Annotated in this window: 63 protein-coding genes and 2 pseudogenes (2 of these 65 only partly in view); 32 read left to right on the top strand and 33 right to left on the bottom strand. The window is 72.3% G+C overall.

Annotated features, from left to right (window positions below):
• Positions 1 to 704, top strand: the end of a protein-coding gene (locus ACF061_RS23815; RefSeq protein ID WP_392268963.1) for a DNRLRE domain-containing protein. It extends 2,431 nt beyond the left edge of the window; the window shows 704 of its 3,135 coding nt (coding positions 2,432-3,135); its start codon lies off the left edge, out of view; it ends in the stop codon at positions 702 to 704.
• Between the two features lie 232 nt (positions 705 to 936).
• On the opposite strand, the gene ACF061_RS23810 is transcribed toward ACF061_RS23815, so the two are convergent.
• Entirely contained in the window at positions 937 to 1,611 is a 675-nt protein-coding gene (locus tag ACF061_RS23810; RefSeq protein ID WP_392268962.1) for an ATP-dependent Clp protease proteolytic subunit, read from the bottom strand.
• A 110-nt stretch (positions 1,612 to 1,721) separates the two neighbouring features.
• Positions 1,722 to 2,327, bottom strand: coding sequence for an ATP-dependent Clp protease proteolytic subunit (locus ACF061_RS23805; RefSeq protein WP_392268980.1), 606 nt, complete (start codon positions 2,325 to 2,327; stop codon positions 1,722 to 1,724).
• A 1,696-nt stretch (positions 2,328 to 4,023) separates the two neighbouring features.
• Between ACF061_RS23805 and ACF061_RS23800 the strand changes: the two genes are divergently transcribed.
• From ACF061_RS23800 to ACF061_RS23755, 10 genes and pseudogenes are all read left to right on the top strand, one after another.
• Entirely contained in the window at positions 4,024 to 5,076 is a 1,053-nt protein-coding gene (locus ACF061_RS23800) for a methyltransferase (protein ID WP_392268961.1), read from the top strand.
• A 653-nt stretch (positions 5,077 to 5,729) separates the two neighbouring features.
• On the top strand, positions 5,730 to 6,461 hold the full coding sequence (locus ACF061_RS23795; RefSeq protein WP_392268960.1) for an SDR family NAD(P)-dependent oxidoreductase: 732 nt from the start codon (positions 5,730 to 5,732) through the stop codon (positions 6,459 to 6,461).
• 77 nt (positions 6,462 to 6,538) lie between these two features.
• The gene (locus tag ACF061_RS23790) at positions 6,539 to 7,639 is read left to right on the top strand and encodes an SIS domain-containing protein (protein WP_392268959.1); all 1,101 of its coding nucleotides are present in this window, start codon (positions 6,539 to 6,541) and stop codon (positions 7,637 to 7,639) included.
• Positions 7,640 to 7,694: 55 nt separating this feature from the next.
• A complete protein-coding gene (locus ACF061_RS23785) occupies positions 7,695 to 14,921 on the top strand; it encodes an amino acid adenylation domain-containing protein (protein ID WP_392268958.1) in 7,227 nt (2,408 codons plus the stop codon).
• Complete coding sequence (locus ACF061_RS23780) at positions 14,918 to 16,093, top strand: FAD-dependent monooxygenase (protein ID WP_392268957.1); 1,176 nt, start codon at positions 14,918 to 14,920, stop codon at positions 16,091 to 16,093. The genes ACF061_RS23785 and ACF061_RS23780 overlap by 4 nt, the downstream gene beginning before the upstream one ends.
• On the top strand, positions 16,090 to 16,350 hold the full coding sequence (locus tag ACF061_RS23775; protein ID WP_392268956.1) for a hypothetical protein: 261 nt from the start codon (positions 16,090 to 16,092) through the stop codon (positions 16,348 to 16,350). The genes ACF061_RS23780 and ACF061_RS23775 overlap by 4 nt, the downstream gene beginning before the upstream one ends.
• 45 nt (positions 16,351 to 16,395) lie before the next feature.
• Positions 16,396 to 17,478, top strand: a complete 1,083-nt coding sequence (pdhA, locus tag ACF061_RS23770; RefSeq protein ID WP_392268955.1) for a pyruvate dehydrogenase (acetyl-transferring) E1 component subunit alpha — start codon at positions 16,396 to 16,398, stop codon at positions 17,476 to 17,478.
• Positions 17,479 to 17,481: 3 nt separating this feature from the next.
• On the top strand, positions 17,482 to 18,465 hold the full coding sequence (locus tag ACF061_RS23765; RefSeq protein ID WP_392268954.1) for an alpha-ketoacid dehydrogenase subunit beta: 984 nt from the start codon (positions 17,482 to 17,484) through the stop codon (positions 18,463 to 18,465).
• Positions 18,458 to 19,735, top strand: coding sequence for a dihydrolipoamide acetyltransferase family protein (locus ACF061_RS23760; protein ID WP_392268953.1), 1,278 nt, complete (start codon positions 18,458 to 18,460; stop codon positions 19,733 to 19,735). The genes ACF061_RS23765 and ACF061_RS23760 overlap by 8 nt, the downstream gene beginning before the upstream one ends.
• Before the next feature lie 237 nt (positions 19,736 to 19,972).
• Positions 19,973 to 20,385: pseudogene (locus tag ACF061_RS23755) on the top strand (transposase); the annotation flags it as partial.
• A 99-nt stretch (positions 20,386 to 20,484) separates the two neighbouring features.
• Here the strand turns inward: ACF061_RS23755 and ACF061_RS23750 are convergent.
• The 5 genes from ACF061_RS23750 to ACF061_RS23730 form a co-directional block, all read right to left on the bottom strand.
• Complete coding sequence (locus ACF061_RS23750) at positions 20,485 to 21,591, bottom strand: aliphatic sulfonate ABC transporter substrate-binding protein (RefSeq protein WP_392268952.1); 1,107 nt, start codon at positions 21,589 to 21,591, stop codon at positions 20,485 to 20,487.
• A 296-nt stretch (positions 21,592 to 21,887) separates the two neighbouring features.
• Entirely contained in the window at positions 21,888 to 21,989 is a 102-nt protein-coding gene (locus tag ACF061_RS23745) for a putative leader peptide (RefSeq protein WP_392268951.1), read from the bottom strand.
• 138 nt (positions 21,990 to 22,127) lie between these two features.
• A complete protein-coding gene (locus tag ACF061_RS23740) occupies positions 22,128 to 22,586 on the bottom strand; it encodes an RrF2 family transcriptional regulator (RefSeq protein ID WP_392268950.1) in 459 nt (152 codons plus the stop codon).
• Positions 22,587 to 22,753: 167 nt separating this feature from the next.
• Positions 22,754 to 23,983, bottom strand: a complete 1,230-nt coding sequence (locus ACF061_RS23735; RefSeq protein ID WP_392268949.1) for an acyl-CoA dehydrogenase family protein — start codon at positions 23,981 to 23,983, stop codon at positions 22,754 to 22,756.
• Positions 23,984 to 24,031: 48 nt separating this feature from the next.
• Positions 24,032 to 24,325 carry a hypothetical protein gene (locus ACF061_RS23730; protein WP_392268948.1) on the bottom strand — a complete coding sequence of 98 codons (294 nt, stop codon included), beginning with the start codon at positions 24,323 to 24,325 and terminating at the stop codon, positions 24,032 to 24,034.
• Between the two features lie 751 nt (positions 24,326 to 25,076).
• Between ACF061_RS23730 and ACF061_RS23725 the strand changes: the two genes are divergently transcribed.
• The 6 genes from ACF061_RS23725 to ACF061_RS23700 all read left to right on the top strand — a co-directional run bounded on the left by ACF061_RS23725 (position 25,077) and on the right by ACF061_RS23700 (position 30,133).
• Positions 25,077 to 25,298, top strand: coding sequence for a hypothetical protein (locus ACF061_RS23725; RefSeq protein WP_392268947.1), 222 nt, complete (start codon positions 25,077 to 25,079; stop codon positions 25,296 to 25,298).
• A gap of 116 nt (positions 25,299 to 25,414) precedes the next feature.
• A complete protein-coding gene (locus ACF061_RS23720; protein ID WP_392268946.1) occupies positions 25,415 to 26,452 on the top strand; it encodes an amino acid ABC transporter permease in 1,038 nt (345 codons plus the stop codon).
• Positions 26,449 to 27,213 (top strand): amino acid ABC transporter ATP-binding protein, encoded by a 765-nt coding sequence (locus ACF061_RS23715; protein WP_392268945.1) that lies wholly within the window; start codon positions 26,449 to 26,451, stop codon positions 27,211 to 27,213. Before ACF061_RS23720 ends, ACF061_RS23715 begins: the two co-directional genes overlap by 4 nt.
• Positions 27,214 to 27,255: 42 nt before the next feature.
• Positions 27,256 to 28,278 (top strand): ABC transporter substrate-binding protein, encoded by a 1,023-nt coding sequence (locus ACF061_RS23710; RefSeq protein ID WP_392268944.1) that lies wholly within the window; start codon positions 27,256 to 27,258, stop codon positions 28,276 to 28,278.
• A gap of 92 nt (positions 28,279 to 28,370) precedes the next feature.
• Positions 28,371 to 28,928 (top strand): NADPH-dependent FMN reductase, encoded by a 558-nt coding sequence (gene ssuE, locus ACF061_RS23705; RefSeq protein ID WP_392268943.1) that lies wholly within the window; start codon positions 28,371 to 28,373, stop codon positions 28,926 to 28,928.
• 47 nt (positions 28,929 to 28,975) lie between these two features.
• A complete protein-coding gene (locus tag ACF061_RS23700; RefSeq protein WP_392268942.1) occupies positions 28,976 to 30,133 on the top strand; it encodes an LLM class flavin-dependent oxidoreductase in 1,158 nt (385 codons plus the stop codon).
• A gap of 251 nt (positions 30,134 to 30,384) precedes the next feature.
• Here the strand turns inward: ACF061_RS23700 and ACF061_RS23695 are convergent, their stop codons facing one another.
• Together ACF061_RS23695 and ACF061_RS23690 are read right to left on the bottom strand one after the other, a co-directional pair.
• The gene (locus ACF061_RS23695) at positions 30,385 to 31,527 is read right to left on the bottom strand and encodes a homoserine O-acetyltransferase (protein WP_392268941.1); all 1,143 of its coding nucleotides are present in this window, start codon (positions 31,525 to 31,527) and stop codon (positions 30,385 to 30,387) included.
• 5 nt (positions 31,528 to 31,532) lie between these two features.
• Positions 31,533 to 32,894: a bifunctional o-acetylhomoserine/o-acetylserine sulfhydrylase gene (locus ACF061_RS23690; protein ID WP_392268940.1), complete on the bottom strand. Its 1,362-nt coding sequence runs from the start codon at positions 32,892 to 32,894 to the stop codon at positions 31,533 to 31,535.
• 441 nt (positions 32,895 to 33,335) lie between these two features.
• Between ACF061_RS23690 and ACF061_RS23685 the strand changes: the two genes are divergently transcribed.
• Both ACF061_RS23685 and ACF061_RS23680 read left to right on the top strand, forming a co-directional pair.
• The gene (locus tag ACF061_RS23685; protein ID WP_392268979.1) at positions 33,336 to 33,419 is read left to right on the top strand and encodes a putative leader peptide; all 84 of its coding nucleotides are present in this window, start codon (positions 33,336 to 33,338) and stop codon (positions 33,417 to 33,419) included.
• 150 nt (positions 33,420 to 33,569) lie between these two features.
• Positions 33,570 to 34,841 carry a sulfite oxidase gene (locus ACF061_RS23680; protein ID WP_392268939.1) on the top strand — a complete coding sequence of 424 codons (1,272 nt, stop codon included), beginning with the start codon at positions 33,570 to 33,572 and terminating at the stop codon, positions 34,839 to 34,841.
• A 337-nt stretch (positions 34,842 to 35,178) separates the two neighbouring features.
• Here ACF061_RS23680 and ACF061_RS23675 read toward each other — a convergent pair whose 3' ends face one another.
• The 6 genes from ACF061_RS23675 to ACF061_RS23650 all read right to left on the bottom strand — a co-directional run bounded on the left by ACF061_RS23675 (position 35,179) and on the right by ACF061_RS23650 (position 40,527).
• A complete protein-coding gene (locus tag ACF061_RS23675) occupies positions 35,179 to 35,439 on the bottom strand; it encodes a DUF5132 domain-containing protein (protein WP_392268938.1) in 261 nt (86 codons plus the stop codon).
• 188 nt (positions 35,440 to 35,627) lie between these two features.
• On the bottom strand, positions 35,628 to 36,770 hold the full coding sequence (locus ACF061_RS23670) for an alpha/beta fold hydrolase (RefSeq protein WP_392268937.1): 1,143 nt from the start codon (positions 36,768 to 36,770) through the stop codon (positions 35,628 to 35,630).
• A gap of 254 nt (positions 36,771 to 37,024) precedes the next feature.
• Positions 37,025 to 37,792: a thioesterase II family protein gene (locus tag ACF061_RS23665; protein WP_392268936.1), complete on the bottom strand. Its 768-nt coding sequence runs from the start codon at positions 37,790 to 37,792 to the stop codon at positions 37,025 to 37,027.
• The gene (locus ACF061_RS23660; RefSeq protein WP_392268935.1) at positions 37,789 to 37,980 is read right to left on the bottom strand and encodes a hypothetical protein; all 192 of its coding nucleotides are present in this window, start codon (positions 37,978 to 37,980) and stop codon (positions 37,789 to 37,791) included. Before ACF061_RS23660 ends, ACF061_RS23665 begins: the two co-directional genes overlap by 4 nt.
• A 168-nt stretch (positions 37,981 to 38,148) precedes the next feature.
• Positions 38,149 to 38,532: a DUF5132 domain-containing protein gene (locus ACF061_RS23655; protein WP_392268934.1), complete on the bottom strand. Its 384-nt coding sequence runs from the start codon at positions 38,530 to 38,532 to the stop codon at positions 38,149 to 38,151.
• Between the two features lie 234 nt (positions 38,533 to 38,766).
• Positions 38,767 to 40,527: a DUF885 domain-containing protein gene (locus tag ACF061_RS23650; protein ID WP_392268933.1), complete on the bottom strand. Its 1,761-nt coding sequence runs from the start codon at positions 40,525 to 40,527 to the stop codon at positions 38,767 to 38,769.
• A 158-nt stretch (positions 40,528 to 40,685) separates the two neighbouring features.
• Here ACF061_RS23650 and ACF061_RS23645 point away from each other — a divergent pair, with 158 nt between their 5' ends.
• The 5 genes from ACF061_RS23645 to ACF061_RS23625 all read left to right on the top strand — a co-directional run bounded on the left by ACF061_RS23645 (position 40,686) and on the right by ACF061_RS23625 (position 47,680).
• Positions 40,686 to 42,284, top strand: a complete 1,599-nt coding sequence (locus ACF061_RS23645) for an ABC transporter substrate-binding protein (protein WP_392268932.1) — start codon at positions 40,686 to 40,688, stop codon at positions 42,282 to 42,284.
• A gap of 48 nt (positions 42,285 to 42,332) precedes the next feature.
• Entirely contained in the window at positions 42,333 to 43,319 is a 987-nt protein-coding gene (locus ACF061_RS23640; RefSeq protein WP_392268931.1) for an ABC transporter permease, read from the top strand.
• An 88-nt stretch (positions 43,320 to 43,407) separates the two neighbouring features.
• Positions 43,408 to 45,267: a dipeptide/oligopeptide/nickel ABC transporter permease/ATP-binding protein gene (locus tag ACF061_RS23635; RefSeq protein WP_392268930.1), complete on the top strand. Its 1,860-nt coding sequence runs from the start codon at positions 43,408 to 43,410 to the stop codon at positions 45,265 to 45,267.
• Entirely contained in the window at positions 45,264 to 46,325 is a 1,062-nt protein-coding gene (locus ACF061_RS23630) for an oligopeptide/dipeptide ABC transporter ATP-binding protein (protein ID WP_392268929.1), read from the top strand. The genes ACF061_RS23635 and ACF061_RS23630 overlap by 4 nt, the downstream gene beginning before the upstream one ends.
• The gene (locus ACF061_RS23625; RefSeq protein WP_392268928.1) at positions 46,322 to 47,680 is read left to right on the top strand and encodes an NAD(P)/FAD-dependent oxidoreductase; all 1,359 of its coding nucleotides are present in this window, start codon (positions 46,322 to 46,324) and stop codon (positions 47,678 to 47,680) included. The genes ACF061_RS23630 and ACF061_RS23625 overlap by 4 nt, the downstream gene beginning before the upstream one ends.
• A 277-nt stretch (positions 47,681 to 47,957) precedes the next feature.
• Here the strand turns inward: ACF061_RS23625 and ACF061_RS23620 are convergent, their stop codons facing one another.
• The 6 genes from ACF061_RS23620 to ACF061_RS23595 all read right to left on the bottom strand — a co-directional run bounded on the left by ACF061_RS23620 (position 47,958) and on the right by ACF061_RS23595 (position 77,048).
• Complete coding sequence (locus tag ACF061_RS23620; protein WP_392268927.1) at positions 47,958 to 48,695, bottom strand: SRPBCC domain-containing protein; 738 nt, start codon at positions 48,693 to 48,695, stop codon at positions 47,958 to 47,960.
• Between the two features lie 30 nt (positions 48,696 to 48,725).
• Positions 48,726 to 49,973: a cytochrome P450 gene (locus tag ACF061_RS23615; RefSeq protein ID WP_392268926.1), complete on the bottom strand. Its 1,248-nt coding sequence runs from the start codon at positions 49,971 to 49,973 to the stop codon at positions 48,726 to 48,728.
• Positions 49,974 to 49,983: 10 nt separating this feature from the next.
• Positions 49,984 to 50,199, bottom strand: coding sequence for an MbtH family protein (locus tag ACF061_RS23610; RefSeq protein ID WP_392268925.1), 216 nt, complete (start codon positions 50,197 to 50,199; stop codon positions 49,984 to 49,986).
• 5 nt (positions 50,200 to 50,204) lie between these two features.
• A complete protein-coding gene (locus ACF061_RS23605; RefSeq protein ID WP_392268924.1) occupies positions 50,205 to 74,120 on the bottom strand; it encodes a non-ribosomal peptide synthase/polyketide synthase in 23,916 nt (7,971 codons plus the stop codon).
• A gap of 106 nt (positions 74,121 to 74,226) precedes the next feature.
• On the bottom strand, positions 74,227 to 76,521 hold the full coding sequence (locus tag ACF061_RS23600) for an ATP-binding cassette domain-containing protein (protein WP_392268923.1): 2,295 nt from the start codon (positions 76,519 to 76,521) through the stop codon (positions 74,227 to 74,229).
• Between the two features lie 170 nt (positions 76,522 to 76,691).
• Entirely contained in the window at positions 76,692 to 77,048 is a 357-nt protein-coding gene (locus tag ACF061_RS23595; protein WP_392268922.1) for a DUF5132 domain-containing protein, read from the bottom strand.
• 710 nt (positions 77,049 to 77,758) lie between these two features.
• Between ACF061_RS23595 and ACF061_RS23590 the strand changes: the two genes are divergently transcribed.
• Complete coding sequence (locus ACF061_RS23590) at positions 77,759 to 79,414, top strand: N-6 DNA methylase (RefSeq protein ID WP_392268921.1); 1,656 nt, start codon at positions 77,759 to 77,761, stop codon at positions 79,412 to 79,414.
• 15 nt (positions 79,415 to 79,429) lie between these two features.
• Here ACF061_RS23590 and ACF061_RS23585 read toward each other — a convergent pair.
• From ACF061_RS23585 to ACF061_RS23570, 4 genes and pseudogenes are all read right to left on the bottom strand, one after another.
• A pseudogene (locus ACF061_RS23585) lies at positions 79,430 to 79,639 on the bottom strand (hypothetical protein); the annotation flags it as partial.
• Positions 79,640 to 79,745: 106 nt separating this feature from the next.
• On the bottom strand, positions 79,746 to 80,999 hold the full coding sequence (locus ACF061_RS23580) for an McrC family protein (protein ID WP_392268920.1): 1,254 nt from the start codon (positions 80,997 to 80,999) through the stop codon (positions 79,746 to 79,748).
• On the bottom strand, positions 80,996 to 82,807 hold the full coding sequence (locus ACF061_RS23575) for an McrB family protein (RefSeq protein ID WP_392268919.1): 1,812 nt from the start codon (positions 82,805 to 82,807) through the stop codon (positions 80,996 to 80,998). The genes ACF061_RS23580 and ACF061_RS23575 overlap by 4 nt, the downstream gene beginning before the upstream one ends.
• A 513-nt stretch (positions 82,808 to 83,320) precedes the next feature.
• Positions 83,321 to 84,127: a hypothetical protein gene (locus ACF061_RS23570; RefSeq protein ID WP_392268918.1), complete on the bottom strand. Its 807-nt coding sequence runs from the start codon at positions 84,125 to 84,127 to the stop codon at positions 83,321 to 83,323.
• Between the two features lie 410 nt (positions 84,128 to 84,537).
• On the opposite strand from ACF061_RS23570, the gene ACF061_RS23565 reads away from it, so the two are divergent.
• Together ACF061_RS23565 and ACF061_RS23560 are read left to right on the top strand one after the other, a co-directional pair.
• Complete coding sequence (locus ACF061_RS23565; protein WP_392268917.1) at positions 84,538 to 85,860, top strand: hypothetical protein; 1,323 nt, start codon at positions 84,538 to 84,540, stop codon at positions 85,858 to 85,860.
• 162 nt (positions 85,861 to 86,022) lie between these two features.
• Positions 86,023 to 87,120 carry a hypothetical protein gene (locus ACF061_RS23560; protein WP_392268916.1) on the top strand — a complete coding sequence of 366 codons (1,098 nt, stop codon included), beginning with the start codon at positions 86,023 to 86,025 and terminating at the stop codon, positions 87,118 to 87,120.
• 85 nt (positions 87,121 to 87,205) lie between these two features.
• Here the strand turns inward: ACF061_RS23560 and ACF061_RS23555 are convergent, their stop codons facing one another.
• The 3 genes from ACF061_RS23555 to ACF061_RS23545 form a co-directional block, all read right to left on the bottom strand.
• Positions 87,206 to 87,652 carry an ATP-binding protein gene (locus ACF061_RS23555; protein WP_392268915.1) on the bottom strand — a complete coding sequence of 149 codons (447 nt, stop codon included), beginning with the start codon at positions 87,650 to 87,652 and terminating at the stop codon, positions 87,206 to 87,208.
• Positions 87,653 to 87,753: 101 nt separating this feature from the next.
• Positions 87,754 to 88,221: a hypothetical protein gene (locus tag ACF061_RS23550; protein WP_392268914.1), complete on the bottom strand. Its 468-nt coding sequence runs from the start codon at positions 88,219 to 88,221 to the stop codon at positions 87,754 to 87,756.
• 77 nt (positions 88,222 to 88,298) lie between these two features.
• A complete protein-coding gene (locus ACF061_RS23545; protein ID WP_392268913.1) occupies positions 88,299 to 88,523 on the bottom strand; it encodes a DUF397 domain-containing protein in 225 nt (74 codons plus the stop codon).
• Positions 88,524 to 88,823: 300 nt separating this feature from the next.
• Here ACF061_RS23545 and ACF061_RS23540 point away from each other — a divergent pair, with 300 nt between their 5' ends.
• Entirely contained in the window at positions 88,824 to 89,711 is an 888-nt protein-coding gene (locus tag ACF061_RS23540; RefSeq protein ID WP_392268912.1) for a Scr1 family TA system antitoxin-like transcriptional regulator, read from the top strand.
• On the top strand, positions 89,708 to 89,899 hold the full coding sequence (locus ACF061_RS23535; RefSeq protein ID WP_392268911.1) for a DUF397 domain-containing protein: 192 nt from the start codon (positions 89,708 to 89,710) through the stop codon (positions 89,897 to 89,899). The genes ACF061_RS23540 and ACF061_RS23535 overlap by 4 nt, the downstream gene beginning before the upstream one ends.
• A gap of 45 nt (positions 89,900 to 89,944) precedes the next feature.
• Here the strand turns inward: ACF061_RS23535 and ACF061_RS23530 are convergent, their stop codons facing one another.
• From ACF061_RS23530 to ACF061_RS23515, 4 genes are all read right to left on the bottom strand, one after another.
• Positions 89,945 to 90,502, bottom strand: a complete 558-nt coding sequence (locus ACF061_RS23530) for a hypothetical protein (protein WP_392268910.1) — start codon at positions 90,500 to 90,502, stop codon at positions 89,945 to 89,947.
• Positions 90,503 to 90,577: 75 nt separating this feature from the next.
• Positions 90,578 to 94,690 (bottom strand): Eco57I restriction-modification methylase domain-containing protein, encoded by a 4,113-nt coding sequence (locus tag ACF061_RS23525; protein WP_392268909.1) that lies wholly within the window; start codon positions 94,688 to 94,690, stop codon positions 90,578 to 90,580.
• Positions 94,690 to 97,650: a DEAD/DEAH box helicase gene (locus ACF061_RS23520; protein WP_392268908.1), complete on the bottom strand. Its 2,961-nt coding sequence runs from the start codon at positions 97,648 to 97,650 to the stop codon at positions 94,690 to 94,692. The genes ACF061_RS23525 and ACF061_RS23520 overlap by 1 nt, the downstream gene beginning before the upstream one ends.
• A 41-nt stretch (positions 97,651 to 97,691) precedes the next feature.
• Complete coding sequence (locus ACF061_RS23515; RefSeq protein ID WP_392268907.1) at positions 97,692 to 104,075, bottom strand: protein kinase; 6,384 nt, start codon at positions 104,073 to 104,075, stop codon at positions 97,692 to 97,694.
• Positions 104,076 to 105,075: 1,000 nt separating this feature from the next.
• Between ACF061_RS23515 and ACF061_RS23510 the strand changes: the two genes are divergently transcribed.
• Positions 105,076 to 107,256 (top strand): hypothetical protein, encoded by a 2,181-nt coding sequence (locus tag ACF061_RS23510; protein WP_392268906.1) that lies wholly within the window; start codon positions 105,076 to 105,078, stop codon positions 107,254 to 107,256.
• 139 nt (positions 107,257 to 107,395) lie between these two features.
• Positions 107,396 to 113,491: a hypothetical protein gene (locus ACF061_RS23505; RefSeq protein ID WP_392268905.1), complete on the top strand. Its 6,096-nt coding sequence runs from the start codon at positions 107,396 to 107,398 to the stop codon at positions 113,489 to 113,491.
• Positions 113,492 to 113,857: 366 nt separating this feature from the next.
• Here ACF061_RS23505 and ACF061_RS23500 read toward each other — a convergent pair whose 3' ends face one another.
• Positions 113,858 to 114,808, bottom strand: coding sequence for a hypothetical protein (locus tag ACF061_RS23500; RefSeq protein ID WP_392268904.1), 951 nt, complete (start codon positions 114,806 to 114,808; stop codon positions 113,858 to 113,860).
• A 413-nt stretch (positions 114,809 to 115,221) separates the two neighbouring features.
• Between ACF061_RS23500 and ACF061_RS23495 the strand changes: the two genes are divergently transcribed.
• Positions 115,222 to 115,343, top strand: the start of a protein-coding gene (locus tag ACF061_RS23495) for a GNAT family N-acetyltransferase (protein WP_392268903.1). 367 nt of this gene lie beyond the right edge of the window; the window shows 122 of its 489 coding nt (coding positions 1-122); its start codon is at positions 115,222 to 115,224; its stop codon lies beyond the right edge, outside the window.

Raw genomic sequence — 115,343 nt, 5'->3', positions numbered from 1 at the left:
AGGCCGCTCTGATCGCGCACTACCAGGACGTCTACCCCGGTGACGGTTCCACCGACCTGTTCTCGGTCTCCCCGGACGGCCGCTTCTGGCTCTACCCGGGCGACGGCTACGGCAGCTTCGACGTCACCCGGCGCCTGGAGGTCCGCCTTCCGTCGAACGCCCCGGCGCCCTCGACGTGGACCCAGATCAAGGCCGTCGGCGACATCACCGGCGACAAGCTGCCCGACCTCGTGCTGCGGGCCGGCGCCGAACTGTGGACGCTGTCCGGCTACACCGGTGCCGCCTTCCAGACGGCGACGCAGCTGAACTCCGACGCCTGGGCGCGCAGGGAGATCGTCAACGTCGCCGACATCAACGGCGACAACACCCCCGACCTGCTGTGGCGCAACCTGGACAACGGCAACGTGTACGACCGCCAGGGCAAGCCCGGCTCCGTCGCCGGCAGCGTCGACCTGGAGTCGCTCAAGCTGGCCGCCAACTCCCTCACCGGCAAGGACGAGTCCTACGCCACCGGCTGGACCGAGGCGGCCGTGCCCACGGCCATCGGTATTCCGGACGTCAACGACGACGGCGTCCCCGACATCTGGGCACGCCTCGCCACCGACGGCTACACGCGGATCTACCATCCGTCGCGGACCAGCGCGGGAGCCCCTGTGCGGGTCGTCCTGTCGTCGGACTGGAGCACGATCAAGGCCTTCGGCTGACGCTGCTCGACCATCGGGCCCCGGCCGTCCCCCAGGGGGAGGGCCGGGGCCCGGCGTCGTACGGGAACGCACCGGCTCACGGGCCGCACGACGAGCCGCGGCCGGATCGGCACCGCTTCTTCCGAGGGAACACGGGCCCGCCGGCGGGCGGGCACCGGCGAACCCGGCGGGCAGCCGGCGACACTACGCCCGGGGGCGGGGCACGGCCCGCGGCACTCCGGGCCGCGGGCCGTCACGCCGTTGTGTCGGGCCGGTCGTTCAGTACGTTCTTGCGGTTGGTCAGTACGTGGTCGATCAGGCCGTACTCGGCCGCCTGATCGGCCGTGAGGATCTTCTGGCGCTCGATGTCCTCTTCGATCCGCTCCACCGGCCGGCCGGAGTGCCGGGCCAGGATGGTCTCCACGAGCTTGCGCACGCGCTGGATCTCCCGGGCCTGGATCTCCAGATCGGAGATCTGTCCGCGCTCTCCTCCACTGTGCGGCTGGTGCAGCATCACGCGTGAGCCGGGCAGTGCCGCGCGCTTGCCCGGAGTGCCGGCGGCCAGCAGGACGGCCGCGGCCGAGGACGCCTGACCGATGCAGACCGTCTGGATGTCGGGCTTCACGAACTGCATCGTGTCGTAGACCGCCGTCATGGCGGTGAGGGAACCGCCCGGCGAGTTGATGTAGAAGGCGATGTCCCGATCGGGGTCCATCGACTCGAGACACAGGAGCTGCGCCATGACGTCATTGGCGGAGGTGTCGTCGATCTCGGCTCCGAGGAACACGATCCGCTCCTCGTAGAGCTTGGAGTACGGGTCGTACTCGCGCGTCCCCTGTGCCGTGCGTTCGACGAACCGGGGCACTATGTACCGGGCTTGAGGCGGCGTACCGCCGAAGGTCAGGGACGGGCGATCATGCAGAGCCATGGTCTTCTGTTTCCCTCGGGTTCGGATGCGACTGCGGTGGCTGGACACGGCCGGCCCGGCTCGGCCCCCGATGTGCGACGGGGCGGTCCTCGCCGGGCCGTCGTCCGTTGTCAGGACAATTGCGTGCCACCGGCGCCGGGGACGCCCGAGGCCGACTTCATCACCGCGTCGATGAGCCCGTACTCCGCGGCCTCCTTGGCCGTGAACCACTTGTCCCGGTCCGAGTCCCTGGTGATGGTCTCGACGTCCTGTCCCGAGTGCTGGGCGATCAGCTCGGCCATCTCCCGCTTGGTGCGCAGGAGCTGCTCGGCGTAGATCTTGATGTCACTGGCCGAGCCGCCGAGTCCGGCGGACGGCTGGTGCATGAGGATCTTTGTGTTGGGAAGGGCGTACCTCTTGCCCTTGGTGCCGGAGGTCAGCAGGAACTGGCCCATGGACGCGCAGAAGCCCATGGCGATCGTCACCACGTCGTTCTTGATGTAGTGCATCGTGTCGTACACGGCCATCCCCGCGGTGACCGAACCACCGGGAGAGTTGATGTAGAGGTAGATGTCCTCATCGGATTCCGCCGCGAGCATCAGCAACTGTGCCGTCAGCTTGTTCGCGATGTCGTCATCGACTTCCTTGCCGAGGAAGACGATACGGTCGCGCAGGAGTCGGCTGAATACCTGGTCACCCATTCCCATGCCGCCCATGCCGCCGTCACCCCGCGGCATCCGCTCGGCCGACGAATAGTCCCGCGTTAAGGTCACTGGACCTCCAAGAATTTCGGAGGCGACGCCTGCGGCAGCCGCCCGGAGTCTTTCTCGTGTCTCCGCGTCCGCGACTCCAACTCGCTGTTACAGATGGAGATTTGGCCCGCCACGAACACTATCTCGACGCTAACACGGCGGTCAGGGCTTGTCCGCGAAGCTCTGGGCACTTCGCTGACAGCAGACACGGCGGTTCGTTGTGTGCTCCGAGGAGATTCCGTGTGCCGGGGCGGTTCTTCCCCGGTGGTGGCGGGCCGTGGCCCGGTGGCGTCCGCCCCGTGGGACCGGTTCGCAGCTTGCGGGCGTCTGTCCCGGCCGGGACGGGAGGTGACGGGAGGGTGTCCAGGGATCGCCGGTCTCCGTCGGGGGCGGCGGAGCGGTTTCCGCCGCCCCTCGCGTCGTCGTCGGCCCGCGTGGCGGGGGCGGCGCCGGCCCCGCCCGTCCGCCCGTGTCGACGGCGGCGACACGGGCGGCTATTCGGCCACATAGTCGCGGAGGTCGTCCAGGACCGCGTCGGCGTCCCACCGGGCGTCGCCGGGGCGCCGCTCGGCACCCGCCGGGGAGCGGCGGCGGGCCGGCCGGCCGGCCGCCGGCCGCTTCCGCGTTCCACCGGCGCCCGCGGCCCGCGAACACGGACCCGCGTCCGCCGACGCAGGTCGACCCGGGTGTGACGACCTGCCGCCCCGGACGCGGAGCAGATCAACTCGTGCTGTTCGTCACTGACTTGAGTCGTCACCTCGGCACCTGGCCCAGCTCGGGACACGAAGTCCCGTCGGAGTGTTCACAGGCCATCTCATTTGGTCTGTCCGATGGCCCGCGGGTGCGGGGATCGTCGAGCGGCCGGTGCCGCAGGAGTCGCGGGGCTCACCGCCGCCCCTTCACCGGACGACCGGCGGCCGGGGTGCGGGCCGAGCGCCGCCACCGGCCCTCCACCAACCGGGTGCACACGGCGAGTCCGTCCCACGGCCCGGCTCGCGGGCGTCTCCGCATCGTCGCCACGGACGCGGAGCGAGTCACTTCCCGGCCCGCGTCCGTGTTCGCGTGCACCCTCCCGCGCCACCACCGGCTCGCCAATTGAGACGGTCGGCAAGTGAGGGGACACGACGAGGAACACCACACGATTCAGGCCACCGGGAGAGGGGCTGCGGGGCGAGGGGGCCTTGTGTGACATGCGAGTTGTGTTGTTGCCTCTTGGTGCATCGGAACCCGCCCAGGTCCGTCGGTCGGGCGGTATGCCGGGGAGAGGGGGAGGTGCCGACGAAGCAGGAGACCGTGGAGAGGCGACGCCGCTCCTTGACTGGCAGACCTTGCCCGGCGCGGCGCTAGCGTCGCTCGGCCGGGACCGAACCCGCCACGGCGGCTCCGCCGCGCCGGCCCGGCGCCTTGCCGAGACCGACGTGGCCGCCGTGCCGCTTGCCCACCAAGGCGAACGCCGCCCGCGCGGTCGCTTAATGCCGAATGCCGAATGCCGAACAAGGCGTACTCCCTGTCCAAGACGGACCAGTGGGAGGGCCGGCTGCGGAGTGAACGATCCGCGGCGCCCGCCTCCGTGGTCCGTCCCGAGCGGCTGTCGACCGGCAGGACCGGACGATGCTCGACTTCACCACGACTCGGCCGAAGGGGCGCACCCGAGGCCCGCGATATCGTGAAGGGGATCACCATGACCGAACAGTCGGCGACCGCCACGGACGAGCTGTGGGAACTGGTGTACACCAGCTTCCGATTCCCGTTCCTGCACGCCGCGTTACGCGCGGGATTGTTCACCCTGCTCAAGGAGCGCCCCGGCAGCACCCTCGACAAGATCACCGACGAGCTGGGGCTGGAAGAACGCGCGGGACACGTGCTGCTGCTGGGGTGCTGCGCGTTCGGGCTCGTACGCAAGGAGGGCGACGGGTATCACAACACCGCCGCGACCGATCTCGCGGCGGGCGATCCGGACGCCTTCATGCCCGTCATCATCCGCTACACCCACGAGATGCTGTACCGGCCGATGGGCTGGCTCTACGAATCGCTGGTGGACAACGAGAACCTGGGCCTGCATCGTGAACTGCTCGCCGGGTCGTCGGCGACCACCCTCTACGAGCGCCTCGCCGAGGACGAGAACCTCGAGAAGGTGTTCACCGCCATGATGGAGCACCAGAGTCGTTCGGTGGTCGAGGACCTCATCAACGCCGTGGACTTCTCGTCGTACCACCACGTACTGGACGTCGGCGGGGGGACCGGGACCAACGCCATCGGCTTCGCCCAGCGGTGGCCCCACCTGCGGGCGACCATCCTCGAACTGCCGAACGTGGCGAAGATGGCGGACGACCTGATCGCCGAGGCCGGCCTGTCCGAGCGGGTCCGCGCGGTCGGAGCCGACGTCATGCGGGACGAGTTCCCCACGTCCCACGACTGCGTCGTGTTCTCCCGGTTCCTGGAGATCTGGTCCCCGGAGCAGGTCCGCGCCCTCTTCGCGAAGACCTACCGGGCGCTGGAGCCGGGCGGTCACCTGGTGATCGTCGCCTGCGCCCAGGACGACGACGAGACCGGCCCCGCCCACGCCGCCTTCATGTCGGCGTACGTCCAGACGGTCGCGTCGCCCGAGGGCCGCATCTACACGCCGCGGGATCTGGAGCAGTGGTACACCGAAGCGGGTTTTGAGCCGATGGACCGCCAGTATCCCGGACGGTTCGACGTCATCCTCCGCGCCCGCAAGCCCGCGGCCGGCTGAGTCGCCGCGGTCCGGCGACGGGCGGCCGTCCCGTTGGCCGGCCGGGTGGAACGCCCTTCCGGGCGTGCGGGCGATCCGCCGCCGGTCTCCGTGCTCGTCACCGTCCATCCGACCTGCCACGTCGACACCGGCGACAGGCGTGCCGTGACGGGCCCGGGCAGGTGCCGGTCCGCGCGGCGCGGTCGTACGGGTGTCGGCACCGCACGGTCCGGCACCGACGGCGATCCACCCGGGGCGGTGTGCGACGGATCGGGCGGCCGGCCGCTGACGCCGCTGCCAGGAGGGCCGCCGGGGGCCGCGCCCGGGCCGGCGCCCGTCCGCGCCCGGGCGGCCCGGCTCGGGGGTCTCGAAGCGGCGGGTGGCCGTCCCGGCGGCCGACGGCCGGCGGTCTCCCGCTCCGCACGACGGCCCCGGGCCCCGCGCGGCATGCCCCGCCGATGCCGGAACGGGGCCCGCTCCTCTCCGGTCGCCCGCCCGGCGCCGACCACGCCGGGGCCGGCCGCGCCGCGCACTCGTTCCCCGGGAGGCGGGGTCGGACAGGCCGCTCGCCCGAAGCGGCCCGCACGGAGCGACTCGGCGCGGCGGCGGTCGACCGAGAAGCTCGTCAGGAAGGTGTCTTCGACGCAATGGGAGCTCGAGTGGAATCACCTGACATGCTGGCTGTCGTCACCGGCGGGACCAAGGGGATCGGGCTCGCGTTCAGCCGCAGACTCATTCGGATGGGATACCGGGTGGTCGCTACGTTTCACAGCGACGAGGCCTCCGCGAACCAAGCCCTGCGAGAAATGGAGAAGGGCCTGGCGGTCGTCCGGTCGGATGTGTCGGACCCCGACGAAGTGGCACGGTTCGCCGAGCTGGTGCGCACCGGGCACGGAATCCCGCAGGTACTGGTCAACAACGCCGGGCTGAACATCGACCGGCCGGTGCTGGAGATCTCCGACTCGGACTGGCGCCGGGTGCTGGACACCAATCTGTCGGGTCCCTTCTACCTGTCCCGGGCGTTCGCCCCGCACATGGTGGAGGCCGGCGGCGGCTCCATCGTCAACATCGGAGCGACCACGGCGATCCGCCCCCGGCTCAACGGCGCCAACTACTGTTCGAGCAAAGCGGGCCTGCTCCACCTGACCAAGTGTCTGGCCATGGAACTCGCGCCGAGCATCCGGGTGAACTGCCTCATCCCGGGGATGATCGACACGGAGGAGATGCGGACCCGTTACCGCGTGGCCGAGCCGGAACACATGAACGCGCTGCTGGACGAGATCCCGCAGCGCAGGATCGGCGCCACCGACGAGATGGCGGACGCATTGGAATTCCTGGTGGGCGAGGGCGCCGCCTACATCACGGGCCAGAAGCTGATCGTGGACGGCGGCCAGTTCATGTGGTGAGGGACCCGGCGGCCTCCTGAGGAGCGCGGATCATCACCCGCTGCAATCATCAGTCATCGAGGGGGAGAGAAACGACCATGCGATCACGCCTTGAGCGCTACCAGGAATTCCTGGAGCAGGAGTACCGCTCCGGTTTCACGAAGTCGGACGAGTACGACGTCTCCGGGATCTCGGACGATCTCGTGAAACAGATGCGGGACGGTCGGTTCACGCGCATCGTGTTCAGTGGAATGGGCTGCTCAGCCATTGTGTCGGACGTGATCAAAGTCTTCTTCAACTCGATCCGGAGCGACCTCGAAGTACATGTCTTCAACGACTACGACTTCGAGTACCTGATCCCGCGCTCGGTGATCGAGGACGACCGGACGCTCATCATCCTCAGTTCGTACAGCGGCCACTCCAACGAGCCGATCCGGGCCTTCCACTCACTGCGCCCGATGCACGACCGGGTGCTGCTGCTCACCTCCGGCGGCCGGCTCGGCGAGCTGGGCGAGGAGACGGGGGTGTCCATCGCGCGCTGGACACTGAGCAAGCCGGACCGCGAGTACCCGCTCTTCCACGTCGGCCAGTACTTCTCGATCCTGGTCGACATGTTCTGGAAGCTCGGGCTCCTCGACACGGACCACGGTCCGGAGGTCCGGGCCCTGGCCGAGACCCTGGAGACCGACTTCACACCGGCCCTGCGCGAGCTGGCCGCCGACACCGCCGCCCGCAGCGAGAACGCCAACATCATCATGCTCGGGTCGCCCAAGTGGCACGAGAGCCTGCTGAAGCTCGCCAAGATGCACTTCAACGAGATCGCCATGGTGCCGGCGACGCGGAACTACTTCCACGAGTTCTGCCACAGCGAGGTGGCCACGCTCACCGATCCCGAGCGCAGGCACAGCGTTCTCGTGTTCTCCGGCCCGGAGGAGGACGACTACACCCGGGCCAAGCGCCAGAACCTGGTGTCGTTGCTGACCGCGCCGATCCCGCAGAACGCGAACGTCACGGTGACCGAGATCGAGCTCGACCAGCCGACCTTCATGCGCCAGTACTTCACCGCGCTGGAATTCGTGCAGTACGTGACCCTCGACCTCGGCAGGGCGCGGGAGACGAAGTCGCGCAACCTCATTTCGGAGGCGGCCGGAAACCCCTGGTACCACGGCAGCACGATCGCCGCGGAGAATGCCCGCTGAGGCAGTCGCACAGCTCAGGCATCGAAGGCAGACAGCCGAGGAAAATGGAGCGATCGTGAATCTCCGGGGGCGCACCTCTCTCACGGCCTATCAGCAGGACATCTGGGCGGCGAACTCCCTCTTCCCGGATCTCCCGCAGTTCAACTGCTTCATCACCGACCGGTTCACCGGCGAGGTCGACGTCGACCTGCTCAAGGACTGTCTGCGCCGTGCGGCCGACCGCAACGACGCGTTCCGGCTCCGGATCGACCCGGAGGACGGAACGCCGCGCCAGTGGGCCGAGCACGAGGCGTTCGACATCCCGACGATCGACCTTTCCGGGTCCGCCGCGCCACGTGCGGCCTGTGAGGCGTGGATCAAGGACGAGTTCGACGTCCCGTTCGAGGTGGAGCGCCGCCGGCTGTTCAAGATCGCGGTCCTCAGGGAGCGCGCGGACGTCGTCCACACCTACGTCAAGGTGCATCACATCGTCGCCGACGCCTGGGGCCTGAACCTGTTCATGTCCCAGGTCCGCGCCGAGTACGACCAGGTGCGGCGGACCGGTCGGTCCGAGGACCGGCCCGCTCCGTCGTACCTGGACTTCGTCGAGGACGAGCGCGGCTACCGGGGCTCGGAGGACCACCGGCGGGACCGTGAGTACTTCCAGGAGCGGATGGAGGGCGTCGCACCGGCCTTCTTCCGCCGCGCCGCGCCGGCCGGTTCCCGGCGAAGCGCCCGTCACAGCTTCCTGATCGAGCGCGCTCTCATCGAACGCATACGTGAACGCGGCAGTTCGGTCTTCGCGTTCGTCGCCGGCGCCTTCGCCGTCTACCTCTCCCGGATCCACGGCAGCGACGAGGTCGTCCTCGGCGTGCCGCTGCTGAACCGGCCCACCGCGGGCCAGAAGCAGACCGTCGGCCACTTCGCCAACACCCTGCCGCTGCGGGTGGCTCCCGGCCAGAACCGCACGATGGGCGAACTGGTCGCCGGGGTGCAGGCCGCGACCCGGGCCCTCAAACCCCACGAGCGCTTCTCCCTGGGAGACCTGCTGCGCTCGGTGCCGCTCCAGGACAGCGGCCCCAAGCGGCTGTTCGACACCACCATCGCCTACCTGCGCTGGCCCAGCCCGCTCGACGTCCAGGGCGTGGAGTACGAGACCGTCGTGCAGGCCCGCGCCCACGACGACGACGTACTGGCGGTCGTCGTCAACGAGCTGGACGACGTCAGCGACGTCCTGGTCGACATGGACTACGCCCTCGACGTCTTCGACGCGGACTTCCCCATCGAGTCGGTGGCCACCCACCTCAAGGCGATCATCGAGGGCGCCCTCGCCCGTGCGGACCGCCCGCTGTCGGAGATCCCCATGATCGGCGACGCCGAACGCGCCGCCCTGATCGCGGCGGGCAGCGGCCCGGTGACCGACTACTCCGAGGACACCACCGTCCACGCGCTCTTCGAGCGGCAGGCGGCCAGGACGCCCGACCGGCCGGCCCTCGTCGCGGACGATCCCGCCCAGACGCTCACCTTCGCACGGCTGGACGCGTGGGCGAACCACGTCGCGCACCGGTTGCGCGGCGACGGCGTGGAGGCCGGCGACCGGGTGGCCGTGGTGGCCGAGCGCGGCCCGCAACTGGTCGCGGCCGTCCTCGGGGTGCTCAAGGCAGGCGCGGCGTACGTACCGGTCGACCCGAGCCATCCCGCGGAACGGGTCGGGTTCCTGCTGGCCGACAGCGGGGCGAAGTCCGTGCTGCTCGGCACCACGGTGTCCGCTTCCCTGGTGGGTGACGCGGTGCCGGTACGGCGTCTGGACGCCACCCCACGCGCCGCTCCCGCGCCCCCCGCACCCGCCGGCGGCCCGCGTGACCTCGCCTATGTCATCTACACCTCGGGATCCACCGGACGGCCCAAGGGCGTCCAGGTCGAGCACCGTTCCGTGGTGAACCGGCTGGAGTGGATGCAGCGCGGCTACCCGGTCGACGGCGGGGACGTCCTGCTCCACAAGACGCCGGTCACCTTCGACGTCTCGGTGTGGGAGCTGTTCTGGTGGGCGATCACCGGCGCCGGGCTCGCGCTGCTCCCGCCGGGGGGCGAGCGGGATCCCGGGGCCATCCTCGCGACGGTCGGGGCGCACCGGGTGAGCGTGGCGCACTTCGTGCCCTCGATGCTCGGGCCCTTCCTCGACCTGCTGGAGGAGACTCCGGCGCTGGTGGACGACATCGCCTCCCTGCGTCTGGTGTTCTGCAGCGGTGAGGCCCTGACGCCCGCCCAGGTGAACAGGTTCAACGGCGTCTTCGCCGCGGCCGGCGCCGCGGCGCCGCGGCTGGTCAACCTCTACGGCCCGACCGAGGCCACGGTCGACGTCACGTACCACGACTGTCCGGGCGACGCGGCCGAGGAGGTACGGCGGGTACCGATCGGACGGCCGATCGACAACATCCGCATCTACGTGGTCGGGGCGCACGGCGACCTCCAGCCCACCGGAGTGCCCGGCGAACTGTGCGTCGCCGGAGTGGGCGTGGCACGCGGCTACCTGGACCGGCCCGAGCTGGACTCGGCGGTGTTCGTGGCCGACCCGTTCACCCCCGGCGATCGGATGTACCGGACCGGTGACCGGGCGCGATGGCTCGCCGACGGCACCCTCGAATACCTGGGCCGCCTGGACGACCAGGTCAAGATCCGCGGGAACCGGGTGGAGCTCGGCGAGGTGCGCGACCGTCTGACCGCCTTCCCGGGCGTCCGGGACGCGATCGTCGTGGACCGGCACACGCCGGCCCGCGGCACCCATCTGGTGGGCTACTACGTCGCGGACGAGGAAGTGCGGCTCGCGGACCTCCGCGCCCGGCTCCTTCAGTCGCTGCCGGAGTTCATGATCCCGGCGTTCTTCGTGCGGATCGACCGGATCCCGCTCACCGCGAACGGCAAGGCCGACCGACGGCGGCTGCCGGCTCCCACCGTGGAGGCGGACGCCAGGACCGCGGCGCCGGCCAACGAGATCGAGGCGAAGATCGCGGCCGCCTGGTCGGCCGTCCTCGAGACCGACGCGATCGGCGTCGACCAGGACTACTACTCCCTCGGCGGCGACTCGATCCTGATGCTCCGGATCCAGGCCGAGGCACGGCGCGCGGGCGTCCACTTCACCCTGGCCGACATGGTCCGCAACCCCACCGTGGCGGCGCTCGCCGCGGTCGCGACCACCTCCTCGCCGGACGGGCAGGACACCCCGCTGGAGCCGTTCGCGCTGGTGTCCGGAGTCGACCGCGCGCGGCTGACCGGCCTGGCGGACGCCTACCCGGCGACACGGCTGCACCTCGGCCTGCTCTACCACAGCCGGGAACACGAGAGGACGGCCGTCTACCACGACGTCTTCCGCTACTCCCTCAAGACGGTCTGGAACGAGGAAGCGCTGCGCCGCGCCTTCGACAGCCTGGTCCGGCGCCACCCGGTCCTGCGCTCCGCGTTCGACCTGGGCGGCTACTCCGAACCCCTGCAACTCGTCCACCACGAGGCCCACGGCGGACTGGAGATCGCGGATCTGCGCGACCTCGGCGAGGAGGAGGCGCAGGCCGAGATCGACCGGCACGTCGAGGAGCGGCGCTACCACGAGTACCGGCTGGACCGCCCGCCGCTGTACCTGTTCCGCGCGCACGTCCTGAACACCTCCGTGGAGCTGGTGTTCAGTTTCCACCACGCGATCCTGGACGGCTGGAGCGTGGCCACCCTGGTCCGCGAACTGCTCCAGGACTTCCTGCACAACGCCGGGCGGCCCGTCCCCGCCGTCCCCGCCGGACGACTCCCGTCGCCCGCCCTCTACGTGCGCGAGGAACGGCGGGCCCTCGCCTCCGAGACCACCAGGCGCTACTGGCAACGGCTGCTCACCGGCGCCGAACTGGTCCAGATCGACGGGTTCCGGCCGTACGAGCCCGCGGGCGACGAAGGACTCGTCGTCCACCACGTGGAACTGCCGGACGGCCTCGGCGCCAAGGTGCGCCTGCTGGCGCGCACCCACGGCCTGCCGGTCAAGTCCCTGCTGCTCGCGGCGCACTGCCTGACCCTGCGGCTGCTCTCCGACACGCCGGACGTCACCACCGGCCTGGTCACCGGCGGACGGCCCGAGGAGGCCGGCGCCGAACGGATCACCGGGCTCTTCCTCGAGACGCTGCCGCTGCGCCTCGACACCCAGCGGCGCACCTGGCTGGACTCGGCGCGCGAGGTCTACCGGCAGGAACGGGACAGCCACCCCCACCGGCACTACCCGCTCAGCGCGATCCAGGAGGACCGCGGCGGGGACGTCATCTTCGAGACCGCCTTCAACTACGTCCACCTGCACGTCCTCACCTCGCTCCTCGAGGACACCGACATGGTGCTGAGCGACTTCAGGACTTGGGAGGAGACGAACTTCAAACTCCTGGTCAACGCGGTGGTCGACCCGGTGGACGAACGCCTCTGGCTGCGCATGGACTGCGACGGACGCACCTTCTCCCGGTCACAGGCGCGGAGCATCGGCCGTACCTATCTCGCCGTCCTGGAGCGGATGACCGAACACCCCGACGCCGACGTGGACTTCTCCTTCCTGTGCGATCCGCGGGCCGAGGCCGCACTGCGGGCCGGCTCCGCCCCCGGCGCCGACGGGGACACGCCCGAGAACGTCATCCGGCGGATCGAGGAGCACGTCGCGCGCACCCCGGACGCGGTGGCCGTCTCCTTGGGACCGCGGCAGTGGACGTACGCACGGCTCGACGAGGCCGCCGACCGGATAGCCCGCGGCCTGATCGGCGCCGGGGCCCGGCCCGGCTCGACCGTCGGCATCGCCATGGACCGTTCGCCGGAGACGCTGGCCACCGTGCTCGGGGTCGGCAAGGCCGGCGCCACCTGTGTCCCGCTCGACGTCAGCTATCCGCCGGCCAGGCTCGCCGCGATGGTCGCCCAGGCCGACCCGTTGCGGATCATCACGCACGACACGCACGCGCACCTCTTCGAGGACGCCTCCCGGCTGCTGTACGTGGACGACCTGCTCGCCGCCGAACCGGAACCCGGCGGCGGCCCGCGACTGCCGGAGATCACCGGCGAGACCGTCGCCTACCTGCTGTTCACCTCCGGGTCCAGCGGCGAGCCCAAGGGCGTCGAGCTCCCGCACCGGGTGCTCGCCAACTACATGCGCTGGCAGATCCCCTCCGCCAGCGGCGCGGCGGGCGGCAAGACCCTCCAGTTCGCGCCGTTGAGCTTCGACGTGGCGTTCCAGGAGATCTACTCCACGCTGTGCGGCGGCGGCACCCTCCAGTTGCTCGCCGAGGAGGAGCGGCGCGACATGCCGGCGCTGCTGCGCCTCCTGGACCGCGAGGCGGTGGAGCGGGTCTTCATGCCGTGCGTCGCGCTCCAGCAGCTCGCGGAGACCTCCCAGGCGCTGGGCGTGCGGCCCCGCGCGCTGCGGGTGGTCATCTCCTCCGGCGAGCAACTGCGGATCACCGACGAGATCCGGCGCTTCTGCGCCGCGCTGCCGGGCACCGTGCTGGAGAACCAGTACGGACCGACCGAGACCCACCTGCTGACCCACCACACGATGACCGGCGACCCGGCCGGCTTCCCCGACCTGCCGCCCATCGGCACCCCGATCGACGGGATCGAGATTCACCTGCTCGACGGGCTGATGCGCCCGGTGCCGCCCGGCGCCAAGGGAGAGGTCTACATCGGCGGGGTGTGCCTGGCCCACGGCTACCGCAACCGGCCCGACCTCACCGAGCAGCGCTTCGTACCGCATCCCTCCGGGGAGCCGGGCGCCCGCCTCTACCGCACCGGAGACCTGGCCCGGGTCATGCCCGACGGGAACCTCGTATGGCTCGGCCGGGCCGACTCCCAGGTGAAGGTGCGCGGTTTCCGGGTCGAGCTCGCCGAGGTGGAGATCGCGATCGCCAAACTCGCCGAGGAGCAGCCCGGCATCCGCGAGGCCGCGGTGGTGGCCCGGCGGCGGGAAGGCGCCGACGCGTTCCTCGCGGCGTTCCTCGTCGGCGACCCGGCGGCCGTGGACCTGGACGAGGTGCGGGCCCGCCTGCGCACGGCGCTGCCGGACTACATGATGCCCTCCCACCTGGAGTGGCTGCCGCGCCTGCCCCTGACACCCAGCGGCAAGCGGGACGACGCCCTGCTGCGCCGCATGCCGCTCGCCGCGCCGGCGGCGGACGCCGCCCCGCCGGCCGACGAGCACGAGAAGGCGCTGGTGGGCATCCTGGCGGAACTGCTGGAGCTGCCCTCGCTCGGGGTGCGCGACAACTTCTTCGACATCGGCGGTACCTCGCTGACCGCGATGCGGCTGGTGATGACGATCGAGAAGCGGTACGGCGTCAGCGTCCCGCTCTCCGCGTTCGTCGCGGCGCCGACCGTCTCCGGGCTCGCGGAACTGCTGCGGGCCGGGGACCCGGCGGCGGAGTTCGACCCCGTCGTCCCGATCCGCACCCAGGGCGACAAGCCGCCGCTGTTCCTGGTCCATCCGCTCGGCGGCCACGTGCTGTGCTACGTGCGTCTCGCCCGCCACCTGCCCGAGGACCAGCCCGTCTACGCGCTGCAGGCCGCCGGGACCGTCCCCGGCACCGAACCGCTCAACTCCGTCCCCGAGCTGGCCGACAGCTATCTGGAGGCGATGCGCCGGGTGTGCCCGGAAGGCCCGTACGTCATCGGCGGCTGGTCGTTCGGCGGCTTCATCGCCTTCGAGATGGCGCGTCGGCTGCGGCGCGCCGATCCGGACGCCCTCCGGGGCACCGTGCTGATCGATCCGATCTTCGTCGAGCAGGGACAGCGGCCCGATGTCGCCGACCACTCGCTGCTGGAGTGGTTCTTCTGGGAGCTGCTGTGGACGGAGCGCGGCGGGAGTGAGCCGGTGGTCTCGCTGCCGGACGGGCTGGAGGAGGAGGCGAAGTTCGGCTTCATCGTCGAACACGCCACGCGGGCCGGCGTCCTGCCGGCCGGCAGCTCACGCACCACCGTGCGGCGCCTGTTCAGGATGTTCCGGGCGCACTGGGAGGCGATCCTGTCCTACCGGCCCGAGACGGGCGACGAGGACCTGGTACTGCTGCGCGCCGCCTCGGAACTGCCGGAGGTCCTCCGTCCGATGCACGGAGCGGCGCGGAGCCTGCACGAGGACCCCACCAACGGCTGGGGAGCCCTGACCACCGGCCGGCTCCGGGTGGTGGACGTTCCCGGTGACCACTTGGTCCTCATGGAGGAGCCGCACGTGAACGTGGTCGCCCTGAGAATCGCAGAAGCGATGGCCGGCCGCCTCGACCGGCGGCCCGACGACAGGAGTGGGAAATGACGCGGCACTCCACACGCAAGGCCCTCGTCATCGGGGCCGGGATCGGCGGGCTGGCTGCCGCGGCCACGCTGCGCCGGGTCGGTGTCGAGGTCCGGATCTACGAACGGGCTCCCGAGCTGCGCCCGGGGACCACGGCGGTCTCCTTGATGTGCAACGCGATCCTGGCGTTGCGCAGCCTGGACATCGACATCGCCCCGGGTCTGGACAAGCGCGGTGAGGTCTTCGACGAGCTGAAGTTCCTCACCCGGCGCGGCCGGCCGATCAGGGCCCTTCCGTTCCGTGAGGTCTCGGCCCGGCTGGGCGCCTCGAACTACGCCGTCCACAGGGCCGACCTCCAGCAGACGCTGCTGGACGCCCTCGGAGACGAGAGCGTCATCGAATTCGGGGCCACGGCAGCTCAGTTCATCAGCGGCGAGGACGGGGTCGAGGTCACCTTCGAGGACGGCAGGACCGCCTCGGGCGACTTCCTGATCGGGGCGGACGGCTTCAACTCGGCGATTCGCAGGCAGGTGGCGGGCGCCGACGAACCGCGGCCCGGCGACTACGCGTGCTGGCTGGCCACGGTGCCCTTCACGCACCCGCGGATGAGCAAGGGCTACGCAGCGCACTACTGGGGGCGTGGGCAGCGCTTCGGTCTCGCTGACATCGGCCGTGGCCGCGCCTACTGGTGGGCGACGAAGAACGTGCCCCCGGGCGCCTCCGGACACCTGCGGCGCGGCAAGGAAGGGCTCGCGGGCCTCTTCGCGGGCTGGGCCGACGAGGTGCGGGAGGCGATCCGTACCACCCCCGAGGAATCGATCGTCCGCATCACCGCCCAGGACCGCCCGTTCCTCCAGCGGTGGGGCACCGGACGCACGACCCTGCTCGGCGACGCCGCCCACCCGATGCTCGTGAGTCTGGGCCAGGGGGCGGCGCTGGCCATCGAGGACGCCGTCGTCCTCGCCCAGCACCTGCGCGCGACAGCGGACCCGGTCGCGGCGCTGCGCGGCTACGAGGACGAGCGCAGGCCGCGGACGGAGGGGCTGGTCGCCGCGGCCCGTGCGCTGAGCGGGACCGAGCAGCTGGAGGGCCTCTTTCCCGCCCTGGCGCGCGACCTCTACTTCCGGTTCGCGCCCATGTCCAAGCTCACCGGCCCGAACGAGGCGGTCCTCACCTGGCCCCCGCTGGGATGACCACGCGCTGGCACCGTCGGCGGCCGGCCCGCGGCACCCGCCACCTGCCCTTCGGCCACGGACCGCACTTCCGCGTGGGCGCTCCGCCGGCCCGGCTGGAGGCGCGCATCGCACTGTCGGCCTTCTTCAGTCGTGTCGACGCCGAACTCGCCGTCCCGGCGAAGGAGGTGGAGCCGTTCCCCTCGCCGGCGCTCAAAGGCATCCGCGGACTTCCCGCCGTGATCAGGCCGCGTGCGGGGGCGGCCGCAGGGGTCTGAGAGCCGTCTCCCACCGGCCGTCGTGATCGCGCAAGGAGGACCTTCATGCAGGCAGTACCGACCGCACTCGATCCGGAGCCGGTGGCCCTCAGCACCCCCGAGGGCCTGCCGGTGGAGGACCCGCCGTTCGACGTAGGACTGTCACTGGAGGAACTGACCGGCCTGTACGAGTGGATGGTCCTCACCCGGGCCGTGGACGCGGAGTTCGTCAACCTCCAGCGGCAGGGGCAGTTGGCGCTGTATCCCTCGTGCCGGGGCCAGGAGGCGGCACAGGTGGGCTGCGCGGCCGCCCTGCGCTCCGACGACTGGCTCTTCCCGCAGTACCGGGAACTCGGGCTGTTCCTGATGCGCGGTGTTCCGGCCGCCGCGGTCGGCTCGGCCTGGCGCGGCACCTGGCACGGTGGCTGGGGCTTCGCCGAGCACGCCTGCGCGCCGATGTCCATCCCCATCGGCACGCACGCCCTGCACGCGGTCGGCGCCGCGATGGCGGCGTCCCGGCTCGGGGAGGACTCGGTGACCGTCGCGTTCATCGGTGACGGGGCGACGAGCGAGGGAGACGTGCACGAAGCGCTGAACTTCGCCGCCGTCAACTCCGCGCCGTGCGTGTTCTACATCCAGAACAACCAGTGGGCGATCTCCGTGCCCCTGTCGCGGCAGACGCGGGCCCCGTCCCTGGCGCACAAGGCCGTGGGCTACGGCATGCCGGGGGTGCGGGTCGACGGCAACGACGTCCTCGCCTGCCGGGCGGTGACCGAACAGGCCGCCCGCCGGGCCAGGGAGGGCGGCGGCCCGACCCTCGTCGAGGCGGTCACCTACCGGCTCGCCCCGCACACCACCTCGGACGACCCGACCCGGTACCGCTCGCAGGACGAGGTGGACCGTTGGGAGCGGCTCGACCCCCTGCCACGCTACCGCCGGTACCTGACCCATCTGGGCGTCTGGCACACGGAGGTCGAGGACCGCGCGCGGGCGCGGGCCGCGCGGATGTGCGCCGAGCTGCGCGACAGCGTGTTCGACGCACCGGACGTCCCGCCGGCGGAGCTGTTCGCGCACGTGCTCAAGGAGCCGACGAAGGATCTGCTGGAGCAGTCCGGCCTGCTCCTCGCCGAGCTGGCCCGGGAGGAGTGATCAGTGGCGGCGACCATGGTGGAAGCGATCAACACGGCGCTGCGCGAGGCCATGGCCGAGGACGAGCGGGTCCTCGTCTTCGGCCAGGACGTGGCACGCCACGGCGGAGTCTTCCGGGTGACGGAGGGCCTCGCCGAGCGGTTCGGGCCGCAGCGCTGCTTCGACACACCGCTGGCCGAGTCGGCGATCGTGGGAGTGGCACTGGGCATGGCGATGCGTGGGCTCCGGCCGGTGCCCGAAATCCAGTTCGACGGATTCGCCTACCCCGCTCTGGACCAGATCGTCAGTCACCTGGCCAAGTACCGCAACCGCACCAGGGGGCAGCTTGCGGTCCCGGTGACGCTGCGCATCCCGTCCTTCGGCGGTATCGGCGCGGTCGAGCACCACTCGGAGTCCACCGAGACCTACTGGGCCCACACCGCCGGGTTGCGGGTGGTGACACCCGGCACGGCGGCCGACGCCCACGCGCTGCTGCGCCAGGCCATCGACTGCGACGACCCGGTGCTCTTCCTGGAGCCCAAGCGGCGGTACTGGGAGAGCGGTGACCAGGCCGCCGGGGAATCACCGGCGGACCTGGCACGGGCGATGGTCCGCCGGACCGGGACGGACGTGACGGTCGTCGCCTACGGCGCCACCGTCGGCACCGCCCTCGAAGCCGCGGAGACCGCCCGGAGCGAGCACGGGTGGGAGCTGGAGGTGGTGGACCTGCGTTCGCTGGCGCCCCTCGACTTCCCCACCGTCGCCGAGTCGGTGTCCCGTACCGGACGCTGCGTCGTGCTGCACGAGGGACCGCGCACCCTGGGGCTCGGGGCGGAGATCGCGGCCAGGGTGCAGGAGGAGTTGTTCTGGGACCTGGAGGCCCCTGTGCTGCGGGCCACGGGATTCGACACGCCGTATCCGCCCGCGCGATGGGAGAAGGCATGGCTTCCGGGTGTGGACAGGCTGCTCGACACCATCGACCGGTCCTTCGGGTACGCCCATGACTGACGACGCGGTCCGGGAATTCCTCGTACCCGACCTGGGTGAGGGGCTGATCGAGGCGACCGTCGTCGAGTGGCTGGTGGCGCCGGGCGACCCGGTCACGGTCAACCAGCCACTGTGTTCCCTGGAAACGGCCAAGGCCGAGGTGGAGATCCCCTCCCCGTTCGCCGGGGTCGTGCTGGAACGGCGCGGGGAGCCGGGAGAGACCCTGCCGGTTGGCACACTCCTGACCCTCATCGACACCGCGCCGGCCCGTGGGACCGGCCGCGAGGACGGCACCGACGGAGCGGAGGGGGAGCCGGTACTCGTCGGATACGGCACGCACCGGGGCACGGAGACCGGCCGGCGCACCGTCCGACGGCGCCCCGCTCCCCGGCGACCGCAGACCGTCCCGACGGACACCGGACGCCCCCGCGCCAAGCCGCCCGTGCGGCAGCTCGCCCGTGCGCTCGGCGTGGACCTGGTCTCGCTCGGCAGCGGCTCGGGACCCGAGGGGACCATCACGCGCGCGGACGTCCACGCGGCCGCGGCCTCCCTCGCCACGGGGCCCGCCGAGGAACCCGGGACGGAGCCGGCCGCACACGTCCTTCCGGTCCGCGGCGTACGGGCGCGGACGGCCGAGCGGATGACGACGGCCCGCCGGGAGATCCCGGACGCGCACTGCTCCGTCACCGCCGACTTCTCCCGTCTGCTGTCCCTGCGCGACCGGTTGCGGGCGGAGTTGGCAGCGGAGGGGGCCACGCCCACGCCCTTCTCACTCCTGCTGCGGCTGCTGACGCTGACGCTGCGCGATCACCCGCGGCTCAACGCCTCCTTCGTCGAGGAGGGCCCGGCGGTGCGCACGTACGACGCGGTGCACCTGGGCATCGGCACCGCCACCCCGCGTGGCCTGGTCGTGCCGGTGGTCCGCGACGCCCAGGAGCTGTCCACCGTGCGGCTGGCCGAGGAGACGGCGCGGCTGGCCGCCGGGGCCCGCGAGGGCACACTCGGTCCCGGAGAGCTGACGGGGTCCACCTTCACCGTCTCCAACTTCGGCGCGCTGGGGGTCGAGGAAGGGGTGCCGGTCATCAATCACCCCCAGGCGGCGATCCTCGGCGTGGGTTCGATCCGGCCCCGCCCGCACGTCGTGGGGAGCGACACGCTCGTCGTACGGCCCACCGCCAGGCTCACCTGCGCGTTCGACCACCGGGTGTGCGACGGCGCGGAGGCCGCCGCCTTCCTCACCGCCCTGTGCGGCCTCGTCGAATCCCCCGAGACGGTCCTCCTGCGCATCTGAGGCGGGGCCGGGACGTCCAGCACCAGTGGGACCGGACAAGGAAAGGACACTGCCACAGTGCCCCCAGCGCAGACCCCCTCGGACTCTCCTGTCCTCCGCCGGCCCAGGGCGGCTCGTGTCCAGCGCTTCCGGCCGTCCCCGCGCACCGGGACACGTGAACTCGCCGGGCGGCACGGCGCCGTCGGCTCGGGCCGGGGCGCGCCCGGACCGGAGGCGGTGGCGGGCATCGTCGAACGGATGGTGCCGGACGAGCTGTGGGAACTGTTCCAGCGGGTGGTGCCGCCGGCGCCGACGCGACCGCAGGGCGGTGGCCGACGGCGCCACGGCGATCGGGAGGTGCTGGCCGCGATCGTGTTCGTGGCCACCTCGGGCTGTAGCTGGCGGCAACTGCCGGCCGCGTCGTTCGGGCCCTCGGGAGCCACGGCCCACCGGCGCTTCACCGAGTGGGCCAAGGCCCGGGTGTGGGGCCGGCTCCACCGCCTGGTCCTCGACGAACTCGGCTGCCGCGGCGAGTCGGACTGGTCACGGCGCGCGGTCGACTCGGTGAACACGCGGGTGACGCGAGGGGAGACCTGACGCGACCGGATCCCACAGGCCGGGGCCGGGACGGGGCGAGGACCCGGCGCGCGGGAGCCCCCGCGGGTCACGGGCGTGGTCGCCGCGGCCGGAGGCTCCCAGGAGGGTGACGGACTCGGCCGGTGTCGTGACCATGGCCGTCGCCTCCCGGGAACACGTCGCTCCGGCCGCCGTTACTCGGTGCCGAGACCGGCGTCGTCGACCTTGTCCTTGCCCTCGGCCGCCAGGACCCGGTCGAGCAGCGTGAGGTCGTAGATGCCCTTCAGGTCGGGCTTGTCCAGGAGGCCGGCCGTCACCGCGTGCTCCGCCTCGGTGCTGAGGGTGGAGGCCAGGGGGTCGTCGAGGAAGGTGATGGACTTCCAGGCCGGGTCGATGACGTCCGCGGGCAGCGCCTTGCCCGACAGCTCCTTCAGCGCGGTGTTGGCGGACGCCTTGGCCTTCTCCGGGTTGGCGTTGATCCACTCGTTGGTCTTCACCGAGCCGCGCAGCACGGCCTCCACGACGTCCGGGTGCGCCTTGAGGAACTTCTGCGACACGATGATGTTCGTGATCACGAACTTCTTGTCGGGCCACAGCGCCGACTCGTCGAGCAGTACCTTCGCGCCCTCGGCGACCAGCTTGGACGCGGTCGGCTCGGGCACCCAGGCGCCGTCGATGGAGCCGGACCTGTAGGCGTCCGGAGTGATCTTGTTGTCGGTGCGGACGACGGAGACGTCGCCCTTGCCGCTCTGGGCGTCGACCTTCCAGCCCTGGCCGGCGATCCAGTTGAGGAACGCGACGTCCTGGGTGTTGCCGAGCTGCGGCGTGGCGATCCGCTTGCCCTTGACGTCCTTCAGGGACGCGATCTTCTTCGGGTTCACGACCAGCTTCACGCCGCCGGAGGCGGAACCGCCGATGATCCGCAGGTTCTTGCCGTCGGACTTGGTGTAGCCGTTGATGGAGGGGGAGGGGCCGATCCAGCCGATGTCGATGGACCCGGCGTTGAGCGCCTCGATCTCGGAGGGGCCGGCGTTGAAGGTGTAGGGCTTGATCGCGGTGCCGCCGAGCTCCTTCTGGAACAGGCCCTCCTGGACGCCCACGAGAGCGGTGGCGTGCGTGAGGTTGGGGAAGTAGCCGATCTTCACCTCGTCGGTGGAGAGCTTCTCGGCGCCCGCCGCGACCGCGGGCTTCTTCCCGTCGTCGGAGGAGTCGGAACCGTACCCGCAGGCGGTCAGCAGGACGGGGAGTGCTGCTGTGACGGCGATGGTGCGCAGGGCGGCGAGCGGTCTTGCGGCAGACACGGAGGTGGCCTCTCAGGAAATGGGTGATCAGGGGGTGCGGCGGAGCGTGGCGGGGACTGCGCGCGGGCGTCTGCGCACCGCTCACCGGCTCGCGGCGGCGCAGACGCCGGCCCGGACCCGGGAGCGGATCGTGGGGGGAGTGGATGTGGCGCCTCCGGCACAGCGGTGCCGCGCCTCGAACACGCGGGCGGTGAGCGCGGCGGGTGCTGTCGGGCGGAGGCGTCCGCCGGATCCGGCCGGACGGTGGGAGGAGCGCGGCGGTTCTCCGCGCGGTGCCGACGGGTCCCGCGGACGGTTCAGACGAGCCGACAGATGGCGCTGGAGGTGCGGCCGAGATCGATGTGGCGACGCGAGGTCAGCAGGGGCAGCGGCAGGAGCGTGCGGTCGAACGATCCCACGACCCCACCCCGCATTCCCTAGTTTTCCTACCTGGCTGCTAGGGATCGTGGCAGAAGGCGGCGCCGAACCCAAGAGGTTGTTCGCATGGTGGACGGGCTTCTCTCGCTATTCGGGACGAGGGTGCACGGCCCGACGTGTCAGGGGTTGGTCCACGCTCCTGGGGCGTCGCTCAACGCCGACACCTCGGCCGGCAGGCGGGCGCCCGCGACGTCCGCCAGTGACACGCCGTCGAGGATCTCGCGCACGTTGGACCGCAGCGCGATCCACAGGGGCAGGAGCGACTCGGCCGGGCCGGTGTAGGACAGTTCCGGAGGGCGGACCCCGCGCACCGAGACGAGCGGGCCGTCCACGACGCGGATGACGTCGGCGATGCTGACGGACTCGGCGGGCCGGGCCAGCCGGTAGCCGCCGTTGCCGCCGCGCCGGCTGAGGACGAGACCGCCCCGGCGCATGTCGTTCAGGATGCTTTCGAGGAACTTGTGCGGGATGTCCTGGGCGTCGGCGATGGCCTCGGCCTTCACCGGCCCGCCGTCCGGCGACGCGGCGAGCTGCAGCGCGGCGCGTACCGCGTAGTCCGCCCTGGCCGAGATCCGCATGCGCCCATTGTCCCCAATGGTCTCGGCCGGCGTCCGCGATGCGCCGCGCCGTCGGTCCGGCGCTCCGGTGCGGCGGCCGGCGACGGTCAGGCAGGCAGGACGAACGGCGACGGTCAGGCAGGCAGGACGAACGGCGACGGTCAGGCAGGCAGGACGAACGGCGACGGTCAGGCAGGCAGGACGAACGGCGGATGCGCGCCGTTGAGGAAGTAGTCCCCGACATCGCGGAGCCGGTGGGCGACGGGCTCGTACAGGGTCTGGGTCCGGGTGTTGCGCCAGAAGCGGTCGAAGCCCAGCCGCGCGGACGCGGAGCGGGCCCCGACGATGTCGAGGGCGCGGGCGGTGGACTCCTGCGCGGCCCGCGAGGAGGCGGCTTCGGCCATGGCGACGAGGACGGAGATGTCCGCGTACTCGTCGTAGGTGAGGTCCTCGCCGCGGGTCAGCCCGCCGTGCACGGCTTCCAGCGCCTGGTCGGTGAGTGCCGACGCGGAGCGGGTGAGGACGGTGAGCTCCCCGTAGGCGGCCAGCACCTGCGGGTCCTGCGAAGCGCCGCCCGGCCAGGCGGAGTGCCAGGACGAGCGGTCCGCCCTGCTGTACTCCCGGGCTTCGGCGAGCACTCCCTCGGCCATCCCGAGACGAAGCTGGACGGACAGCAGCCGCCCGACGGGAGAGGCCAGGGCGGCCAGGGGCGACAGGTCGTCATCGTCCGCGGACAGGGAACCGAGCACGTCCTCGGCGGCGACCGGTACGGCGTCGAACTCCACGCATCCGCCGGCCGCGAGGCGCTGGCCGAAGGTGTCGGCGCCGCCGTCGACGTCGACGCCGGGATGGTCGGGATCGACGACGACCGCGAGAGGTTCGCCGGTGTCGGCACGCACGGCGCGTACGGCGAGGCGGTCGGCGACCAGGACTCCGGTGGAGTAGGTCTGCCGGCCGTTGAGCACGTGCCCGCCGCGGACCTTGGACAACGTCAGGGGGAATTCCTGGCCGGCCAGACCGCCACCCCAGAACCACTGCCGGGCCGCACATCGTCGCCCGAGTTCGTCCGCCTGGGAGGGGGTGGCGAGGAACCGGGCGCTCCACGTCAGGAAGTAGTGACAGCCGAGCAGTTGACCGATCGCGCCGTCGGCGGCGGCGATCCCCCGGACCACGGCGTAGGCCGTGGGCCAGTCCGCGCCGCCGCCCCCCGACCCGGCCGGCACGAGGAGCGTCAGCAGTCCCGCCTCGCGCAGTCGGGACACCTCGTCGAACGGGACCTTGCCCGCCTGCTCCCGGGCCGCCGCGTCCGTGGCCAGGTCGTCCGCCGTCTCGCGGGCCACCCGCAGCCAGTGCGCACGGCCCGGCCCGGTCCGGGCGGCCTGCGAAGCGGGGCCGGACGGCGCGATGGCAACGCCCATGGCGGTGATCTCCTCAAGGTCGGCGGCACGATGGGGGTTGGAGCGCTTCTACTGGTCGGGCAGGTGTTTGCGGCCCTCGCACCCCACGGCGGCGATCCGGCGCCGGTGAGTCGCGGACGTGCCGCGCGGGTGGGCGGCGCCGACCTCCACGGTGCGGCCGTCACCGAGGTGGTCGTAGCCCCGTGTGCCGCCCGCCGGCGGCTCGCGGGAGGGCACCCGGCACGGCGACGGGACCAGGTGTCCCGGCAGTGCGAACTCCAGGAAAGCGGGGAGGGGTTCGCGCGCCTCGGGCGACGGCGGACCCGATGGGGCGGTGGCCCGAGCCGCAGGTGCCGTGGTCATGGCGGTCGCCCTTCGGAAGTCACGTCGGGACATCGGGCACGGCGGGAACTGGCTCGCCCGACCGCCCGGGACGGGGGAGAGGGGCGGAGCGGCACGCCGCCGCGTGTCGGCCGGGTGCCTCACGCAGACCGGCGGACGGCGCTGACGACACGACCGAAACCGGCATGCCGACGGCGAACGAGTCGTCGCTGCGCGGGTACTTGACCATCATCCTGCGCACCCGGCCGGCGCCCCGTCAACGCTTCCCTAGTAAATCGATAGGGAATGTAGGGAATGCCACACCGGGGTGAGTTCAGCATCCGGGCCGTGGTTGACGGGACGCGGGATGTACTGCTCAATTAATCGCATGAATGCCGAGCAGCGCCTGGTCACCCGTGACCACATCGACTTCGGTCGGGTGTGGTCCGCCGCGTGTCGCGCCTGAAGCGGCAACCGGCCGTCCGACCGGCCCTTCCCCTCCCTCGGTCACCTCGTCGCGGACCGGGTTCCCCCCTTGGTGACATCGTCGCGCACTCGCGCTGAGACACGCTGATCCCGCGTGGGGGAAGGTCCTGCCGGACCGGAGCGGCGCTGCCGCCGCCCGCCCTCCCGCAGGCCCACGCCCCGGCGTCGTCGCACCTGCTCACCCCGGCTCCCGGCACCCCGTGGCGCGCCGTCACACCTGGCCGCACCGAGGGCCGCCGCGCCGTGCCCGCGTGCCGCCCCGCCTGTCCCCGCACGGCGCCGGGGACTTGTCGAAAGGTCGTCCCCCATGCCAGTGGAGTTCCTCGGCATCACCGCCACCGACGCGTCCCCGGCCCCGGACGACGACCCGGTCGCCGCCGTACGCGAGGCGGACGACGGCCGGTGCCCGGGCCGCACGGCCCGGGGCGTCGCCCGCCTCCCGGGGGAGCGCCGCCGCCTCGGCGCCGGTCCCGCCCTCGACGAGGTTTCCCCGCCCGCCAGGGCGTTCCAGGCGACCGCCGGCGACTGATCGCGAACGGCGCCGACACCCCGGTCCCCGACGGACGGAGCACCACCGCCACCGCGATCGACCCGTCGCGGATCACCCGACCCGAGCCCAAGCAGCCAGAGATCAGGACCGCCACGATGGGACTCATCACCGAACCCGCCACCGCGCCGACCGGCGCGACCTCACCGGGCACCGATCCCCACGCCCCGCCCGGCCCGGACGACCCGGCAACGCTCAAGGTCGTCCCCGCCCGCCACTACGCCCGCTGGGCGGCGGCCGTCGCCGTGGTGGTGCTGGTCGCCCAGTTCGTGCACGGGCTGGCCACCAACCCGGTCTGGGAGTGGGGCGTCTTCCGCGACTACGTCCTGTCGGAGACGATCGTCCAGGCGGTGTGGGTCACCCTCCAGCTCACCGCCTACGCCACCGTGCTGGGTTTCCTCCTCGGCACCGTCCTGGCCTTCATGCGGCTCTCGCGCAGCCCGGTGCTGCGGACCGTCGCCTGGACCTACATCTGGATCTTCCGGTCCATCCCGATGATCGTCCAGCTGGTGTTCTGGTTCAACCTGAGCGCGCTGTACCAGGAGTTGGGAGTCGGCGTCCCCTTCGGCCCGGTGTTCTGGTCCGTCGACAGCAACACCCTCATCGGCACCATCGGCGCCGCTGTCATCGGCCTGACGCTGCACCAGGCCGCCTACGCCGCCGAGATCGTCCGCGGCGGCGTCATCTCCGTCGACCACGGACAGCTCGAAGCCGCGGCCGCGCTGGGCATCCCCCGGTTGCGGCAGATCCGCCGGATCGTGCTGCCGCAGGCCATGCGCGCCATCCTGCCCACCGCCGGCAGCGAGATCATCGGCCTGCTCAAGGGCACCTCGGTGGTCTACGTGATGTCGATCGGGGAGCTGTTCTACCAGGCGCAGGTGATCTACGGCCGCAACGGCCGGGTGATCCCGCTGCTGCTGGTCGCCACCGCCTGGTACGTGGTGCTGACCTCCCTGCTGTCGGTCGCCCAGTACTACGTCGAGCGCCGCTACGCCCGGGGCACCGACCGCACTCCACCGCCCACCCCGATCGAGCGCGCCCGCCGGTTCGTACACGGCCTTCGCGCGACGGCGGCGCGGCGCGACCAGCCCGTCGTACCCCTGAAGACCCTGGCACCCCTGGGAGACAACCGATGAGCGAGGTCATGGTGGACGTCCACGGCGTCCACAAGAGTTTCGGCCCGCTCCAGGTGCTGCGCGGCGTCGACCTGAGGGTCCGCGCCGGCGAGGTCACCGTGATCCTCGGCCCGTCCGGTTCCGGGAAATCGACGCTGCTGCGCACCGTCAACCACCTGGAGAAGGTCGACCGGGGCTGGATCAGCATCGACGGCGAGCTCATCGGCTACCGCCGCTCGGGCGGCAAGCTGCACGAGCTGAAGGAGAAGGACGTCCTGAAGCAGCGTACCCACATCGGGTTCGTCTTCCAGGACTTCAACCTCTTCCCGCACCTGACCGTGCTGGACAACCTCACCGAGGCCCCCGTCTCCGCGCTGCGCCGCCCGCGCAAGGAGGCGGAGCGGACGGCCCGTCTGCTCCTGGAGCGGGTCGGCCTCTCCGACAAGGCGGACGCCTACCCGCGGCAGCTCTCCGGTGGCCAGCAGCAGCGTGTCGCCATCGCCCGGGCGCTCGCCCTCGAGCCGAAGGTCCTGCTCTTCGACGAGCCCACCTCGGCGCTCGACCCGGAACTCGTCGGCGAAGTCCTCGACGTCATCAAGGACCTGGCCCGCACCGGGACCACCATGATCGTCGTCACCCACGAGATCGGCTTCGCCCGCGAGGTCGCCGACACCGTGGTCTTCATGGACGGCGGTGTCGTCGTGGAACAGGGGCCGCCCGCGGCCGTCCTGGACGACCCGCGGCAGGAGCGCACCCGCGCCTTCCTCTCCAAGGTCCTCTGACCGCCCCACCCCGCCCCGCACGCCCACGCAAGGAGAAGGAACGTGTCCACCCTCCCCCGAGTTCCAGGCTTCACTCGAACAGGGGGCGCCCCCACCGCCCGCCGCTCCGCCGCGGCCGCGCTCGGCCTCGCCTGCGCCCTCGTCCTCGCCGCCTGCGGCAACCCTTCCGAAGGCGGCGCCGCCGAGGTGGCGGCCACGAAGGGGGCCAGGACGGGAATCAACATCAGTCCGGACCAGAACCGCGTCACCACCCACAAGGTCGACTCCATCGCCGCCGAGGTCCCGGAGGCGATCCGCAGAAGAGGCACCCTGGAGATCGTCGACTCCTCCGGCTCCGCCGCGCCGCTCGCCTTCTACGCCACCGACAACAAGACCGTCATCGGTGTCGAGCCCGACCTCGCCCACCTGGTCGCCGACGTCCTCGGCCTCGAACCGCACATCAGCACGGTCTCCTGGGAGAACATCTTCGTCGGCCTCGACAGCGGCAAGTACGACGTCGGCTTCAGCAACATCACCGACACGGAGGAGCGCAAGGAGAAGTACGACTTCGCCTCCTACCGCAAGGACAACCTCGGCTTCGAGGCGAAGAAGGGCAGCGGACAGAAGGTCACCGGGCCCGAGGACGTGGCGGGCCGGACGGTCGCCGTGAGCAGCGGCACCAACCAGGAGAAGCTGCTCATCGAGTGGAGCGAGGAGGACGTGAAGGCCGGCCTCGAACCGGTGGACATCAAGTACTACCAGCACGACAGCGACACCTACCTCGCCCTCCAGTCGGGACGGATCGACCTCTATCTCGGCCCCGACCCGACCGCCGCCCATCACGCGGCGACCACCGGGAAGACGGAGGTCGTCGGCACCTACTCCGGCGCGGGCGCCACCCTCCAGGGCCTCATCGCGGCCACCACCAAGAAGGACAACGGACTGGTCAAGGCGCTCGCCGACGCCCTCGACGAGATCATCGACAACGGCACGTACGCCGAGGTGCTCAAACGCTGGGGCCTGTCCGACGAAGCCGTGGCGAAGTCGGAGATCAACCCGCCCGGCCTGCCCAGGACCAACAAGTAGCCGTCCACTCAGGCGGCTCCCGCAGCTTGCGCGGCCGCCGCACGCGGCCCCGCACCGATCCCACGCCGATCCCACGCTCCGAAGGGTGCGCAATGGCCACCGTCCTGTCCGTCTCCGGAAGTCCCTCCGTCACCTCCCGCACCGCCCGCCTGCTGCGCCACCTCGACCGGCGCCTCACGGCCCAGGGACACGAGGTGATCCCGCTCGACGTCCGCACCATCCCCGCCGACGCCCTCCTCGGCGCCGACTTCCGGCACCCGGCGATCGTCGAGGCCGCGGCGCTGTTCGACCGCGCCGACGGCGTCGTGATCGGCACCCCCGTCTACAAGGCCGCCTACTCCGGACTCCTGAAGGCGCTGCTCGACCTGATGCCCCAGTACGGTCTGGCCGGCAAGACCGTGCTCCCGCTGGCGACCGGCGGAACCACGGCGCACGTCCTGGCGATCGACTACGCACTGCGCCCGGTGCTCAGTTCCATGGGCGCCGCGCACATCGTCCAGGGCTGGTTCACGCTGGACGAGGACATCGCGGTGGGCGAGGACGGCACGCTGACCGTCGCGCCGGGTCCGGCCGAGGCCCTCGCGCAGGTCGTCGACCGGTTCTCCGAAGCCCTCGCCGGCCGTACCGCCCTGCTGGCCGCCGCCGGATGAGCGCCCCGACCCCGAACGCCCACGACGAGCGAAAGGCGTGAGCCCGAGTGAGCCTCACCTTCCACTGGTTCCTGCCCACCAACGGCGACAGCCGCCATGTCGTCGGCGGCGGCCACGGCGCCCCCGGCACCCCCTCGGGACAGGACCGTCCGCCCACGGTGGCCTACCTGAGCCAGATCGCCCGCGCCGCGGAGGACCTCGGCTTCACCGGTGCGCTGACCCCCACCGGCGCCTGGTGCGAGGACGCCTGGCTGACCACCGCCATGGTCAGCCAGAACACCGAGCGGCTGAGGTTCCTGGTCGCCTTCAGACCCGGCTTCGTCTCACCCACACTGGCCGCGCAGATGGCGTCCACCTTCCAGCGGCAGACCGGTGGCCGGCTGCTGCTCAACGTGGTGACGGGCGGCGAGTCCCACGAGCAGCGCGCCTACGGCGACTTCCTCGACAAGGACGCGCGGTACCGACGCACCGGTGAGTTCCTGCACGTGGTACGGGAGTTGTGGCAGGGCAGGACGGTCGACCTGGCCGGCGAGCACCTGAGGGTCGAGGACGCCCGGCTCGCCAGACTGCCCGACCCCGTACCGGAGGTGTACTTCGGCGGCTCGTCGCCGATCGCCGGCGAGGTCGCGGCGCGCCACGCCGACGTCTACCTCACCTGGGGCGAGCCGCCCGCCCAGGTCGCCGGGAAGATCGCCTGGATCAGGGAGCTGGCCGCCGGGCAGGGCCGTGCCCTCCGCTTCGGCATCCGGCTGCACGTCATCACCCGCGACACGTCCGAGCAGGCGTGGGCGGAGGCGAACCGGCTCCTGGACGGCTTCGACCCGGAGACGGTCCGGTCGGTGCAGGAAGGACTCGCCCGCAGCGAGTCCGAGGGGCAGCGGCGCATGCTCGCCCTGCACGGCGGCAGCGGCGCGGACCTGGAGATCCACCCCAACCTGTGGGCCGGCATCGGCCTGGTGCGCGGTGGCGCGGGCACGGCGCTGGTCGGCAGCCACACCGAGGTGGCGGAGCGGATCAAGGAGTACCACGCCCTGGGCATCGAGGAGTTCGTCCTCTCCGGCTACCCGCACCTGGAGGAGGCGTACTGGTTCGGCGAGGGCGTCCTGCCGAGGCTCCGGGCGCAGGGCCTGTGGCGGCACCCGAACGGCCGGCCGTCGGCGGCCCCGGCCCCCGCGCCCTTCGCCGCCGCCGGCAGCCCGCGCTGAACCACCCGCCCCCCCGAGGAGGCCGAGCGCGTCCCGGGGCGCGGGTCACCGGCGCGCGCCACACCGCGGCGCGGTGTCCTCCCGGCGGGGAAGGGGCGGCCGGCCCCGCGCGGCGCCCCGACGCGACGTGCCCCGGCCGGCCCCGCACAGCGGTGCGCCCGCCATCCGGTCGGTGACACGGGACACCCCGGGGTAGGGACGCCACAGGGCGGTCGGCGCCGCACGTCGGGAACCTCGCGGTCGCTCCCGGCCTACCCGACGAGTTCTCCCACGAGCGCGGCGACCTGCTCCAGCTCGATCAGGAAGCCGTCGTGACCACACGGGGACCCGATCACCCGCAGGCGGTCCGCCGTTGGGATGCAGGCCGCCAACTCGGCCTGCTGGGACAGGGGATAGAGACGGTCGGAGTCGACTCCGGCGACGAGCGTCCTGGCCGCCACCCGGCTCAGGGCGGCGCGCGTACCGCCCCGGCCGCGACCGATGTCATGACTGTTCATGGCCTGGGTCAGCGTGACGTAGCTGCCCGCGTCGAACCGGTCCACCAGCTTGGCGGCGTGGTGGTCGAGGTAGGACTCGACCTGGTACCGCCCGCCGTTCCAGGGCTCCTCCGCGTCCTGCGGGGTGCGTCCGAACCGGATCCGCAGCTCCGGTTCGCTGCGGTAGGTGACATGGGCGAGGCGGCGGGCCAGGCCCAGTCCCGCGTGCGGGCCGAGCCCGGGACCGGCGTCGTGGTAGTCGCCGCCGCGCCAGCGCGGGTCGCTGCGGATGGCATGGAGCTGGACGTTCGCCCAGGCGATCTGCTCCGCGCTCGCCGCGGCCGCCGTGGCGAGCAACAGCAGTGCCCCGGTCCGTTCCGGATGCGACACGGCCCACTCCAGCGCCCGCATCCCGCCCATCGACCCGCCGACGACCAGCGCCCAGCGGTCGATGCCCAGGGCGTCGGCCAGGCCGGCCTCGGCCGCGACCTGGTCGCGTTGCGTCAGGAACGGGAAGCGACCACCCCAGCGGCGTCCGTCCGGCGCGCGGGAGGACGGTCCGGTGCTGCCCTGACAACCGCCGAGGACGTTCGGCGCCACGACGAACCAGCGGTCCGTGTCGAGCGCGCGCCCCGCGCCGATGAGCCCGTCCCACCAGCCGGAGGAGGGGTGCCCGGGCCCGGCGGCGCCGGCGGCGTGGCTGTCACCGGTCAGGGCGTGCAGCACGAGCACCGCGTTGGAGCGGTCCGGCGCGAGCCGCCCCCACGTCTCGAACGCGAGCCGCACGTCCGGAAGTTCACCGCCCGCCTCCAGAGGCAGCGGCCCCTCGCGCCCGTACCACTGGCGATGCCCGGGCGGATCCCCCTCCCGCCAGGCCCCGGAGGCCGGCGGGAGGGGGACCTCGGAGGGCGTCAGCACGGTGTTCAGGACGCGCCCTTCACCGCGCGGAACCCCGCCTCCAGGTCGGCCTTGAGATCGGCGAGGTTCTCGATGCCGACCGACAGGCGCACCAGACCGGGGGACGCGCCGGTGGCCGCCAGCTGCTCGTCGTCGAGCTGGCTGTGCGTCGTGGAGGCGGGGTGGATGATGAGGCTCCGCACGTCGCCGATGTTGGCGAGGTGGCTGAACAGCTCGACCCCGTCCACGAACCGCTTGCCGGCCTCGACCCCGTCCCGCAGCTCGAAGGAGACCACGGCGCCCGCACCCCGGGGCAGGTACTTCCGCCCCGCCCGGTACCACCTGCTGGACTCCAGCCCCGGGTAGTGCACGGCGGCGACCTCGTCCCGCTGCTCCAGCCATTCGGCCAGGGCCTGGGCGTTGGCGGAATGGCGTTCGATCCGCAGGCTGAGCGTCTCCACGCCCTGCAGGAGCAGGAAGGCGGAGTGCGGGGAGAGCGCCGGCCCGAGGTCGCGGAGCAACTGCACCCGCAGCTTGACGGCGAAGGCGCCCGGCCCGAGCGCGGGCCAGTACCGCAGTCCGTGGTAGCTGGGGTCGGGCTCGGTGAAGTCCGGGAACCGCTCGGCGTGCGCCCCGAAGTCGAAGGTGCCGCCGTCGACGACCACACCCGCGATCGCCGTGCCGTGCCCTCCCAGGAACTTGGTCGCCGAGTGCACGACGATGTCCGCGCCGTGCTCGATGGGCCGCAGCAGATAGGGGGTCGGGACCGTGTTGTCCACGATCAGCGGCAGCCCGGCCGCGTGCGCCACGGCCGCGACCTCCCGCACGTCGAGCACATTGCCGCGCGGGTTGCCCAGCGTCTCCGCGAACAGGGCCTTGGTGTTCGGCCGGATCGCCGCCCGCCAGGCCGCGAAGTCGTCCGGGTCGTCCACGAACGACACCTCGATGCCGAGCCTGGGCAGCGTGTGCCGGAACAGGTTGTAGGTGCCCCCGTACAGCGACGTACTGGAGACGATGTGGTCGCCGGAGCTCGCCAGCGTCAGGATCGCCAGGGTGTCGGCCGCCTGGCCGGAGGAGAGCGCCACGGCCGCGACCCCGCCCTCCAGGGCCGCGACGCGCTGCTCGAACACGTCCTGGGTGGGATTGTGGATACGGGTGTAGATGTTGCCGGGCTCGGCCAGTGCGAACAGGTCGGCGGCATGCCGCGTGTCCCGGAACACGAACGACGTCGTCTGGTAGATGGGCGTCGCCCGGGCGCCGGTCGCGGGGTCGGGCGTGGCGCCCGCGTGGATCTGCTTGGTCTCGAAGGACCAGGCGGAGGTGTCGGCAGCGGCGGGCGCGTCCTCGGGGGTGTGGCCGGCGGTGACGGAGTCGACGTGCTGGCTCATGGTGGTGCTCCCTTGTGCGGAGTGCGGAGATGCGCGCGGTGGGGGACACGGATGCGCGGAAGTACCGCAGGGCTGCGAGCCGGGCCCGGGGGAGGGCGGCGGTCAGCGCGGTGCGGTGGAGAAGAGACCGGTGGGAGGCCGGAGCGCGGACTCAGCTCGCGGCAGGACAGCGCGTGGTGGTGACACGCACGTAGTCAACGTGGCGGCGGGTCACGAGCACGGTCATGGAGCCAGGTAACCACATGGGCGCGGCAACGCACCAGCGCGACGAGGTCTTTTCATCCTCCGGGACACCTGGATGACATCGAACCCCCGGTCTTTGGGGTGTGAGGTCCCGCGCGCACGCCACCCGCGCTCCGCCCGCACCCGCCCGAGACGCGTCAACCACCTTGCCAAGGTGCACCGTTGACTCCCGGACCGGTCACGTGCTTGCATCCCGCCATGCCTGCCCAGGAGCCGCTGACCCGTCGCCGCGCCGTGGACCTGGTCCGCGTGGCCGCCGCGCTGTGTCGGCTCCCCGGCTGACCGGCCTGCCCCGGCTTCCCCTCGCCGACCGCGTCGCACGGATGCGTCGGTGGCCCGGTGGCCCCTCGAAGGCGCCCACCGAGCGCCGGAGTGCGCCCACTGCGCCCGAGTCCTTCCCCTTCCCCCATGCCCGCATGACGAGGACCTGCCATGCCTGCTGTCGGATCCTTCACCCACGACGAGACCGGCTATGACCGTGACAGGTTGCGCCAGTGGCTTGCCGGTCGAGCCAGAGCCGAGGGGGTCACACGCCGTCGGCTGCTCACTCTGCTCGCCGCGACCGCGGCCGTCACCGCGCTCCCCACGACGACTCCGGCGCGCGCCGCCGGCCCGTCGATCGTCAAGCCGTTGCCGCCGGAGTGGTTCATCCAGCGCGGCACCAATGCCGAGACCCGCTGGGAGGCCCTGCGCGGAACCGGCCACCGCACCCCCAACGAACTGTTCTTCGTGCGCAACCACACGGCGACTCCCGTCCTGGACGCCGCCGACTGGCGGCTGAGGCTGTGGGGCGACGGGCTGCGCGGCTCACCCGGCGAGGGCCGGCCGGTGGAGTTCGGGTACGACGACCTGCGCGCCCTGCCCGCCGTCACCCGTACCGCGTTCGTCGAGTGCGCCGGAAACGGCCGCGCCCACTACGCGACCCAGCAGGGCGAGACGGTCACCGGCACACCGTGGACGCTCGGTGCCGTGGGCGTCGCCCGCTGGCGCGGGGTTCTGCTGGCCGACGTGCTGCGCCGGGCCGGGCTGTCGTCCTACGCCGTCGACGTCCAGCCGCGCGGCCTGGACGCCGAGTACGTCAGCGGAGGTGAGAACCTGGGCCGGGTACGCCGTCCGCTCCCGCTCGGCAAGGCGCTGCACGACGTCCTGCTCGCCTACGAGATGAACGGCGAGCCGCTGCCCTACGACCACGGGCATCCGGTGCGGGTACTGGTGCCCTCGTGGGTGGGGATCGCGTCGATCAAGTGGGTCGGCGGCATCGAGGTGTCCGCGCAGCCGCTCTTCTCGCCGTGGAACACCGCCTTCTACCGGCTGTTCGGCCCCGCCCACCCGCAGGAGGGCAGCGCGCCCCTGACCAGGCAGACCATCAAGAGCGCCTTCGAACTGGCGAGCGGCGCCACGTTCCCGGCGGGGGAGGGCCGGGTACTGCACGGCCGGTCCTGGTCCGGCACGGGCGCCATCGCGCGGGTCGAGGTCAGCACCGACGGCGGAACGAGCTGGCGACCGGCCCGACTCCACGACCGGCCGCGCCCGGACACCTGGACGCGCTGGTCCCTGCCCTGGAGGCCGGACAGGCCTGGCTCGAGGGAGCTGCTGGCCCGCGCCACCGACACGACGGGCCGCACCCAGCCGGACACCGCGGTCCCCAACACACAGGGCTATCTGTTCGACGCGGTGGTACGGCATCCGGTGACCGTGGTCTGACACCGGCGCCCCGTTCGGCCGCGGCTCCACCCCGGTACCGGTGCACCCGTCGCCGCCGCGCGCGTGCCCGTGCCGAAGGAGCCGGTCCCGGCGCGTGCCCGTGCCGAGGGAGCGGGTCCGCCGACCGGGCGGTGCCGGCTGCGGTTTCCGCACGAGCCGGCGCCGAGGCCGAGGACAAGCGCCGTGCGCCGGCCTGCGACGGGCTCGCAGGGGGCGCCGACGGCGCGGCCGGGGCCGCTCCCGACGCGCGGTCCGCGGAGCCGTGGGAGACGGTCGACAGTGGAGTGCGGGGCAGGCCGCTCCCACCCGTGCCCGGCTTTTCGAGGGCCGTCGGTTCTCAGCCGGCCGTGGCACCCTGCGGTGTCACCTCGCCGTCGGCTTGCACACGACGCGTGCGACTCGAGTTCACCATCTTCTCGGCGGCCACTTGGGCGGTGAGGTCCTGGATCTCGTCACCCGCCTCGATGGCCGCGCGCTTGATCTCGAGGGTCAGGCCGACCGACGTCTTGACGATGCCTCGCACCAGCGGTTTCGCCACCCTCTTGACCAGAGGGGCCGCGACGAGGCCGACGAGAAAGGGAGGAACTACAGGGGCCATGGGTGAACCCTCTCTTGTGTGAACGGCACGGTGCCCGCCGCTACCACCCGGCCGACGGCGCCGACGGACATGTCACCCCCACCGAAAATCACCGTAGTCGGCACTCGGCCGATACGCCCGGGGAGGCCGACGTCTTTCATTCGTTCGGGCGGAGGCGCACCGGACCGGACCGCGGCCGCGGAACGGCATCAGGACGGGTCCGGTGCTCCCGGCGCCTGTCCGTCCAGCAGCGAGCCCACCACCTCCACGACGAACTCGGGCACGCGGTCGGGGAAGTCGTGGCCGGTCCCCTGCGGGGTATGGACCCGCCGGGCAGCGCTCGATGCCGCGAGGAAGCGGTCTCTCACGGTGAGGAAGAAGTGCCGTACGCGGGCGCTCTCCTCCGGATCGTCGACCGTGTCGAAGATCGCGTCGCCGCCGGTCAGATCGCGTGGCGCCACGAGGAGGAGGGGCAGCGAGCCTAGCTCGCCGTCGTGTACGACCGTGTGCCAGCCGTCCCGGGTGATGCCGCCCGGCGACAGCTCTCGCAGGATGGATGCCGCGGCGCAGTTGGCCTTGGTCCTGGTCTCGACCACGGCGAGGACCCGCGTCGGGTCCTCGGCAGGGTGTGCCTCGTTCCGGGGCAGGAGCGCGTGGAGGCCGACGAGGTGGCGCAGCGCGAGCGCGGTCTGGTCCCGGCCGGCGTGCCGCAGGGGCGCGAGCGAGGGGCCGAAGGCGACGACGTCGGGCGGGGTGGGGTCGAGCAGCACCAGCCCGGCCATCAGGTCGGGGCGGCGCCGGGCGGCGTTGGCCATGAGCAGCCCCCCGAAGGAGTGCCCCACGAGGACGAAGGGCCCGTTCTCGCCGGACCGCTCCAGCGCCGTGAGCAGTTCGACGGCTTCGGCCGCGGTCGTGCGCGGGAACGGGCCCGGGTCGCTCCAACCGGAGCCCGGACGGTCCACCAGGACCGAACGGGTCCGCTCCCGGATCAGTGCGTGCAGCCGGTACATGGCGTACCCGCCGGCATGGCCGCCGGGCATCCAGACCACGGTGGGTCTCGGTCCGGCGTCTCCCTCGGCGAGGAGGTGCATGCGGTAGCCGCCCACGTCGACCATTCGTCCCGGTGGCGGATACCTCACCCGCACCCGGGCCACATGCGTCAGATGGCGGAGGGACCCGAGAACGAGCGCGAGGGCCACGGCGCAGAGCAGGCCGCCGAGGACGCGCCGGCCGCTTCCCAGGGTGACGCACCACGCGCCCACGGCCGCCGGCGGCAGGGCGAGGGCCAGCCCGGCCCAGTCCCGGCTGAGCAACTGGAGTATCGCGTCGGCGACACGTGTGCCCGGTCGCATGGTTCCCTCTCCGTCCCAGCCTTGTGGTCGTTGCCGGGGACACCGCGCGACTCGCCGCCCGGCACACGCATCGTCCCCCGAAAACCCTGAGGGCGCCATGCGCGGTGCCGGTCCCCGCTTTCCGGCACGGCCCACACGGACGGCCGCCCGGGCCGAGGCGGGGACCCGGCCGGAGGCCGCCGACACACGGCGCCTGGACGCCGTGGGTGTGTGCGGTGAACCCTCGGATCCCCGCTGCGGGGGTGTACCCGCCGTCAGGCCCGGTCCGCGTCGCACGCTCGCGTGAGGCGTGCGGCCACGTCCGCGACCACTTCGGCCTCCCGGGGCACCAGGTAGAAGTGGTCCCCGGGGAACGGGCGCAGCTCGAAGGAGCCCGGGGCGGTGAGGTCGGACCAGGCCAGGACCCGGTCGAGCGCGCAACTCGGATCGTCCTGGCCGACGTACGCGGTGATCGGTGCCTTGACCGGAGTCGGGTGCGGGGGGTGGTAGCCCTCGATGAGCCGGTAGTCCGCCCGGAGGGCGGGCAGCAGCAGCTCACGCAGCTCCGGGATGGCGTAGACCTCCGAGTGCAGGTCTCCGAGGTGCCGGACGTGGGTGATCAGGGTTTCGTCGTCGGCACTGTGCAGTGCGGTGCGTTCGGCCCGCTGGGGGGCCTCGTGCGCGGAGACCAGCAGGTGTTTGGGGACGATTCCACGGGCCTCCAGCCGCAGGGCCAGCTCGTAGGCGACACAGGCGCCCATGCTGTGCCCGAAGAGTGCCAGCGGCCGGTCGAGCCAGGTCCGCAGCGCGTCCTCGACCGTGTCGGCCAGGGTGGCCATGTCGTCGATGCAGGCCTCCGCGAGCCGGTCCTGGCGGCCGGGGTACCGCACGGCGAGCACCTCGACGTCCCCCGGCAGCAGCGCGGGCCAGCCGTGGAACAACTGTGCAGTGCCGCCGGCGTGCGGGAAGCACACCAGCCGGAGCCTGGGGTCCGCCGTGCGCCGGTGGACACGGAACCACTTCTTAGCGTCGTGCGCCGTCATCGCTGTCGGAGACCGCCCAACTGAGCGGAGTTGAGCTTGGCGAGGAAGGTGGGAAGCTGCTCCACCGCTCTTCTGGACACGTAGGCGGTCTGCACGGTGTGGCGCAGGCGATCGGTCACGACGAGTTTGTAGGCGCTGCCTTCCTGGATGAGTTCGGCGGAATACAGGGGTGTTCCGGTCGCAGACATCTGACCTGCCTCCATCGAAGTCCTTCTTCTCCAGCCGTGCCTTCCACGCCGCCGAACGGCGTGCGCGGACGAAGGGCGGCGTGGAGATGTCCGCTGAGCGGCCGACGGCAGGTGGGCGGCACTCCTGTCGCGTCGGGCCGTGGCATCCGGTGTGCCGGGGACGGCGACTCAGTGCACCTTGGCAGCGGCCGAACCGGCGCCGCGTGCCTTGCCGACGGCCTTGCCCTCGCCGCCGGTCCGTGCCGCGTGCGCCACCGCGGCCGTGGGCGCCGGTCCAGGGCCCGCGTCGGTGCGGCCCGCGGCGCCGGCCGCCGGGGCGCCGGTGTCCGCGCCGTGCTCGCCTCCCTGGGTCATCCGGGCGGCGAGCATCTCGGCGCTCGCCTCGGCCGCGAGATCCTGGATTCCCTCGCCGGCTTCGTGGACGGCCCGCTTGACCTCGATCCCCAGGCCCACCGACGTCTTGACGATCCCTCGTACGAGGGGCTTGCCCAGTCTCCTGGCCAGGGACGCGGCGATCAGGCCGATCAGGAAAGGAGGCACTACAGGGGGCATGGCAGGACATCCTTCTCTTCTGCCGAGGAAGCGATGACGGAAGGCAGCGGGAGGTGAACAGGTGAACCGCGATGACATGCATGGCTTCCGCGTCATCGAACCCGCACCCCTCATCACAGAGAGTATCCGTAGATGAGCGAAGGGCTACCGGTTCCGCCGCGGTCTTCACCCATTCGAGTAGAACGGCCGTCCTGTGACGTGCTGTTCAGGCCGTTCGACGGCCGGAACGGGGCGTCACCCGCCCGGTCCGGGCGACCACTGGTGCCTCCGCTGACGGCCGGACACCCCGGGCAACTCCCTCGCCAGCCGTCGGCGCAGGACGGCGAACGGCAGAGTGCCGCCGGACAGCACGGCCTCGTGGAAGGCGCGCACGTCGGACCCGGCGCCGGCGTCGCGCTCGTACGCCGCCCGCAACGCCGTGAACTCCGCGTGACCGGCCCGGTACGTCAGGGCCTGTCCCGGCATGTCGGTGGCGTAGCGCAGCGACTCGGTCGCGATCTGCTCCTCGGACTCGGCCGCCGCGTGGGCGCGCATGAAGGCGCGCGCCTGCTCCAGCGTCATGGTCCCCAGATTGAGGCCGGTGTCGACGACGAGGCGCTGCGCGGTGAACCGTTCATGGGCCAGGCGTCCGTACGCGTCCCACGGGTCGTCGTACAGCCCCATCTCCCAGGCGAGACCCGCCGCGTACTCCGCCCAGCCCTCCTCGAACCCGCTGAAGGCCGCCAGTTCGCGCCGCAGGTCGGGCAGCGCGGTGTCCTCGGCCTGACGGGCGAGGTGGAAGTGGTGCCCGGGCGCCAGCTCATGGAAGATCAGCGCGGCCGCGCCGAGCAGTGACCGGTGCGCCAGGTCCGAGGCGTTGTAGCGGTAGCGTCCCTCCGGTCGCGTGGCGGTCGGCGGCTCGTAGTAGCCGAACGTCATCGACGCCTCCAGCGCCGGGTCGAGGCGGGCCACGCCGTAGGGAGCCCGGGGCAGGACCGAGAACCAGCGCGGCAGCAGCGGCGTGAGGCGGTCCAGGTGCCCGCGGTAGCGGGCCTCTACCTCCTCCGGGGTGGCGGCGTACAGGCGGGGCTCGGTCGCGAGCCGTTCGTGGAACTGCGCCTCCGTCCCCGCGAAGCCGAGCGCGTCCCGCATCTCCCGCATCCGCTCGCCGAGTTCGCGGCAGTGCTCCCGGCCGAGTTCGTGGAGGCGTTCGGGGGGCGTGTTCCCGGAGGTGTACGTCCTGACGAAGGCCCGGTACGCCGCTTCGCCCTCCGGGTAGTGGACCCATCCGACGGCCTGCGGTGCCCTCCCGAGGTAGTCCGGGCCGCCCACCAGGGCGAGGAGGCGGTCGAAGGCCGGCTCCAGCTCGGCGGTCACGAGCCCCGCCACCGCCTCGCGCAACCGGCCGCGGCTCGCCGCGTCGAGCCGGCCGAGCCGCTCGGCGTCCACCTGGACGTACCGTGTCGCCGATGCCCGCAGACGGGTGAGGGTGGTGCGGACCCCGGCCAGCGCCGGGGCCGGGATGCGCACGCCCCGCGCCGCCTGCCCGGCCGCCTTGTCGCCGATCGTCGCGACGCAGCGGGCCAGATCCCGGACGAGGGACGCGTACCGGTCCGCGTCGGCCCGGTGCTCGAAGCGGAACGGACGAAAGACCGTGTCGCCGTACTGCTGGAGCCGGAAGAGCTGGTACGGCGTGGCGGTGGGGGTGAGCCAGTGGAAGCGTCCCGCCTCCGCCTCCTGCTCGGCCAGCGCGCCGAGGAAGCCCGCGGTGTCGTCGGCGGGGCCGGGCGGCACCGCGGGCCGCAGTGTGCCCAGCCGGTTCAGCACCCCCGCCGCGAATCCGGCGCGCTCGTCGGCCTCCGCTGCGGACACCCCCGGCAGCGACTCGACCGGCAGCCCGCGGCGAGTCCGCAGCGACGGCTCACGCGCGAGCAGGAAGTCCCAGTACGCGGCCGCGATCCGCTCGACCTCCCGCGCCGCGGAGCCGTCCGGGCAGTGCGATGAGTGGTTCGCCATGGTGCCAGTGTGCGCGCCGAGGTGACGCGACGTCAGGAAAGCCCGCTCGACCGCGAGTCGGGCGGCCTCACTCGGACGGGGGAAATAGTCCGGCCCGTTCGTGTCCGGCCCGGGAGAACCGGTCCGGTGCCGTCGATCCCGGTGGCACGATGCACACCATGCACCGCCGAACCGTGTCGTTCCCCAGGGCCCGGTCGGCCGCGGTGGCGTCCGTCGCCGTCGCGTCGGTCATGGCGGCCGGTTGCGGCGGCGGCGACGTGTCATCGACCCGCACCCCCGTCGTCGTGGGGGGAACCGTCACGATCGCCACCGCCTCCGAGACCCCGAGTTTCCACCCCTACTCGCAGTTCGGCTCCGCCCTGGCTCCCTACGCGTACGACTCGTTGGTCACCGTGGCGCCGGACGGGCGGGTGGTGTCGGGCCTGGCCGAGAAGTGGCGGGCCGGGGCCACCTCGGCTAGCTTCACCCTGCGCAGGGGGGCGACCTGCTCCGACGGCACGGTCCTCACGGCCTCCGGGGTCGCCCGGTCGCTGAGCTACGCGAGCGATCCCCGCAACCGGCTCGTCGGCGCCCGGGCGGCACTGCCCGGCGTTCCGTTCACGGTCTCGGCCGACGACGCGGCACGGACGGTGTCGGTGCGGATGGCGTCCCCGTACAGCTTCGTCGTGCGGACGGTCGGCCTGGTGCCCGTCGTCTGCCCCGCCGGGCTGGCGGATCCCGGCGCGCTGGACAGGAGCACGCGGGGCACCGGGCCGTACGTGCTGAGCGGCTACGCCTCGGGCGGCCCGTACCTCTTCACCCGGCGCAAGGGGTACGCCTGGGGCCCGGGCGGGGCGACCAACACGGCCGCGGGCCAGCCCGAGCGGATCGTGGTGTCGGTGGTCCCGCAGGAGTCCACGACGGCGAATCTGCTGCTCACGGGCGGTGTGAACATCGCGATGGTGACCGGCCCGGACCGCGCGCGGCTGACCGGTCACGGCCTGGCCACCGCCCAGGTGCCGACCGTGGTGGGGCTGACCTTCTTCAACGAGCGGGCCGGCCGCCCCCTGAGCGAGACCGCGCTGCGCCAGGCCCTGGTGGGCGCCCTGGACCGCAAGGGCCTCGCCAATGTCGCGATCGGCGGCGACGGAACGCCCGCGAGCCACCTGACCGCCTCGGACTCCGTCTGCCACGCCGCCCTGGCCGGCCCGAACCTGCCCTCGCGCGCCGCCGTGGGAGCCCTGGGCGCCGCGGGCTGGACGAGGAACGCCCGGGGCAGGCTGGTGAAGCACGGCAGGCCGCTGCGGCTGCGGCTGCTCAGCAGCACCGACTTCGGCTCCACCCTTCCGTCGGTCGCCGAGCTGATGGCCGCCACCTGGCAGGCGCTCGGCGCGGACGTCGACCTCGTCGGCGAGAGCCGCAACGCGGTGATACGGGCCATGTACCAGACCGGCGACTTCGACGTCGTGGTCGGCAGCTCGCCGGGCCCGCCGCTGCCCGCGCAGCTCGTCCCGTACTTCTCCGGCCCGCCGCCGTCGCGGGGACTGAACTTCGCGCACGTCGCCAACGGCGCGTACGACCGCTTCGTGGCCCTCGCGCTGCGCGCGCCGGGCACGGACAGCTGTGCCGACTGGAACCGGGCCGCCGCGGCGCTGTTCCGCTCGGCCGACGCGCTGCCCGTAGCCGACGGCACGAGCACGGTGTACGGCTACCGGACGACCTTCGACGTCGCGCCCGGCGGCCGGATCGTACCCACCAGCATCCGCCTGCACGAATAGCGGCGGCCGCCGTACGCGGTCACCCACCGCCAGTCGAGGAGGTCATCCATGACGACCGTGTCCGCGCGGCCCGTCGCCCTGACCCGGCGTCACCCGTGGGTGGTGTTCTGCTGCCGGCGTGCGGTACGGCTGCTGGTCTCCCTCTCGGTGGTCGTCACCGCCTCCTTCGCGATGATCCGGCTGGTACCCGGTGACCCGGTCCGGGCCGCGCTCGGCGTGGACGCCCCGCCGGACCTCGTGGCGGCGAAGCGGCACGAACTCGGCCTGGATCTCGGCCTGTGGGCACAGTACCGGCGGTATCTGCGTCATCTGGCCCATGGGGACCTCGGGATCTCCCTGGTGACCGGTGAGCCGGTGGCCGACCTGATCAGGGCGCGCCTGCCCGCCACCTTGCTGCTGGCCGTCCTGGCGTTCGCCTGCGTACTCCTCGTCGCCCTCCCCGGGGGGCTGCTCGCGGCGGTGTGGACCCGCGGCGGGCGGCGACCCCGGGCGGAGCTGACGTTCACCGCCACCACCTCCGTCCTGGCGGGCGTGCCGGACTTCGTGCTCGCGGCGGGTCTCACCGCGGGACTGGCGGTCGCCCTGCGCCTCTTCCCGGTGGCCGGCGACCTCGGCCCCCAGTCCTACGTGCTGCCCGTGCTCTCGCTGGCGCTCGCTCCGACCGCGGTCCTCCTGCGGATCGTGCGGGTGGAGACGCTGAAGGTCCTCGCGACGGACCATGTGCGTGCCGCCCGCGCGAAACGGCTGCCCGCCGCACGGCTCCACCTGCGCCACGTGGCGCCGAACACGCTGACCGCGTCGCTGACGCTCGCCGGGAATCTCCTGCCGGCCCTGATCGCGGGGACCGTACTGGTCGAGAAGGTCTTCGCGTGGCCGGGCATCGGTTCGGCGATGGCACAGTCCGTCGCCGCGCAGGACCACGCGGTCGTCGAGGCGTCGGTCCTCGTGCTGGGCTCGTCCGTCCTCGTGGTGAACTTCCTGGTCGATCTGGCCCTCGCGCTGCTCGACCCCCGTTCGGTCATCCGGAAGGCGTGAGCCGATGGTGCTGTCCTCCGCTTCCCCTGCCACACCGAGTGCCGCCGCCGGCCGGTCCCGCGCGTCCCGGTCGGCCTGGACCTCGCCCATGGGCGTGATCACCCTGGCGATGCTCGGATCGCTCGCGCTGGCGGCCGTCGCGGGGGCGGTGCTGTGGGGGCGGTCCGCCGACCGCCCCGACCCGTCGGCGGTGCTGCGGGGGCCCACCTCGACCCACCTGCTCGGCACCGACCACCTCGGCCGCGACCTGCTCGCCCGGCTGCTCTCGGCGACCTGGCTCTCCCTGCTGCCGGCGGTGGGGGCCACGCTCCTCGGGGCGGCGGCCGGGATCACCCTCGGCGCGCTCACCGCCGTGGTGGGCGGGCGCGTCCGCCGCCTGCTGGGAGCCCTGATCAACCTCCTACTGGCCTTTCCCGCGCTCCTCGTCGCGATGTTCCTCGCGGCCCTCTTCGGCGCGGGCGCGGGTGGCGCGGTGTGCGCTCTCGCCGTCGCCTGCGCACCGGGTTTCGCGCGGATCACCCAGACCCTCGCCGCCAAGGTGGCCGGAACCGACTTCATGGCGGCGGCGCGTGTGCTGGGCCTGCGCCGCCACCGGCTCCTCCTGCGCCACGTCCTGCCCCACATCGCCGAGCCGCTGCTGCTCAACACCACGGTCGCCGCGGGCTCGGCACTCGTGGCCCTGTCGGGACTGAGCTTCCTCGGGCTGGGGGTGCAGCCCCCCGCGTACGACTGGGGGCTCCTGCTGAGCCAGGGGCTGGACCGCGTCTACACCGAACCGCTGCCCGCCGTGGCGCCCGGCATCGCCATCGTCTACGCCGGCGTGGCCTTCCAACTGCTCGGCGAGGTGCTGGCCGGAGCAGCCGGGCGACGCACCCGCCCGAGCCGGCCGGATCGACCCGCGGCGCACCCGGTACGCACCGACCGCCCGGCAGCCGCGGACCACGTGCTGGAGGTGGCGGATCTGCGGGTCGTCCTTCCCACGGCGGACGGGGTGGTCAGGCCCGTCCGCGGTGTCACCCTCGCCCTGCGGCGCGGCGAGATGGTCGGCCTGGTCGGCGAGTCCGGCTCCGGCAAGTCGCTGACCGCGCTCGCCCTCGCCGACCTGCTGCCGGACGGCGCCCGGGCGACCTGGGCCACCCACCGGTTCCTCGGCGCGGACGCCGGGTCGCTGTCACGCCGGGAGCGACGCGCGCAGCTCGCGACGGGACTGGCGATGATCTTCCAGAACCCGGCCTCGGCCTTCAATCCGTCGCTCCGCGTCGGCAGGCAGATGACGGAGGCCCTGCGCGCACACCATGGCACCCCGCGCGCCCAGGCCGTCGAGCGGGCCCTGGCCGAGCTCGAGCGGGTCGCGCTGCCCGGCGGACGCCGGCTGCTGCGCTCCCGACCCCATCAGCTCTCCGGCGGGCAGCGCCAGCGAGTGGCGATCGCCACCGCGTCCCTGATGCGGCCCGCCCTCATCGTCGCCGACGAGCCGACGACGGCACTGGACGTCACCGTGCAGCGGCAGATCATGGACCTGCTCCGCCGCGTCCGGCGCGACGACGCCACCGCGATCCTCTTCATCAGCCACGACATCGCCCTGGTGGCCGACGCCTGCGACCGGGTCCTCGTCATGTACGGGGGAACGATCGTGGAGAACCTCCCCGCCCGTGAGCTGGCGGCCGGCGCACGGCATCCCTACACCCGGATGCTGGTCGCCTCGGTCCCGGACATGGACGCGGACCGCGACCGTCCCCTGCGCACCATCGAGGGCGGGCCGCCCGATCCGTGCGGCGCGGCCCCGGGCTGCCCGTTCCACGACCGCTGCCCGCGCCGACTGGACCGGTGCGCCGTGGAGAGCCCCGTGCTGACCCCGCTCGGCCCGGAGCACGAGGTCGCCTGCTGGGAACCGCTGCCCCCGGCTGTGCTCCGCGGACCGCGGGAGACCGAGGAGGCGGAGAAGTGAGCGGCGGGGCGGGGCTGGCGCTGTACGACGTCACCGTTCGCCACCACGGACCGTTCGGGCCGGTCACGGCGGTGGACGGGGTGTCACTGGAGGTGCCACGGGGCACGACGGTGGGCCTGGTCGGCGAATCCGGCTCGGGAAAGTCCACCCTGGCACGAGCGGTCGTCGGGCTGGACACCCCGTGCGCCGGCCGGATCACGGTCGGCGGGCGCGAGTACCGCGGACGCCGGACGGCCGAGCGGCGCCGGCTGGGACAGCAGGCGCAACTGGTGTTCCAGGACCCGGACACGGCACTGGATCCGCGCATGACGGTACGCCAGTCGCTCGCCGAGTCGGCCGGGGCCTTCGTCCGGCTGGACCGCCGCGGCCGCGAACGGCGCGTCGGCGCACTGCTGGAGCTGGTCGGTCTCGACGCCGACTGCGCCGGCCGGGTGCCGCGGGAGCTCTCGGGCGGTCAGCGCCAACGCGTGGCCGTGGCCCGCGCGCTCGCCGTCGATCCGGCGGTACTCATCGCCGACGAGGTCACCTCGGCCCTCGACGTGTCGGTCCGGGCGGCGCTCCTCACCATGCTCCGTGACCTGCAACGGCGCCTGGGCTTCGCCATGCTGTTCATCAGCCATGACCTGGCCGCCGTCCGCCATGTCTCGGACACCGTCGCCGTGATGTACCTCGGCCGGATCATCGAGACCGCCGCCACGGAGGACCTGCTGCGCGGCCCACGGCACCCCTACACCCGGACGCTGCTGTCCGCCGTGCCGAGCCTGCGCACCGGACGACGACCGGCCGGGGCGCCTCTCCTCCTGGGAGAGGCGCCCGACCCCGCGTCGCCTCCGACCGGATGCCGCTTCCATCCGCGCTGCCCCGACGGGCCGAACACGCGTCCGGGGCGGGACGTCTGCGCCGTACGGGACCCCCAGCCGGACGCGGCCGGACAGCCGCACCGCGCCGCGTGCCACTTCCCGTACCGCGCCGACGACCGCCCGCCCCACGCCGACGGCGTGCACCAGGACACGAACGGTGACCGGGCCGGGCGAACCCCCGGGGACCTGCCGTCATGACGGCCGGGGAACCGCGCACGTCTCCGTCCGGCGCGGACGCGGTCGTCGTGGGGGCGGGGGTGATCGGTGCCTCGGTGGCACTGGAACTGGCGCGCACCGGACGGCGCGTCGTGGCCGTCGACAAGTCCGGCGACGTCGGTCACGGATCCACCAGCGCCTCCAGCGCCATCATCCGTTTCAACTACTCGACCTGGGACGGTGTCGCCACTGCCTGGGAATCCCAGCACCGCTGGACACGATGGGCGGAGCACCTGGGCACCACGAGCGGCCGCGGCCTGGCGGCCTTCCACAGAACCGGAGCGGTCCTCCTCGACGCGCCGGGCTCCAGGACGTCGGAGGTCATCGCACTGTTCGAGCGCGCACGCGTGCCGTACGAGCGCTGGGATGCCGCGACGCTGCGCGGCCGGATCCCCGGCATCGACGCGGGACGCTACGGGCCCCCCAAGTCCCTGCGCGACGAGGCGTTCTTCGCGGGCCCCGAAGGCGAACTCGGCGCGCTGTTCACACCCGACGCGGGCTTCGTCGACGATCCCCAGCTCGCGGCGCGGAACCTCGCGGACGCGGCGGTCCGCGCCGGGGCGCGCTTCCTCTTCCGTCGCACGGTCGTCGAAGTCCTGCGCCGCGACGACCGGGTGGCGGGCGTCCGCCTCTCCGACGGCGCCGCGATCACGGCACCGGTGGTGATCAACGCGGCCGGGCCCTGGTCGGGCGGGCTCAACCGGATGGCCGGGGTCGGCGCCGAATTCACCGTCGGAGTGCGTCCGCTGCGCCAGGAAGTCCACCAGGTGGCCGCACCGGTCCCGCCGGGCGGCACGCCCCCGTCGAGCCGGAGCGCCGCCGAGACCACGCCCGGCCCGATCGTGGCCGACGCCGACCTGGGGACCTACCTGCGCCCCCGCGGCGGTCACCTCCTCATCGGCAGCACGCTGCCCGCCTGCGACCCGATGGAATGGCTCGACGACCCCGACCTGTGCAACCCGCACCCGACGCCCACCGGGTTCGACACCCAAGTGACCAGGGCCGCGCGCCGCTTTCCGCTCCTTGGCGTCCCGAACCGGCCGACCGGCGTCGCCGGTGTCTACGACGCCGCCGACGACTGGTCCCCCATCTACGACCGCACCGACCTGCCCGGCTTCTACGTCGCCATGGGAACGAGCGGCAACCAGTTCAAGAACGCCCCGCTGGCGGGCCGGTTCCTGGCCGTCCTGGTCGACCGCGTCGAGGCCGGCCACGACCACGACCGCGATCCGCTGCGGTACACCGGCGAACACACCGGCGTCGTCGTCGACCTGGGCGCCTTCTCCCGCAAACGACCCATCGCCGAGGGGGCCGCCTCCCGGACCGTGATGGGCTGACCGCACGGCGGGGCCGGCGCCGTCCGGGAGCCGCCGCGCCGGACGGCACCGGCCCCGTGACACCCGAAACGGCACCGGCGGCCGGGTGCCGGCGCGGCACCAGGGCCCCTTCACCGGCGGCGAGGCCGGGAGCCCGTCCGCCGCGGATTCGGGGACAGGGGCGGACCGGACCGTGTCCCGTACCACGTCCGGCACGAGAAGTGCCGTCTTCCAGGACGGGTCCGGCTGCGCTGAGCGGCGTTCTGGCCGGGGTCCTCCGAATGCGGCGTGCGACGGGTCAGGCGCCGTTGAGCCAGGCGTTCCACACCTTCGTGGCCTGCTCTTCGTCCGCGTCCTCGGCGAACAGGTGGTGGCCCAGCCAGATCGGCCAGTTCCAGGTGCTCCCGTTGAAGAACCGGTACAACGCGTCCGGGCCGCGCAGGCCGAGGAAGTCGGGGCTGAGCCAGTCCACGACCACCTCCTGTGAGCCGCCGTCCACACCCGGGACGTCGAACGACAGCCGGTCGCCGACGGCCGTGTCGTCGGTGAGGCCGAGGCGCCGGCGCAGCGCCGCGAAGTCGGCGGGGTCGTCGGTGCGCTCGCCGCGGCCCACCTTGACGTAGACGGCGGGCCGGCCGGCGAAGTGCCTCAGGTACTCGGCGAGGCCGTGCTGGTAGAAGTCGACGTGCTTCTCCGCCGCGTCCGCCTTGGTGTCCCAGTAGTCGTCGACGACCCCCGTGTGCACCCAGTGGATGCCCATCCGCAGGTGGCTGGTCGCGTCGTCGAGCGGCTCGATCCGGTAGGTCAGGGTGTTGGAGAACCCGTCGTCCAGGGCCACGCGCACGGCGAAGTGGTGCGGCGGCTCCCATGCCACCACGGTGCCGTCGGCCCGGGTGACCTTTCCGCCGACGCGCGGCTCGACCTCCATGGGGTACAGCCAGCCGAGGTTGCCGGCGCCGGTGGCGACCGCGTTCCAGACCTGCTCGGGCGTGGCGGGCAGGTCCTGTTCCCGGCGGACCTCGAACTCTCGGGCCATGGTCAGTTCTCCTTCGTCGTCGTTCGGGCGTCAGTAGGTGAGCGGGAGGGCGTTCAGCCGTCGTTGCAACGGGTTGGGGCGCCATTCGAGGGCCGCCCCGTCGGCCAGCCGCAGCCGCGGCAGCCGGCGGACCAGCGTGCCGACGGCCACCTCCGCCTGGAGCTTGGCCAGCGGTCCGCCGAGGCAGAAGTGCGGGCCGTTGCCGAAGCTGAGGTGCCGGTTGACGGGGCGCGACAGGTCGAGCCGGTCGGGGTCCTCGAAGCGCTCGGGATCACGGTTGGTCGCCGCGAGGAACAGGTACACCAGTTCGCCCTCGCGCAGCGTCCGGCCGCCGATCTCGACGTCCTCGGCCACGACCCGGACGATCGCCTGGGTCGGCGTGTCGTAGCGGGCGAGTTCGTCGACGGCCGTGCGGATCAGCGCCGGGTCCGCGCGCAACCGGGCGAGCTGGCCGGGGTGCCGCAGCAGGGCGAGCATGCCGTTCCCGACCAGGTGGGTGGTGGTCTCGTCTCCCGCGGTGATCAGCACGAAGCAGGTGGACAGCAGCTCGGAGTCGGTGAGCCGGTCGTCCTGCGCCTGCGTCGCGACCAGGGCGCTGACCAGGTCGTCGCCCGGGTCGGCCCGGCGCCGGCGGACGAGCCGGGCGAGGTACTCCTCGTACTGCTCGATCGCCGCCTCGGACTTGTCGATGTCCTCGGAGAGCCGGCCCAGCCGGCGGAACCAGCCCTTGACCCGCGGGCGGTCCTCGGGCGGGATGCCGAACAACTCGCAGACGACGGAGAGCGGCAGGGGGGAGGCGACCGCATCGATCAGGTCCATGGACGAGCCGGCCGCGACCGCGTCGTCGATCAGCCGGTCGACGATCCGCTGGATGCCGTCGCGCAGGGCTTCGACCCGCCGGGCGGTGAAGGCGCGGTTGGCCAGCTTGCGCAGCCGGGCGTGGTCCGGCGGGTCGGTGTTGGTCATCACCCGGCCGAGCCGGTCGGTGAGCCGGCTGAAGGCCTTCAGGTCGCCGCCGAGCGCGCCGTAGGCGCGGGTCATCCGGTCCCGGTCGTTGGACAGCCGCAGGTCTCCCAGGGCCGCCTCGACGTCGGCGTACCGGGTGAGGTACCAGATGCCCTGGTCGCTGCGGTGCACCGGGCTCTCGCGCCGCATGCGGGCGTAGAACGGGTACGGGTCCCGGCGGGCCTCGGGCGTCCCCAGCGCCGCGGCGAGGTCGCCGGGCCGGACGGGTCCCGCGGTGCCGCGGGACCCGTTAAGGGTGTCGGTGGAGGTCACGTCGGCCGCGCTACCGCTGGGCGTCCATGGCGTCGGCGAGGCTCTTGGGCCGCATGTCGGTCCAGTTCAGCTCGACGTACTCCAGGCACGCGGCGTGGGTGTCGGGGCCGTGGGCGACGGTCCAGCCTTCGGGGACGTCCGCGAACTGCGGCCACAGCGAGTGCTGGTTCTCCTCGTTGACGAGCACGAGGAAGGTGCCGTCCTGGTCCTCGAACGGGTTGGTCATGGAAATCAGTCCTCCTGGTTGCGGGTTGCGGTGCCACCGGTGGCCTCGGCGAGCCTGGCGGCCAGAATCGGTCCGATCTGGGACAGCGAGCCGGCCTGGGTCATCCGGTCGTGCCGGGTGGTGATCTCGTGCGACTCGATCCGGCCGGTGACGTACGGGCGCCAGGTCCCGGGTCCGGCGTCGTCCTTGTCCCGGTCGATCGTGGAGTTGAACAGCAGCAGGTCGCCGTCGAACCTGCCGGGTACGAAGTCGACCGCCAGCTTCGCGTTGTTGATCATGATGTCGACGACGACCTCGATCTGCGGCCCCGTCAGCCCGGCCAGCGCACTGCCCCGCTCGCGCAGGATCCCGGCGACCTCGTCGTAGGTCAGCGGCCGGTCGCCCAGCTCGTCCGGGTCGCAGTCGAGCACGCCGACGAGCACGTCCCGCTCGGTGGGTACGGGCAGCTCCTCGAACCTCACGTCCTTCACCGGGTAGGCGTCGAGGATCGCCAGCAGCGCGGTCCGCTCGCCACGTGCCTGCAGCTCGCAGGCGACCGCGTGGGCGATCAGCCCGCCGGCGGACCAGCCGAGCAGCAGGTAGGGGCCCTCGGGCTGGATCTTGCGGATCTGGTCGGCGTAGTCGGCCGCCATCTCCTCGAAGGACTCCGGCCGGGGTTCGGGGCGGCCGAGGCCGCGCGCCTGGATCGCGTAGACCGGGTGCTCGGAACCGATGTGGTTCAGCAGCCCGCTGTACGACCAGCTGATGCCGCCGCCGGGGTGGACGCAGAACAGCGGTGTCCGGCTTCCGGTGGTGCGCAGCGGCAGCAGCACGTCCAGCGCGTCGGCGGGGTCGTTCATGACCAGTCGCTCCGTGAGCCCGGCCACGGTCGGCGCCTCGAACAGCGTGCGCAGGCCCACCTCCACGCCCAGCGTCTCGCGGACGCGGGAGACCAGTCGGGCGGCGAGCAGCGAGTGTCCGCCCAGGTCGAAGAAGCTGTCGTCGATGTGCACCTGTTCCCGGCCGAGGACCTGGGCGAAGAGGCCGCACAGCAGTTGCTCCCGCGGCGTGCGGGGGCCGCGCCCGGAGCCCGGCGCGCCGTAGTCGGGGGCCGGCAGGGCGGCCCGGTCCAGCTTGCCGTTGCCGGTCAACGGCAGTGCTTCCAGGGTGACGAACGCCGACGGCACCATGTACTCGGGCAGTTCGCGGCGCAGCCGGTCGGACAGCTCGGCCGCCTCGGGCGCGCCCTGGGGAGCGGGCACCAGGTAGGCGACGAGCCGCTTGTCGTCCGGCTGGTCCTCGCGCACGACGACGGCCGCCTGGGCGACGCCCGGGCACAGCGCGAGCACCGCCTCGATCTCGCCGGGCTCGATCCGGAAGCCGCGCAGCTTGACCTGGTGGTCGGCCCGTCCGGCGAACTCCAGGGTGCCGTCGGCGAGCCACCACGCCAGGTCGCCCGTGCGGTACATCCGGCTCCCGGGCGGCCCGTACGGGTCGGCGGTGAACCGCTGTACCGTCAGGCCGGGCCGGCCGACGTAGCCCCGGGCCACGCCCACCCCCGCGAGGTACAGCTCGCCGACCACGCCCGGCGGAACCGGCCGCAGCCCGGCGTCGAGCACATAGGCGCGCATGTTCGCCATCGGCCGGCCGATCGGCACGGTCGCGGCGTGCTCGGCGAGGCCGCGCACCGGGTGGCAGGTGGCCAGGGTCGTGGCCTCTGTGGGCCCGTAGCCGTTGACCACCGTGATGCCGGGGCAGGCCGCCAGCACCTGGGCGACGGCGGCCGGGGAAACCACGTCACCGCCGGTCCACACCTCGCGGACCCCCGCGAGCAGCTCCGGCCGCTCCTCGGCGACCAGGCGGAACAGGCCGGCGGTCAGCCACAGTCCGGTCACCCCGTGCCCGCCGACCGCCTGGTGCAGCAGGTCCAGATCGAGCCGTCCGGGCGGTGCGACCACGATCCGGCCGCCGCCGAGCAGCGGCACCCAGTGCTCGTACGTCGAGAGGTCGAACGCCGTGGGGGAGTGCAGCAGCACCCGCTCGTGCCCGCCCTCGTGCCAGCAGGGGGTCAGGGCGTGGCCGACGACGTCACGATGGGTGACAGCCACGCCCTTCGGCCGCCCGGTCGAGCCGGAGGTGTACATCACGTACGCCAACTGATCCGGGTGGCAGCGGACTTCGGGGTCGGAGCAGTCGGTCTCGGACCGGATCAGCGCGGTCAGCACGTCCTCGGTGAGGACCAGTTCGGCACCGGCCTCCTGGAGGATCAGATCGATGCGGGACTGCGGGAACCGCGAATCGAGGGGCACATAGGCGCCGCCCGCCTTGACGATCGCCAGGATCGCCACGACCAGGTCCGCCGAGCGCTCCAGCAGGACCGCGACCGACGCCTCCGGCGCCACGCCCCGGCGGATCAGCGCCCGCGCCAGGCGGTTGGCCCGCTGGTCGAGTTCCCGATAGGTCAGCTCGGCGCCGCTCGGGCACGCGACGACGGCCACCGCGTCCGGAGTGGCGCGCACCTGACGGGCGAACAGCTCCGGCAGCGCGGCCTCGGGCAGCTCGACGGCGGTGTCGTTGAACCCGGACAGCAGCCGGTGGCGTTCCTCGCCGGACAGGACGTCGATCCGGCTGATCGGCCGGCCGGGGTCGGCGACCACCGCGCGCAGCAACCGTGTCCAGCGGGCGAACAGCAGCTCCACGGTGGCCGGGTCGAACAGATCGGTGGCGTACTCCACCGCCCCGGCCATGCCGTCGAGGCCGCCGTCCGGTCGGTACTGCTCGGCCAGGCTGAACGTCAGGTCGACCCGCGCGGTGCCGGTCGGCGCCTCCAAGTGGCCGGTCGACAGCCCCGGCAGCGTGAACTCGCTCGACGGCGCGTTCTGCAGGGCCAGCATGATCTGGAACAGCGGGTGGTGCGAGAGCGACCGGGCCGGGTTGACCACCTCGACCAGGTACTCGAACGGCACGTCCTGGTGGGCGTACGCGGACAGCGCCTTCTGCCGTACCCGGCCGAGCAGTTCGGCGAAGCCGGGGTCGCCGCTCGTGTCGGTGCGCAGCACCAGGGTGTTGACCATGAACCCGACGAGGTCGTCCAGGGCCTGGTCGGTGCGCCCGGCGATCGGGCTGCCGATCGGGATGTCGGTGCCGGCGCCGAGCCGGGTGAGCAGCGCGGCGAGGCCGGCCTGGAGCACCATGAACATGCTCGCGCCGCGCGCGGTCGCCAGGTCCCTCAGCGCCTGGTGCAGTTCGGCGTCCAGCCGGACGGCGAGCCGGCCGCCCCGCTGGGAGGCCACGGCCGGCCGCGGCCGGTCCGTGGGCAGTTGCAACCGCTGCGGCAGCCCGGTCAGCTCCTCGCCCCAGTAGGCGAGTTGCCGGGCGAACAGGCTGTCCGGGTCGGTGGCGTCGCCGAGCAGGTCGCGCTGCCACCGGGTGTAGTCGGCGTACTGCACCGGCAGCGGGGCCCACCGCGGTTCCTCGCCCCGGCAGCGGGCGGCGTAGGCCGTCGCCAGATCCCGGGAGAGCGGGCCCATCGACCAGCCGTCGGCCGCGATGTGGTGCACGACGAGCAGCAGCACATGGCGGTCGGGGGCGAGCGCGTAGAGCTCGGCGCGGATCGGCGGCTCGGCGGCCAGGTCGAAGCCGCGCTGCGCCCCCCGCGCCAGCCGGCCGGGCAGCCGGACGTCGTCGAGCTCGACGACCGGCAGTTCGGGGCGGGCCTCGTCCTCGCTCAGCACGAGCTGGTACGGCACGCCGTCCGCCTCGCGCAGGACCGTCCGCAGGCTCTCGTGCCGGGCGGTCACGTCGGCGAGCGCGGCACGCAGCGCCGCACGGTCCAGTTCGCCGTCCATGCGCAGCGCGAGCGGCATGTTGTAGGTGGCGCTCGGCCCGTCCATGCGGTGCAGGAACCACAGGCGTTGCTGGGCGAAGGAGAGCGGGATCCGCTCCGGCCGCGGACGGGCGGTCAGCGCGGGCCGCTCCGTGACCGAGCCGTCGAGGCGGGCCGCCAGGGCGGCCACGGTCGGGTACTCGAAGAGCGTGCGGACCTCGAGCTCCGCGCCGAAGGCCGCCCGGACCCGGGAGGCCAGGCGGGTCGCCAGCAGGGAATGCCCGCCGAGGTCGAAGAAGCTGTCCTCGACGCCGACCCCGGGCAGTCCGAGCACGTCGGCGAAGAGATCGGCGAGCAGTTGTTCCTGCGGGGTGCGCGGTGCCCGGCCGGTCGCCGCCGTCCCCAGATCCGGGGCGGGCAGCGCGCGGCGGTCGATCTTGCCGCCGGCGGTCAGCGGCAGTGCGTCCAGTACGACGATCGCCGACGGCACGAGGTGGTCGGGCAGCCGGTCCCGCAGCCGGTCGCGGAGTGCGCCGACGAGGGCGCCCGTGGCGCGGCTTCCGGTCGGGCGGTTGGTGAGCGCGGACAGCGCGGTGCCGGACGGCCGCAGCGGCCGGTAGGCCTCCACCGCGGCCTCTCCCGGCACACCGCCGATGACGACGTCCAGGGCGTCGGGCGCCTCGGCGGACCAGGTGACGTCCACCCGGCGGCCGAGTTCGTCGCCGAGCTCACGGAAATCCTCCGGGTCGGGCAGGTCGCCGTCGTCCGGACCGTGCAGCCGGTCGAGCAGTTCGGCGAGCGTGCCGTCCCCGTCCCGCACCGCCCGGGCCAGCGCCGCCTCGCGGGCCACGCGCCGGTTCGGCACCCCGGTGATGCGCACCGGCTCCGCGCCGCGGCGGGCGAGCAGCTCGCGCACTCCCGTGAGGCCGGCGACCTCCCGGCCCCACGTCACCTCCCGCGGAGCGGACGGCGCCGTCGGGACGGCCGCCCGCTCGCGCAGCGTGACGTCGTAGCGGTAGCGGGTGAGCTCGTTGTGGTGCCGGCCGCGCTTGACCTCCACGGTCACGGACCCGACGGTGCCCCGGTCGCGCAGGGCGGTGAAGAAGTCCGGATCGACGAGGAGTTCCTTCTCCACCAGCAGGGCCTGCTCCACGGCCCGGCGCACCGAGGGCAGGTCGGCGCCGTCGCCGGCCCGGTGGAGCTGGACGGCGGTCGCCAGCGGGCGCAGCAGCCGCAGGTTGCGGACGTCGCCGACGAAGAGCGCGCCGCCGGGGGCGAGCAGCCGCATCAGCCGGTCGATCACGTCCGCGAGGTAGTCGGCGGACGGGAAGTACTGCGCCACCGAGTTCAGCACGATGGTGTCGAACCGCCCGGCCGGCAGCCCGTCGGTGTCGTGCGCCGGGCGGGTCTGAAGCACCACGCGCCCGGCCAGCCGTTCCTCCCTCCCCACCTGGGCGCTCAGCGCCTCGATCGCGGTGGCGGAGAAGTCGGTCGCCCAGTAGCCCTCGCAGTGCGGTGCGATCCGCGAGAGGAGAAGACCCGTGCCGACGCCGACCTCCAGCACCCGGCGGGGACGCAGGGCCAGGACGCGTGCCACGGTGGCGTCCCGCCACTCCCGCATCTGCTCGACCGGGATCGGGCTCGCGTCGTAACTGCTGTTCCAGCCCACGAAGTTCTGGCCGAAGCCGGAATCCTCGGGAACGAGGGGCAGGGCGTCGTAGATGTCCCGCCACTCACCCACGTGGTCCGCTTCGAGACCACTGTCCCGGGCCGCCTCCTGGCGCGGGACGACGTACCCGACGAGCCGGTCGTCCTGCGCGAGGACGACGGCCCGGGCGACGGCCGGGTCCTCGGTCAGGGCCGCCTCGATCTCGCCGGGCTCGACGCGGAAGCCGCGGACCTTCACCTGGTCGTCGGTGCGGCCGACGTACTCCAGGTCGCCGTCGGCGCGGTGGCGCACCAGGTCGCCGGTGCGGTACATGCGTTCGCCGTCCGTGCCGAACGGGCAGGCGACGAACCGCCCGGCCGTCAGCCCCGGCCGGTTCAGGTACCCGCGCGCCAGGCCCGCCCCGGCGACGTACAACTCGCCCGCCACTCCCGGCGGCACCAGCCGCAGCCGCTCGTCCAGGACGTACACCCGGGCGTTGGCGATCGGCCGGCCGATCGGGGGTACGCCCGGTTCCGGGGACAGCGGGGCGCTCATCGTCGCGCACACCGTCGTCTCGGTCGGACCGTAGGCGTTGATCATCCTGCGTCCCGGCGCCCACCGGGCCACCAGCTCCGGTGGGCAGGACTCGCCCGCCACCACCAGCGTGGACACGGTCAGCGCGTCCTCCTCCACGGCGGCCAGGACGGACGGGGGCACGGTCACATGGGTGACAGCGAGCTCCGGGTCCGTCAGCGCGGCGACCGGCTCCGCCGTGGCGGGCAGCACCAGGGTCGCGCCGCACAGCAGGGCGGTGAAGACCTCCGACACCGAGGCGTCGAAGCTGGGCGAGGCGAACTGGAGCACCCGGCTGCCGGGTTCGATGGCGAACCGCTCGATCTGGGCGGCGACCAGGCTCGCCATGCCGGTGTGGCTCACCATGACGCCCTTGGGCCGGCCGGTGGAGCCCGAGGTGTAGATGACGTAGGCGGGGTGCCGGGTGTCGGGCGCGGTCTTCGGGTCGGTGTCGGGCCAGTCCGCGTCGGTGACCGTGGCCGGGTCGTCGATGACGACGGTGGGGCGGGCGTCATCCAGCATGTACGCGATCCGGGAGCGGGGGTAGGCCGGGTCCACCGGCAGGTAGGCGGCCCCGGCCTTCAGTACGCCGAGGACGGCCGCCACCCATTCCGGCGAGCGCGGCAAGGCCACCGCCACGATCTGTTCGGGGCCCACGCCCTGGGCGATCAGCGCGTGCGCGAACCGGTTGGCCAGGGCGTTCAGCCGGCCGTACGTCAGCTCGACGTCGCCGCACACGAGCGCGACCGCGTCCGGCGCCGCCGCCACCCACGCCGCGAACGCCTCCGGCACCGCCGCGGCGCCCACCTCACGGGCGGTCGCGTTCCCGAGCTCCAGAAGCCGGTGCCGTTCGTCGGCGTCGAGGAGGTCGATCAGCCCGATCGGCTGCTCCGGGTCGGCGGTGACCGCCTCCAGCAGGAGCGTCCAGCGCCGGGCGAGCGCGGCGACCGTGCCCCGGTCGAACAGGTCGGTGGCGTACTCCACCGCTCCCACGATCCCGGCCGGCCTTCCGTCCGGCCCGAACTGTTCGGCGAGGTTCACACCCAGGTCGAACTTGGCGGTTCCGGTGGCCACCGCACAGGTGACGACGTCCAGGCCGGGCAGCGAGAAACGGCCCATCGGCGCGTTCTGCACGGCCAGGATGGTCTGGAACAGCGGGTGGTGGGAGAGCGACCGGGACGGGTTCAGCGCCTCCACCAGGTGCTCGAACGGCACGTCCTGGTGCGCGTACGCCGACAGTGCCGTCTCCCGCACCCTGCCCAGCAGCTCGGCGAAGGTCGGATCGCCGCTGGTGTCGGTGCGCAGCACCAGGGTGTTCACGAAGAACCCGACCAGATCGTCCAGCGCCTCGTCGGTGCGCCCGGCGATCGGGCTGCCGATCGGGATGTCCTCTCCCGCGCCCAACCGCGTGTACAGCGCGGCCAGGGCCGCCTGGAGCACCATGAACAGACTGCTGCCGGTGCGCCGGGCCAACTCCAGCAAGGCCGCGTGGAGTTCGGCGCTCAGCTCCAGGCCGATCTGGTCTCCGTGCCGGCGTGCCACGGCCGGCCGCACCCGGTCGGCGGGAAGCCGGAGCAGCTCCGGCAGCTCCGACAACTGGCCTCTCCAGTAGTCGAGTTGTTCGGCGAACCGGCTCCCCGGATCGGCGGCGTCGCCGAGCAGGTCGCGCTGCCACAGCGTGTAGTCGGCGTACTGCACCGGCAGGGCGGGCCGGTGTGGCGCGCGCCCCTCGGACCGCGCGACGTAAGCCTCGGCCAGGTCGCGGGCCAGGGGGCCGGTGGACCAGCCGTCGCCCGCGATGTGGTGCATCACCAGCAGCAGCACGTGCTCCCGCGGCGCGATCGCGAACAGCTCGGCCCGCAGCGGGGGTTCCGAGGCCAGGTCGAAGGGCAGCCGGGCGAACTCGACCAGCCGTCCAGGCAGTTCGTCCTCCGACACCTGGGTCGACCGCATCCGGGGCCGGGCCTCGTCCAGGGCCAGGACACGCTGGCACGGTACGCCGTCGACCTCCGGGAACACCGTCCTCAGGCTTTCGTGCCGGGCCACCACGTCGGAGAGCGCCTCGGCCAGCGCCGCCGCGTCGAGCGTCCCGGTCAGCCGGAGCGCCAGCGGGATGTGGTACGTCGCCGCGGCGCCGTCCATGCGGTGCAGGAACCAGAGCCGGCGCTGGGCGAAGGAGAGCGGCACCGCTTCCGGCCGTACCCGCGCCGTCAGCGCCGGACGGGCCCGGCCGGCCCCGGCCAACGCCCCGGCCACTCCCGCTGCGGTGGGCGCCCTGAAGAGCGCGCGCAACCCCAGCTCCACGCCGAGGACCGAGCGGATCCGTGCGACCAGCCGGGTGGCGAGCAGGGAGTGGCCGCCCAGGTCGAAGAAGTCGTCGTCGGCCCCGACCCGGGGTACGCCCAGCACCTCGGCGAACAGCTCGCACAGGATCTGCTCCTGCGGTGTGCGCGGCGCCCGGCCCGTCGCCGCGGTCGTCGGCTCGGGCGTCGGCAGCGCCGCACGGTCCAGCTTGCCGTTCGGAGTCAGCGGCAGCGCGTCCAGCAGCACGAACGCCGACGGCACCAGGTAGTCCGGCACCCGTTCGCGCAGATGGGCCGTAAGCTCGGCCGGACGTACGGCCGCGTCGCAACGCGCCACCACATAGCCGACGAGCCGGTCGTCCTGGGCCAGGACGGAGGCCCGGGCGACGGCGGGGTGTTCGGTCAGGGCCGCCTCGATCTCGCCGGGCTCGACGCGGAAGCCGCGGACCTTCACCTGGTCGTCGGTGCGGCCGACGTACTCCAGGTCGCCGTCGGCGCGGTGGCGCACCAGGTCGCCGGTGCGGTACATGCGTTCGCCGTCCGTGCCGAACGGGCAGGCGACGAACCGCCCGGCCGTCAGCCCCGGCCGGTCCAGGTACCCGCGCGCCAGGCCCGCCCCGGCGACGTACAACTCGCCGGCCACACCCGGCGGCACCAGCCGCAGCCGCTCGTCCAGCACGTACGTCCGGAATCCCGCGATCGGCCGGCCGATCGGCGGCACGCCCGACCCCGGCGAGAGGGGGGCGCTCATCGTCGCGCACACCGTGGTCTCGGTCGGACCGTAGGCGTTGATCATCCTGCGCCCCGGCGCCCACCGGGCCACCAGCTCCGGCGCACACGCTTCGCCCGCCACCACCAGGGTGCCGGCCGTGACGTCGGCGTCGCCGAGCGCCGCCAGGACCGAGGGCGGCAGCGTCACATGGGTGACGTCCAGCCGTGGGTCCGTCAGGGACTCCAGCGGGGCCTCGGGCGGGGCCAGGACGAGGGCGGCGCCGGTGAGCAGGGCGCTGCACAGGTCCCAGAACGAGGCGTCGAAGCTGGGCGAGGCGAACTGGAGCACCCGGCTGCCCGGCGCCACGCCGAGCCTGTCGATCTGGGCGGCGACCAGGCCGGCCACGCCGGTGTGGCTCACCATGACGCCCTTGGGCCGGCCGGTGGAGCCCGAGGTGTAGATGACGTAGGCGGGGTGCCGGGTGTCGGGCGCGGTCTTCGGGTCGGTGTCGGGCCAGTCCGCGTCGGTGACCGTGGCCGGGTCGTCGATGACGACGGTGGGGCGGGCGTCGTCCAGCATGTACGCGATCCGGGAGCGGGGGTAGGCCGGGTCCACCGGCAGGTAGGCGGCCCCGGCCTTCAGTACGCCGAGGACGGCCGCCACCCATTCCGGCGAGCGCGGCAAGGCCACCGCCACGATCTGTTCGGGGCCCACGCCCTGGGCGATCAGCGCGTGCGCGAACCGGTTGGCCAGGGCGTTCAGCCGGCCGTACGTCAGCTCGACGTCGCCGCACACGAGCGCGACCGCGTCCGGCGCCGCCGCCACCCACGCCGCGAGCATCTCCGGCAGGCTCGTGGTGGCGGCCCCGTCCTCGGCGGCGGGCAGCAGCTCGCGTCGCTCCTCGTCGGACAGCAGGTCGATCGCGCCGATCCGCCGGTCGGGAGCGGCCGCGACCGCCGCCAGCAGCCGGGTCCACCGGGTGACGAGGGTCTGAACCGTCGAGCGGTCGAACAGGTCGGCGCTGAACTCGACCGCACCGCTCAGACCGGCCGGCGCGCCGTCGGCCCCGTGCAGCTCCGTGAGGCCGAAGGTCAGGTCGAGCCGCGAGGTCCCGGTGGGCACGGCCATCCCGGTGGCCCTCAGGCCGGGGAGCTCGAAGTCGCCGCCCGGCGCGTTCTGCACGGCCAGTCCCGTCTGGAACAGCGGGTGGTGGGAGAGCGACCGGGACGGGTTCAGCGCCTCCACCAGGTGCTCGAACGGCACGTCCTGGTGCGCGTACGCCGACAGTGCCGTCTCCCGCACCCTGCCCAGCAGCTCGGCGAAGGTCGGATCGCCGCTGGTGTCGGTGCGCAGCACCAGGGTGTTCACGAAGAACCCGACCAGATCGTCCAGCGCCTCGTCGGTGCGCCCGGCGATCGGGCTGCCGATCGGGATGTCCTCTCCCGCGCCCAACCGCGTGTACAGCGCGGCCAGGGCCGCCTGGAGCACCATGAACAGACTGCTGCCGGTACGCCGGGCCAACTCCACCAGAGCCGCGTGGAGTTCGGCGTCGAACCGGACGTCCAGCAGGTCTCCGCGGTAGGACACGGCGGCCGGACGCGGCCGGTCGACGGGCAGGTGAAGCTGGTCGGGCAGCCCGGCCAGCGCCTCGGTCCAGTAGGCGACCTGACGGGCGAACGGACTGTCCGCGTCGTGCTCGTCGCCGAGGATCTCGTGCTGCCACAGCGTGTAGTCGCCGTACGTCACCGGCAGCGGCGGCCATTCGGGCGCCCCACCGCCCCGCCGGGCGGTGTACGCCGCGGCGAGGTCGCGGGCCAGCGGACCCATTGACCAGCCGTCGCCGGCGATGTGGTGCATCACCAGCAGCAGCACGTGCTCCCGCGGGGCGACCACGAACAGCTCGGCCCGCAGCGGGGGTTCGGACGTCAGGTCGAAGGCCCGCACCGCCGCCTCGCGCAGCAGGGCCGGCACCTCCGCCTCGCCGGCCGCGCGCACGGTGAGCTCCACGGTGACCTCGGCGGAGTCCAGCACCCGCTGGTGCGGAACGCCGGCGGTGTGCGGGAAGACCGTGCGCAGGGTCTCGTGCCGGGCCACCACGTCGGCGAGCGCGGCGCTCAGCGCGGCCCGGTCGAGTTCGCCGGACAGCCGCAGGGCGAGCGGCATGTGGTAGGTGGCGCTCGGCGTTCCGAACTGCTGGAGGAACCAGAGCCGGCGCTGCGCGAACGACAGCGGCATGGGCTCGCGGCGGGGCCGGGGCGCCAGGGCCTGCCGCGCGGCGCCGGCATCGTGCAGCCCGGCCGCGAGCCCGGCGGGCGTCGGCGTCAGGAACAGGCGCCGCAGTTCCAGCTCGACGCCGAGCGTCGTCCGGATCCGCGAGACCAGCCGGGTGGCGAGCAGGGAGTGTCCGCCCAGGTCGAAGAAGCCGTCGTCGGCCCCGACCCGGGGTACGCCCAGCACCTCGGCGAACAGCTCGCACAGGATCTGCTCCTGCGGTGTGCGCGGCGCCCGGCCCGTCGCCGCGGTCGTCGGCTCGGGCGTCGGCAGCGCCGCACGGTCCAGCTTGCCGTTCGGAGTCAGCGGCAGCGCGTCCAGCAGCACGAACGCCGACGGCACCAGGTGGTCCGGCACCCGTTCGCGCAGATACGTCGCCAGCGCCGCGCCCGTCGCCCCGACCCCGGCCGTGGGGACCACGTACGCGACGAGCCGGGTCCGGCCCGGCCGGTCCTCCCGGGGGAGCACCGTCACCTGGGCGACACCCGGGTGCGCGGCCAGCTCGGCCTCGATCTCGCCCGGCTCGATCCGGAACCCGCGGACCTTCACCTGGTGGTCGACCCGGCCCCCGAACTCCAGCTCGCCGTCGGAGCGCCAACGGACCAGGTCCCCGGTGCGGTACATCCGCGCGCCGGCCGGCCCGTAGGGGTTGGCCACGAACCGCGTGGCGGTGAGCCCGGGCCGGTTCAGATAGCCGCGGGCGAGCCCCGCCCCGGCGAGGTAGAGCTCGCCCGTCACGCCGGGGGCGACCGGCCGGAGCGCCGAATCCAGCACGTACACCCGGCAGTTGTCGATCGGACGGCCGATCGGCACCGGCAGCGGGCAGTCGGCGGGGTCGGCCGGCAGCGGGTAGGCGGTGATCACGTGGGTCTCGGCGGGGCCGTAGTGGTTGTGCAGCGCCCGGCCAGGCCGCCGGGCCTGGAAGCGGCGTACGGCGCCGCCCAGCCGCATCGCCTCGCCGGCCTGTGCGATCAGCCGCAGGTCCGGCAGTTCCAGTCCGGCCTCCTCGGCGGCCTCGGCCAGCGCCTCGACCACCAGATTGGGCGCGAACAGCTCCTCGACCCGGTGCCGGTGCAGCCACCGGGCGAACAGCTCGGCGCTGCGGCGCTCTTCCTCGGTCGGCACCACGAGGGTCTTGCCGTAGAGCAGGGCCGAGAGCATCTCCTGCACCGAGACGTCGAAGCTGATCGCGGTGAACTGCGCGGTGCGCGTGCCGGGTTCGCCGCCGACGGACCCGTGGTGCCACGCCAGCAGGTTCAGCAGTCCGGCGGCGGGCATCACCACGGCCTTGGGCCGGCCGGTGGAGCCCGAGGTGTAGATGACGTAGGCCGGGTGCCGCGGGTCCGCGGGGACGGCCGGATCGTGCTCCGGCAGTCGCCCGGGCGGTGTGACGGCCGCGAGGTCGTCGAGCACCACGGCCGGTCGTGCGTCCTGAAGCATGTACGCGATGCGGACGGCCGGGTAGTCCGGGTCGACCGGCAGGTACGCCGCCCCCGTCTTGAGGACCGCGAGGACGGCGACCACCAGCTCGGCGGAGCGCGGCAGCCGCAGGGCGACGACCTGCTCCGGGCCCACCCCGCGCGCGATCAGCGCGTGCGCCAGGCGGTTGGCCAGGCGGTTCAGCTCGCGGTAGGTCAGCGTGGTGCCGTCGAACACCACCGCCGGGGCCTCGGGGGTCGCCCGGGCCCGGGCCTCGAACAGGGACGGCAGGCCGTCGACGGGCTCCGGGCACGCGGTGTCGTTGCGCACGACCAGCAGCTCGTGCCGTTCCTCGGCGGTGAGCACGTCGATCCGGCTCAGCGGCCGGTCCGGTTCGGCGACCACCGACGCCAGCAGACGCAGCCACCGGGCGACCAGTTCCTCCACCGTGGCGCGGTCGAACAGGTCGGTGCTGTACTCGACCCGCCCGACGATGCCCCCGGCCGGACCGCCGGTGCCGCCGCGCTCCAGCAGGTGGATGGAGAGGTCGAACATCGCCGTGGGCGTCCGCACCAGTACGGTCTCGGTTGCCAGGCCGGGCAGGGCGAACTCGGTGCGGGGCATGTTCTGGAGCGCGAGCAGCACCTGGAACAAAGGCTGGCGGGAGAGCGACCGGGCCGGGTTGAGGGCCTCGACGACGTGCTCGAACGGCAGGTCCTGGTGCGCGTAGGCGGCCAGCGCGTTCTCCCGGACCCTGCCCAGCAGCTCGGCGAAGGTCGGGTCGCCGGAGGTGTCGGTACGCAGCACCAGGGTGTTGACGAAGAACCCGACGAGGTCGTCCAGGGCCTGGTCGGTCCGGCCGGCGATCAGGCTGCCGACCGGGATGTCCTCTCCCGCGCCGAGCTTGTCCAGCAGCGCCGCCAGCGCGGCCTGGAGCACCATGTAGGGGCTGGCCCCGTGCTTCCGGCCCAGGCGGACCAGCCCGGCGTGCAGTTCGGCGTCCAGCTCGACGGCGAGGTTGCCGCCGGAACAGGAGGGGGCCAAGGGACGGTGGCGGTCGGCGGGAAGCCGGATCTGCTCCGGCAGGTCCGCCAGCGTCCGCTTCCAGTAGGCAGCCTGGCGGGCGACCAGGCTGCCCTGGTCGGCCGGGTCGCCGAGCAGTCGCTGCTGCCACAGGGTGTAGTCGGCGTACTGGACGGGCAGCGGCGCCCACCGCGGCTCCTCGCCGCGGCGGCGCGCCGCGTACGCGGTGGCCAGGTCGGCCGAGAGCGGGCCCAGTGACCAGCCGTCGCCGGCGATGTGGTGGACCACCAGCAGCAGCACGTGCTCCCGCGGTGCCGCCTCGAACAGGTCGGCCCGCAGCGGTGGTTCGCAGGCGAGGTCGAATCCGCGCGCCGCGGCCGCCGCGAGCAGCCCGGGCAGATCCGTCTCGTCGGCCGGGGTCGCCCGGAGCTTCGGCCGCACCGCCCCGGGGGCCAGCACCCGCTGGTACGGCACGCCGTCCGCCGCCGGGAAGACCGTCCGCAGGCTCTCGTGCCGGTCGATGACGTCGGCGAGCGCATTCTCCAGGGCCACCCGGTCCAGCGGCCCGGACAGCCGCCACGCCAGCGGCATGTTGTAGACCGGTGCGGCGCCCTCCAGCTGGTGCAGGAACCACAGCCGCCGCTGCCCGGAGGACAGCGGTACCCGCTCGGGCCGCTCCGCCCGTTCCAGGGCGAGTCTGGCCCGGTCGGCGCCGTCCAGGACGGCGGCCAGCCCGGCCACCGTCGGGGTCCGGAACAGGCTCCGCAGCGCCAGCTCGACGCCCAGGGCCGCCCGGACCCGGGCCACCAGCCGCGTGGCCAGCAGGGAGTGTCCGCCCAGGTCGAAGAAGCTGTCGTCGACGCCGACCCGCGTCACACCCAGCACCTCGGCGAACAGCCCGGCCAGCACCTGCTCCCGCGGAGTGCGCGGCGCCCTGCCGGTCCGCGATCCGGTGAACTCGGGCGCGGGCAGGGCACGCCGGTCGAGCTTGCCGTTGGCGGTCAACGGCAGGGCCTCCAGGGTGACGAAGGCGGCGGGCACCATGTAGTCCGGCAGCCACTCGCGCAGGTGGGCGCGGAGTTCCTCGGGCCGCGGGTCGGCTCCGGTGACGGGCACCAGGTAGGCGACCAGGCGGGTGTCCTCCGCCTGGTCCTTCCGGGCGATCACCGCGACCTGACCGATCCGCGGGTGTCCGGCCAGCGCCGTCTCGATCTCGCCGAGCTCGATCCGGAAGCCGCGCACCTTCACCTGGTCGTCGGCGCGGCCCAGGTACTCCAACTGGCCGTCGGAGCGTCGGCGCACCAGGTCCCCGGTGCGGTACATGCGCTCGCCCGCCGCACCGAACGGGCAGGCCACGAACCGTCCGGCGGTGAGCCCGGACCGGTTCAGGTAGCCGCGGGCGAGACCGGGGCCGGCGACGTACAGCTCCCCGGTCACCCCCGGCGGCACCAGGCCCAGCCGCTGGTCCAGCACGTACGCCCGGAACCCGGCGACGGCACGGCCGATCGGCGGCACACCCGGCCCCGGCGACAGCGGTTCGCTCATCGTCGCGATGACCGTCGTCTCGGTCGGACCGTACGCGTTGATCATCCGTCGCCCCGGCGCCCAGCGCGCCACCAGCTCCGGCGGGCACGCCTCGCCCGCGACCGCCAGCGTCGGCACGGTCACCGCGTCCGGCGACAGCGCCGCCAGCACGGACGGCGGCACCGTCGCATGGGTGAGAGCGAGACTCGGGTCGGTCAGCGCGGTGACCGGCTCGGTCGCGGGCGCCGGCACCAGGGCGGCGCCGGTGAGCAGCGCGCCGCACAGGTCCCACAGCGAGACGTCGAAGCTGGGGGAGGAGAACTGGAGCACCCGGCAGGCCGCGTCGATGCCGAGCCGCTCGACCTGCTCGGCCACCATCGCCCGCAGGCCCGCGTGGCTCACCACCACCCCCTTGGGGCGTCCGGTCGAGCCGGAGGTGTAGATCACGTACGCCGAGTTCCGGGCGTCCACCGCGACGGCGGGATCGGTGTCCGGCCACCCGGACACCTCGGCCACCATCGCCGGGTCGTCGACCACCACGGCCGGCCGCGCGTCCTCCAGCATGAACGCGATCCGCGACCGCGGATAGGCCGGGTCCACCGGCAGATAGGCGGCCCCCGTCTTCAGGACCCCCAGGACGGCCACCACGAACTCCACCGATCGCGGCAGCGCCACCGCCACGATCCGCTCCGGACCCGCGCCCCGCCCGATCAGCGCGTGCGCGAACCGGTTCGCCCAGGCGTCGAGCTGACGGTACGTCAGTCGTGTGCCCTCGAAGTCCAGAGCGGCGCCCTCGGGCGTGGCCGCCACCTGCGCCGCGAACATCTCCGGCAGGCTCGCGGTGTCCGACCCGTCCTCGACCGCGGGCAGCAGTTCGCGGCGCTCCTCGACCGACAGCAGATCGACACGGCCGAGCCGTCGCCGCGGGTCGGCGACGACCGCCCTCAGCAACCGCACCCAGCGCGCGACCATCGAGTCGACGGTGGCCGGATCGTACAGATCGCTCGCGAACTGCACGAACACGTCGATCCCGTCCGGGGAGCCGTCCCCGGCGTGCCGCTCGGACAGCGAGAACACCAGGTCGAACTTGGACGTGGACGTGGTCGACTCCACCTCGCAGACGCGCAGGCCCGGTGGGGCGAAGTCGGCCCGGGGCGCGTTCTGCAGCACCAGCATGACCTGGAACAGCGGGTGGTGCGCCAGCGACCGCGCCGGGTTGAGGGCTTCGACCAGGTACTCGAACGGCAGCTCCTGGTGGGCGTACCCGGCCAGCGCGGTGTCCCGCACCCGGCCGAGGAGTTCGGCGAACGTCGGGTCGCCCGAGGTGTCCGTACGGAACACCAGGGTGTTGACGAAGTGGCCGACCAGCTCGTCGAGCGCCTGGTCGGTCCGGCCGGCGACCGGACTGCCGACCGGGATGTCGTCGCCCGCGCCGAGCCTGCTCAGCAGCGCCGCGAGACCGGCCTGGAGCGCCATGAACACACTGGTGCCGTGCACGCGGGCGAGATCACGCAGTCCGCGGTGCAGCTCCGCGTCCAGCCCGGCGCGCACGGAGCCGCCCCGGTGCGAGGCGACCGCCGGGCGGGGCCGGTCACCGGGCAGCCGGAGCTGTTCCGGCAGGTTGGCCAACTGCCGCTTCCAGTAGGCCGTCTGGCGGGCGAGCGGGCTCTCCTCGTCGGTGGCGTCGCCGAGCACCTCGTGCTGCCACAGGGTGTAGTCGGCGTACTGGACCGGCAACTCCTCCCACCGCGGCTCCTCGCCGCGGCGGCGCGCCTCGTAGGCGGCGGACAGGTCCCTGGCCAGCGGGCCCAGCGACCAGCCGTCCCCCGCGATGTGGTGGAGCACCACCTGGAGCACGTGCTCGTCCGGCGCCAGCTCGAACAGCCCGGCGCGCAGCGGCGGATCGACCGCCAGGTCGAACGGACGGGCCTTCGCGGCGGCCAGCACGCCCGCCAACCCCGCCTCGCTGGTCCGGTTCACCTCCAGCCGCGGCCGGCCCGCCACGACGTCCAGCACCTGCTGGTACGGCACACCGTCCACCGAGGGGAAGACGGTGCGCAGGCTCTCGTGCCGGGTCGCCACGTCCGCCAGGGCGGCTTCCAGGGCCCGCCGGTCCAGTGCCCCGGTCAGCCGCCAGCCCAGGGAGATGTGGTAGTTCTCGCCGGCGCCCTCCAACTGGTGCAGGAACCAGAGCCGCCGCTGCGCGAACGACAGCGGGAGCCTCCCCCCGCCGTGCGGGCGCCCCGGGCCGTCGGGCCGGGGGAGGCCGCCGGCCGCTCCCGTGGGCCGGGGGCGGGGCACCAGGGCCGGCTGTGCCGGGCGGGCACCCGCCAGGGCGGCGGCCACGCCGGCCGGGGTCGGAGTCTCGAACAGGGTACGCAGCTCCAGCTCCACCCCCAGGGTGGCGCGGACCCGGGCGGCCAGGCGGGTGGCCAGCAGCGAGTGCCCGCCCAGGTCGAAGAAACCGTCCTCGACGCCGGCCTCGGCCACCCCGAGGACCTCCGCGAACAGCTCGCACAGGATCTGCTCCTGCGGGGTGCGCGGCGCACGGCCGGTGTGCGTCAAAGCGAGATCGGGCGCGGGCAGCGCCCGTCGGTCCAGTTTGCCGTTGGCGGTCAGCGGCAGGCTCTCCAGGGTGACGAACGCGGCGGGCACCATGTACTCCGGCAGCCGCTCCCGCAGGTGCTCGCGCAGCTCGGCCGGGCGCGGGGCGGCACCCGGCGCGGGCACCAGGTACGCGACCAGCCGGGTGTCGTCGGCCCGGTCCCGCCGGGCCAGTACGGCGACCTGTGCGACACCGTGGTGCGCGGCCAGCGTCGCCTCGATCTCGCCCAGTTCGATCCGGAAGCCGCGGACCTTCACCTGGTCGTCGGTCCGGCCGACGAACCGCAGGTCCCCGTCCGCACACCGGCGCACGATGTCGCCGCTGCGGTACATGCGCGCACCGGCCGGCCCGAACGGGTCGGCCACGAAGCGCCCGGCGGTCAGCGCGGGCCGGTTCAGGTAGCCGCGCGCCAGCCCGGCGCCCGCGACGTACAGCTCGCCGGGCACGCCCGGGGGCACCGGCCGCAGGTGTGCGTCGAGCACGTAGGTGCGCAGGTCCTCGATGGCCGAGCCGATCCGGCCGGCGGCGGTGCCGGTGCGGTCGAGCGCGGCGTAGGTCACGTGCACGGTGGTCTCGGTGATGCCGTACATGTTGACCAGCAGCGGCGCGTCGTACGGGTGCCGCTCGTACCAGCTCGCCAGCCGGGCGTGCTCCAGCGCCTCGCCGCCGAACACCACGGTGCGCAGGGCGAGCGAACGGCCGGTCTCCGGCGCCTCCTCGTCCGCCCGCATCAGCTGGTAGAAGGCGGACGGCGTCTGGCTGAGCACCGTCACCCGCTCACGGGCGAGCAGTTCCAGGAACCGGTGGGGCGAGCGGCTGGTCTCGTGGTCCACGACGACCAGACGGCCGCCGTGGAGCAGCGGGCCCCACAGCTCCCACACCGAGAAGTCGAAGGCGTAGGAGTGGAAGAGGGTCCAGACGTCCTCGGCGGAGAAGGCGAACAGCTCCCGGGTGGCGGCGAACAGCCGCACCACGTTCCGGTGCGGGACCACGACGCCCTTGGGGTCGCCGGTGGACCCGGAGGTGTGGATGACGTAGGCGGGGTGGCCCGGGTCGAGGGGGATCTCCGGGTCGGTGTCCGGCAGTCCGTCCAGGTCGGCGGTGTCCAGCAGGAGCCGGTCCACCGCTTCCGTGTCCGGGAGTTCGCCGGTCCGGCCCGTCGTCACGAGCAGCGACGGCCGGGCGTCCCGAAGCAGGTGGGCGATCCGGGCGGCGGGGTAGCGCGGGTCCACCGGAACGTAGGCGCCGCCCGCCTTGAGGACCGCGAGGACCGCCACCACCAGCTCGGCCGAGCGCGGCAGGGCCAGAGCCACAAGCTGTTCCGGCCCCACGCCCCGGGCGATCAGGGCGTGCGCGAGCCGGTTCGCCCGGGCGTTCAACTCGCCGTAGGTCAGGGTGACTTCGCCGCTCACCACGGCGACCGCCGCCGGGTTCGCCCGTACCTGCCGCTCGAACAGCGCGGTGATGCCGCTCTTGGGCGACTTCGCGCTCCGGTCGCCGCCGGACGGCAGCAGCGCGCGGAGCTCGTCGGCGGACAGCACGTCCACCTGGCCGATCCGCCGGCCCGGATCGGCCACCACGGCGCGCAGCAGCCGCAGCCACCGGTCGACGATCCCTTCCACGGTGGCCGCGTCGAACAGGTCGGTGCTGTACTCCACCAGTCCCGACAGCCCGTGCGCGCCGGGCCGTTCGGTCAGCATGAAGGTCAGGTCGCACTTGGCCGTCCCGGTGTGGACCAGGTCGGCCGCCACGCGCAGCCGCGGCAGGTCGAACGTGCCGAGCGGCGCGTTCTGCAGGGCGAGCATGGTCTGGAACAGGGGGTGGTGGGCCAGCGACCGGGTCGGGTTCAGTGCCTCCACGAGGTGTTCGAACGGCACGTCCTGGTGCGCGTACGCGGCCAGCGCGTCGGCGCGCACCCGGCCCAGCAGTTCGGTGAACGACGGGTCGCCGGAGAGGTCGGTGCGCAGCACCAGGGTGTTGACGAAGAAGCCGACCAGGTCGTCCACGGCCTCGTCGGTGCGGCCGGCGATCGGCGTGCCGATCGGCACGTCGGTGCCCGCGCCGAGCTTGCCCAGCAGCGCGGCCAGCCCGGCCTGGAGCACCATGAAGAGGCTGGCCCCGCCGTCACGGGCGAGCGCGCGCAGGCCCTGGTGCAGTTCGGCGTCGATCCGCACCGGCAGGTGGGCGCCCCGGTGCGACGTCACGGCCGGCCGGGGTCGGTCGAACGGCAGCTCGACCTGCTCGGGCAGGTCCGCCAGCCGCGTCCTCCAGTAGCCCAGCTGACCGCTCAGCAGGCTGTCCGGGTCGGAGCCCGCACCGAGCAGCTCCCGCTGCCAGAGGGCGTAGTCGGCGTACTGGACCGGCAGCGGGGACCACTCCGGCTTCGCCCCTTCGGAACGCGCCGCGTAGGCGGTGGTCAGGTCCCGTGAGAGCGGCCCCGTCGACCAGCCGTCGCCGGCGATGTGGTGCACCACCAGCAGCAGCACGTGCTCGTCCGCTCGCAACCGGAACAGTTCGGCGTGCAGCGGCGGCTCCTCGGAGAGCCGGAAGCCGTGCCGGGCCGCCTGCGCAAGCCGGTCGGGCAGGTCGCCCTCGCCGGCCTCGGTCACCCGCAGTCGCGGCCGTGCCGCGTCGGCGTCCAGCACCCGCTGGCACGGTACGCCGTCGGCCACCGGGAAGACGGTGCGCAGGCTCTCGTGCCGCTCCACCACGTCCGCCAGAGCGGCTTCCAGGGCACGCTCGTCCAAGTCGCCGGACAGCCGCAGGGCCAGCGGGATGTTGTACGTGGCGCTCGGGCCCTCCATGCGGTGCAGGAACCACAGCCGTCGTTGCGCGAAGGACAGCGGGACCGTCTCGGGCCGCTCGCGCCGGCTCAGCGCCGGCCGCGCCCGGTCCGCGCCGTCCACCGCCGCCGCCAGTTCCGCCACCGTCGGCGCGTCGAAGAGATCGCTCAGCCTCAGCTCCACGCCCAGTGCCGACCGTGCCCTGGAGACCAGCCGGGTGGCCAGCAGCGAATGTCCGCCGAGGTCGAAGAAGTTGTCCTCCGGCCCGGCCCCGGCCACTCCGAGCACCTCGGCGAAGAGCCCGGCCAGCAGGTGTTCGGTCGCGGTGCGCGGAGCGCGGCCCGGGGCGGCAGCGGCCTGCCCGGGGGCCGGAAGGGCCCGTCGGTCGAGCTTCCGGTTCGGTGTCATCGGCAGTGCGTCCAGCGGTACGAACGCGGTCGGCACCATGTACTCCGGCAGCCGCTCGCGCAGGTGCTCGCGCAGCGCGGGCACGTCCACCGTGGCACCGGGCACCGGCACGAAGTAGGCGACGAGCCGGGTGTCCTGCCGGGTGTCCTCCTCGGTGCGCACCAGGGCGGCGGCCCGCGCGACCCGCGGGTGCTCGACGAGCACGGCCTCGATCTCGCCGAGTTCGATCCGAAAGCCCCGGACCTTGACCTGGTCGTCGGTACGGCCGAGGAATTCGAGGTTGCCGTCCGGGTCCCACCGCACCAGGTCGCCGGTGCGGTACATCCGCGAGCCGGCCGGGCCGAACGGGTCGGCCGGGAAACGCTCCGCGGTCAGACCCGCCCGGTTCAGGTAACCGCGTGCCAGGCACGCGCCGGCGATGTACAGCTCACCCGCCGCGCCCCTGGGAATCGGCCGCAGCGCGCCGTCCAGCACGTACAGCCGGGTGTTGCCGACCGGCCTGCCGATCACCGGACGTCGGCTCGACGCCATTGGTGCGACGACCGAGTTCACCGTGCACTCGGTCGGACCGTAGAAGTTCAGGCAGGACACCCCGTCGGCCGCGCGCAGTCGCTCCCACAGCCGCTCCGGGACGGCCTCCCCGCCCGCCGCCACCAGTGCGGGGCGCCAGTGCGGGTCGTCCAGCATCCCCTGTGCGACCAGGACGTGGAGGTAGGACGGGGTGGCCTCGATGCAGTCGAGGCGGCGGCGCACGGCGTGGTCGACGAAGGCGGCCGGGTCGGTCCAGGTCGCATGGTCGAGGACGTGCAGCTCGTGGCCCGCGAACAGGCTGAGCAACTGGTTCCAGGAGGCGTCGAACGAGACCGACGTGGTCAGGGCCACCCTCAGTCGCGGCCGGTCCGCGAGCAGGGGCGGGAAGAGGGTCCGCTGCTGGTCGGTGAAGAGGTTGAACAGGCCGCCGTGCGTCGACATAACGCCCTTGGGCCGTCCGGTGGAACCGGAGGTGTAGATGACGTACGCCGGATGCTCCGGAGCGACGGCCGCCTCCGGGTCCGCTGCCGGGCGACCCGCCACCGTCGCGGCCGTCTCCGGGTCGTCGAGCACCAGCCGCTCGGTGGGATTCGCCTCGGGCAGCCGCTCCGAGGCGCGGGCGTCGGTCACCACCAGGACCGGGCGTGCGTCGTCGAGCAGGTACCCGATCCGGGCGGCGGGGTACTCCGGGTCGACCGGTACGCAGGCGGCTCCGGCCTTGAGCACCGCGAGGATCGCCACCACCAGTTCCGCCGAGCGCGGCAGGGCCACCGCGACCAGCCGCTCGGGCCCCGCCCCGCGGGCGATCAGGGCATGCGCCAGCCGGTTCGCCCGTGCGTCCAGCTCCGCGTAGGTCAGGGACACGTCCGACCCCACCACCGCGACCGCGTCCGGTGTCGCCAGCGCCTGCGCCCGGAACACCTCCGGCAGGCTCCGGACGGGGGCCTCGGGCACCGGACCGGCGCCCAGTGTCAGCAGCTCGCGCTCCTCGTCCGCGGTGAGCAGGTCGATCCGCCCGAGCGGTTCCCGCGGGGAGCGGCCGGCGAGGGTGCCGAGCAGCGCGATCAGCCGCCGTCGGTGTTCGGCGAGTTCGTCCTCGCTCCAGCTGTGGTGCGCGCCCTTGAGTTCGACCCGGAGTTCGTCCCCTCCCCGACAGCCCGTGATCCAGAGGGCCAGCCCGGTGGTCGGCTCCGGGAGCAGGTAGTGCACCGTGGCGGGATGCCCGGCGAAGCTCGGCGGGGAGTCGAAGACCAGGATGTTGACGACCAGCGGGAACGCCGCCCCGTCGGCACTGGGGACGCCGAGGTCCCGGAACAGGTCCTCACTGCGGTATCGCTGGTGCGCCAGTGCCGCGTCGGCCTCCCGTGCGACCTCGGCGACGAGGTCGTGCCACGGCATGTCCGGTCGCACCGGCAGGCGCAGGGGCACCACGTTCGCCAGCGTGCCGGGCGTGGACAGCAGGGCGCGTCCGGCTCCCTCGCGCCCGGTGACGGGAAGGCCGATCAGCACCTCCCGGTCCCCGGTGAGCCGGTGTGCGTAGAGGGCCGCCGCCGCGATCAGCGGACGGGACCAGTGGACGTCGGTCCGCGCCGCCGCCGCTCGCAGCGCGTCCACCTGGAGCACCGCGGGTTCCACGCCGCCGTGCGGGCCGCTTTCCTCTCGCGGAGCCCGGCCGATGAGCCGAGTGGGTTCCGGCCGGTCGGCGAGCCGTTCGGTCCAGTACGACCGGTCGGAGGCGAACTGCTCCGAGTCGTGGTAGTCGGCGTCGGCGCGGACCAGCTCCTCCAGCGCACGGAAGGTGGAGGGCGGGACCGGTTCGCCCGCGGCCGACGCCGTGTACACCCGCGTGAGCCGCCGCCGGACCAGGGAGAGGCCGAAGCCGTCCATCACCAGGTGGTGGTAGGTCTGGTACACGAGGTGGTGCGTCGGCGAGAGGCTGATCAGCGCGAAGCCGAAGAGCGGATCGCGGGCGAGGTCCAGCGGGCGCATCCGGTCCCGGGCCATCCACGCCAGGGCGGCCGCTCGCGGGTCGGGCTCCGCGCTCAGGTCGAGCAGACGGGGTGCCCAGTCCCATGCCTCGCGGACGATCTGCCGGGGCTGCTGCCCGTCGTCGACGAAACTCACGTGCAGCGCGTCGATCTCGTCGACCACCCGGCGCAGCGCGGTCTCGAAGAGGGCAGCGTCGACCGGGCCCCGGACCTCCAGGTAGTCGCCGATGCGGTAGGTGTCGAGCGCCGTTCCCGCGCGCTGCTCGGCGAGCCAGATCTCACGCTGGGCCGCCGTCAGGGGAAGGGAGTCGCCGTCGTGACGGGACATGGGGGTACCTCCAGGAGTATGGGCGGGCGTGTGCGCGGGGCGCGCCGGGAAACGCCGACCGCGGTGATGTCACGCGGTCGGCGGCCGGGCGGCGCGGCGGCCGCGGTCAGGCAGCGAGTTCGCCGGCCTGGAGTTGCCAGAGGGATGCGTAGAGCCCGTGCAGGGCGAGGAGTTCGTCGTGCGTGCCCTGCTCGGCCACGACTCCGCCCTTGTCCATCACGTAGATCCGGTCGGCGTGGCGGACCGTGGAGAGCCGGTGGGCGATGATCACCATCGTCCGGTCGGCCGCGAAGACGCGCAGGGTGCGCTGGATGGCGGCCTCGGTCTCGTTGTCCACGGCGGAGGTGGCCTCGTCGAGGATCACGACCGGGGTGTCCTTGAGGATCGCGCGCGCGAGCGCGATCCGCTGCCGCTGGCCGCCGGAGAGGGCGGCGCCGCGTTCGCCGATCACCGTGTCGTAGCCGTCCGACAGCGACGCGACGAAGGTGTGCGCCTCGGCCATCGTGGCCGCTTCGACCACGGCCTCGTCCGAGGCCCCGAAGCTGCCGTAGCGGATGTTGTCGGCGATGGTGCCGTCGAAGAGGAAGGGGTCCTGTGCGACGAACCCGATCGCGTGGCGCAGGTCGTGCCGCGGTACGTCGCGCACGTCCCGCCCGTCGAGCAGCACGCTGCCGTACTCCGCGTCGTGGAATCGCATCAGCAGCTTGGCGACCGTCGTCTTGCCGGAGCCGGTGGCGCCGACGAGGGCGGTGACCCGCCCGGCGGGGATGGTCAGCGAGAGGTCCTCCAGCGCCGGCGGCCGACCGGGGTAGGCGAAGGTCACGTTGTCGAGGACGATCTCCCCGTGCACCTTCTCGTCGCCGAGCGGTCCGCCGGCGCCGTCGGTCTCGGCGGGCAGGGCGCGCAGCCGCTGGACCCGGTCGTAGGCGCTGATCGTGTGCTGGTACTGGTCGACGATGCCGCCGAGCCGGTTCATCCGCAGCAGCACCATCTGGGGCAGCCCGATCAGCGGGCTGAACACTTCGAAGGGCAGGGTGCCGTTGAGCACCGACCGGCCGCCGATCAGCAGGATTCCGGCCATCGAGCTGGTCGTGCAGACCCGGACGATCTCGGCGTGGCGGATCGTGCTCCGGTCGGTCTGCTCGTTGCTCTCCTGGGCCTGTCCGCTCAGCCGGTCGATGCGCTCGGCCTCGTAGTCCTCGGTGCAGAAGCTCTTGACGGTGGCGCCGGCCTCCAGCGTGTTCACCAACTGGCTGTGCAGCCTGGCGCGGTGCTCACCGGAGACGGCGTAGTCGGCCGCGACCTTGTCCTGGTAGTGGAACGACAGCCAGGCGATGACCGGGATGGGCAGGAACGCGATCCAGGCGATCTGCGGCGCCAGCAGCAGGAACAGCGGCACCAGGAGGGCCAGGCTGGTGCCCAGTTGCAGCAGGTCGCCCGCCGAGGTGGCGAAGAAGGCGCCCAGCTGGCGGACGTCGTCGGTGAGCGCGCCGGCGATCCGGGTGGTCCGCTCACCCTCCAGGTGCCGCAGTTCGAGGTGCTGCACATGGGCGTACGTCCGGTTGCGCCAGTCGTGTTCGATGTCTTGGCCGAGCCGGCGCCACTGGAGGTTCGAGGAGTACGACAGGCCCGCGACGGCGGCGCAGGCGACGGTCACCAGTCCCGCCAGGCCCCAGAGTTGGGCGGACGCGGTCGTCAGGCCGAAGCGGACGAGCGGCGCGGCCTCGCCCTTGATGAGGACCAGCGCGGTCCAGCCGAGAAAGGTGCCGAGCGCCATCTCGGAGACCTGGCAGGCGACCGACAGCGCGGAGGCGCGGTAGAGGCGCCGGCGGTGTGGTCCGACGATCTCCAGCAGGGGATGTCGTTCGGCTTCGGTTCCGGGCAGGCCCCGGGGCGCGTCGACCGTCCCGCGCCAGGCCTTGCGGACGACGGCCGCGGTCGCCACCGCCACTCCGCCCAGCGCCACCAACTGCCTGGTCAGCGCCGACCCGCGGATCAGCGCGACGCCGGCCGCCACCCCGCCCCCGACGGCGAGCACCGGGCCCGCGACCGCGCGGTCCGCACGCGGGGCCGGCTCGGCGGCGGGCCCTGCCGGGGCCGGACGCCCCGCTCCGGCCGGGCCCCGCACGACCAGGGTGACGGCCCTGCGGACGATCCGGCCGACGTCCGCGGCTCTCACCCGAGCGTCGTGCCGGACGAGGACCCCGCCGGTGACCGGGCTGGCCTGTGCCTCGGTGATCCCGGGAAGGCGCCGCAGGGTCGCCGCGAGGATTTCGGCCGTCCGGGGCCGTCCGATCACCGGCTCGACGTGCCAGCGCTGGCGGCCCGGAACGACCGAACGCGGACGTACATCCACGTCCGCGAAGTGATTTCCGGCTGCGGCACCCAGCAGAGATGGCATGTGTACGATCACCTTTATGGAGGTCGCGGAAACCGTGACGAGTAAGACGGATCAACGCGAGAGAGCGGGAATTCGAGGGAGAACGATGGCGGTCGGCGGATCCGCGGCCGACCGCCACTCGGGCGCGTTTCTCCGAGCCGGTGTGACGGCCCGGGCCGCTGGAGCAACCGTCAGCGCGCCTTGCCGGCGCCGGCGGTCGCGCGGTTCTTCGCGGCCCGCGCCTCGTTCTCGGCCCGGGTGACGGCCTCGTCCTTCTCGCCCTTCGGGGCGCTGCCCTCGGCGACCGGCCGGCCGTCACCCGTGGGGACGTCGACGTCGCCCGCGGCGATCTGCGCCGCCACCACCTCCGCGGTCACCTCGGCCGCCAGGTCATGGATGTTCTCCCCGGCCTCCAGGGTCGCCTTCTTCACCTCCAGGGCGATGCCGACGGACGTCTTGACGACGCCGCGCATCAACGGCTTCAGGAGACGCTTGGCCAGTGGCGCTGCGATGAGGCCGACCAGGAAGGGCGGTACTACGGGCGGCATGATGCTCCATCCTCGCTACGCATACATATGACAGGAAGCCCGGGCGCTGCGAACACTGAAGCAGCACACAGCTGGGCGGATGGAAGCACCCATTTCCAGAATTCGCGATTTCCCTGCCGGGTTGAATTCCTCGTCCATGGGGTCCAGCACCCGCTACGTCCTTCACCGTAGTAGAACCATGTCCGTCGAAGCCCAATCGCCTCGACTGGTTTCACTCAAGCGAGTGCTCTTGATCTTCTCGGTCAATATTGATCACGGTACGATGCCCACAGGCGATGCATTGGGCTTATTTTCCTACGTACGACAATTGCCGAATTCGCGTGCAGCGCCGCCGCGGGCGGGAGAACGGCGGCCCGGAAGGCGCCGCGGCAGGGCGGCCACCCGCGGCTGGGCTGACTCGCCTCCCAGCACGGAACGGACCACGACCGGCTGGCGATGAAACGGGCGTGCCCCCCGACAGGTCATTGACCGCATCGTGGAGCGCGTCGCATCGTGGACCGCCAAGGGAGCCGCCTGCGAGGACGGTCGACAGGCACCCGACGGTTCAGTCCTCGGTGCCTCCAGGGGCCCGCGGCGAGCAGGAGCGCAGGAGCGCGTGCCATGGACGCTCTCGGTGAGCGCGGTCCAGGCGGCGTCCATGCTGCATAGTTGTATACGTCGTCAACGCATTAACCCCCAGCAGTGAATAGTGGCCCGTGTACGCTGGGAGAATGACGGACAACGTGGCTTCCCCGGTCGGCCCTCTTGTCACTGGTTCCGAGATCGCTCGGCTGGCCGGAGTCACTCGGGCGGCTGTGTCCAATTGGCGTCGGCGCTACGACGACTTCCCCGCGCCCGCGGCAGGTGCCGGGAACGGCCCGCTCTATGCGCTCGCCGAGGTCCAGCAGTGGCTGGACAAGCAGCGCAAGGGCCGGGAGCTGTCACCCGAGGTCGAGTTGTGGCAGGGCATGCGGGCCGCGTACGGCGAGCAGATGATCGCCGGCCTGGCGGCGGTGGCCGCGGTGCTGGCCGGCGAACCCGGGCCAGGACTGCCGGACGACATCGCCCCCCGGCTCCGGGAACTCGCTCGCGCCGGAGAGCCCGTCGACCTCGTGAACGGGCTGACGGAACGGTTCATCGACTCCGCTCGGCGTGCGGGATCGGACCAGGTGACCCCCGAGCGCGTGGTGCGCGCCGTGTGTCACTTCGCTCCCGAGTTGCCCGCCGGCGCCACGGTCTTCGATCCCGCCTGCGGAATCGGGGTGCTGCTGCTGTCCGTCGCCTCCGAAACGGGGACGCGTTGCCGCGGTCAGGAGGCGGATGTCGACAGTGCCCGTTTCGCTCAGCTCCGCGCCGACCTGCTCGGCCGGTCACAGGTGCACGTCGTGACAGGCGATTCACTGCGGGCGGACGCATGGACGGACCTCAAGGCCGACCTCGTCGTCTGTGACCCACCGGCAGGCGTGACCGAGTGGGGACGGGAGGAACTCCTGCTGGACTCACGCTGGGAGCTCGGCGTTCCGTCCAAGGCCGAGGGGGAGCTCGCGTGGCTCCAGCATGCCTACGCGCACACGGAGCCCGGCGGTCAGGTCGTCATGGTCATGCCGGCCTCGGCGGCCTACCGCAAGGCGGGCCGCCGCATCCGCTCGGAACTCGTCCGCCGGGGCATCCTGCGCCAGGTGGTCGCCCTGCCGCCGGGGACCGCGACCTCTCACGCCCTGCCCGTGCACCTCTGGTGTCTGCGGCGCCCGGAGAACACGACGGGCACGGACACCGATCACACCGTGCGGATGGTCGACCTGACCGGCAACAGCCCCGACGGAAGCTTGGAGCCGCGCCCGGACCAGGTCGCCGACGTACCCCTGATCGAACTTCTTGACGACACCGTCGATCTGACCCCCGGCAGTCATCTGCGGTCCCGGCACCGCGACTATCCCGGGGAGTACGCCGCCCTGCGCGAGGAACTCGAGGGCCAGATCCGCCGGCTCGCCGCACTCCTGCCCGAGCTCGTGGCCGGCGGTGGACCGGGCTCACTGGACGCCGCCACCACCAGCGTCGCGGATCTCGCCCGCGCCGGACTCGTCGCGTACGAGGGTCCGGAGCCGGTCTCGGCCAGTGAGCAGCTCGACACCGACTATCTGCGGGGATTCCTGCGCAGCTCCGTCAACGCCCGCCGGTCCACCAGCGCCAGCGGGACCTACCGCCTCGACGGCAGGGGTTCACGCATCCCTCGCATGGGCATCGACGACCAGCGCCGGTACGGCTCCGTCTTCCGGGCCCTCTCCGCGTTCGAGGAGGGCATGCGCAAGGCCGACGAGCTGAGCCGACGGCTTGCCGAGATCGCCCGGGACGGCCTCGCCACCGGGGCCCTGGCGCCGCGGGAGTGAAGGCTGGGCGGCCGGTCAGGCCGCTTCCGTCGGCAGAAAGGGGCTCGGAGTCCCGCTCCACGTCACGCTCAGCGCTTCGCGAGCGCGCGTGCAGGCGACGAAGAGCAGGCAGCGTTCCCGGAGCAGATCGGCGTCGTACTGCAACGGGTCCGCCTCGCGCGGGGTGATCTCACGTGCGAACGGGACCGCGCCCTCGCCGACGCCGAGGACGGACACCGCGCGGAACCACCCCGGTCCGGACCGGCTTTCGAAGGTGTCGTAGCCGTCCCAGAAGCTCTGGGCGAAGGCGAGCCGGGGCATGCGGTCGCTTCCTCTCTGCCTGACCGTGATTTCATGGTCTTGGATGCGGGCGGTCTCCTGTCAGCCGCCCGGCGATGTGCCGGACGGCCGACAGGAGCTGTCCCGGTTCGCGGGACAGGTCGAGGCTGTGCTGGTACAGCCGCGTGCTGGGTCCGTCCGGTCCCGCGGCCGTTCCGTGCACCTCGTGGAAGCGTTCGGGCCGCCGCCCGGCCGCGTACACCAGGTGCGCCTCGCGCAGGCCGAGGACGGTGGCGTAGGCGAGGGCCTGGTACAGGTCGGCGTTGTGGAGGCCGTCGGCCTTCTCGACCTTGTACTTGGCGTCCGCGACGGCCACCGGAGTGCGGCCGTCGGCAGTGCGTACGACCAGGTCCGGGCGGATGCGTATGAGACCCGCGGTGTCGAGGTGGTGGGGATCCTGGAGGCGCGCGGTCAGGCCGCGCTCCCGGAGGGCCTCCCGCAGGGCCACCGTGACGAAGTCCTCGAACAACTGGTTCATGTCGAGCAGAAACCCGTCCACGGCGAGCGGGTCCGAACCGGGTGGCCGGTGCTCGGGCGAGGTTCCGCGCAGGACGGCCTCGGCCAGCCGTAGCGCCGGCTGGTAGCGGGAGTTCAGGCGTGAGGGCTGCCAGCGCGGCAGTTCCTGCCCGCGTGTCAGCGGCGCCGCGTCGGCGAGACGCACGCGCTGGTGGGCGAGGCGGCGCCGGACGGGTCCGGGAACGCCCGGCAGCCGCAGCAACCGCTCGGCGGCGGCGCGCAGGAGGCGGTTCTCCGCGGTGTCGGCGGTGTACGCGTCGTAGGTGATCTCGGCCGGCGGCGTCCGGCCGAAGTGCCGGCGGATCTGCTCGGCCTCGCGCAGCCGCCCGCGCACGATGAGCGCGGACTCCTCCACCTCCCGGTAGCCCTGGAGGACACCGCGCCGCAGCGCCGCGTCCATCCGACGTTCCACCGCGTGCGCCAGTGCGGGCACGACATCGTCGTACGCGCCGGTGTCGACGGTGCCCTCGCGGCTGTCGCGCCAGGCGCGGGCCGGGTCGAGACTGAACCCGAGGAGGAAGAACAACCGACTCACGGGCGTCTTGGGCATGATCCGCACGACCGGGCCACCGGGTGTGCGCAGGGCGCCGACGCGGCTGCCCGCCCGCAGCAGCCAGTGCCCGGCGCGGTCGGGGTCGGGGGTGGCGCTCCGCAGGACGCCGGAGGCGGCCAGGGCCCGCCCCTCCTCGGCGCCCAGCGGTATGGAGACGGCGGGCCCGTACTCGCGCAGTGTCACTTCGGGCACGGTCACGGGAGCTGCTCGCGCAGGGAGTCCAGGCCGTACCGGGCGGCGACGTCGACGCCCTCGCCGTAGTGGTGTTCCTCCAGCAGCGGGAGGATCTTGGTGCGCCAGGTCCGTTCCAGTCCGCCGTCGCGGTACACGCCCGGCTTCATCAGGTACGACGGGCCGATGGCGAAGTCGGCGTCGTCGATGCGGGCGTTGAGCGCGTCCAGGAGCCGGGCCGGCTCCGGGTCCCTGCCCTCGCGCTTCAGCCAGCGCGCGAGGAGCCCGGCGGTCGGCTCGGTGCGCGGGGACAGCTCCACGAACGCGAATCGGCGCCGCATCGCCGCGTCCACCAGGGCGATCGACCGGTCGGCGGTGTTCATGGTGCCGATCACGAAGAGGTTGCGCGGCAGCCAGAAGTCGTCCCCGGAGTAGGTGAGACGGACGGACCGGTCCCGGTACTCCAGGAGGAAGTACAGTTCGCCGAACACCTTGGCCAGGTTGGCGCGGTTGATCTCGTCGATGATCAGGAAGTGCGGGACGTGCCGGTTGCCCTCGCGGGAGGCGAGATCGGCGAGTTCCCGCAGCGGGCCCGCCGTCAGCCGGAACGCCACCTCCCGCGTCTCGGGATCCTCCACGGGCCGGAACCCCTCGAAGAAGTCCTCGTAGGCGTACGAAGGGTGGAACTGCACGATCTTGACCTGCTCCGGGCCGCCGCCGAAGTACTCGGCCAGCTTCATCGCCAGATACGTCTTGCCGGTGCCCGGCGGGCCGTAGAGCACCAACTGCCTCTCGTCAATGAGGAGTTCGCGTATCTCCTGCAACCAGGCGAGGTCATGGGCCAGGAGGTCGGCGGCGAGTTCGGAGCTGACGTCCGGCAGCGTCAGCTCGCGCTGCGCCGACCGCTCGGCGGTGTCCCCGGCCTCCTCCGGGGCCGTTCCCTCCACCTGCCCGAGAAGTCCGTCCAGCGCGTCGAGCACACCGGTCAGGTCCACGACATCGTGCTGCACGGACAGTTTCTGCTGCACTTCCCCCGGCAGCTCCTCGTACGGGTGGCTGTCCGCCCGCCAGGTGACGGCCCGGCGCAGATTGGACAGCCCGCCCGGCGACGCGTTCTGCACGGCGTCCCCGGTGATCCGTCCGAGGTACAGCCGGTCGTCGTCGAAGGTGGCCACCGTGTCCCCGACGCGCATCTGGGTCAGGAAGGCGTGCAACTCGTCGACGAGGCCCTGCTTCTGGTTGTACGAGGCCGCCCTCTCGTACCCCTCCTCGACGAAGCGGCGCAGCGCGCTCTTGGTGGGCTCGGTCTCCTCCAGCGGCGGCAGATGCGCGCCCGCGAGCGAGACGAACCTCTCCTCCAGCCACAACTGCCGCACCAGGTTGTGCCCGGAGACGTTGGAGCCACGCACCAGCCATGCTTTGCGCGGGGGGCGCCAGCTCGTGGACAGGTAGTCGGCGAGCGGATGGCCCTCGGCGGTGCGCCAGGACTCCGGGCCGGAGGCGTCATAGCCGTACACCAGCGCGGCGGCGGCCGAGGAGGAGTTGCACGCGATGTCCCGGGTCGTCACCCAGTACGGCTGTGCCTCGGGCCGGGCAGGGCCGGCGGGTGCGTCGGCGAAGCCGCCGTCCGCGCGCAGTTCGGCGCGCCTCCGGCGCGCGTGGTCGCCGAGCCCCGGCCACGCCTCGGCGACCACTGACGAGCCCTCCAGCAACAGGAACCTGTGCGTGCCGTTGCCGCCGAACTCGGTGAGCAGGTGCCCGCGGGCCTCGCCACCGTCCTTGGGCAGCTTGATGCGGAACTCGGGGGTGCCGGGGAGCCGGTCGAGCTGTGGCATGGACGACCTTCCGGGAGGAGCGCGCCAGCGTGAACGCGCTCACCTTACTTGTTGACGCCGTCAATCGACCTCGCTCGAACGAGTAAACGGCTGGACACCGCACTCGGTGACGGGATCGTCGGGCCGAGCCGACCACCCGGTCCCTGCTCCGTGTTGATCCGCAAGGAGTTCTTCGAGGCAGTCGGCAGAGTCCTCGACTCGCCAAGGCCGAGCGCAAGCTCTTGGACGAGGGCCGCCCCAGGACCGTCGACAACGTGGCCTACGCGACCGGCCTCACCTTCGCCGACGTGGAGCAGGTGCGGTCGCCGGCGGCCGGCACATCCGCGACGTCCCGGAGCGCGCCGAGCGGCTGTTGGACTGACACGTGTGAGCCAGAAGCAGCGGCCTTGCAGGGCGGCGTTGGCGGCCGGCTCCGCGACGACGGTGCGCCGGTCGGGTTTTCGGTACCTCGCCGCGCGTCGATCCGGCCGTTTCCTCGCACACGGTCGGGTGCCCCACGAGCAACCGGATCTCTCAGCCGAGCCCCGGGCGCCGATGCCGCCAGTACTGGTGGGCTTTCAGCACCTCGTAACTCCATGCCATCTGTTGCTGGGCGGTGGTGTCCGAGCACGCCAGGCCGAGCTGTTCCGCGATGACCGGGAAACGGGGGTGCATCTGCCGGTCGCCGACCGTGACGAGAGCGCAGAGAAGAGGCTCTCCCTTTTGGCGCTCCTCGTCCACCAGCCACAGGATGACGCTCTGGTCGTCACGGTGGAGCCGCGGCAGTGCGGGGAGGCGCATGCCGATACGGGACCAGGTGGTGGTCGCGCCCATACGGGCGGTCTGCTCCAGCAGCGGGCGGAGCTCGGTGGCGATCTCCGACAGCTGACCGGTCCCCAGCAGGGGCGGCTCGTCACGACGAGCCGGTGTCCGAGAACCGGAACCGGCCATGTGCGAGGGCGGACGGTTCGCCCCGGTGTCCTTGACGGGCTTCGCCTCGCGGCGCGGCACGTGACCGCTCGCGCGTTTCTCGGCCGGGCGGGTACCCGGACGCATCGTGGAGCGCTGCCGGGTCGGGGACTCCTGCCGGACATCCGCCGTCGCCGCACGCCGACGCCCCTCCTCCAGCCAGGACGCGGAGTTGAGTACTTTCTTGAACGCCTGAAGTTCCTCCCGCTGATTCCTGGTCTCGCTGGGCGGCGCCTCGGCCACCTGGGACCAGGCCAGCGAGTACAGGCCGGTCGCCTCGGCCACCGCGTATCTCTCCACGGCACGCTGAAGGTCCAAGAGGATGTGGTTGAGGTTCCGGTGGAGACGAGCGACGTCCATGGCGGTGCGCACGGGGCGACCCGTGGTCCTGCGACGGAAGTCCGTCTGCCAGCTCGAGCCGCCGCTGAGACGTACCCGGTTTCGCATCGAACCATCCCCCAACCAGTGACACGCCGTGCGGCTCGTCCGCGATCCGGACGAGAAGGCCGTTTCCCGTGACTGGCCCCCCGCATGGTCAAGCAACGCTAGAACCGTAGAAGAGTGCGTTGGCACCGTCAACAGAGCGTATGCTGAGAGTTGTTCGACTTTCACGGTTCCAGCCACTGAGTGGGCACCGGTCGCTGTGCTCGCGTCGCCTGCACCGACCCGCTGTGCCGGGAGGTGGCCGACGTGGATCGAGTGACACACGGTGCCGTGATTCGGCTATACCGTTCTGCTGGGACGTCAGCCCTGGACTGACGTGGGGATGAGTTGGGGGGACGATGATCGACTATCGCAAGGCGACGAACGTTCCGGTCTGGACGTTGGCCACACGTGATGTCCAGGTACCGGCGGTGTTCGGGGACGGGCCGATGACGGCTGAGCGGCTGAATGAACTCAGGGGAGTGCTGGCCGCGTTGGCCGACCAGCCGATCGCCACGCTCGAGGCGCATCCGCTGCCCGACAAGCTCGACCGCGGCCGTGGTATCCCGCTCGATGCCGCCAGCCCCCTGGCGCAGCACCTGTCGCAGCTCATCACCGAGTCGGCGAAAGCTTCCGCCACGGCCGCCAAGGCGACGGCCTCCGGCGAGATGCTGTGCCGTGTGGTGGTCCCGGCGAAGGTCGCCGCCGAGTTCGGGCAGGGGCTGGTCCGCTGGATGGTGCCGAAGGGGTCGACGGGCGAGTTCTACGGTGACCTCGTGCATACGACGACGGGTCAGATCGCCGCCAAAGCGACGATTGTGCCGGTCAGCGGAGCGGCGGCGGCGGGCACGGTCGGTGGCGCGGGTGCGACCGCCGGTGCCGCGGCCGCGGGTGGCACGGTGCTCACCGTGGCTGCTCCGCTCGTGCTCATGGCGGTGGCCGTCGGGGTCAGCGCGCACGCCGACCGCAAGCGGCAGCAGGCCATCGCGCACATCACGGACCTGCTGGAGCAGCTTCAGGCCGACAAGCTCGACGACGAGCACAGCGCACTCAACGGCTGCCGTCCCGCCATCGACAAGGCCACGGCCATCCTGCTCGACCAGGGCAAGCTCGGTGTCTCGCTGGGACTCGATTCGGCAGTGCACACCATCGACACGGCACTGAGCAAGGCCGACATCCGTCTGGCCCGTTGGCGGAGCGCGCTCGACAAGCTGCCCGCCGGCGAGCCCGTCGAGATCGGCACGCTGACCGAGTCCTTCCCTGGCGTGGACGAGCAGGGCGGTACGTTCCGCACCCATGTCGAACTGGCGGAGCTGGCCATGGCGTTGAAACGGCGCGTCAACGTCCTCCAGGCAGTCGAGCGAGCCCAGAGCGAGCCGGACAATCTGTTCGAGAACTTCGCCCGTGCCCTCAAGGGCGACGAGCGGCGTCTCAACGAGCTGGAGTCGGGCATCGCCGGTGTGCTGGTGCGCCTGTCGACGCTGGAGCTGGCGCGCCCGAGCGGCAAGCGCCCCGTCTTCACGACCGGTGAGGTCGACCGGCTCCTGCGCGCGGCGTACCAGATCCGCCGCCTGGGCGACGGCGTCGCACTCAACGGCCGCCCGACGGACGTGGCGATCGAGATCGCCCGTGACCGGGACGGCTCGGTGGTGGTGTTCCCGGCGCTGTCCGCTCAGGCGTAGCGCCGCGGGGAGAAGGGTGAGGGCGCGGCCTCGGCGCGATCGCGTAGGCCTGGGAAGGGAAGGCCTGCCCGACGGGCGCCGCGTCGTGCCCCGGTCGTGCGCTGGTGAGCGCCTTCTCAGTTTCTGATGCACGGTCAGGAGCGTGGCGCTTAAGGTCACCCCATGGTGGGGTTGAAAATGCTGCAGGGGTATCTGCTCGAAGAGGTGCTCGCCTGGCTGCTGAGGTCCAGTGGATACCGTCTGCTGACGGAGGCTGACGACACGGCCAGGCCCCCGTGGAAGGTGTTGGAGAAGCGCAAGCACGGGCTGGTGGTCCGGGGGCGGGGGGCGTGGCACCAAGCGGACACTCTGGGAGAGTTCCCGTACGTCCCTCCCTTCTCGCTCCCGGTCCGGCTGTTCGCCGAGGCCAAGTTCACCAGCTACCGGGTCGGACTGGCTGTCCTGCGCAACGGCCACGGTGTCGTGCACGATCTGAACGAAGGCGTCGTCACCACACTGAGCGATGGTGCGGGCCCTCGGCGCCCGAGGACGCGCTACCACTACAGTTACGCGATCTTCTCGACGTCAGGGTTCACGCGGGACGCGCAGGAGTACGCGCTGGCGCATCAGATCTCGCTCATCGATCTGTCTCTGCCTGACTTCAAGCCCCTGTGCGGGCTGGTGAAGGCCGCCGCCAAGTCGGTCTACGACGCGACCAGGCAGATGCCTCCGAGTCAGCGGCCCACCGTGTACGAGATCCGCAACTACGTACGCCGCCACCTGCTGGGCATGCACGAGGACCCTGTGCCCAGCTCCCCCTCGGTGACTCGTCCGCTGGACACGCTGGTGGCTGACCTGCGGTGTCTGTCGCTCGGGCTCGTCCTCGCCTTCCCGGCGGCTCCCTTCGTCCTCGGGCTCGTCTCCGACGATCTCCAGCACTTCTTCAGATACGCGCGGGAACGTCCCACTCACGCGGTGCGCGTGCGTAGGAGCGACCGGAAAGCAGGGCATCCCCTCTGGTCCCTCGAACCCCGCGAAGGACGCGCCTACAGGCTGACCTTCAGCCTCCCGGAGCACGTCGAGGACTGGATTCTCGACCAGGAAGAGGGGATCCGTTCCCGCACCCGTTGGACTGCGCGTGACCTGCTCTCCGCCATCACTCTCTACTGGGTCGACGATGGTCACACCCACACCTTCCGGCTCCACTACGACCCGGACGAGTTCCGTGAGGTCAGCGGAAGGCCCAGACAACCGTTCAGCGACTTCGACAACCTGTACTGACCCCGAGGGGCGGGCGGCTTGGTGTGGTCGACGCCCTACTGTGCCGCGGCCGGGGGAGAGTCGGCGCTGTGGGCCGTCGAAGCGGTCAGGGACTGGTGTCGTGCAGGTCCGCGCGGACGGTCTTGCCGCTGGGTGGGTAGGGAACGCAGTCCCAGTGGTCGGCGAGGGCGGTGACGAGGGTCAGGCCGCGGCCGCCGGTCCGGAGCGCGCCGGGTTCGGTGTCCGCCGGGGCGGGCCACGGGTGGAGGTCCCCGCGGGCGTCGCTGACCTCGACGCGGAGGCGGCCGGCGGCCGGGTCGAGGAGGAGGGACAGCCGGAAGCAGCGGCCGGGCACGTGGCCGTGGAGGACGGCGTTGGCGGCCAGCTCCGCGACGACGAGTTCGGCACGCTCCGTCAGGTCCTGTGGGGCGCCCCAGGACCGCAGTTCGGTCACGGCGAGCAGCCGGGCGAGACGGGCGCCGCGCCGCGTGGACGACAGCAGTTGCGTGAAGGTGCCGACCGGGGCGCCGACTTGGGGTGTCGCGTGGTTCATGACGCCAGAGTGGCGGCCGGGCGCGGGTGTGGGCGAGAGCGCAGCCCCGTACGCGGGGTGTGCGTACGGAGGCGGGCAGGAGCCGGTGCGCGCCGGGTGCTCTACGCGCACGGGCAGGCCAGTTCGGGCTTCGCGCGGTTCGGGGAGCATGTCACCACGGCCAGGGAGAGGTACGAGGGGCGTTCGAGGTAGTGGCCGTACGACACGTCGGCGCCCGCGTGCAGCCGCTCGGCGGCGGCGTCCACCAGGCGGGCCAGGCGGGCGGTGTCCCGGTCGACCTCCGACGCGAACCGGGGCGCGTACTCGGCCAGCCGCTCACCGAGCCAGGCCGCGGCCTCCTTCGCCTCGTCCCAGCTGCCCCGGACCAGTGAGCGGGGCTTGACGAGCCAGTACGCCGTCTCCAGGGGCGGGAGGTCCGACGTGGTGAACTCGGCGGCCACCTCGCGGTAGCGCTGGATCAGTTCCGGTCTGCTTCCGGCCGGGGGCGGATTGGGGTGCGGGGGCCGCCGCAGGGCCTCGTCGTCGAAGCGTTGCTTCGGGCCTGTCCACAGATAGGCGTGGTGGTGCACGAGCCGTTCCCGTTTCGAGAGGCGTCGGCCGGGCGCGGGGCGGTCCCGGCCCGGCCGACGGGAGGGAGGGGAGAGGGTCAGGCGTCGAGGCCGAAACGCGCCGGGTCGATTCCGGCCGCGTCCAGCTCCTCGGTGGTGAACCGCAGCGGCTGTGCGTCCGGCCGCTTGCTGTCGCCCAGGGCCCAGGCGTCCTCGCCGATCCGGGCCAGCGTCACGCACCCCTCGGTGCAGGGGCCGCCGCACGCCTTCACGAACGAGGCCCCGCTGATGTCGAGCGCGTACAGGTGGGTTCCGTCCTGCATCACTGCACCTTCTTCCTGCTCATCTGGTTCACGGCCGTGACCGGCCGCCGCCGCCCGTGCCGGGCGGGAGTCCGGGGAGAGGCGGCGGCCGCGGGTGGGACCGGACGGGGCCTTCCCCGCTCTCCATGGCGCCAGAGTGGCGGCCGGAGGAGGGCGGGGACGAGTACCGCGCCCCGTACGCTGAGTCAGCGTACGGACACGAAGAGTGGACGGTACGTTCCGTTCTCCGCCACGCTGGGCGGCGAGCACGAGGCGGTGTACGGAGCCGTCGTGGTGCGGTACGCAAGAAAGGGGCGGCGGATGGAGAACGTAGGAGTCCAGGGGGAGGCGACCGGTGACGTCGGCGCACGGGTGGTTCCGGCGGGGGAGTGGGAGCGGGAGCCCCATCCGTCGGACAGCCTGCGGACGTTCGGCGCGGTCGTCCAGGCCTTACGCGAACACGCCGGACTCAGCCGCGCCGAGCTCGCCGCCCGGGTGCAGTACTCCAAACACACGGTGGAATCGGTGGAGTTGGGCCGCCGCATGCCGGACCAGGCGTTCGTGGAACGCGCGGAGGAGGCCACCGGCAACACCGGTGCGCTGCGGAAGGCGGCCCGTCATCTCACGCGGGGCGAGGTGGGGTTGGCGGCCTGGTTCCGGCGGTGGGCTCGCCTGGAGCGGGAGGCGGTGAGTCTGTGCACGTACGAGTGCCGGTTGGTGCCGGGGTTGTTGCAGTCGGAGGCGTATGCGCGGGCGGTGTTCGAGGGCACCATTCCGCTGCGGACCGATGGGGAGCTGGAGGAACAGCTCAGGGCGCGAATGGAACGGCAAGCGATGATGCGGGAGCGGCCGCGGGTGCCGTTCAGTTTCATCGTCGAGGAGCACGTGTTCCGGCGGCGGTTCGGGGATGCGGGGGTGATGCGTGAGCTGGTGGACCACGTGCTGGAGCGCAGTACCCCGCGCAACGTGACGCTTCAGGTGGTTCCGCTGGAGACCGGGCTGCATGCCTGTCTCGACGGTCCCGTGCAGGTCCTGGAGACACCGGAGGGGCGACGACTCGGCTACTCCGAGGGCCAGAAGAACGGGCGGTTGATCTCCGACCCGAAAGAGGTGAGTGTGCTCTGCCAGCGCTATGAAACACTGCGCTCGCAGGCCCTGAGCCCCACCGAATCCCGGGCCTTGCTGGAGCGACTGCGAGGAGAGCTATGAGCAGCGGTACGACGGAACTCGCCTGGTTCAAGTCCAGCTACAGCGGCAGCGAGGGCGACAGTTGCGTGGAGGTCGCGATCGCCGAACAGGCCGTCCACGTAAGGGACTCCAAGGACGTGACCCGCCCGGCCTTCGCGGTGAGCCGTGAGCGCTGGGGACAGTTCGTGCGGTTCGCGTCGGAGCGGTGAGTGACTTGGGGGCGTGCCGTCCGCCGGGTGGCGGGCGGCACGCCCTTATCGCGTTCGGGAGTCCTTGGTCTCGCTCGCGGGGGCGTAGCCCAAGGCCACGCGGTCTATGTAACGCTTGCTGAAGCTGTCGAAGGGGTTGCGCTTCGCCCTTCGGCGGCGGGACTTCGGCTTGGGCTTCGGGGCTGAGTCAGGCTTAGAAACGGGTTGCGGCTTGGGCTTCGGAGCGACCTTGGACTTCAGGACTGGGTTCGGCTTGGGCTTCTTGTCGCTCTTGGGTACTGCCGTGCTGCCTGTTCCGAACTTCTTCCGCAGCTCGGCGAGCTGTTTGTGCTCCTGCACGGTTTGTGAAGCCGGAAGGGCTTCCATGAGCGCCCGAGCGCGGCTCAAGAGGTAACGGGCTTCGGTCCGGTGCTTGGTGGCGCTGGCCATCTGTAGCGCTTTGATCGCGCGTTGCAGAGCCTGAAGCTTCCCTGCCTGCCCCTTTGGCAGAGGGAAGTCACCGCCACTCGAACGCCGCTGACTGGCGACGCGGCCATGCCAGTCAGTACCCGAGGTCAGGACGACAGTCGAGCGAGGGTTGCTGGTCTGGCTTTTACGTACCACGTGCGTTGGTTCCTTGGTGGAGCGGTAGGGCATGCCCTGGGGTGGCCACCGGATGGGGCCACCCCAGGGGGCAGGTCAGTCGTGTCGGGGACCCTGACCGGGGGGCGGGATGAGGGTGGAGCGGTAGGTGCCGGTCTCCCCCTCGGTGAGCGGTGTCTCCAGGGTCAGGCCGGCGGCGGCCATGCGGTCGTACTCGGCGAGGATCAGGTTCTTGGTGCGGTACTCGCCGTACTTTTCCTCGTCCTTTCGCTGGACGATCGGGAAGGTGTCGAGGATGTATGACACATCATCGCGATTGATCCCGTAGAGATGGAAGAAGAAAGCGTCGAGTTCAGCGCGGATCGCAGATCGGCGATTCTCGTCCCAGTGGAAGGGAGCGTCTGTGTCACCAAGGTCGCGGGCGAAGGGACTCATGTCGCGAGCAGTGTAGGTGAGTTCGAGGACTCGGCGCGTAACGAAGCTGAGATGAGGTTCCATCTGCTTCGGGCTCGGCACGGGGAGCTGGTATGTTATGAAGAAGTTAAGGTGAGTTCCGCCCACCTTGAAACGTGCGATGAAGTCGAACACCATCGCCGATGCCGCCGCGCAAAGTGCTGGTGCGTATTTGGCTTGGCTGTTCCCCAAGATCGACACGGGTAGGCTATTGCCGACGCCAGCGTATGGAATAGGGCCAACGATTGCTGTTCTCTCGTTGGTGGCCGAAGTGATGTCGCGCCAACCAAGGAGCCACTTCCTGTCCCAACCTTGATCCGACAGTCTCCTGGCCACGCCTTTATATAGGCGGCCAGTAATGGTCACGTCGCTTTCGGGAACCCAGTTCAATGGCAGAGGTAGGCGGTCCGGATTATTGAGGTCTCGCTCTGTCAGATAACTCGGTTGGTTTTGCCGTTTAGTTGCCGTCTCGCTCTTGATCACATCGGCTACGCGGTGGTTGTAAAACTCCGCCATCTTCGCTTCGTATAGCGGGAGAAGGCGCTCGTCTCCGCGAATCAGGGCGTTGCCATCGAGGCGCCAGCCATCTCTGAGTAGGCTATCGAAGCTCTCGCCATTCTGGATGTCGGGCCGAAAGAGGTGGGATTCATGCGACATGTCGAACATGCGCAAGAATGAGATCCCCCACGGGTTACCGGCTGGCCCCCTCGACTCGTCTAGTAGGACGGGCACTCGCTCATAGATGCCGAGAGTTATTTCGGCATCGCGTCGGGAGCGGAAAACGGGGCATGTTCCGGTGTTTGGATTAAGAAGGTTGATCTCATTGGCTGCTAGCGAGAAGATCCTTCCGGGGTCGGCCAGCTCGGCTGGATCGTGAAGAAAGAAACCGAAATGAGCGGCGGGCTGGTCAATGTTGCATCCGGTCATTGAAAGGATGCAGAATTTCATGCGAGAATCGATAGCCGGGAACAGGCTATTGCGATTCTCGAAATCAAAGAGCACTGCCAGCGACTTTGACGCGACAAGGTCCTTGAAAAAATATTGAGTTCTAGCGTCCGTCGCAATTCCGGTTGGAACGATTACCCCTGTGCGACCGCGAGGGGAGGTCAATGTTCGGTCGTTTTCGGCGAACAAGGAGTAGACGTTCAGATTTCCCTGGCCGGTCAGTGGGTGTCGGTTGGAAACGCGCAAGAAGTGACTCTCGCCGTATACTCGACGTTTTGCGTCCGTGTATGCGTTGTAGAGTCGAATCGTGTCCGGGCTGTCACGGAGCGCCTGAATCTTTTTCTTTCTGGCTGCCGTATTGTTGACTTCTGCAATATCTGGTGCGAGTACCGCGAAGAACTCCGTTTCGGGGAAGTTGACGCTGTCCCACGGCGGATTCCCCACCACCGCGTCGAACCCGCCGGCCCACCCCGTCCCCGGCTGCACACCGGCACCCGACTCCGGGACGGCGAACACCTCCGGGAACTCCAGGTGCCAGTGGAAGAACCGGTACTGGTCCCGCAGCCGCAGGATCTCGGCGTGCGTGGCATCCGGCACCGCCGACTGGTTCCGGCTGCGCAGCGCGCGGAACGCCTGGTCGGTCGGCGCTTCCGGCGCCCCCTCCCGCTTCGGCCAGACGAACGCGGCGCACCACGCATCGGCCGCGTGCAGGTCCTGAACGTACGTCGCAGACTCGACGTAGGCCCGATACGCGGACTCCTGCGCCCGCACCTGTTCCAGGGAGTCGGCCGGCGCCGCGGTGATCCGGGCCAACTCGCCGGCGTACCGCTCGTTGCCCGGCAGCGTGTCCGTGTCGAACAGCAGCTCGTCCTGGCCGGCCCGCTGGGCCTTGTTCCGCTTGACCAGGCCGGCCGCGTACTTCCTGTCGTCGCCCTCGATCGGCTTGAAGGCGTCGTCCGGGACACCGTCCGCCAGGAGCTTCGGCGTCGCGCCGATCAGTCCGTTGCCGCGCTTGACGTGGGCGTCGAGGAAGCCGAGCGGCTTGCCCGGCTCCAGCGCCTCCAGCCACAGCGAGACCTTCGCCAGTTCCACGGCCATCGGGTTGAGGTCCACGCCGTATATGCAGCGCGCGACGACCTCGTGCAGGGCGTGGCGCACGGCGTCGACCGTCGGCTCCGGGTTGCGTTCGCGCACCGACGCCACGCGCTTGGCGATGCGACGGGCGGAGGCGACGAGGAAATGGCCGGAGCCGCACGCCGGGTCGCAGACGGTCAGCGAGAGCAGTTCCGCCAGGATGTCGTCGGTCGGGTCGGGGTGGCCCGCCGCCGTGCCGCGCTGCTCCCCCCGCTTGACCGCGTCGTCGATCACCGGGTCCAGCGTCGTGTCGAGCAGGCACTCGATGAGCGAGGACGGGGTGTAGTAACTGCCCGTCGTCTTGCGACTGTTGCCCGCGACCTCGATCAGCTCGAAGGAGCGGTCCGTCGCGGAGTGCTTGGGCTCCAGCTCAAGCAGCGACTCGTAGACCGAGCCCAGCTCCTCGGCGTCCAGGTGGCGGTAGTCGACGGGACGCCAGCGGCGGGCGCCCGGGTCGCGGACCTGGGCGAGGTGACGGACGGCGGCGAGCAGGGACTCGTTGGACAGCTTCAGGCCGTCCAGCGGCGCGTCGGCCTCCGTGGGGGAGAACAGGCCGCCCAGACCGGGCAGGCCCAGCTCGGGACGGCCGCCCTCCGTGCCGAGGGCGTCGAGGACCATGCGCAGCGCCTCGTACTGGTCACCGTGGGCCGTGCCCTGCCGACGTCGGGCGCGCTCGCGCAGCCGGGCCGAGGAGAAGTACCGCTCGTACGCCTTCCGCTGCCGCTCACCGGCGTTCGGGTCGAGCAGGGCGTCCCGGTCCTCGGCGACGAAGACGAACAGCAGCCGGTAGACGAGCCGCAGCAGGGCGTCCCGGAGCGCCTTGGGGTCGACGTCCTCCCGCAGCCGGACGTTCTCCGGGTGCCGCAGGAACCCGGTCCCGAGCACGGTCAGCGCGTTCTGCACTCCCAGCCGGAGCTGGTCCAGGGCCCGCGCCCCCGAAGTGACGGCCTCCGCACGCCACTTCTCCAGCCAGCACCCCGAGGCCGCCGTCCCCTCCGGCACCTCGAACCGGGAGGCGTGCAGCACGCAGTACAGCAGCACGAACTCGCTGAACAGCTCGCCGTCGAAGACGGCTTCGAGGTCGAAGTCGACGTAGGCGGCGGTCGCGAAGGACGACGAGTCGCGCAGCAGGCGCAGGTGGCGGCCGTTGGTGAGGACCGCCCAGAGGTGGGCCTCGGTGCGGTTGAGGCAGTCCTGGAGCATGGACTGCGCGGGGACCTGGCCGGGGGCCGGGCGCTTGTCCAGCTCCTGGTTCCAGGGTATGAGATGGACCAGGGCCGGGCCGTGGCGGTGGGAGACGGGGAAGCGCTTCTCCGGGTCGGAGTCGGCGGGTATGCCCGCCGCGCCGACCTCGGTCAGCGCGCCGAAGTCCAGCTTGCGGAAGAGCTGGGCGAGCCAGTCGGCGCCGGCCCGGCCGGTGGGGTCGGCGGCGGGGGCGCCGGTGGCCGGGTCGGAGGGCAGGGCGGCGCGCAGGTCGCGCCAGAGCGGCTTGAGGTACTCCCAGGCACGCTCGGCCTCGTCGCGCACGGGCACCGAGGCGGGCAGGCCGTAGTCGGCCGACCTGGTGCCGGGCAGGTTCCGTGCCTCGGCTATGCGCAGCAGCATGTCGGCGGGGAGCAGCCCGCCGACCGTGGTGACGGCGGTGAAGGCCAGGGCGGTGCGGGTGGCGGCGGACATCAGGCTTCGGCTCCGGAGGAGAGGGAAACGGGCTGCTGCGGCAGGTAGACGTACACGCCGAGGACGTCGGCGGGCTCCTGCGGGACGACCTTCAGGCCGCGGACGATCTCCTCGTTGGCCCTGCGCACCCTGCGGTGCGAGGCGTCGAGTTCGGCGGCCAGGCGGGTGCCGTACTCGGTGAGGTGCGCGGCCAGGTCCGGCAGGCCGTCCAGGTCGCGGGAGATGGCGTTGCGGGCGGCCAGCTCGTGGGTGTTGGCGGTGGCGCGGGCCGCGAGGAGGGCGGTGGCCGCGTCGTCGTCCAGCCACCGGGCGCGGGCCGGCACGCCCTGGTAGGCGAGCAGGCGGGCGTCCTCGGCGACGAGCTGCCGCTCGCCGGTGCGGGACGGCAGGGTGAGGTGGAAGCGGTAGCGGACCAGCAGGAGCGTGGTACGGATGGAGACCGCGTCCGTGGTGACCACACCGCAGCGGCGGGCCGGGCGGGGGCCGAGCGCGTTGACGTCCAGCGCGGAGTCCAGGACGTAGGAGGCGAGGGCGCCGATCGCCGGGTCGGTGCGGACCAGGGCGGCCTCGCCGCGGCCGATCGCCGGGGTGGTGCGGAACGGGATCTCGCGGTCCTCCTCCACCAGCCGGTTGCCGAGGGTGGCGGCGAGGGCGTCGCGCAGGCCGGCCGGGGTGCCGCCGACCTGGGCGGTGAAGTCGCCCGAGCCGTCGCGCCCGGAGGACGGCGCGGTGCGGACCAGGGCGTCCAGGTCGCGCAGCGCCTCCAGGGCGAAGCCGCGGACCTCCTCCGCGCCGCCGAGCGCGGCCCGTACGGCGGCGACCTCGCGGGCCACCTCCTCCGGGTGGATGGCACGCTGGGCGTACTTGGACCGGGAGGTCTTCTCCCGGTCCGCGGCCGAGGTCCACTCGCGCTCGATGCGGTCGAAGGACTCCTGGTGGCCGTCCATCTCGAACAGGCTCTCCTGGCTTCCCTGCCGTCCGTGCAGCAGCAGCCACTCCACCACGGCGTCGGTGACGCCGGAGGCCGTCTCGTCGGGGACGGAGACGGAGATGCCCAGGTCCTTCTTGATCTGCCGGTGCTTCTTGAACAGCACCTCCAGGACCTTGCCGTCGATACCGTTGTCCTCGCCGTACATGGTGATGACCCGGACCTGGTCGCGCTTTTGGCCGTAGCGGTCGACGCGGCCCTCGCGCTGGTCGTGGCGGGTCGGGTTCCAGGCGAGGTCGTAGTGGACGACGGCGTCGAAGTGGTGCTGGAGGTTGACGCCCTCGGAGAGGCAGTCGGTGGCGATCAGCACCCGGCGCACGGCCGGGTCGCCGCCCTCCTCGGCCGCCTCGGCGGCGAGCTGCTCGATGCGCTCCAGCCGCTGCTGCGGGGAGAGCGTGCCGGTCACGGCGGCGATCTTCGTCTTCCTGCCCAGCTTGCCGTCGAGCTGCTCGGCGAGGTAGTCGGCGGTGGGGATGTAGCGGCAGAAGACGATCGGGTGGTAGCCCTCGGCGAGCAGCTTCTTCAGGTGCCCGGTGAGCGCCTTCAGCTTCGCGTCCCCGGCCGGACCGACCAACTGATCGGCCCGCTGGGCGAGTTCGAGGAGCCGGGCGCCCGCTTCCTCGGTCTCGGCGGCGCCCGGGGCGACGTCCATGCCCTCCAGCCGGTCGTTGTCGGCGGAGTCGGCGGCCACCGGGGCGCCCAGCAGGTCCGCCTCGTGCGCGGTGCGGGCGGCGGCGGACTCCGAGCGGGTCTTCAGGGTCTGCGCGGCGGCGGCCGGGGAGGACACCATCGAGCGGAGCAGGGCGATCACCGACCACCAGGCGATCCGGGCCTCCCGCCTGCCCTGCTCGCCGGCCCGCTCGACCCGGTCGCGGGCGTAGGCGATGGCGTCGTCGAGCAGTGCCCGGTAGGCGGGGGTCAGCTTGTACGGCTCGTCCTTGGTCCAGCGGTCGGACGGGAACGCGGTCCGCTCGGCCAGGGAGTCGTCGGCGAGACCGTCCTCCTTGGTGAGGTAGTCGCGCACGTCCGCGCGCTTGCGGGCCACGAAGTGCTCGGCCAGCTTCGCCCGGCCCGCCGCCGACTCCAGGTCCACCGTGGCCAGTTCGGGCCGCACCAGACCGAGCAGGTTGCGGAACGCGGACTCCTTGCCGGAGTGCGGGGTCGCGGTCAGCAGCAGCAGGTGCCGGTCGGCGTCGGCGGCGACCTTGCGCAGCAGCTCGTAGCGGAGCTGGCTGGTCGCGGACGACCCGCCGCCCTGCGCGGGGTCGTCGGCGGCCACGCAGGTGTGGGCCTCGTCCACGATCACCAGGCCGGGGCAGTGCCGCAGGAAGTCCTCGCGGTGCCGGGTCGACTTGATGAAGTCGGTGGAGATGATCGTGAACGGGTGCTTGTCGAACAGGGACTGGCCCAGCTCCAGGCCGCGCTCCAGCCGCGACACCGTGGACGCCAGGACCAGTTCGGCGTCAATGCCGAACTTCTCCCGCAGCTCGCCCTGCCACTGCTCGGCCAGCGCAGGGGAACACAGCACGGCCAGCCGGGTCGCCTCGCCCTGCGCCAGCAGCTCCTTGGCTATCAGGCCCGCCTCGACCGTCTTGCCGATGCCGACGTCGTCGGATATCAGCAGCCGTACGGTGCGCTGCCGCAGCGCCATGAGCAGCGGCACGAGCTGGTAGGCGCGGGGTTCCACGGCGATCGACGCCAGCGAGCGGAACGGGCCCGCCCCGGACCGGAAGCCGATGCGCAGCGCCGTGCGCAGCAGGCCGGCGGCGCGCTGGTCGCCGAGGTCGGCCGGGCTCGGCGCCGCGAACTCGGCGGGGCGCACCTCCTCGAAGGCGGGGAAGACGGCCGCGATGTCGTCCTCGCCGCCGCCCAGCGGGCGCAGCACCAGCATGTCGGCGGCGCTCTCGGGCAGCACCACCCATTCCCGGCCGCGGGCGGCGACCAGCGAACCGGTTGTGTACGTGAGGCTCATGAGATGTCTCGGTTCCTAGCGGTCGGAAGCCGGTGAGGCGATCAACGGGCGTGGAAGTAGGCGGCGTTGTGTTCGACGATGGCGTCCCAGTCCGCGTCCGTGGGGAAGCGCAGGACGTCCCAGCCGGCGTCCTCCAGCCGGTAGCCGGCCTCGGTGTCGCGGGTCGAGTCGGCCGGGTGGCCGGGGGCGTCGACGAAGACGGCGAGGCTGACGCCGTCCAGGCGGAAGACCAGGTCGGGGCGGGCTCCGGCCTCCGGGACGAGGACGCCGGCCTCGTCCGGCAGCCGGTGGCCCTTCGCCCTGAGCCAGCCGAGCAGATCGCCGGCCGCGGCCAGGGCGGCCAGGTCCGCCTCCGCCGGGGTCGGCGGGGTGCTCGCGGACGCGCTCGTGGACGCGGACGTGGGCGCGGTCGCGGACGTGGTCGCCGCGCCGCCCGCCGCCGGGGCGAGCCTGCGGAACCGCTCGCTGCGGGACTCGCCGCGGTCCTCCCGCTCGGTCCGGGCGCCGGCCAGCCGCAGCAGCAGCGGATGGGCGGCGTGCCGGCTCAGCCGGCGGTGGTGCGTCTGGTTGGCGTAGGTCAGCAGGCAGGCGTAGCAGCCGCGGGCGCACTTCTCGCCGTCCGCCGGGCCGCCCTCGTCCTCGCCGGTGTCCGGGTCGAAGTGGCAGATCTCCAGGGCGGTGCGGGCCGCCTCGGCGAGGGCGCCGCTGTCGTGCTGGATGCGGCGCAGCACACCGGCGCCGCCCTCCGCGGCCTCCGTGAACAGCAGGCGGCGGCGCGGGCCGTCGTCCGGCGGCAGCAGCTCCGCGGTCAGCTCGGAGTCCTCCAGCTCGAACGCCGCCTCGATGCCCCGCTCCAGCGCGTACAGGAGCGACAGCGCCACCGGCTCGGGCTGCGGCTCGTCGAGGGTGACCACGAGGATGTTGCGGCGGTCCTCGACGTACGGCAGGACCCGCTTCTTGCGGCGCTTCTCGTTGCCGTCCTCGTCGACCACCGGCATGCCGGTGCCCTCGATGGCGTCCGCGGCGGCCCGGTCGTTGAGCCAGCGGCCGTCGCCCAGGTCCAGCCAGTAGCCGTCCGGCTCGCCCTCCTTGTCGCGGACCCGGCCCAGGTTGGTGATGCGCACCGTCGCCGAGTCGCCGTAGTCCAGGTCGAGGACCGGCGCGCCGTCGGCGTCGGCGACGTGCGAGGTGAGGCGTCCCTTGCGGACGCCGTGGTCCTGGAAGGCGTAGGAGGTCTCCAGGCGGAAACCGGCCCTGCGGCGCTCCTCCTCGTCGGAGGAGATCCGCTCGCGCGCGGTGGTGTACACGGTGTGCAGGTGCAGCAGGCCGGTGCGCTTGGTCCCCAGGTCCTCCCCGCACATCGTGCACCTGTCCGCGCCGGGCCTGACCTCGTGGTGGTAGCCGCAGCCGTCGCACCGCTTGGCCTCCGCCGTCGCCAGGTCGCCGGAGGCGTCCGGCGGAAGCTGGACCCGGGTGACCTGGTAGCGGGCGCCCTCGTGGTAGATCAGCGCGCCCGGGCCGAACTCGCGGATCGCGAGGAACCGGGGACGCTGGAGGTAGTCGCCGTCGGCGTTGCGGCGGTTGCCGGAGCGCGGGATGTACGCCGCCAGCGGCAGCCGCGGGAAGCTGTAGCCGGGCAGGAACCCCTCGGACGCCAGGTAGCGGTACGGATTGAAGTCGCTCATCACCGACTTGCTGTCGACGGAGCGGTTCAGCAGCAGGTTCGTCTGCGTCTCCGCCTCCCGGCGGCGGGTGCGCGCCTTGCTCTGCTCGCCGGGGGAGAGGGTGTGGTCGACGACCCGCTTGTTCTGCTCGTACTGGTCGATGACGGCCGCCCGGAACAGGTCGCGCCACCGGTCGAAGGAGGCGTCGAACACCTGAGGGGCCCGTTCGATCCGGTCCTCGATCCACTCGTCGTACCACCAGGTGGTCGACTCGAAGTCCGCGATCAGCGGGGCGAGGACGGTGCGGGCGGCGGTGACCGCCCGCCGGCGGGCGTCCTCGTCCAGGGACAGGTCACGGATGTGCTGGAGGAGCGGCAGCGGCATGTGCGGGTCGGGACGGTCGCCGCCGTCGGGGTCGTAGGCGACGTCGACGACGTCCGGTATCGCGGTGCCGAGCTTCATGCCCGTCTCCGCCAGCCAGATGCCCTGGAGGTGGGAGCGGACCAGGTCCTCGTTGGCGAGGTCCAGCCGGGGCGGGGCCACCTGGCCCGACACCATGTCCTGGGAGCGGCGGAAGTAGTACTGGTCGTGGCTGTTGCCCGTCGCGCAGTACGTGGTCACCAGCGCGGGCTGGCCGGAACGTCCCGCCCGGCCCGAGCGCTGCGCGTAGTTCGCCGGCGTCGGCGGCACGTTGCGCATCATCACCGCGTTGAGCGAGGAGATGTCCACGCCCAGCTCCATCGTCGGCGAGCAGTACAGCAGCGGGAGTTCGGCGTCGCGGAACCGCCGCTCGCGCTCCAGCCGGTCCTCCGGGGTGACCTGCGCGGTGTGCTCCCGCGCGTACAGGCCGGCCAGCTCGGCGGCCGCGGTGCGGTACAGGTCGCGGAAGAACGGGTTCACGCGCGGGCCCTCGCCGCTGCTGTAGGTGCGGGCCAGCGGGTCGATCGCGCCCCGCTCGCCGTCCCCGGCCCGCCAGACCAGGGCGGCGGCCGACACCCGGTAACCGGTGCGCTTCTGCGCCGCGCGGCGGCGGTAGGCCGGACCGGACTGCTCGGGGGCCGCCTCCACCTCGCGGACCAGTTCCGCGTCCCTCAGCACCTTCAGCAGGTCCTCGATGACGGTCTGGACGTCCTCCAGGGGCAGTTCGCGCAGTTCGGGCATGTTCCGCCGCAGGTACTTGCCGAACTTGCCGCGCGCCGACAGGAACAGCGCCGAGCGCTCCATGCCGGGGCGTGAGCCGTAGGGGTAGGCGGTGCCGACGGCCGGCCGGTCGCTGTCGCTCAGCACCCACGGTCCGGTGAGGCGCTCCTCGCTGGCCCGCTGGAGGGTGTCGAAGTCGTCGCGGAAGTACTGGACGTCGATGGCGAGTTCGCGCCGCATGTAGTCGAGGAGCGTGCGGGCGACCTCCTCGCGCAGCGCCGGGTCGGCGTCGCGCAGCACGGCGTGCGCGGACTGCCAGCGCTCGGGGCGGGCGGCGACCCAGTCCAGGTCCTCGTAGTCGATCCGCAGCAGGCCCGTCTGCTCCAGGTTCGGCATGGTGATGCGCCAGCCGCGCTCCAGGTCGCGGTAGAGGCGGTACCCGACGACGTCCCGGAAGGCCTTCGTCGCCCGGCGCTCCATGGAGGGCGGCAGGTCCGCACCCGCCGCGTACTCGCGGGGGCCGAGGCCCATGACCTCGGTGACGGCCTCGGCGAGGTCGTCGTGGTGCAGTCCCTCCTCGCCCGCGCGCACCGCCGCCTGGTAGAGGGCGCCGCGCAACTGGGTCACCTGGGCGAAGTCGTTGAAGTGGCCGGCCTGCAGCGAGGCGTCCTGCCGGTTGTCGACGAAGGTGAGGAGCTTGCGCGCCTCCTTGCCCAGGCTCTCCTCGGGAACCGCCCGCAGCGACTTCACGATCGACGCGGAGATCAGCGAGGTCGCCGAGGAGCGGCCCTCCTGGTCCAGGGTGGCCAGCTTGGCGAAGTCCCGGCCGCGGGTCTGCTCGTAGGAGACCTGGCAGTGCACGCAGAACAGGAACGGCGCGGGCACGAACGCCGCCACCAGGCCCTCGCCCGACTCCTCGCCGCGGGCGTCCACGACGACGCGCTTGGGCACCCGGGGCCTGTAGGACTTCTTGACGACCATCACGCCCTGCGCGTCCGGCTCGAGCCACGACTCCGGCAGCCGCCGGTCGTCCACGGCCTTCTGCGGATCGGCCGGCCACTCGTAGTCCTGGCCGGGCATGCCCAGGTACAGGTATCCCTCGCCCGCGCGGCCCCCGGAGGCGGAGGTGTCCCGGCGCGGCTCGTAGCGGAACGCGCCGCCCTCCTCGGTGCGCCAGACGGTCAGGTACTCCTGGCCGCACTCGCGGCAGAACGCCAGCGGGAACAGCGGCTTGCCGCCGCTGTCCGGCTGCTCCAGCTGGTAGGTGCGGGTCAGCGGCCGGGTGAGCGGATCCTCGAGCGTCGTGTAGACGGTGTCGCCCTTGGAGAGGAACTGGTGCAGCCGGAACGCGAACAGCGGCCGCTCGGTCAGCGGGTGCTTGGCCTGCGCTCCCGCCTCCAGGGTCGTGCGGATCGCCTCGCGCACGCTCTCCTCGGCCACCCCGGACTCCGTGGCCAGCTCGGCCGCCGCCTCCTCGAGCGTGCCCGGGGCACGTCGGCGCAGTCGTCCCGTGCCCTCCTCGCGCTCCAGACCGAACCGGGACTCCACCCAGCGGGCCAGCGGATCCTTCGTCAGCGCCTCGTACGAGCGGGGCGCGGCGGGTATGCGCAGCCGCTCGGCGGGCACGGACGCCGGGGCCTCCTCGGTGGCCCGGACGAGGGTCTCGCCGATGACCCGCTTCGGGAGCACCGTCGTGCCGAACAGCCGGCCGGCGACCCTGGCCACCTCGCGCCGCTGGTCCTCCCAGGAACCCTCGGTGGACATGGTCGCCGAGGTGCCGATGCACTGCAGGGTCGCCGAGGCCCGGCAGGCCTCGCGGACCCGGCGGATCAGGAACGCCACGTCCGCGCCCTGCCGGCCGCGGTAGGTGTGCAGCTCGTCGAAGACGAGGAACTGCAGGCCCTCCGCCATGCGGATCAGGCTGGTCCGGTCGTCCGGCCGGGTCAGCATCAGCTCCAGCATCACGTAGTTGGTGAGCAAGATGTCCGGAGGGTTCCTGCGCAGCTCGCGGCGCTCCTCGGTGGACTCCTGGCCGGTGTAGCGGGCGAAGGTGACCGGCTCGCGGCCCTTGCCGAAACCGTGGCGCAGGTACTTCTCCAGCTCTCCGAGCTGCGAGTTGGCCAGCGCGTTCATCGGGTAGACGACGATCGCGCGCACCCGGCCCCCCGCGTCCGGCCCGGCCGCCTGACGCTCCTTCAGTACCCGGTCCACGATCGGGACGATGTACGACAGCGACTTGCCCGAACCGGTGCCGGTGGTGAGCACGTAGGAGTCACCGGCCTGCGCGGCCTCGATCGCCTGCCGCTGGTGGAGGTGGAAGGTCAGCGGGCGGCCGTCCGGGCGCGGCGAGGTCTCCTTCTTGCCGGCCTGGAAGATCTCCGCGCACTTGGGGTGCAGCAGACCGTCCCGCACCAGGTCGGTGACCTGGCCGCCGTCCGCGAAGAACGGGTTGAGCGAGAGCCACGGGTCGGGCCACTGCGACTTGGCCTTCAGGTCCTCCTCGACGAAGCCGTCGATCCGGGCGTCCCGGATGACCGTGGCACTCTTGGTGAAGCTCGCGTACTCGCCGATCAGGTCGGCGTGGATGCCGAAGACGTCCATCGCCTCGGGCAGGCGCGGCTCCCTGCGCGGCGCGGGCGCCGGGGCGGCGGGGGCGGGCTCGGGGAGCAGGGCGCGCAGCCGCGCCACCGGGTCCATCACCTGCCAGTGCGGAGCCAGCAGGGCGGCCGTGTCGTCCGGGGCGAGCGCGAGCGGGACCAGCACCTCACGGACCAGGGCGGCGTGCTCGGGCCGCAGTTCGGCGTCCTTCTCCAGCAGGCGCTCCACCAGCCGGACCAGCCCGGCGGGCAGGTCCGGACGCACCAGGGTCAGCCGGGGCGGCCGCTCGTGCTGGTGCTGTTCGGACAGTTCGTAGGGGGTCCGCGCGGAGAACGGCGGCCGCCCGATCAGCAGCTCGTACAGGATGCAGCCGAGCGCGTAGAGGTCGGCCGCGGCGGAGACCCGCTCGGCGCGGAACTGCTCCGGTGCCATATAACGGGCCGTGCCGACGCTGACGCCCGTGCTGGTCAGCCGCGTCTGGTCGGGATCGTCGACGATCGTGCCCATGCCGAAGTCGAGGATCTTGACGGTGCCGTCGCGGGTGAGCATCACGTTCGCCGGCTTCAGGTCGCGGTGGACGACCCCCGCGGTGTGCGCGGCGGTGAGACCGGAGGCGATCTGCGTCCCGATGGCGGCGACCCAGGAGACCGGGAGCTGCGGCTCCTCGTCGATGAGGTCCGCGAGCGGATGACCGTCCAGCAGTTCCATGGCCAGGTAGGGCAGGCCGCTGCCGCCCGGCGTCCCGTCCACGCCGCCGTCGACCAGCAGGGTGAGGTTCGGGTGGCCCTGGGAGAGCATGCGCATGATCCGCACTTCGCGGCGGAAGCGGTCGACCTCCTTGCCGGACCCCGAGGCGTCGACCGCGATCCCGGTCCGGCCGCGCAGCACCGTCTTGACCGCCACCTCCCGGTGCGGGGAGTCGGGGGCGGCCCGGAGGTCCTCGGCGCGGTGCACCTCGCCCATGTTCCCGCGCCCCACGATCCCCGTGATCCGGAACCGTCCGCCGACCGTTTCCAGGCCCACCGGCCCCTCCCCGCTTCGCCCGCCCCGTGCAAGATGGGTGTATCCCGCTGGAGAGTACACCTTTTGCTCGTTGGCGATGATGGTACCTCTCCGTTGACGCCGTCAACGACTTGTCAGTCTTTCAGCTCGGATTGTCGTTCAGCGGATGAGGATCTGGGCTGTGTGAGCCCCGGGGCACGAGATGGCTCGCTGTTTTGACATCAGGTGGCTGCGCGGCCACGGGTGTTTGTTCGAGTCGGGCGGGCGCGGTCCCGCTCACCACGAGTTCCCCCACCGATGCCGAGTTGGTGTCCGCGGCTCCTTGGCGCATGGCGTGAGGGGGTGTGGGTCTCGACGTCGATCTGATGCTCTTTCGGGGAAGTCGGCGACACGTCGGTGTGAGTCCTGGACGTGTCGACCCACGGGGTTGTCCGTGCGGCTGGTCGGTGGCCGGCCTCCGAGGGTGGTGTGGCGGCGACGGTGGTCGTAGACGTCGAGGAAGTCGGCCAGGGTTGCGTCGCGTTCGTCGTTGCCACCACGTCCAGCTTCGGGGCCTGGGGTGGCGCACAGGGGAAGCGCCCGTCCCTCGGCGTCGCCCGGTCGGAGCGGGGCCAGGCTTCCCTCCCGTCCAGTTGGTGGCGGCAGGCGCCCTGCGGCTGTCACGAGGTACGGGGTGGGACTTTGCCGTGTGCGCGGTAGTGCAGGATGGGGCTATGTTGACGAGGTAAACGGACTATCGCTAGATTCTCTGTGAGCGCAGGGGAGTGTCGATGCCGTAATGGTCGGCCGCGCACCGCTGTCAGTCATCGCAAAGTGACGAAAGTTCCACGGGAACGCAAAGCGCGGGCATACCCTCGGGGTTACCGCAGGCGGGCCGGGGCGACCCGTGTGCGGCGGAGGTGTCATGGGTGGGGACCCGAATGTGTTGGCAACGGTTGGTGAAGACGGCGGAACGGCGGTACCTGATCCGTACGGGGAACGGCCCCTGCTGACGTCCGCCATGACAAAGGGGTACGACGCCGTGCCCCATGAGGAACGGGATCGGCTGCGGCGCTACCTCGAAGCGGTTGTCGGGGCCCGCGTGGCCCCGGTGCACACCACCGTCGCCTTCAACGCCGCGTACTTCGGGTATGACCTCGGCGGTGACGGCTACGGCGGCAGCCCGCTGCGTCTCGACGACTTTCCAGTGGTCACGTTCGGCGACTGTGCTCCGGTGCTCCCGGTCGGCGCCATGGTGTGTGTCGCCACCGGGTCGGATCCGCTCTACGCCGAGATCGTCTACCGGGAGGGCGCCCACCCGGAGGCAGGACGTCTCGGCGACGTGCCGGCCTGGTTGTCGGGGGCCCCCGCGGGTGCCGAGGGTCCGGGGAGGCCGGGAAGCGGCGCCGCACCACGTCGGACGGAGCTGCTGGTTCCGGACCTGCACGCCTTCGGCCCGGCCCTGAGCCTGTCGCCGGCCCAGCTTCACCGCTTACGCATGCGCCGCCGCTGGATCAACGAGGACGGGCACCTCGTCGTCGACGTGTGTTACCCGTCCGCTGACGCGGCCCGACGCGACGAACCGACGGCGTACATCGAGCATCTTCTGACGACGGCGCGGGAGCAGCTGCTCAGTCCCTCCGTCCCCGTGTCCCTCGCCGCGCTGGCAGGTGGCACGCACGAAGACGACCTGCGCGCGGGCCTGGTCGGTCTCCTCGACACAGTGCGGGGGGTTCTCGGCTCCAGTGCCGTGTTGCGCTTCTGGGGTCACTACGCCATGACCCGGACGGCTCTGGCGGACTGCCGGCGGGACACCGGGCCCCTGGGCGGCGACGACCTGAAATCCCTCGCGGCGACGGTGGAGCACGCGGCCACTCCAGCCAGGCGGCGCTTCGGTCTCGCCGCACCCCTCACCGTCTACACAGCGGTGGGACCGCGGCTGCGCGCGTTCCCCGGAGCATCGGAACCGCTGAGGGGCGTGGGGTATGCGGCCGCGGTATGCCGGGCGAACCTGGCGCTCGCCGACGTCGTCCGAGGAGACAGCGAACAGGGCCTCTTCGAGAACGGCTCGCGAATCTCCCTCGACGACGCGTTCGAGGGCGGAGGCGTGTGGCGGTCCCATCATCCCGGTGACGCGGAGGCACCCGGAGACCCCCTCACCCCGGCCGGACTCGGCTGGAAGTCCACCTTGCCCGCGCCGCCGGAGCCGGAGCCGGAGCCGGAAGCGGAACCGGACCCGGTCGACCTCCCCCTGGCCGACGACGCCTCCCTCGACACCGGCGAGCTTCTGCGCGACGACGAGCTGGAGATCGTCTGGCGGACACCCCTGCGGCTGGCGCACCTCATCGACCGCTGGTCCCCCTTGCACCCCCACGTCGTACAGGATCTCCGCCGGCATCAGGGCGCGCACCCCACGGTACGCCTCGACATCGACCACGCCGGAGAGGTGTTGGACGGCAAGGAGGCGACACAGGACGTCACCGTCGAATTCGGCGACGACTCCGGCCGGTTGGTGGGCATCACCTGGCCCCGAGACTTCTTCCCCGGCCTTCTGCTTGAACTGCGGCAGCTGCGCGGCGGTACGGTGATCAGCCTGGTCACGACCCGGCTCCCGGAGCGGATCCAGGTAGGCGACCGAGAGACCGGGCACCGTTACGACCCTCGTGTGCTCACGAGGGAGGACGCGCCGGGCAGCGACCGTCACCGTGACAGCGCGGTCGGGCTCGGCCCCCGGCAGCTGGTGATGCGCACGGTGCGCCGGTGCGGTCTGCTCACCCTGGACGGTCACGCGTTGATGGACCGTTCGGTCCTGCCGAGTGCGGTCTACGGGTGCCGGCCGACGCGGTCGCAGGCCGTCGCCCTGGACTCGGCGGTCGCGGAACTGCTCGGCGAACGGCTTCTGGAACCGGACCTCGGCAGCCGGGATCCGTGGGGGCAGCCGCACTTCCCGGCGCGCGACAGGGAGCCGATCATTCCGCTCATCGGCTACCGCCCGGCACGACGGCGGGTGATCCGCCCCTGGGGCGGCACGGAACCCGAAGGCGAAGGGTTGCTCGCCATCCAGTTCGTCCCCGGCCATCTGCGCCGTCTGCGGCCGGGGTGCTCGCCCAGTGACGTACAGCGCGCGGCTTTTCGGGAGCACTGCCGCAGACTCGGCAAGGCGGACGGCTGGGAACTTCCCCACGGTTACACGTTCGTCACCGAGCACACGCGCGGCCGCTGACCATTCGCCGCTCCCGGACCCCACTCTGCTCGTCTTCCCTCTCTCCTCTTCTCCTCCGTCCCCCTTGAAGGCTCCTCGGCGTCGAGTGAGCCGATCCCCGCACCACAGCCGATCAGCCACAGAAACGGAGTACGCGTCCATGCAAGACCGCTACCGCGTCGTCACGGGGCCGCCGCTGTCCCCGCCGAGCGCCTCGGCCGAGGACCTGGAAGGTCTGGCCGCCGCGCTCAACGGCCTGGAACATCCGGCCGCCGCCGCGCTGAACGACCTCACGGCCGACATGGTGGAGCTCGCCTTCAACTCCTTGCCGCCCAGGGAACGGCAGGAACTGCTCGGCAGCCTGGGCATCCGCATGGCGGCTCCCCGGCGAGTCAGCCGCACCCTGTGCAGGGACGTCCTCACCAGGCTCCGCCGTGAGTCGCGGCAGCACACCTGCACCTGCGGGATCAAGGGGCTCACGGTCACCGTGATGAACCAGGTCGGCCGGTTCGTCTTCGCCCATGACGACGAGACGGTGCCCGACCCCGTCGCGCGCTGGGGCGGGACTCTGGTCCGGGCCACTGTGCTGGCGTGGTGCAACGCCTCCGTCGCGGACGCCCGCATCCTCGTCTGGGCCGCGGACCAGGACTGGTTCGCGGCACCGGTCGACGACAAGGAGAAGGCACGTTTCCGTGCTGTCGAAGTCGCGGCGCGGTCCGTCGCAGAGGCGTACCCGGACTTCGCCGCCGGAGCGTCGGAAGACGATGAGCCGCTGCTCGCGGGCGAGGGGAAGCACGGGCCCGCCGCCGACCGGTCGGGCACGAGCGCCCCCGCCCCGCAGAGCGCGGTACGGGACTCCGACACCTCTCACGACCTGACCGCCACGGCGTCCGCAGGCGCCCGGAACGAGGAGGGGACGGAGCCGGAGGCTGCCTGCCGAGAGCTGGAGTCGGCCCTCGCGGAAGCCAGGCGAGCCGCGGACGGGGTGACCGACGCGGTGGTGGACGGCCGCCCTCCGCAGGACGCGGACCTCGCCGCGCTGGCCGCGCTGGCCGCCGTCTTCGACAGCGTCGACGCGGTGTTCAGCGCGTCGGGGATCGAGGGCGTGCCCCGCCGTCTGGAGGACATGAAGCGCGCGGCCCGCACGCATAGGACGGAACACGAACAGGCCGTCCGGGCACGGGAGCCGCTCCGCGAACTCCTGCGTGTCACCTGCCCGCCGGACAGTCCGGCCGCCGCTGCCGCCGAGGCCGTGCGGGACGCGGCCCGCCGTCTGCTGGACGCACCGGTGTGGGACCAGCCGCAACGGGAGGAGAGCACCGCGCTCGCCGCCCTGCTCCGGCTCATCCGGCTGCGCCGGCAGGCGGACGCGGCGGCCGAGATCCTGGCTCTGCAGGAGCAGGTGGTGCGGGTGCTACCGGCGTGTGCCATGGCGGCGATCATGGCCCCCGCACTGACGCTGTCCCAGCCGGAGGACACCAGCCGTGAACCCGCGGGGGCCGGGGCGAGCGGCACCGCCGGGCCCTTTGACACCGAGGCGACCACGGAGCACGGGGAGGCACAGCCGACCGAGCGGACGGGGGAGACCGCAGGCCACTTCCCCGAGGAGACCGCGGGCCGGCCCACGGAAAACACCGACCCCGAGCCGGGCCTCCCGCCTGAAGCCGCTGCCCCCGCCAGGCCGACGGCCCCCGAGCCGGGCAACGGCTCCGGCGCACAGACCGCGACGCGGACCGACAGCGAGCCGACACCACGGACGCGGCCGGTCGCCACTGCCCCGGCGCCCACTCCCACGGCACCGAGGGACGACGATGCGCCGGTCCTGGACGCGGCCACGGGCGTCCGCCCCGGTGAGTCCGCGGCCGAGCGGGCCTTGGCGCAGCTGGTCGTGGAGCGGCGCTTCGGGCTTGCCCACCATGTCGCCCGCGCTGCCAGTCGCCCCGAGCCCCAGGTGGCGGCGCTCCGCCTGGCCGCCGCCGCCGCGCTGCTCACCTCCGGTGACAGCCGGGCCGCCCGGCTGACAGCGGACCTGCTCCAGGAGTACGGCGGGTACGCGGGCCCGGACACCGAGGGCAGCGAGCCCCTCCTGGTGCCCGCCCTGCTGCGCACCGCGCTGATCACCGGCGATCACTCGGCGGGTGCTCAGCTCAAGGCACTGGTACCCCGGCTCCCGGACCGGCTCGGAGAAGCGGCGGCCGCCGTCGCCGACCGCGCCCTCAGCGGCGCCCTGATGACCGCCTCTCCGCTGGTCGCCGGCGTCTTCGACACGGAGGCCCGGTTGCGGGAGCTGGGCGACCAGTGCCGTGCCCTGCTCGCGCCGCAGAAGCTGCGGTTCGCGCGGGCCACACAGATCGCCAAGCTGTGGCTCGCGCCCGACGACGGGATGCTCGGAACGCTGCTCGGGACCGTTGTCCGCGACGACCGCGACGCGGTGCAGCGGACCCGGGAGCAAGCGGAGCGGCTGTCGAAGCCGGCCGAGATCAATAATGAGATCGACCGTATGGACCGCAAGCACCGCTCGTCCAGCGGCAAGCCTCTCCAAGGGGCCGGACGGCAGGATCTGGTGCATCTGGTGGAGCGAGCCGTCGCTCCGGTCAAGGAGTGGTGCCTGGCGGTCGACGGTGCCCGTCGCGCCGACCGGTCCAACGGCAACCGCGCGGCCAAGGAGACTTCCGCCCTGCGCCAGTCCCTACTGGACGGCAGGGAGGCCGTCCTGACCGAACTGCGGCAGCTCGCACGGCGCTCGGACGCCGTCTCGACCGCGGCGGCCTGGGCGGCTCACGCCTCGATGGAGGAGCTGTTCGCTCTGCTGGCCGGGGGCACCGGGAGCACCCGCCTCGGCGGAGCGCTTGACCCCGAACTGGTCCTGGACGCGGAACTGCTCAAGGTGCGCGACAGCCGTGACGAGCGGCCCTCGCTCGACGAACTGCTGACCGCCGTGGACCGGACCTGGCGGGACGCCCTCGACGAGCGGCTCTCCCGCGACGCCTTCACCGCGGCCCGTGCCATCGTCGAGCTGGCCGGACGGGGGCTGCTGCCTGCCGCCCAGGACGCGGAGTTCGAACCGCCCGCGGTCGCCGAGATCGACGATTGGGAGACCGCCCGGCGCACGGAACTGCGCGAGGAGCACCGCGAACTCGTCGCCGAGCTCCATCGCGCCCAGGCCGACGGCGCCGTGACCGACGACCAGGACCTGCGTCTTCAGGAACTGCTGGCCGACGCCCATGACCGCCTCGAAGACGCCGACCGGCCCGACCTGCTGGGGGTCCGGCGGGCGCACGACACGGTACGGAGCGACCTGCCCGCCTTCCGCCGACAGGCGGCCGACCGGATCCGCGCCCGGCTCGACGTCCTGGACCCCACCGCGGAGGAGCGCGCCCAGGTGCTGCGGCACCTGGACACCGGAGGTCTGGCCACCGCCGCCGACCTGGTCTATTTCCTGGAGATCGGTGAGCCGGTCCCGGAGATCGAGACCGGTGAGTCCCACCTGACCGAGTTCTTCCCGGCCGTGCCCGATGGCCTGCCGGGAGGCATCGACCGTGGTCTCGTCGACCTGGTCCGCTCCTGCGGCAAACACCCGACGCTCCCTGTCCTGGACTACGGCGATCTCTCCACCGACGAGGCGGCGCTGGCGGCCGACCTCCTCGACGAGTGGCTTGCGCTGGCCGCCGCAGAGCGCAAGGACCGGCTCCAGGTGGCGCCGACGCGGCAGGTCCCGCCGATCCTCAAGCTCCTCGGTTACGACGCCAAGAGCGCCAGGCCGCTCGACGACCGGTCCCAGCACCGGCGGGAATACCGCCTCTTCGAGGCGACTGGAGTGGAGGTCAACGGCAGGGCGAAGGCCCCCGCGTTCGGCTCGCAGATCACGGAGCAGGGCGGCAACCTGCGGGTGATGATGGTCTGGGGCAAGCCGCCCGCCAAGGTCGTCATGAGCTGGGCCGAGCGCGACACCAGCGCAGCGAGCCTCCTCGTCGTCTACTTCGGCACGCTCAGCCGTGAGGCCCGAGTCGAACTCGCCGTCGGATCGGGTCGGCTGCAGCCGCTGCTGGTCGTGGACGACGCCGCCCTAGCCTATCTCGCCGCCCGCGGAAACCGTCAGGTGAGCACCGCCACCCAGACACTGCTGCCCTTCTCCGGCGTCAACCCGTACATCAGGGAGAAGCGCGGGCGGATCGGCGGCGAGATGTTCTACGGCCGCGATGCCGAACGCAAGAGCATTCTCGACCCGCGCGGCACCCAGGTCATCTTCGGCGGCAGGGGCCTGGGCAAGTCGGCCCTGCTCGCAGACGCCGGGGAACAGTTCGCGGAGCAGCGCCCCGGCTACCAGCACGCGGTGTACGTCAATCTCGACCAGGAGAACATCGGCAAGGGCAGCTCCCTCGGGCCTGAGGCACTGTGGAGCGTCCTGGAGCGGGAGCTGATCGAAGCACAGGTGCTGGACCGGCCGCAGGGGCGCAGGGCGCGGCAGGAGATCTCCGACCGGGTGCGCGCCGGCATCCGGACCTGGCTCGACGGGGACTCGCGCCGCCGTCTGCTGATCCTGCTCGACGAGTGCGACCAGTTCTTCGAGGCGGACGCGCCCCGCTTCGACCAGACCAAGAAGCTCAAGGGCCTCGGTTCCGACACCAAGGACCGCGCCAAGGTGGTCTTCGCCGGACTGCACTCCGTGCAGCGCTTCTCCAAACTCGCCAGCAACGGACCCTTCGGCCACCTCGCCCAGACCCCGAAGGTGATCGGCCCGCTGGCTCCCCAGTACGCCGCCGAGCTGCTGGTCGAGCCAATGCGGGCGCTCGGCTTCGAGTTCCAGGACCTCGATCTCGTCAACCGGGTGCTCGGCTACTGCTCCTACCAGCCGTTCCTCCTGCAGATGTTCGGGCACCGGCTGGTCGAGCTGATGCACCGCAAGCGGGCGCGGCGCGGCCCCGAGGGGCCTCCGTACCGGGTGGAGGTCGCCGACATCGAGGTGGTGGAGTCGGATGCCGCACTCAGGGACGGCATCTCGGCGGCCTTCAAGGACACACTGAGCCTTGACCACCGCTACGACGTGATCGCCAACGTGCTGGCGTACCAGGCCCGCCACCGCGGTCTGGAGGTACGGCTGAGCGACGCCGAACTGCGCGAGGAGTGCGAGACGTTCTGGCGCAAGGGCTTCGAGCAGCTCGACACCGAGGGCTTTCGCGCCTATCTCTCCGAGATGGTGGGCCTCGGCATCCTCGCCCCCAACCATGACGGCCAGGGCTGGCATCTGCGCGGCCCGAACGCCCTGCGCATGATCGGGACCTCACACGAGGTGGACGCCCGCCTGCTCAGGGCCGAACAGGACTGCGAACTTCAGGAAAGCATCGTGCAGGAAGGCCGGCCCGAGCTGCCCGACGGCCGGCCCGCGCCGCTCACCATCACCCAGCTCGACGACCTCCTCGGTGAGAGGTCCAACCAGACGAGGGTCGTCCTCGGCACGACGGCCACCTGTGTGACCGACGTCGGCGACACCCTGCGTACGGTCGCCGGGCGCATCGCCGACTGGAAGCTGCCGCCCGTCGGAAAGGTCGGCGTCTACCGGCAGGAGCTCACGGGCGGGGTGCCGCGTGAACGGCGGGTCGTCATCAGCGACTTCGCCCGCTACCCGGCGCGCCCGGAGGCTTGCCGGGAGGCCCTCGACCTCGCCGAGAAACTGCTGCCCTCCACCCCGGGCGTCACTCGCGCCGTCGTTCTCGTCACGGACCCCACCCAGCTGACTCTCTGGCGCTCCCTGCTGACGGGGACGGAGCCCACCTCGGCGGCCCCGGTGGTGCTGCGCCGCCACGACCGCCGCAGCCTGCGCGGCTGGGCCCAGCGAGTCAACAGGTTCCACACGGAGGACCGCCTGGACCGTCTCCAGGAGCTGACTGGCGGCTGGCCGCTCTTGGTCGGCCGTGCCCAGCGCCTGCACGACGAACTCGGCGACCCCGACGAGGTGCTGCACCACCTGGCCGGCCTGCGAACGGACCGGTCCGAGGCCCACGCCTTCGCCGAAGCGACCGGCGTGTACACGGACCCGCTGCTCGTCACCGGATACCGGGCTCTGGACGACGGCTTCAAGGACGGCCCGTTCGACCTGGAGGGCGCGGTGACCGCCGTGGCACTCAGGATCGAGGACGAGGACGAAGCGCGGTGGATCGTCAACTGCCTCGACGCTCTGCAGGTGTTCGACAGGACGGACGAAGCACAGCTGCTTCTCGAGCCGCTGCTGCGGCAGTCCATGTCCCTGGAGGTGTGACATGGTGACGCCCTCGCCTCGCCACGCCGCGCCCGGCGCGGCGAGGGCGTCACAGCGGCAGATCCCGGCAGCGGAAGCACACCGTCGCTGTCCACACGGACCAGCAGCGTGCGACCGGCCACGTACTCTCTGGCCGGCCACGACCCGCCTGCGAAAGGGTCCGGGTCCAGGCCGGCCAGAACCGGCCGTGAGGAAGTCGTGGGAGCGGGTGCCCCTGCCGCGCGGGGCGGCGCCCACGAGATTCGGGTCGTCGACATGCCGGGTGTTGACGCGCAGTCGACGGACGGCAAGGGCTGCCGGGTTTTCCGGCAGCCGCTGTGCCGACGACCGGTGGTCCAAGTCCGCGCGTGGCAACGGCTTCGGGGCTCAGACGATCGACTTGATGGTCCTGTCCGCGTACCGCAGCGTCTCGTCGACGGCCTTGTCCATCTCGCGCAGAGCGTCGGGCTCTGCCGTGAGGAGAGCACTGACGTTGATGCTGCTCACGGCAAGGAGGCATCCCGCCACGGTCAGGAACTCCTTGTAACGTTCCTGCCTCTCATGCGCGAGCGAGTCCCAGTCCCGAGGCTCCGGCGGCAGGTTCGCACCCCACTTCTCGAGGGCGTGGGTGCCGTGGACGCTGACGTATTCCATGATGGCCGTAGCGCGATGCAGTACGTCGATCATCGCGTCGAAGCCTTGCTGTGACTGATCCAGAGCCGCCTGCGCAGCTTCGACCTCGGTGCGGAGACGCTCCTCCTCCTTCTTGTTCCGGCGCTGTCTCAAGACGTAGAAGCCGGCGGCGGCCAGCGCTGCCGCCGGCGCGGCGACCATGCCTGTGAGCAAGAGAATTCCACCTGCCATGCCCGCGCCGCCCGCAGCCAGCGTGCCTCCTCCCAGGAGGGCCAGCGTCGCATTGGTCGCGGCAACCCCGGACAGCGTCGAAATGGCTGTTCCCGTGGAGGCGGTCCCGAACAACGCGGCGGCCGTGAACGCACCGTAGGCCGCGGCGCCGCCGGCCACTGCCCCGGCCGCGCCTACAGCGGCGGCACCGCGGATCGCGTTGGCGATCCCGGCGGACATGGCCTCGATACGTATCGCGGTAGGGATCTCGCCCGTCTTCTCGATCTCCTCCTGACTCGGCCCCTTGGGCTCGGGCGCCCCGCTGATGCTTTCGGCCAACCCCACGAACCTCAGGAAAAACCCGTCGCGGGCGGCATCATGGACACAGTTGAAGGCTTCCCCGAGTTCTTGGGTGGTCTTCGACCGTTGGGCCACCTTCTCGTTGATCCCGGCATGACGACTTTTCGTCTCCGCGACCTGGTCGCGCAACTTCATCGGCCGCCGGCCCTGCTGACGGGCGAGAGACCTGGTTCGGCACAAAGGGGCGTGCTGATCCGGATGTGGGCGAAGTGCGCAGAAGGCCTTCCGGAGGGTTCAGGGAGACGCCCGCTGCCCGCGCCCCTACACGATTCGGTTCCGGGACGCTCTCGGCGAGCAGCGTGAAGAGGTCGGCTATGACGCGAAGGACGACGCGATCGAGCGCCTTACGTGAATCTACGAGGAGAAAGGACCGGCACAACAACCCGGCAAGCGTAAGAGGGCAGGACCCGGCGCGCAATCGCCCGGTCCCTTGATCGCCATGCTGCCCGGGAGCTGTTTCCACCGGTTCCCGGGAGCGGTGCGGGAACGCCTGCCCGGGCAGCCGACCCGCCGCACGGAGGCGCCCCCCGGTGCGAAATACTCTCCCGATGAGTTCACGCACTTCCCCGATGAGCCGGCCGATCACGATACGGAGGGCCGTCGCGCGGGATGCCAAACGACTCACGCGGCTCGTGCGTGGCTCAGGAGCCTACGAGGGTAAGTACGCGTC

This window comes from Streptomyces sp. NPDC015220 (genome assembly GCF_043079345.1).
GTDB lineage: Bacteria > Actinomycetota > Actinomycetes > Streptomycetales > Streptomycetaceae > Streptomyces.
This window is presented reverse-complemented; position numbering and strand designations above follow the sequence as displayed.

Bases quoted from the DNA above. Each gene is read 5' to 3' on its own strand.
- ACF061_RS23810 (WP_392268962.1), bottom strand. From the start codon at position 1,611: ATGGCTCTGCATGATCGCCCGTCCCTGACCTTCGGCGGTACGCCGCCT.
- ACF061_RS23805 (WP_392268980.1), bottom strand. From the start codon at position 2,327: ATGCCGCGGGGTGACGGCGGCATGGGCGGCATGGGAATGGGTGACCAG.
- ACF061_RS23800 (WP_392268961.1), top strand. From the start codon at position 4,024: ATGACCGAACAGTCGGCGACCGCCACGGACGAGCTGTGGGAACTGGTG.
- ACF061_RS23795 (WP_392268960.1), top strand. From the start codon at position 5,730: ATGCTGGCTGTCGTCACCGGCGGGACCAAGGGGATCGGGCTCGCGTTC.
- ACF061_RS23790 (WP_392268959.1), top strand. From the start codon at position 6,539: ATGCGATCACGCCTTGAGCGCTACCAGGAATTCCTGGAGCAGGAGTAC.
- ACF061_RS23780 (WP_392268957.1), top strand. From the start codon at position 14,918: ATGACGCGGCACTCCACACGCAAGGCCCTCGTCATCGGGGCCGGGATC.
- ACF061_RS23775 (WP_392268956.1), top strand. From the start codon at position 16,090: ATGACCACGCGCTGGCACCGTCGGCGGCCGGCCCGCGGCACCCGCCAC.
- pdhA (WP_392268955.1), top strand. From the start codon at position 16,396: ATGCAGGCAGTACCGACCGCACTCGATCCGGAGCCGGTGGCCCTCAGC.
- ACF061_RS23760 (WP_392268953.1), top strand. From the start codon at position 18,458: ATGACTGACGACGCGGTCCGGGAATTCCTCGTACCCGACCTGGGTGAG.
- ACF061_RS23740 (WP_392268950.1), bottom strand. From the start codon at position 22,586: ATGCGGATCTCGGCCAGGGCGGACTACGCGGTACGCGCCGCGCTGCAG.
- ACF061_RS23735 (WP_392268949.1), bottom strand. From the start codon at position 23,983: ATGGGCGTTGCCATCGCGCCGTCCGGCCCCGCTTCGCAGGCCGCCCGG.
- ACF061_RS23730 (WP_392268948.1), bottom strand. From the start codon at position 24,325: ATGACCACGGCACCTGCGGCTCGGGCCACCGCCCCATCGGGTCCGCCG.
- ACF061_RS23725 (WP_392268947.1), top strand. From the start codon at position 25,077: ATGCCAGTGGAGTTCCTCGGCATCACCGCCACCGACGCGTCCCCGGCC.
- ACF061_RS23720 (WP_392268946.1), top strand. From the start codon at position 25,415: ATGGGACTCATCACCGAACCCGCCACCGCGCCGACCGGCGCGACCTCA.
- ACF061_RS23715 (WP_392268945.1), top strand. From the start codon at position 26,449: ATGAGCGAGGTCATGGTGGACGTCCACGGCGTCCACAAGAGTTTCGGC.
- ssuE (WP_392268943.1), top strand. From the start codon at position 28,371: ATGGCCACCGTCCTGTCCGTCTCCGGAAGTCCCTCCGTCACCTCCCGC.
- ACF061_RS23690 (WP_392268940.1), bottom strand. From the start codon at position 32,894: ATGAGCCAGCACGTCGACTCCGTCACCGCCGGCCACACCCCCGAGGAC.
- ACF061_RS23685 (WP_392268979.1), top strand. From the start codon at position 33,336: ATGCCTGCCCAGGAGCCGCTGACCCGTCGCCGCGCCGTGGACCTGGTC.
- ACF061_RS23680 (WP_392268939.1), top strand. From the start codon at position 33,570: ATGCCTGCTGTCGGATCCTTCACCCACGACGAGACCGGCTATGACCGT.
- ACF061_RS23675 (WP_392268938.1), bottom strand. From the start codon at position 35,439: ATGGCCCCTGTAGTTCCTCCCTTTCTCGTCGGCCTCGTCGCGGCCCCT.
- ACF061_RS23670 (WP_392268937.1), bottom strand. From the start codon at position 36,770: ATGCGACCGGGCACACGTGTCGCCGACGCGATACTCCAGTTGCTCAGC.
- ACF061_RS23665 (WP_392268936.1), bottom strand. From the start codon at position 37,792: ATGACGGCGCACGACGCTAAGAAGTGGTTCCGTGTCCACCGGCGCACG.
- ACF061_RS23660 (WP_392268935.1), bottom strand. From the start codon at position 37,980: ATGTCTGCGACCGGAACACCCCTGTATTCCGCCGAACTCATCCAGGAA.
- ACF061_RS23655 (WP_392268934.1), bottom strand. From the start codon at position 38,532: ATGCCCCCTGTAGTGCCTCCTTTCCTGATCGGCCTGATCGCCGCGTCC.
- ACF061_RS23650 (WP_392268933.1), bottom strand. From the start codon at position 40,527: ATGGCGAACCACTCATCGCACTGCCCGGACGGCTCCGCGGCGCGGGAG.
- ACF061_RS23645 (WP_392268932.1), top strand. From the start codon at position 40,686: ATGCACCGCCGAACCGTGTCGTTCCCCAGGGCCCGGTCGGCCGCGGTG.
- ACF061_RS23640 (WP_392268931.1), top strand. From the start codon at position 42,333: ATGACGACCGTGTCCGCGCGGCCCGTCGCCCTGACCCGGCGTCACCCG.
- ACF061_RS23635 (WP_392268930.1), top strand. From the start codon at position 43,408: ATGGGCGTGATCACCCTGGCGATGCTCGGATCGCTCGCGCTGGCGGCC.
- ACF061_RS23625 (WP_392268928.1), top strand. From the start codon at position 46,322: ATGACGGCCGGGGAACCGCGCACGTCTCCGTCCGGCGCGGACGCGGTC.
- ACF061_RS23620 (WP_392268927.1), bottom strand. From the start codon at position 48,695: ATGGCCCGAGAGTTCGAGGTCCGCCGGGAACAGGACCTGCCCGCCACG.
- ACF061_RS23610 (WP_392268925.1), bottom strand. From the start codon at position 50,199: ATGACCAACCCGTTCGAGGACCAGGACGGCACCTTCCTCGTGCTCGTC.
- ACF061_RS23605 (WP_392268924.1), bottom strand. From the start codon at position 74,120: ATGTCCCGTCACGACGGCGACTCCCTTCCCCTGACGGCGGCCCAGCGT.
- ACF061_RS23600 (WP_392268923.1), bottom strand. From the start codon at position 76,521: ATGCCATCTCTGCTGGGTGCCGCAGCCGGAAATCACTTCGCGGACGTG.
- ACF061_RS23595 (WP_392268922.1), bottom strand. From the start codon at position 77,048: ATGCCGCCCGTAGTACCGCCCTTCCTGGTCGGCCTCATCGCAGCGCCA.
- ACF061_RS23590 (WP_392268921.1), top strand. From the start codon at position 77,759: ATGACGGACAACGTGGCTTCCCCGGTCGGCCCTCTTGTCACTGGTTCC.
- ACF061_RS23575 (WP_392268919.1), bottom strand. From the start codon at position 82,807: ATGCCACAGCTCGACCGGCTCCCCGGCACCCCCGAGTTCCGCATCAAG.
- ACF061_RS23565 (WP_392268917.1), top strand. From the start codon at position 84,538: ATGATCGACTATCGCAAGGCGACGAACGTTCCGGTCTGGACGTTGGCC.
- ACF061_RS23560 (WP_392268916.1), top strand. From the start codon at position 86,023: ATGGTGGGGTTGAAAATGCTGCAGGGGTATCTGCTCGAAGAGGTGCTC.
- ACF061_RS23555 (WP_392268915.1), bottom strand. From the start codon at position 87,652: ATGAACCACGCGACACCCCAAGTCGGCGCCCCGGTCGGCACCTTCACG.
- ACF061_RS23545 (WP_392268913.1), bottom strand. From the start codon at position 88,523: ATGCAGGACGGAACCCACCTGTACGCGCTCGACATCAGCGGGGCCTCG.
- ACF061_RS23540 (WP_392268912.1), top strand. From the start codon at position 88,824: ATGGAGAACGTAGGAGTCCAGGGGGAGGCGACCGGTGACGTCGGCGCA.
- ACF061_RS23535 (WP_392268911.1), top strand. From the start codon at position 89,708: ATGAGCAGCGGTACGACGGAACTCGCCTGGTTCAAGTCCAGCTACAGC.
- ACF061_RS23525 (WP_392268909.1), bottom strand. From the start codon at position 94,690: ATGTCCGCCGCCACCCGCACCGCCCTGGCCTTCACCGCCGTCACCACG.
- ACF061_RS23520 (WP_392268908.1), bottom strand. From the start codon at position 97,650: ATGAGCCTCACGTACACAACCGGTTCGCTGGTCGCCGCCCGCGGCCGG.
- ACF061_RS23505 (WP_392268905.1), top strand. From the start codon at position 107,396: ATGCAAGACCGCTACCGCGTCGTCACGGGGCCGCCGCTGTCCCCGCCG.
- ACF061_RS23500 (WP_392268904.1), bottom strand. From the start codon at position 114,808: ATGAAGTTGCGCGACCAGGTCGCGGAGACGAAAAGTCGTCATGCCGGG.